Origin of the sequence: Pedobacter psychrodurus (genome assembly GCF_004331735.1) — a bacterium.
In the GTDB taxonomy this organism is placed as follows: domain Bacteria; phylum Bacteroidota; class Bacteroidia; order Sphingobacteriales; family Sphingobacteriaceae; genus Pedobacter; species Pedobacter psychrodurus.
The window spans coordinates 173,015-288,357 of the sequence record NZ_SJSO01000007.1; the positions used below are offsets into that span (position 1 = coordinate 173,015).

The following is a 115,343-nucleotide window of genomic DNA, read 5'->3' on the forward strand; positions in this document are numbered from 1 at the left end:
ATTGGGGTTGTGCCTAAAAATCTCAAAGTGATACTTGCCCTTAATCAGGTAAATACGCACCAAACCATTGTAAGTACCTACCCAAAGGTTTTGTTTTTCGTCTTTAAAAATCGAGAAAACACAGTTAAGGCCAGATTTATGATTGGGCTTATCGAAAAGAAATTTCTTAAAAATCTGCTTCTCGGCATCTATAAGCAGGTTAAGACCATTATATGTGCCTATCCATATATTTTTTTGAGGATCTTCATATAAACATTCTACCGAATCGCAGCTAAAGGAATTTGTAGAGCTCCGTTTATTGATGCGATAAAAATGATCGGTTTTTTCATTGTAAATATTCAGCCCATTTTCTGTACCTACCCATAATCTTCCTTTGCTATCACTCAATAGGCTATTAATCACATTATCCGAAATGCTGTTGAGGTTATCGGAACTATTGTTGTAAATTTTAAACCGATAGCCATCATAGCGGTTTAATCCATGCCTGGTACCCATCCAAATAAACTGGTTTTTGTCTTGCGCAATGGCCATCACCGAATTCTGCGACAAACCATTTTCCATCCTGAGGTGGTTAAAAACAATATGCTTTTGGGCACACAATGAGGTGCAAGTAAAAAGTATTGAGAGAAACCATAAAGCGTTTAAACGCAGATTCATAAAATTATGCTAGTTTTTTGGCCATCTTATGGCTAATAGAAGAATAGCCCTCGATGTATTTCCTTTAAATATAGCGCGAACTTATTAAAATATTAAAGGATTACAGTTTTTCTACCCTTTCATTTACAATTTTCGACCTTTTTCATTTTTCACCAAGTTAGTTTTGATAAAGCTAGATGTAGTGGTGGTAAAACACATAAACGACAACAAAAAAACAAGTTCTATCATCAGCTTAACCAAATTAACTAACAAATATAGTAGGTAGCATATCTGATTCGAAATTTGAGCGCACTACATAAACAATAAGATCATTCTTAAATAGCTATTTATGCCTATCGATCAACGGGGAAGCGCAGTTTCAGCAAAATCTAAAACTTCAATTGATATCAGAACACTAGAACCCATTATGTTTTATTCGGGAAAGCAAGATGAATTGCAGATTTTTTTAAACGAAGCCGAATATGGCGAATTAATTATTAAGTCGCTATCTCACGACCAGATTCAGGTTAAAGCGGTAATGCTCGACGAGACAGGCGAAAAACTCAATTGGAAACAGGATTACAAAGGGCTTAGGGTATCGGTGCCAGAAACATTGGTAACCAGCAAGAAAGCTACGGGGAGGGTGGTAAAGGTCACTTTTTAACTAAAATGACAATGATGAAATAAAAATCAATTAATCAAATAACCTCAAACCATTAAACATGAAAAACAAAAAACAACTTTGCTTTGCGCTGCTTTTGACGATTTCAAGCGGTCTTTTAATGAACGCCTGTAAAAAAGCACCCGTTTCAGAACCAGAAACGTTTAGCGCAAAACCAACTGCATTGGCACTAAGCTCGGGAACCACTCCGCCGAGTTTTGTTACCAATACCAAAAACCTGAACATTGTGATGTTTGTGCCAACTGATAACCCGGCGCTTTCTGATTACAAAACCCGCTTAACCTCATTATTGGTTCATTTTCAGGGCTGGTTCCATACCGAAATGTTAAGGTATGGTTATGATAAATACATGGGGCTGCCCAAAGTCGATTCAACCGGATTGGTGCGTTTTATCGAAATACCCGCTCAGTTTGCACAGTCGGCTTACCCTTACACCGCCAGTATTTCAGCAACCAAAATCCTGAATGAGATTGCCGCTTACAAAGCTACACATGCATCAGAGTTCTCAAATTCAAGTCATACCCTAATTTTATTGCCGCAGCGTACAGATGGTAGTTTTGATCAGCCTTTTTACGGTTACGGTAAAAATTGTTTCGCTACTGATAATGCAAACATGGCGGTCGATAAAATCCCAAATGCAACATCAAATTTACTGGGTGGTATGCTGCATGAGCTAGGCCATGGCTTAAATTTACCTCATAATCATGCCAAATATGCTTCAGAACAACCAACCTTGGGTACTTCTTTAATGGGATCAGGAAATGTAACTTTCAGTAAAGGTCAGCCAACGTTCTTAACCGAGGTTGATGCTGCTATTTTAAACCGTAACGAAGTGTTCCAAAATCCTTTGCCCACAGAAATACCTTATGAGGCAGCTACCACTACTATTAATGCACAGTTTGCCTACAATGCAACTACACAAGCTTTTAACGTTACAGGTTCATTTACCAGCAATAAAGACGTAAATGATATCTTAATTTACATGGACCCTGATTTGGGTAGTAGCGATGCTGATTATAATGCAGTGGCATGGAGATCGAACCCAGGTACCGGAAATACAATTTCGGCAACCATTCCTTTTAGCGAGCTTTATTATAAAAACAACGAAGCTTACAACATCAGGGTGAAATTACTATTGAAAAATGGCGGTAATGTAAGCAAAACCTATTCATTTTCATTTTTAAATGGTGTGCCACAAATTGGTGCAAATGGTTCTGCTAAATTTCATCAGAATGCCAGTTATGGTGGCTATGGTGTATCATTACCTGTAGGCCAGTATACCACAGCTGATTTAATTAGCCGTGGCATTAGTAATAACGATGTATCATCTGTTAATTTAGGTATTGGTGTTAAAGTGATTATGTATGATGGAGATAACTTTACCGGAAGTAGCATAGAATTAACCTCTTCAAGCAATTATGTATCTACCTTTAACGATAAAGCATCGTCAATAAAAGTAATTGCAGTTAATTAATGAATACTAGAATTTTAAAACAGACTGATCTGAAGATGCTCAAATCAAAAATAAGAAAAACACTTTTTTAAATCTGTTTTGCACTGTTAGCCCAGCCACTGTCTGGGCTAACAGTGCAAAATTTTAAGAAGCTGGCAAAGACCAGATGTATAGTTAAAGCAAATAAACAAAAGCACATTATCTGTTAAAACTATTGCGTTCTTAGGAAACAATAAGAAAATCAAATGGGCAATAACAACGAGGGCCTTAACCTTGATTTACCAGTTGATTATAAAAAAAAGGAACTCAAATTCCTGTTTATGTATTTAAAATAACAACCAAATAATGAGGTTACTATGTATATTATCTGTACTACTTATTTACTCAACTGCGTTTGCGCAGCATCCGGGAATTATTCCTATGCCAGTGCAGTTTGTAAAAGGAAGTGGCTACTTTACCCTTAATAATTCCAGTAACATTGGTTATAATAACGACCAGCTAAAAACGATTGCCTACTATTTTCAGAACGAATTATTAAGTCAAAAAGGAATTACCGTTCAGCAGAAAGCAAAATCGGCAAATATTGTTTTGCTGCTAAAAGCAGGGCGAAAACAGGTAGATTCATGCGTTTATCAGATCAGTATCAAACCTAACCAGATTATAGTTTCGGGTACACATCCCAATGGGATTTTTTATGGGGTGGTTTCGCTGTTGCAAATGGCAATGACCAATAAAAATAACCAGCTTCCGGTTGCTGAGATAAGCGATGCACCAGCTTATGGCTGGCGTGGGTTTATGCTCGACGAGTCACGCCATTTTTTTGGCAAACAAAAAGTGAAATCCATATTAAACTGGATGGCATTTTATAAACTAAATACCTTTCACTGGCATTTAACCGATGAACCTGCCTGGCGCTTGGAAATTAAGAAATATCCTAATTTAGCCCTTATCGGAGGTATTGGAGATTATTTAACCCCTAATATGCCAGCTCAGTTTTACACGCAGGCCGATATTAGGGAAATTGTAGCCTACGCTGCAGAACGCTATATTAAAGTTATACCGGAAATTGATATGCCTGGGCATGCTACAGCAGCCAATAAAGCCTATCCAGAATATTCGGGAGGCGGTTCAGCAGGGCACCCTGAGTTTACCTTTAATCCTGGCCTAGAAAAAACCTACAGTTATCTTACCGATATTCTAAAAGAAACCAATGTACTTTTCCCCGCCGGACTAATTCATTTAGGGGGAGACGAAGTGAGTTACGGAAATGAAAAATGGGGAAGTAATACAGATATTTTGAAACTCCGTGAGCGTGAAAAGCTTAAAGATGATGCTGCGGTAGAACATTATTTTATGAAACGTATGGCCGATTCGCTTTATCAATTAAATGCCAGGGCTATTTTTTGGGATGAAATGGCCGATGCCGATCTGCCGAAAGAGAAAACGATTATGTTTTGGTGGCGCCAGGAAAAACCTGCTCAGCTCCGTACAGCTTTAAGTAAAGGTTACCAAACGGTTTTATGCCCGCGCTTGCCATTGTATTTCGATTTTGTTCAGGATAGTACACATCAATACGGTAGGAAATGGAACAAACTCTATAGTCCGATTGAACAAGTATATCAGTTCGATGCACAGTCTTTTACTGAAAATGAAAAAGAAAAACAGCTCATTTTAGGTATACAGGCTAACCTTTGGACAGAGACGGTAGATAACGATAATCGTTTAGATTATTTGCTTTTTCCGCGCATTGCTGCCCTGGCAGAAGCTGCATGGACTACGCAAAAACAAAAAGATTTTAAAGCCTTTAGAAATAATCTAAACCAACATCTGGTACTTTATGGCAAAGCCGGGCTTTATTATTATCATCCCTCAAAACCTTTGCAAAACCCTGAAATACCGCTTAGGAGAAAGAAACCATTAAATTATAAAGATTAACAAGAACACGAATAAAATTTGAATATGAAGAATATATTAAAGTTTGCCTTGGTTACTGTTGCTTCGATAGTTGCAGTAAATCGTGCAGATGCACAATGGACTGGACCAAAGGGCAAGCCTACAAAAGAAGTTGAAGTTAAATACGGAACTTTAACACCGCCTCATCGTACTGATGATGATATGGAAGCTTTTCGCAGTTATGGTTTAGGGCAGTTCATCCATTGGGGAATTTATTCTATTGCAGGTAACGAATGGAACGGGGTAAGCGCAAGGGGCGGAGCAGCAGCATCAGAATGGATCCGTTCCTGGGGCGGGCCTACAGCACCTAAGGATTGGACAAAAACTTACGATAACTTGTACAAGCAATTTAACCCGAAAAACTTTGATGCCAAACGTTGGGCTAAACAGGCAAAGGACATGGGTGCAAAGTATGTCATTTTTACCACCAAACATCATGATGGATTTGCGCTTTGGCCAACCAAATATTCCGATTATAACATTTCGGCATCTCCTTACAAAAAGGATCTCGTAAAGCAGATTGTTGATGCTTATACCGCCGAAGGTATTGATGTATATCTCTATTTCTCTGTTTTAGAATGGAATAACCCCAATTATATGGGTAAAGCTCCAAAAACAGACGAAGAGAAAGAAAAATTTGGTAAATTTTTAGCTTATACCCGAAACCAGCTTTTAGAGCAACTGGATAATTATCCGAAAATTAAAGGTTTCTGGTTTGATGGTACCTGGGATGCCTCATGGAAAAGTACCTACGAATTTACCTACAATTTAGAAAAAGAACTCCGCGAAAAACACCCTGGATTAATTATCGGCTCTCGTTTTCGCAACGACGAACACGGCTCGCGACACTTCGATTCGAATGGAAATATTTTAGGCGATTACGAACAAGGCTGGGAGCGTAAGTTACCTACAGAATTTGAATGGTTAAACGGTAATGACTGGGATGCGGTAATGACTATTCCGCCAAATGGTTGGGGTTATATGAAAGATTGGTCGGGAATTTATACCAAAACTACCGACGATTTATTGGATATGCTGATGCGTTCGGTATCAATGAACGGCAATTTTGTGTTAAACTTTGGTCCTGATGGAAACGGAAATATGCATCCTGAAGAGGATAAAATTGCAAAGGAGGTGGGTGAATGGATAAAACTAAATGCGGAAGCAGTGTATGGTGTTCGTCATGCAGCATTAACACCTTCTAAATTAGGCTACTTTACTCAAAAAGACGATAACCTTTATTTAACTGTTTTTAACCGACCTGTAAATGGCATTGTGCGCATTGCAGTGCCTAAAAATGCGAAACAAGTTCCAGGTACAGCTACGCTTTTAATTAGCAGCAAAAATTTGGAATTAAAACAATCAGACATTGGCTTGGATCTGGATAAGAATACCTATTACGACGTAACACTGCCAAAAGATTTTCAGCCCAATAAGGCATTTGTGGTTAAAATGAAATTGGTAGCCCCTAAAGCAAAATCGGCAAAGTTAATGGATGCTAAAATGTAGGTTATGATGGTCCATAAGCTGGGTTTTGAATGTAAAAATTTAAATGTAAACGATATGGTAATTAATAAGGTTGATTAGTGCCCGAATTTTACCTTCTATACCAAGCGCGCATCAGACTGGTTATCTGATGTTGCTCCTGGTAAATACATTTATTTGGTTAGTTAATGATTGCGTAGTGATGGATGTTTCTACGCAATCTTAATTTTAATCTAATGGGTATATATCCATATCATAATTACCAAAACCAAGTAAGTCTGAATCTGGGGGTTTTAATATAAATTGCGGGTACGATAATATACATCGCGGATGCAACAGCCAATTTTATTGGCTCTTGGTAAAATACATTTAATATTGAATTAAAACTGCACTGTAACTTTAACAATTTCATAACGCTGGCTAACCATCTTACTAATAAGATCGGTTCATCTTTGTTAAAAGACTTGAACCAAATAATAAGACGATTAAGCACAATGATATGAGACTGATTTCCTGCGTGGCGCTATTAATGGTTATACCAGCAATTGGACTTTTAACCAGAGCGGACAAATTTGCTGATCATAAAATGCCTGATACATCAGCGCATAAGCACATTGTAAATGATTCAGCTTCATTTAGCTTGTTTAATCATGTTGGTGCGACTGCTAAGTTTGATGATGCACCTGTTGTATTTACAACTGATTACCGGCTGAATTTTTTTAAGCCTGTATATCTCAACGCAAACCCTTTATTAACCATTAATAAAATAGAGTAGCCAGCTGCTTTAAGAAAAGTTCATAGGCCCTTTTCATGTGGTGTCAGATATTTCTATCTGACAATTCGTTAAATTCCATCTATTAAATTCCATTTTGATCCTTTACTCAAATTGGAGTTGCTACATTTCTAAAATGGTTCTCCTGTCAGATGATAACATCTGACAGCAATTTTAACCGACTTTAGACTAGGCACTCTAAACTAAAGACTTCAAACTCCAAACTACTTACCTTCCCACCAGACTAATGGAAACTTAATTTCATCAACAGAACTTGCAATCATATCTGGTTTAAAAGCATAGTGACCTAAAGTATCCTTACTTGATATGCCCGACAGCACCAAAATGGTTTTATATCCCATCTGAACGCCTCCTTGTATATCAGTTTCCATGGTATCGCCAATAACAGTAGTTTCACTGGTTTCCAATCCTAGAAATTTACGTGCCGAACGCATCATCACCGGACTTGGTTTACCTGTAACAAACGCTTTTCTTCCGGTTGCTTCCTCAATCATTGCTGTGGTTGCTGCGATGCCAAGGTTGTTCCATCCTGGTTTTTTGGGTGATGGATCTCTGTTCGTGGTGATAAATTTAGCTCCCGCCAGAATCATATCAACAGCACGCTGTACCATTTCGAGTGTAAAGTTTCTACCTTCTCCCAGTACCACAAATTCTGGATCGGTGTTTACCAAAGTAATACCATGATCGTGTAAACTGCTTAATAAACCACCTTCTCCTAATACATAAGCGGTACCATTTGGGCTTTGATCGGATAGAAATTTTCCGGTAGCCATTGCGCTGGTATATACATGGCTTTCTTCTACTTTTATACCAAGCCCTTTTAGTTTTCGCACTACCTCTAAAGCAGTTCTTTGACTGTTGTTGGTCATAAATGCAAAAGGAATATCTTCATCAATTAAGTTTTTAATGAATTTATCAGCGCCAAATATCAATTCTTCCCCGCTATAAATCACCCCATCCATATCTATTAATAATCCTTGTTTCATATTTTTTGTAGATTTAATCTGTTTACGTGCAAACTTAATATTTTCTTGTTCAATCAGTGTTAAGCTAAAGTCTTTCAGCAGTCAGTTTTAACCCAAACTTATCCTGCTATGTTCGAATGGTATTTCTTTCTTGTTCTTTTATTTAATAAAAAATTAATATTCAAATTGTAGCATATCTTTAATTTCTACCGTATTCATAGAAAATTAAATTATGAAAAACGCTTTTAAAGTAACCGCCATTTTTTTGATTGCATTAAGTATCTTGAGTGCTTGCAAAAAGAAAACTGATAATCCAATGGAATTCACCATTGATGCGCAAAATCTAACTCCTTGTACTGAAGGAAGCTGTCTGTATGAGTATACTAATTATGCAGCAATGTCAGATCAGCAGATGGCACTTACCACCGGGCAATACCGGATTTTTTTGGCAACGAAGAGTAATAGCTTTAGTACCACGCGGGTATATATTCAGGCACCTATGCTGGGTGATAAATTTTTATTAAATGATGCGGATATTCTGGCCGGTAAAGTAAAATATTTGTTTTCTTGCCCTACATGCGATTATATTAACCTAACGCCAATAGCTGGTACAGTAAAAGGAATCAAAGTGGCTAATTCCAATACCTCGTCAGAAAAATGGTTGCTGGATGCTCAAATTGTTTTGGCAGCTGAAAAAACTAAACTACCTATTGATACCATATACATTAAACAATATTTTAATTTAGCAGTAAAATAAGATAGGGTGCCTATGCTATGTAATAATTAAATGTACATAGGCGCCATTTTTCGCCAATAATGGGGGCGGTGCGCATTACTTTCCCATGTATAAAACTGGTTAGGCACACCTTTTTCCCATAGTAAACTACTAAGATGTTGGTTTACGCTTAAGAACGGATCAGTTTCGCCTACCGCTAGAATAATTTCCATGTTTCTAACAGCTGATAACAATCGATCGTCGTTTAGGTTAGCAATGTATTGTGCTGGCATATTCAAATAAACCTCTTCGCTATGAAATCCATTAAGCAGGTCTCTAAAATCGCCTATATTGTCTGTAAGGTCATATCTGCCACTAATGCCAACCGCTTTTTTAAATAACCAGGGGTATTTCATGGCCAGGTTTATGGCATGGTAAGCACCCATGCTACAACCAGCGGTTTCTACGTAATTGCCATCATTTTTCTGATAAATAAGCGATAATACTTCTTCAAGGAGGTATTTTTCATATTGTAAATGCCTGCCTATCCGTACGGATGGAAATACCTCATCGTTATAAAAGCTCTCTCCATCTATACTATCAACACAGAAAATTTGAAGTTCACCATTTTCAATCTGCTCACTTAAAGAAGCTATAATTCCCCAGTTTTCATAATCGTAAAACCTGGCCATACGGGTGGGAAAAAAGATAACTGCCCTTCCGGCATGACCGAAAACGAGTAGTTCCATATCCCGTTGTAGATTATGGCTGAACCATTTATGATATTCCCTGTTCATTAGCTTCAATTCTTTTGTGGAAAATTAATGCATGTATGTTATCCGGATATTAATTAAGCGTAATGATTAACCTAATTTCTCTTTAACAGTAGTTGCCCATAAACGATAACCCTCTTCACTCAGATGCAGTCCGTCGTGATCGTAAAGTGCAGGATTTGGGTTACCTTCTTTATTGAGCATTTTCTTAAATACATCAATAAATTTCCAATTGCTATTGAGTTTGATAATTTCGCTTTCGATGAGGTTATTGGTATAGCTAAACTGATCGGCCATTTGCCAACGGGTAAGGCTAGGTTTTAAGGATATAAAATAACAAGGCAGTATGCCAAACCGCTGGTTAACTTTAACCATCAACTGTTGAAAAAAGATAAATATCTCTTCTGGGTTTCTGCCATCACCAAGGTCGTTATCGCCTGCATATACCACAAGTGCCTTTGGCCTGTAGTCTATCATAATCCGCTCAAAAAACCATACACATGCTGCTAATGTAGAGCCGCCAAAGCCTAAATTAGTTACTTTCATGTAATCAAAATCATCTTCGAGACTATTCCATAAACGAATAGATGAACTGCCATAGAAAATAACACCTGGATGCTCCCGATCTAGGCGATGCGCCCTTTCCAATTGTTTAACTTCTTCTTCGTACCAGTACATAGCGTTAAAGATAAAAATATCTGCCTCTTGAAGAAATGTATTTTATGTTAAGTTTATGTTATTAGCTATTGGCTCATTGGTTCATTTGTCATTGGTGATTGGTCATTCACGAAAAATCAAAACTTAATGTCCTAAACTTCTTAATGGTCAAGGAACAAAAAGAATTAAAGATTTTTACCATTAAGGGATTAAGAATATTAAGTTTGACTTTTTCTGCAGTCTGCTACTCGCTTAGGAAAAGATGGTATAGGCTAAATTGTTTGGGGTTGGCCCATTTTTTTAAGAATGCGGTAGTGGGAGCGAAGTGCTGATAAGAAGGTAGTGTTTTCGTGATAAGGCAATCCAAATTCTAATGCAGTTTGTTTTACAATTGTAGAGATTCGTCCATAATGTACATGGCATATTTTAGGGAAAAGGTGGTGTTCAATCTGTCGGTTCAATCCACCAAGAAAGAAGGCCGAAATAGGGCATTGGGTAGCAAAGTTGGCTGTAGTACGCATTTGGTGTTCTGCCCAGGCTTCTTCCATATTACCTTCTGCATTAGTTAAAGGGAAAGTTGTTCCTTCTACTACATGAGCCAGTTGAAAAACAAGCCCCATGGTTAGTCCTTGTGCCATGTGCAGCACTACGAAACCGATTGCAACCTGCCACCACGGGATTTCCATCACCAATATCGGTAAAACAATAAAAATAAAATAGTACAGAAACTTATAAAAAAACAGGTTAAAGTATTCAACCTTCGGATGCTTGTTTTGACAGGCACCCACACTTTTCTGGAAGAACTTTTTGTAATCTTTACGAAACACCCAAGAAAGCGAAGCTAAACTATATAAAGGGAAAGCATACCATTGTTGGAAACGCTGATGGGGTTTTAACTCATCTTCTGTACAGATTCTTATTAGGCCTGGCGCTACTTCGATATCTTCGTCATGACCGGGGATATTGGTGTAAGTATGGTGTACCACATTGTGGGTAATGTTCCATACATACGGATTGGCCCCAACCATATTAAAAAGAAAACTAAAAAATGAGTTGATGCGTTTAGAACTCGAAAATGAACCGTGAATAGCATCGTGGCAGATATTGAAACCGATAAAAGCACACACTGCGCCAAGCAGAATAGTTAAACTTAAGAGAATGGCGGTATGAATAGCAGAAAGTAATATGGTTAAATAAAGTGCCAAAAATAAGATGAGGAAAAGACAAGCTTTAAACCACATCAGCGCGTTGGCATTGATACTTCTATTGTTTTCTTTAAAGTCGTTGCTTACTCTGCGGCGAACTTCTGAGTAAAATGTATTCCCTGCTAAACATGGGAATTTTGCTTTTGATTTCATGATCTTGTGCGCTAATCTACCCCATGTACGAGGTTGATAACTCCAAGTTCATTAAGCTTTATGTATCACCTGGCTAAATGGCCAAGCTTAGTTATAAACGTAAACTACTGTGTTTTAGTTTTCGACGAAGATAATAAATTAACTGTTGATGCACCCGATAACCATGTTAAATTAAAAACATTTCGAGTCTTGCCTCCAAAAAACAGAAGGCAGGCAAACGTAGCCTAACTATAATTGTTTGGAAATTAGAATTAATAAAAATACCGACTACTCGCTGTAGTTCCTCTTATTAGCCGCATAATTATGGTACCAAATATAAAAAATCCATATTAATACTACTGTGCTATAAACCAATTCGGGCTCAAATGAATCCCTGGTAGTTAACAACGCAATGGAGGAAATCAGGGCAGTCAGGAAGAAATAAAAAATATTTTTCATAACGTACTGATTTAATGAGTGTTGGATTTAGTAAATATAATAAAATATCTCCTTTGGAGCAAGTGTTTTATGAAATAATTTACCTGATTCTTATGAAAGCGGTTTTTTATCTTATTTATAAGGTGTTTTTTCTTCATTTAATTTGTGTTTTACTTGTTGTTGTGCATAATTATAGCGGTTTGAAGCTTATTTAGTTGCCCATAGTAATTAGTTTGAATTGTTGCTTTAAATTAATATGGATCTTTATCAGGATAACGTCTGTGAAGTTGTTTTACTTTAAAATGAAGTAAATAAGTTTAGGGGCCAGTAAGTAAAAGTGTCAAATGGTTAAGAATTAACTTAAAATGCACAAAATTGTGGCACAAGAGAATTTATATTTTTTTGTAAGTTTACCCGGCAACCAACCAGAAACAATAACGCACACAAATGATTAAATTTTCTTTAAGCTTAATTTCTTTTACACTAGTTTTTTTTGGATTAAAAAACTTTTTTAGCGAACCAAAGATACAACACGTATCACCTCCCGAATTAACGATTACCAATTTCGCTGGGCCCGATGTTACACCAAGCCCAGCCTGTTTAGCCGTGGCACCAACAGGAGAAGTATATGTTGGTGTTGATATGATCGGCTCTTTAGGTAAAGATCCTGGTAAAGGCCATATCCTTAAATTGATAGATAAGGATAACGATGGTAAAATGGACGAACATGTAGATTTTGCAGAAGTGGATAATCCACGCGGTATTATTGTTCAAGGCAGTCAGGTATACGTATTACATACCACTTTTTCTAAAGAAACAAAACAGGCTACAGGGATGAATTTAGTTGTTTTCGAAGATAAAGATGGCGATGGAAAGGCCGATGGACCCGAAAAACCACTTATAGAGCATATCAGTAATGCCAAATATATCCGCGAACGTGGAACAGACCATGCCACTAATGGCATTAGAATGGGGATCGATGGATGGATTTATATTTCTGTAGGAGATTTTGGATTCCATGATGCAGTAGACCGTTCAGGTAAAAAACTAACCATGTTAGGCGGTGGAATTATGCGTGTTCGTCCTGACGGAACTGAAATGGAAGTATATACACATGGTACACGTAATGTTTATGATGTAGCTATTGATCCTTACATGAACGTTTTTACCAGAGAAAATACCAATGATGGTGGAGGATGGAATGTTCGTTTTTCGCACCACATACAATCTGGAGAATATGGTTACCCGGTTTTATTTCAGAATTTTACTGATGAGATTATTCCAGCACTTGCAGATTTAGGTGGAGGATCGGGTACAGGCGCATTATTTATGGATGAACCAAACTGGCCTGAACAATATAACCATGTACCAATGATGGCCGATTGGGGCAGAAGCATGCTTTATATTCACAGAGTTACCACTGATGGCCCAACCTTTACACAGAAAGACGAAGAGTTTATTAAACTACCTCAGATTACCGATCTTGATGTAGACGGTTCAGGAAGACTATATCTGTCTGCTTGGGATGGCGCAGGTTATTCCGGTAGTCCAAATAAAGGCTACATTGTTCGTGCAGTGCCAAACAACTGGACATACAAAGCTTTTCCTGATGTTAAAAAAGCTTCAATTAAAAAATTAACCGAGCTCCTTAAATCGAATAGTGCTGTAGCCCGTTTAACTGCTTCGCAAGAATTGGTTTTACGCAACAATAAGCAAGCTATTGCAGCGGCTTTAAAAGTTGCTTCCGATCAAGGTTTAGCACTTGATGTTCGTATAGCCGGTATGTATACCTATGCACAGCTAACCAAAGAAAATGGCATTGCAACTTTAGTAGAATTTACTAAAGATAAAGCAGTTAAGGAATTTGCTTTAAAAGCACTTGCTGATCGTAAAGCCAATATAGACAAAGTACCAGTTGAGCCATTTTTACAGGGCTTAAAAGATTCTTCTCTCCGCGTTCAGGCTGCTTCTATAATTGGTTTAAACCGTTTGGGCAGGGCAGAGGTTGCCAATGTGCTTTTACAAACCAAGGTGCCTGCTTCTTTTACAGCACCTGCAAAAGGTACTGAAGGACCTCATGCAACACCAAATTCAGCCATTATTTTGCCTCACTTAGCTGTTCGGGCCTTAGTTGATCTTCAGGCTGTAGATGCTTTGCTTGCTGCAGTTAAAACCGAGAATTCTACCCTTGCACTTTGGGCATTACGTTATATACACAACGAAAAAGCTGTAAACGGGCTGATCGAAAACCACAAACAATCGAATGATGAGAAATTAAAACAACAGATCCTGGTTACATTAGGCCGTTTGTATAAAAAAGAAATTGCCTACGATGCTACCTGGTGGTGGGGTACACGCCCTGACTCTCATGGTCCATACTTCAAGGCTGTTTCGTGGGAAGGTTCTCCTATTATAGAGAAATTTATGAAAGAAGAGGCTACCAAAGCCGGAGCGCAAGGAAAACAATTTTACGTTGATTTAAATGCACGCCAAAGGATGGATATTGCTGAATTTGCCGAAGAAGAAAAAGTAGCGGCAGCTGAGGAACCAAAAATTGATTTAGATAAGATCAAAAACAAAAAAGGTCAGGTAGGTAAATCATCTATCGAAGATGTATTGTTGGCTATCAATAAATTAGAAGGCAATCCGTTAAAAGGGAAAAATATTTTCAATAGTCAAGGTTGTATTGCCTGCCATAGCTTAAGCAAAAGTGAGAAAATGAAAGGTCCTTTTATGGGGCAGATCGGCTCTATTATGAACCGTGAGCAGATTGCAGAGTCGATATTAAAACCTAATGCCTCCATTTCTCAAGGATTTGCTTCGGTAATGATTACTGCCAAAGGTGATCGTACCTATATGGGCTTTATTACAGAAGAAACAGCTGCCAAAGTAGTGGTTCGTAATATTGCAGGAGAGGTTTTTACCATTAAAGCAGGCGATATCCTGTCGAGAAAAGAAATGGAAAATTCGATGATGCCAGAAGGTTTGGCCAATTCATTATCATATGAAGAACTGGCTTCGTTAGTTACTTTTTTATCTGAACAGAAGAAATAGTTTCCGCAATAAAATTTGATGAGGATGATCTGTAACGCATGAAGAAAAATCAGCTTATCACAATTACATGTACGATCATAACCTTGTTTTGCTCAACGCTTGCAGTAGGGCAAAACAAGGAAATTGATTCAACTTTTAAGATGCCCCCGCATCCAAGATTATTGATAACCCATGAGCTTGAAAAACAGATCTTAGAAAATTTAAAGAGCGATCGGAGGTTTAAACAAATTCATCAAGCCATACTATCAGCGGCTGATCATGTTTTAAATAAACCCGTATTAGAGCGGGTGATGATCGGCAAACGTTTGCTTGATGTATCAAGAGAAGCACTTAAAAGGATTTATTACCTCTCTTACGCTTTTAGGCTTACACATGATAAAAAGTATTTAGCCAGAGCAGAAAAAGAACTGCTTGCTGTATCCGACTTTAAAGATTGGAACCCAAGTCATTTTCTTGATGTGGGCGAAATGACAATGGCTTTATCAATAGGTTACGATTGGTTATATCAAGATTTAGCCCAAACTACCCGAAGTATAGTTGCTCTTGCTATTCTTGAAAAGGGAATACAGCCTTCGACAGACAAAAGGTATAATAACTGGCTAAATATTACCAATAACTGGAATCAGGTATGTAATGCGGGTATCTCATTTGGTGCAATAGCTACTTTTGAAGCGCACCCTGCTTTATCAGCCAAACTGATTAACCGGGCAATAAAAAGTGTAATCCTGCCCATGAAACAATATGCCCCAGATGGGGCTTATCCAGAAGGTTATGGGTATTGGGAATATGGTACGTCTTTTAATGTGATGTTTATCAGTGCTTTGGAAGGCGTTTTTCATCACGACTTTGACCTAAGTGCTCAACCGGGTTTCCTTAAAACTGCTGATTATCTGGCTAATATGACGGCTCCTTCGGGCACACCTTTTAACTATTCTGATAGCAGGGCAGCTGCCGAATTTAATCCTGCACTTTTTTGGTTTGCATCAAAATTAAACGATCTGGGCTTATTATGGGTAACTAAAAAACAGCTTGATGAACAAATGCCTTTACAGAATAGGTTGCTGCCATCTGCAATGATCTGGGGAGCTAAACTATCACTTAATCATATTCAGCCTAAAACTGCACAATTTTGGATCGGAAATGGTCCTAATCCGGTCGCTTTGATGCGAAGTTCGTGGACCGATCCGCAGGCTACTTTTTTAGGGTTTAAAGCTGGCTCGCCTAGTGTTAGCCATGGCCATATGGATGTAGGGTCTTTCATCATGGAGTCGCAAGGGGTACGTTGGGCTATGGATTTTGGGATGCAGGAATACGAATCGCTCGAATCAAAAGGCATTAACCTTTGGGACAGTAAACAAAATGCACAGCGCTGGAAAATATTCCGCTATAATAATCTCGCACACAATACCCTTTCAATCGATAGTACTTTGCAGAATGTTAAGGGCAATGCTGCTTTTATCAGTAGTGCTGATAATGGTCAGTTTATGAACGCTGTTGCCGATCTGAGTACCTTATATGCAGATAAACTAAAAAAATCGATTAGAGGGGTGGCCTTGATCAATAAAAAAACGGTGCTGATCCGTGATGAAATAACCGTAGGAAACACTGATGTAACACTTCGGTGGTCGATGGTTACACCTGCTACTGTGCAAATTATTGATAAACATACCATCGAATTAAGTTATGAAAACAAAAAATGCTATCTCTTCGTGGATACAAAAAGCGAAGTTAAAATGAAAACCTGGTCAACCGATCCGGTTACAGATTATGATGCCAAAAATCCAGGGACTTCGATTGTAGGATTCGAAGTAAAGCTCAAAGCGGGTAGCCAACAGGCCATATCAGTTTTTTTGAACGCTGAGAACCCATCAATAAAAAGCTTTTCTGCTAAACCCATAGCCAGTTGGCCTACAAAATAAGTAAGCGTTGTAGCTGATCTTAATCTCTACTTTCTAAGCGTTTATGTTAACGATAATTCTTTTTAAAAGGTAAAAGGATGAATTTTATTGTTACCGTCGAGCAATTTTTATCATAAAATTGCGCCAGTTGTTTTGGTTTAAAAAAACAAAACTTACATTTAGCGATTAAATCTATATACCTAGTCGATGAGCAGATCGAGCAGGTATGACCACCAGTTATGGAAGACCATTTTTTTGAACAAATTATTAAGAACCCTCTTGAACAACCAAATATTCCACCCAATGAAGTGATATCCAGTTGGGCAGAAAAGCTAATTCAAGTACTTTTTCCAGAAAATTCTCCGAAGGTATTTTCAACAATTATAGAAGTAAAGGAGTGTATAGCTATTTTGGAGCTTGAACTTTATGATATCATATCTGCAAGTTGTAAGCTTAAAAATAGTGAATGTAAAAATGCAGCTGGTCAGTTTTTCGAAAAACTACCGGAGCTTTATCGTGTATTAAATACTGATATAGTAGCGATTTATGAAGGCGATCCGGCGGCACAGAGTAGGTTTGAGGTAATTAGAACCTACCCCGGTTTTTATGCCATCTGTTTCTACAGGATTGCCCATATGCTTTATAATTTCGGTATACCGCTGGTTCCAAGAATTCTTACCGAATACGCCCATTCTAAAACAGGTATCGATATCCATCCTGCAGCCAGTATTGGCGAGTACTTCCATATTGATCATGGAACTGGGATAGTTATCGGCGAAACCAGTACAATAGGCCGTTATGTGAAACTTTATCAAGGGGTAACACTTGGCGCTTTGAGTGTTAAAAAAGCATTGAAAGGCAGCAAACGCCACCCAACAGTAGAAGATAGGGTAGTAATATATTCTGGAGCGACTATACTAGGTGGCGAAACCATCATCGGGCACGATAGTATCATAGGAGGGAATGTATGGCTTACTGAAAGTATCCCTGCTTTTTCTACGGCTTATCATTCTCCAATAATTACTATTAGAAACCATAAAGAAACCAATTAAATATATTAAAATATGGCAGGAATAATCGATCTGATCGGAAATACGCCAATGGCTGAACTTCAAAAGTTGAATATTAACCCAGCTGTACGGGTATATGCCAAATTAGAAGGAAATAATCCAGGCGGTAGTGTTAAAGATAGGGCATCGCTTAATATGATCAGAAGTGCGATAGAACGTGGTGATATAGCTCCCGGAACTAAATTGGTGGAGGCCACAAGCGGTAACACAGGGATTGCATTGGCCATGATTGCAAGCTTATATAACTTAGAAATTGAACTGGTTATGCCAGCCAATTCTACACGCGAACGTAAGGTAACTATGGAAGCCTTTGGTGCAAAAGTAACCCTGTTAGAAAGTATAGAAGAATGCAGGGATTATGCGGAAGAAAAAGGAGTTTCAAAAGGATATTTTTTATTAAATCAATTTGCAAATCCAGATAATTACCTGGCCCATTATAAAACAACGGGACCAGAAATATGGAGAGACACCGAAGGGCAGATTACGCATTTTGTAAGCTCAATGGGTACCACTGGGACTATTATGGGCTGTTCGAGGTTTTTTAAGGAAAAAAATAATGATATTCAGATTGTAGGCTGTCAACCTACTGAAGGTTCTTCTATACCAGGTATCAGACGTTGGCCTGAAGAATATTTACCCAAAATATTCGATCCGCTACGGGTAGATCGGGTAATGGATATTGCACAGGAAGAAGCAACTTTAATGTCGAGACGAATGGCTAAAGAAGAGGGTTTGTTTGCGGGTATGAGCTCGGGCGGTGCCTGTGCAGCTGCTTTGAAGATTGCCAGTGAACTAGATGAAGGAACCATTGTTTTTATCGCTTGCGATCGGGGAGATCGCTACCTGAGTAGCGATCTTTTTGGTTGAGCATAAATCATTAATCTTGTTGGGCTTTTTTTGATAAAAGCATCCGGACCCTTTGCGTAATGGCTTCCATTTCAAAGGGTTTTTCTATGTAATCATCCCAATGCGTTTTATAATAAGCGCTATTATGAATGCCATTTCGTGATGACATGATCAGGATAGGAATGGAACCATGTACCGATAGCTTTAGTTCTGTACATATCGTTCTTCCATCGGTCATACCTAACCAAATATTGATTAAAATAATATCAGGTTGGAAGGCAGCAACTTTGGTATGTAAATCCATCGCACTGGAAAGACCCATCGTAATGTAGCCTTCAAATTCGAAGATCATCTTTATGGCATCAAGCGTTGCAGGGTGATCTTCAATAATTAATATTTTTGGTTGAGATGCGGAAAACATTTCTTTGTGTTATTAATTAAGGAAAGCGAAGATTACCTGTGCCTCTTTTTTTAAGCAGTAACTCAAATATTTTCGAGTCTGTTCTAGTGAGGGCATCAAGAGAGTTGCGTAAGCTCTGGTTTACCAGACTTAAATTGGTAAACATGGTTCTCAGTGTTTCGTTTTCATCTCCCAGCTCCAAAAGCTCATTGGCTATACTCCCAAAATCTCTAATCCAGCTGTCAAAACAGTCTTTATCAATTTCTAACGCAGTATAAATTTCTTCAGGATCTCTGCCGTTGTAAAAATCTTGGATGCTGCTAATAATTTTGGTAGGGGTGTTATTCGGTTTCATGGTTGGTTTTGCATGCTGTTGTGCAGAAGGCTAAACCGTCCCCTGTTTAGACCTCCTGCGGCACAACAATATTTTAAAAAGTTTTCATTAAGGATATGGACAAAGAAATAGAGCATTTGAGGCTTATCAAAATTTTTGTCTACGCACTAATACGCATCAATTTTAAATGTTTGGATTTCATGGAATAAAAATAAAATTTAATTGATATTCAGTTTACTTTATATATAGTTTGATGAATCAGCGTTTTAAATAAGCCATGCCGTCAGGCGTGTAACAAATCATCCCGGAAAAGACCGTTTCTGTCGACATGGCTAAAAATGTGAGTACAACCCAGACAAAATGCATTAAGCCTGTTTGGTTAAAAAACGGTATCGCACCGCGTGCACTCTAAATAGCTATATGCAAAGAGGGTGCGGCAGCTTGTTCTTGGTAATACTCATTTCTACGCACGTGTGCTTAAGTTCTTGTAGTAAAGAAAGTTAAGTAGTTTTTGATAATTTGTTATAGAAATAAAAGCAAAGAAAAAGTCATCTATTTTTGTATGTTATTTAGGACGATTTAATAAGGTCTAACATCCAGGAGTGTATATTTGCTTCACCATCTATTCCCAGTTTTAAAAATGTTCATCATTAATTAAATTTTACATGGGCCCTGGGTTTTTTGTTGGGTGGAATTATTTCTCCACCAGATGCGGTATCAGCATTTGCCATACTTAAAAATGTTAAAGTACCTAAAAGGCTCACTACCATATTAGAAGGCGAAAGTTTATTAAATGATGCATCCAGTTTGGTGGTGTTCCGCTTTGCTTTAGCGGCGGTAATGACAGGAAGTTTCGTGTTTAGTAAAGCCGCAGGTAATTTTGTAGTGGTTATTGTAATGGGTATTTTGATAGGAATTGCAGTAGCCTTAGTTTTTTACGCTTTGCACCGATGGTTGCCCACCACTACAATATTGATATTATCCTTACTTTTTTAACGCCATATGTAATGTATATCACTGCAGAGGAGTTTGAGTTTTCTGGTGTATTGGCTGTAGTGAGCGGTGGTTTGTTTCTTTCGGCCCGCAGAGACCAGATTCTTACCCATCGAAGTCGGTTGCAGGGCATAAATGTTTGGGAAGCCGTAGCTTTTGTACTGAACGGCTTTGTTTTCTTGTTAATTGGCTTAGAATTTCCGGTAATTATTCATGGTTTGGGTAACGATGGTCTTTTACCAGCTATCCGTTACAGTGCCATTATTTGCCTGGTTTTAATTGTTACAAGGTTAGCCAGTACATACGGTGCATTATACTTTACGCGTTTCATCAGTCGTTATATTACCACAGCAGATCCAAATCCAGGTTGGAAAGCACCTTTACTTTTTGGCTGGGCGGGAATGAGAGGAGTGGTTTCTTTGGCTGCTGCACTTTCTATTCCGGTAGCATTAAAATCAGGTGAAGCTTTTCCTCAGCGTAACTTAATCTTGTTCATCACTTTCAGCGTGATATTGGTCACTTTGGTTTTACAAGGCCTAACATTACCAGCATTGATAAAATGGGTAGATATGCCCGATCCGGATTATACAGTTTCCTTCGAGCAACAAAAACAAATGGTGAGAAAGAAATTATCCATGTTATCGTTAAAAATCCTGGATGAAAGGTATCACGATGCTTTATTGCATAACGATATGATCAGATCGATAAAAATTCGTATTGAGGCAGAAATGAAATTGTTGAGAGATTGGGAAAAAGAGGAAAACATTTCAAGGTCTGAAGGCTTTTATCATGACTATCGCATCGCACTTGAAGATATTATGGCCGAACAGCGTATTTTGCTGAAAGGACTAAATAAAAAAGAGCAGATTAATGATGAGCTGATCAGAGAACAACTAGAACTGCTCGATCTCGAAGAAGAAAAACTTCGCAGGCATTTTAGTCAACGGGATATATAAATACCAAGCCTCTTTTTACTGCACAATTTCTCAGTTTATGCAATTAAATGTATAATCATAAAGGAGTAATATGTCCACATTGTGCGGCGCCTTAAATTCGTAATTAATGATAAATGGCTAGCCGATACTACTTGTAACACTCTAACACTGGCTATTTGAGTTACGTGTGCATAAATGCCTATAAGTAACAGCTGAAAGGATTAAAATATAATGATATATTTGCTAATTAATTTAGTAAGCATGTCAGTAAAGGTTAATATCACTTCAAAGGGAATACAAAAGGTACTTAAAAACTATAATGAAAAGCAAGCCATTGCGGAGTACATTTGGAATGGTTTTGATGCCAATGCGAACACCATACACGTAGATTATGTGGCCAATTCGCTTGGTCTATTAGCGCAGTTAACTATTGCTGATAATGGTTATGGAATTAATTTTGATCGCCTACAACAAAAATTCGATCCGTTCTTCGAATCTGAAAAATCTATTCAGATTGTAGCGCCAAAGCATACCTCGAAAATGCATGGCCGTAATGGGGTAGGGAGACTTACCTTTTTTACCTTTGCGCACGATGCCGTTTGGCACACCACTTACCAGTCAGAACAGGGGTTTCGTTATGGCGAAATACAAATTAGCACTGGTGGTTTAAACAGTTATAGCCACGATTTTACCACTGCTCCGAGCAATACTGGTGAGACTGGAACCACTGTTTCTTTTACTAATTTGAGGATCAGTCAGCAAGATGTAGAAGAAACGGTACTTCCTTTTTTGATAAACGAATTCTGTTGGTTTATTGAGTTAAACAAGCACAAAAACTATTCGATTATTGTAAATGGCGAAGCATTAGATTTTAGCAGCAATGTTAAAACCTTAGAAGAGTTTAATCTTTTTTATCCCGATACCGCCGTTACTTTTAAGATTAAATATGTTCATTGGAAAGAAAACCTACACAAAGAACTGTCTAAATACTATTTTTTAGCCAGTGGTGAAGAAATTTATAAAGATTACACCACCCTAAATAAAAAGAGCGACGATTATTTCCATAGTGTTTATATAGATAGCGATTTTTTTCGTGATTTCGATTTTAAGAGTTTCGAAAATGAAGGGCAGGTGGCCATATTTGGTGCAGCTAAATCTTCAGCCGAGTATAGATTTCTAATTAAAGCGTTAACAGAATATCTTAAAAGTAAACGTAAACCATTTTTAAAGGAATATGCCAACCGCCTTGTCGAAACTTACGAACAGGATGAGATATTTCCAGTTTATGCTACTGAAAGAGAAAAAGAATTAAGAAAACCAGCGCTGGTTAATTTAATTAAGGCATTATATGAAGTAGAACCTAAATTGTTTAGCAGTTTAAATACCGATCAAAAGAAAACTTTTGTGCGCTTGATCGATCTTCTAATGCGCTCTAACCTACGTGATGAGATTTTTGAAATGTTCAATGACATGATCGAATTAGAGGCCGAAGAGCAGGATGAGCTATTGCAATTGATAAAAGGCCTTGATGAACGTGAATAATATCCGTACAGCCATTTAAAAATACCTTCTTTATTCTTTTTTACGCATAAATTAGCTACGATTATTCACAAAACTTGTGATTTTGATATTATATAATCATTTTTATAGCAGCAGTTTAGTTGTTATGCCCGTTTTATGAAGATCACTTATTATTAAATCTTACTGTTTTTGTATGACTGAGCAGGTAGGATATTTTGAAGCAGACATCCCCTTAAAAATTTACGGGCTGAGTGAAAAATCGGTTACAATAACATTCGGAACGGCAATCGATAACGATTTGTTGAGCCTGATTACCGATTTTAATCAGTTGTTGTTGCAAAATCCTTTTTCTGGTTTAATTACCACAGTTCCGGCTTATACAACATTAACCGTTTTTTTTGATCCGTTAAGTGTGATGTTATCAGATCTTCCGGGTGAAGCTTGTTTCGAAAAAGTATCGGCGCATTTAAATAAAATTGCACAAACAAAAAGAGAAAAATCAAGGGTAGTCGCTGATAAACGTGTTATTCCAGTGTGTTATGGTAGCGATTTTGGTCAGGATCTTTTAACGGTAGCCCGCACCAATAACCTTACCGAAACTGAGGTAATTGATATACATACTGCTGGCCAATACATTGTTTTTATGATCGGCTTTGTGCCAGGTTTCGCCTATATGGGCGGTATGGATATCAGATTATCAACGCCTAGAAAAGAAGTGCCTAATGCTAAAATACCCGCTGGATCTGTAGGTATAGCAGGCAATCAAACCGGCATTTATCCTTTGGAAACACCTGGCGGATGGCAGATTGTTGGAAAAACACCATTAAAGATGTTTGATGTAAATCGTTCGCAGCCATCACTTTTAAAGGGAGGGGATCTGGTTACTTTTAAAGCCATTGGTATAAATGAGTTTAATACTTATGCTGAAATATGAGTATGAAAATCAGTATCATTAAGCCGGGCTTATTAAGCACCATTCAAGATATAGGTCGGTACCGATACCTTTCGCAAGCTGTACCTGTTTCAGGCGTCATGGATGAGTTGGCTCACCGATTGGCCAATAAAGCAGTTGGTAACGATGATCATCATGCTACCATTGAGTTTACCTATGCCGATGCTTCATTTAAAGCTGAAACACCTATTCTGGTTTCTTATTCTGGCGATGGTGCATGCATGGTTTACAATAATGAGCTAATGCCTGCAGAAAAGCCATTGTTTTTTCCAGCAGGTTCCGTTATAAAGCTAATCAGTAACACCATTGGCACACGTACCTATTTGGCTATTGCTGGTGGATGGGATGTACCGGATATAATGGAAAGTAAAAGCACCTATCTTACTGCTGCTTTTGGGGGCTTTAAAGGGAGGGCATTGCAAAAAGCAGATGTTTTGACTAGCGGTACTGTTATTAACGAAGTATCAAAATGGATATTAGAACAATTAATCGATCGGTCGTTAACCTACCCAAATTGGCGCATTTCGCGCGAAAGTTTACTGCCAGAGCAAAGACAAGCCATTAGAGTTGTACTCGCCAATGAAATCAGTTGGTTTGATGCGACATCCATTATTTCATTTTTAACCAATTCTTATACCATCGATAGAAGGAGTAATCGCATGGGTTATCATTTATCGGGGAAGCCATTGGTGAGAAAGGTTAAAAAGGAATTGCTCAGCACAGCAGTAGCCCCTGGGATTATTCAGGTAACCGGAAGTGGCGATTTGGTTATACTCATGGCCGACTGTCAAACAACAGGTGGTTATCCACGTATTGCTCACGTTGCAGCGGTCGATTTGCCTTTATGTGCCCAGTTAAAACCTGGCGATACCATTCACTTTTCTGAAATTTCGAGAGATGAGGCGGAAGAACTTTACCTCGAACGTGAACGCGATTTATCATTGATTACCATGGCAATAAGCCTTAAATATATTAAAACATGAAAATGATCGATCTTAATTGCGACATGGGAGAAGCATATGGGAATTATGCTATGCCCAATGATGAAAAATTGATGGATTATATTTCATCGGCAAATATTGCCTGCGGCTTTCATGCTGGCGACCCGACTGTAATGCATCAAACTGTAGCTTTAGCCTTAAAAAAAGGAGTGGCCATTGGTGCGCACCCTGGTTTGCCCGATTTGCAAGGCTTTGGTCGTAGAGAAATGAAAATTACTGCAAATGAGGCCTATCAGCTTACTTTATATCAAATTGGTGCATTAAGTGGTTTTGTAAAAGCTGCAGGTAGTAAATTACATCATGTTAAAGCGCACGGTGCATTATATAATATGGCGGCCAAGGATACCGCTTTGGCAAAAGCCATTGTGCAGGCCGTTTACGATTTCGATACAGGTCTGATCTTATATGCTTTAGCAGGCAGTAAGATGATAGATGAAGCTGAAAAAATTGGTATAGTAACCGCATCAGAAGTTTTTGCCGATCGTAGTTATCAGGATGATGGTTTACTTACTCCACGCGCAGCAGACAACGCTTTAATTACTAGCGAAGAAGATGCTGTAAATCAGGTTTTGGGATTTGCTTTAAAGCAGGAAGTAAGGAGTATAGACGGAAATCGTATTGCAGTTAAGGCTGAAACTGTTTGTTTGCATGGGGATGGCACACACGCTGTTGCTTTTACTAAATTAATAGCTGAAAGATTAAAAAAAGAAGGTATTATAATTAAAGCCCCAGCAATATGAAACCAAAATATAACTGGAGTGTACTTTTAGGGGCCGCTTTTTTAATGGCTTCATCGGCCATTGGTCCCGGATTTTTAACACAAACAGCCGTTTTTACCCAGCAGTTAGGCGCAAGTTTTGCCTTTGTGATATTGCTATCCATCATTTTAGATGCCATTGCACAGTTAAACATTTGGCGGATTATTGCAGTTGCTGATAAACCTGCTCAAGATATCGCCAATAAGTTATTTCCAGGTCTGGGATACTTTATTTCTTTTCTGGTTTTTTTAGGTGGTTTAGCTTTTAACATTGGTAATATTGCTGGCGCTGGCTTAGGACTAAATGTACTATTCGGCATTAGTGTAGGGCAGGGCGCTGTAATAAGCGCTATTATGGCAATAGGTATTTTTATTTACAAAGAAGCAGGTAAGGCGATGGATGTTTTTGCCAAAACCATGGGACTGATTAAAATTGTACTCGCCTTAATTATTGCCTACACCAGTTCGCCACCATTAGCAGAAGCCGCATTAAGGGCTGTAAACCCTACGCAGTTTAGTTTTACAGCAGTATTAACCATAGTTGGTGGAACAGTTGGTGGTTATATTACTTTTTCGGGCGCTCATCGTTTATTGGATGCCAGACAAACCGGAATACAGAATTTAGGCGCCGTAAATAAAGGTGCATTAAGTGCCATCGGACTGGCATCTATTATGCGCATATTATTATTTATTGCTGCTTTAGGGGTGGTAAGTAAAGGTTTTACCTTAGATCCATCCAATCCGGCAGCTTCGGTTTTCAAATTGGCCAGCGGCGAAATAGGGTATAAGATTTTTGGTGTAGTAATATGGGCTGCGGGGATTTCTTCGGTGGTGGGCTCGGCCTATACCTCCATCTCTTTTATTAAGAGTTTTCACCCACTGATATTAAAATTTAACAGAGAGATCATCATTGCCTTTATATCTATCTCTTGCATTATTTTTATCTTCATTGGTAAACCCGTTAAAATACTGCTTACTGTAGGCGCCATTAATGGTTTTATTTTACCTATTGCATTAGGTATTATGCTTATTGCCGCTTATAAAACCAAAATTATTGCCAATTACAAACAACCATTTTGGTTAACCTTAACAGGTTTAGCTGTGGTATTAACCATGGTTTGGATGAGCTATGGTACCATTATACAAATGATAAAAGGAGAATAAATCTTTATACAATGAATACGATTACCAAATATTTTTGCTTTTTCCTACTATGGAGTACAACCTGTTTTGCGCAGCAGAATACAAAACCACTGGCCGTAGAGCCAGGAGTGTCTCTTGCATTGGCTAGCTCCAGAAGCGAGACAATTAGTAATATTCAATACAAGCTTCACTTCACTGTACCTGTAGAACAAACAGCTTCAATCCAATCAACTGAAAGCATTGATTTTAAATTAAATAAGTTGATTTATCTGCGAGTTGACTTTAAGCAAAATGCGGATCATATAAAACGAGTATCGGTTAATGGAAAAATCATACCTATCGATTTTAAAGCGGAACATATCTTAGTAAAGCAAGCGTATTTGAAAGTAGGTAATAACCATATCGAAATCGAATTTATTGCTGGCAACGAATCGCTAAACAGGAATAAGGATTTTTTATATGCACTCTTTGTTCCCGATCATGCCAGAACAGTATTCCCATGCTTTGATCAACCTGATTTAAAAGCTAACTTTTTACTTTCGTTAACCGTTCCAACTGATTGGAAAGTAATGGCTAATGCGGTTAAAAAAGATTCGCTGTTACAAGGCAATTTTACTACCTATCATTTTCATAATTCGGATAAATTACCCACCTATTTATTCTCTTTTACCGCAGGAAAATATACTTACATAAACAGAAAAATGAAAGGCCGTGAGATGGGATTTCTGCACCGGGAAACAGATTCAGCTAAAATTAAGCTGAGCGTAGATTCTGTTTTTATAGCACATCGCGATGCCATCGATTTTTTGGAAGACTGGACATCGATAAAATACCCTTTTCAGAAAGTAGGCTTTGTCAGCATTCCAGATTTTCAGTTTGGTGGTATGGAACACCCCGGAGAGGTGCAATATAAAGCATCCGCATTGTTTTTAGATCAGGGGGCTACCAAAGATCAGTTTATTTCGCGTTCAAATCTGATTTCGCACGAAACGGCGCATATGTGGTTTGGTGATCTGGTAACCATGAAGTGGTTTAATGATGTTTGGATGAAAGAGGTTTTTGCCAATTTTATGGCCGATAAGGTAACCGAAAAATTAATGGGCAAAAGTACTTTCGACCTTAAGTTTTTACAAGATCATTATCCAGCAGCTTACGGGGTAGATAGAACATTGGGCGCTAATCCCATTCGTCAGCAATTGGATAACTTACAAGAAGCTGGATCGATGTACGGAAACATTATTTACCATAAAGCACCAATTATGATGCGTCAATTGGAGTTGTTGATGGGTAAACAGAATTTTCAAGAGGGAATAAGGGAGTATCTGAAAAAATACAGTTACAGCAACGCTACATGGAACGATTTGATTGCCATTTTAAGTAAATACAGTAAAAGCGATCTCATCAGTTGGAACAAAGTTTGGGTAAATGAACCTGGTAGACCTGTTTTTAGTTACGATATTAAATACAACGGATATAAAATAAGTGATTTAAGCTTAAATCAAAGCAGTGAGATGGGACAGCAACGGGTATGGCCGCAATCTTTTACGGTTAAGCTGGTTTACCCAACAGAGAGTAAGATTTTGGTTGTAAATGCTAAGCTTGCTAAGACGGATTTAATTGAAGCAAAAGGTCTTCCAAAACCACAGTATATTTTATTTAATGCAAATGGTGCCGGGTATGGCCTTTTCCCGATCGATCAGAAGATGATGAACAATCTTTATGATCTTGCTGATCCGCTAGAACGTGCATCTGCCTATATCAACGCATATGAAAATATGCTTTCGGGCCAAAACTATAAACCTGATGAGCTTTTAACTGTATTGCTTAAAGGAGTAGCTATGGAGAAGAATGAAATGAATCTGAGGTTACTTACTGGGTACATCACCAATATTTACTGGACATTCCTAACCACTGAAAAAAGAACGAGCATCTACCTGGCAACGGAAAAAGTAATATGGGATGCCATGGAGCAACAACAAATGCAAAATAACAAGAAAATTTTGTTCAACGCCTACCAAAATGTATACCTGAGTGCTGAAGCTGGTAAACGTTTATACGATATCTGGTTAAAACAATCTGCCCCAAATGGAGTCAAACTATTGGAAGATGACTATAGTTCGCTAGCCTTAACTTTAGCACTTAAAACAGATACTGCTAATACAATTTTAAAAGAACAACTGGCGAGGACAAAAAATGATGACCGTAAAAACAGGTTGATTTATTTAATGCCAGCGCTATCTTTAGATGTTAAAGAGAGAGACAGTTTTTTTAATAGCTTAAAAGACCGCAAAAACCGCCAGAAAGAAGCCTGGGTAACCATTGCCTTATCTTACCTTCATCATCCGTTAAGACAATCGACTTCTGTTCAATATCTTGATGAAAGTTTAGATTTATTGACAGAGATCCAGAAAACGGGGGATATATTCTTCCCACAGTCGTGGCTGGCTTCGATATTTTCTAGCTATAACAGCGAAAAAGCAAATACCGTAGTGCAAGATTTCTTAAAGTCTCATCCTAATTACAATCCAAAACTAAAGGATAAAATTTTGCAGACTACAGATAACCTTCGCCGGGCACAGATCATTGTGCATTAACTTTAATGTAAATAAATTTGTTACATACAGGTTTAAGAAGAATTTATACTTTTGTCGCGAGAGCGTTAATTTAGATTGAAAGGGGTAAACATGAATTTGTTTGCCCTTTTCGTTTTTAAGAAGTTTTTACATTTATCTATAAAGCATCTTTATTGCTAAGGATTGAAAGCTTAGGCCCTTAACGCTCTTAACTTCTTAATGTTCAGATTGAATTTGCTTATTTTTTGGACCGCCTAGGCCATCAGAACTTAATCTAAAGTCTCATTAATCTTCTCGGCCATATGTTCATAATCGATGTTAAATATTAATTAAAAGACTCTGTTTGACTATTCAGATCGTCTAACAAACTGTTTAATAAAATGTCTCTTTTATCTTCAATCGAAGAATCATCCTGGATAAAAACGGTAAGGTTCGTGTTTTCTGTTGTTTGAGTTTGCATAAGGCTGCGTTTATGTTTGTCAATTAAATGTCTGCAATTATCTAACGTCGATTTTAGAATATAGTTTGTAACTTTTTTATTCGAACTTGTAATATCTCAATTGAGCACGGTATTAAATAAATATTGACCAAACATTGCGCTAATATTGAGGTTATATCTTTCAGGACAAAACAAATTCTTTTAATCTGGAAATCGATGAAACAATACGACGCAATAATTATAGGCGCAGGTCAGGCAGGAACACCTCTGGCTAAAAAACTTGCCGAAGCAGGCAAAAAAACAGCGATTATAGAAAAAAGGTATGTTGGTGGTACGTGTATTAATGATGGTTGTACACCAACAAAAGCAATGATTGCTTCTGCAAGGGCGGTGTATCAAGCCAGAAAAGCAACTGAATTAGGTGTTGAAATTGGAGCAATCAAAATTGATTTTAAAAAGATAAAACAACGGAAAGATGATATCGTAAACCAGTTCAGGTCATCATCCGAAAAAGGTATAAAAAGCACCAAAGGACTTGAACTAATATTTGGAACGGCCAGATTTAGTGATGAAAAAGAATTGACTATTGCGCTAAACGATGGTGGTGAAGAAAAAGTAACTGCCGATTGGATTTTCATTAATACTGGTGCAAAAACCGCCATACCAGATATTGAAGGGATAAATGAAATTGATTATCTTACATCGACAACAATTTTAGATCTTGAAACAGTTCCAGGGCACTTGGTGGTTATTGGCGGAAATTACATTGGGCTTGAGTTTGGACAAATGTTTAATCGATTTGGCAGTAAAGTAACCGTTTTGGAAAAATCATCAGGTATATTAGCCAAAGAAGATCAGGATATCTCATCAGTACTTAATAAAATCTTAACTGATGAAAAAATCGAACTGATCACCGATGTTAAAATCAGAAAAATAGAGCAGGATAAAAAACAGATTAGCATTACGCTCGAGTCTGGGAAAACCAAGAAAGAAATAACAGCAACTCATGTATTGGTGGCCGCAGGCCGTACTCCTCAGACAGCAGATTTAGGTCTTGAAAACTGCGGCGTAAAATTGGATGATAAAGGGCATATTCTTGTTAATGAAAAACTCGAAACCAATATTAAAGGGATTTATGCACTGGGTGATGTAAAAGGTGGCCCTGCCTTCACCCATATTGCTTATAACGACTATACCATCGTTTATCGGAATTTAATCGAGGGTACTAATTATTCCATTCACGATCGGCCAGTGCCATACTGCATGTTTACGGATCCTCAGCTTGGGCGGATAGGTATTTCTGAAAAAGAAGCAAAAGAGAAGAAATTGAATTATAAAGTTGCCGTTCTGCCAATGTCGAATGTTGCGCGCGGTATTGAAACAAATGAAACTTTAGGGCTTATGAAAGCAATTGTAGATGCAGATAGTAAAAAGGTACTAGGAGCTGCTATCCTGGCCTCAGAAGGCGGAGAAATCATGTCTGTTCTTCAAATGGCGATGGAAGGCGGGATTACTTACGATAGGATTAGATATTGTGTATTCGCACACCCTACTTATTCCGAATCGTTAAATAATCTATTTATGAAACTCGATAAATAAATATGATCGAATTAAAAGAGATAAGTAAGAAATTTGGAGATACCCTAGCGATAAATAAAGCCTCTTTTAAGGTAGAAGAAAAGGAAACGCTGGTATTGTTGGGCACAAGTGGCTGTGGTAAAACCACCACGCTAAAAATGATCAACCGGTTAATTGAGCCAGATGCAGGCCAGGTTTTTATCAATGGCGAAAATATAACCAATCAAGATCCTGATATTTTACGAACTGGAATTGGTTATGTAATGCAGAATATTGGACTTTTTCCACACTATAACGTCGCTGAGAATATTGCCGTTGTGCCGAAGCTTTTAAAATGGGATAAGGAAAAAATTAAAGTCCGAACGCAGGAGCTGATCGAAAAACTCCATCTTCCTGAAAATAGCCTGTCGATGTTTCCACATGAGTTAAGTGGTGGGCAACAGCAGCGTGTAGGCCTTGCCCGTGCTTTGGTTACAGATCCTTCTGTATTGTTAATGGACGAACCTTTTGGCGCTTTAGATAACGTTACCCGAACCAGTATCCAAAAAGAATTTAAGGGATTAGAAGAACTGAAAAGGAAAACCATTGTAATGGTTACCCATGATGTTCAGGAAGCTTTTGAATTGGCAGATCGCATTTGCTTAATGGATAAGGGAAAAATCATCCAGATTGGAACGCCCAAAGAATTGCTTTATCAACCGATAAATGATTTTGCAAGGAAATTTTTAGCCGGACAAAGGTTATTCCTCGAATTTAAAGTAGTTAAAATGCAGGATATTTGGCCTTATTTACCTAAAGTAACACTACAAGATGGGAAAAGCCTATCTGCTGATATGAATGTATGGGATGCGATGGAATTGTTGCGGAGTTCTGATCGGAGCGAACTTCTTGTTTCTGGTGCCAATAAAGAAAGCAAAGCCGTTAATTTCGAACAGTTAACGAAAGGATTTAACCAATTTCAAAACGCGCAGGTACATGAATGAGCATCAGCAAACTTTATGGCAGTTTATGCACGAGCAATCTGATAAATTGTTTGCTCAAACCCTGCAACATGTTGGTTTAACCTTTATTTCCTTACTTATTGCCATCGCCATTGGCTTACCACTGGGCATATTGATTGCCAGAAAAAGAAAACTTTCAGGAACGGTTTTAGGGATTGCCGGCATATTGCAAACGGTTCCGAGTATTGCCTTATTGGGTTTTATGATTCCTGTTTTAGGGATTGGTGCAAAACCTGCAATTGTGGCGCTGCTGATTTATGCCTTGTTACCGATTATCCGCAATACCTATACTGGCATTATTGGCATCGATCAGCATGTTAAAGAAGCCGCCAGGGCAATGGGTATGAGCAAAAGTCAGATTTTGCTGAAGGTTGAGTTGCCATTGGCTATACCCGTTATCTTGGCGGGTATCCGTACTGCAATGGTTATCAATGTAGGCGTGGCCACATTGGCCTCTTTTATTGCAGCGGGTGGATTAGGGGAGTTTATTTTTGGAGGCATTTCGCTCAACAATACCAATATGATCTTAGCCGGGGCTATTCCTGCAGCTTTGTTGGCCATTATCCTCGATGCCTTACTTTCTCTTATTCAGAAAATGGATTTTAAAAAGCTGAGAAAAGCATTGTACATTTTGCCTGTTGTGATTTTAATTTTAGGTGGCTTTTATGCACTTCCATCAGCTTATGGCTCTACCTTAACCGCTGGATTTACACCCGAATTTATGGGCAGGCAAGACGGCGATCTTGGATTGAAATCTACCTATGGCTTAAAAATCCATACCATTGTAATCAGCGATGCGGTAATGTACAAGGCTGCTTTTTCAAAAGAATTGGATGTAATTAGCGGTTATTCAACCGATGGTCGTTTGAAAGCCTTTGATCTAAAGATTTTAAAAGACGATAAAAGTATTTTTCCACCGTACTATGCTGCACCAATTGTTCGGGATGAAACATTGAAGCAATTTCCCCAATTAGCAGAAACTTTGAATTTACTTGCTGGTAAAATTACTGATTTAGTAATGACCGATCTTAATTACAGAACAGATTACCTCCACCAAACACCAGAACGTGTGGCAAAAGATTTCCTCATCAGTACTGGTTTGTATAAAGCACCAAAAAACGGACATAACGGTGTAGTGAGGATAGGCTCAAAGATTTTTGGTGAGCAATATATTCTGGCCGAAATGTACAGTATGCTGATTAGAGGGAATACAGATTATGAGGTATCTACCAAAACAGGACTTGGTGGAACAAAAATCTGTTTTGATGCACTGATGAATGATCAGATCGATTTTTATCCCGAATATACCGGGACAGGTTTATTGGTTTTGTTGCAACCGGATCCAAAAATTGCGAAAGAAATGGCACACAATAAAGACAAAACTTATGATTATGTATCGGCCGAATTTGAGAAAAAGTTTAAGATCAAGTGGCTTAAACCTATAGGTTTTAATAATTCTTATGCTTTAATGATGCGGCAAAAACAATCAAAAGATCTGAATGTTAATACCATCACAGACCTTAAAAACTATCTAGATAAAAATTAATGACACTGGTAGAAGAATACTTGCAGATCAGGAAATACTCCGAACAAATTTGCGAACCCTTGCAAACAGAAGATTATGTGGTACAACCAATTGTGGATGTAAGTCCACCGAAGTGGCATTTGGGACACACCACCTGGTTCTTCGAAACTTTTATATTAAAGCCGTTTTCTGTTAATTATCAGGTATATAACGATGAGTATAATTTCGTTTTCAATAGTTATTATGAAACCGTGGGGAACCGCGTAATCCGGACAGATCGTGGTAATTTAAGCCGACCCAGTGTAAATGAGATTTACCAGTACAGGGCTTATGTAGATGAAGCCATGGTGAAATTCCTGGCCACGACACTAACGGATGAAGTAAAAGAACTCTTAATTTTGGGTTTTAACCATGAGCAGCAACACCAGGAACTGTTACTCACTGATATTAAATACATTTTAGGAAACAATCCGCTTTTTCCCATCTATTCGAAAGATAGAAAAGAAGTTTTAGCCATACAGAAATCAGAACCCGGCTTTATCAATATTTCTGAAGGTGTTTATGAGATTGGTTACGATGGAGCAGATTTTAGCTTTGATAATGAATTAAACAGACATAAAGTTTACCTGCACGATTTTTCAATCAGTAAAACATTGGTGAGTAATGCAGAATTTATTGAATTCATTAATGCAGGCGGTTATGAAAATTTTAATTTCTGGCATGCTGAAGGATGGGATTGGGTGAAAAACAATAACATTAGTGCACCTATGTACTGGCATTTAATAGACGGAAAATGGTTTAATTATACTTTAGCTGGTCTTTTACCTATTGATTTAACCGCACCGGTAAGCCACATCAGCTATTATGAAGTTTATGCTTTTGCAAGCTGGAAAGGCATGCGTTTACCAACTGAATTTGAGTGGGAAATAGCAGCCGAACACTTTAACTGGGGCGAACGATGGGAGTGGACCGAAAGTGCCTATTTGCCTTATCCCGGTTTTAGTAAAGCGCCAGGCGCCATTGGCGAATACAATGGAAAGTTTATGGTTAACCAAAAAGTGCTTCGCGGTGCATCAATTGCCACGCCCAAAAATCATTCACGCATTACTTATAGAAATTTCTTCCACCCACATTTAAGGTGGCAATATACAGGGATCCGATTAGTAAAATAGTATAGATATGACCACCACCACTATCGAAACAGCAACAGACAACAAAACACAGTTCCTTCAAGAAACCTTAGCAGGCTTACACTCCGAGCCAAAATTTATGCGCTCTAAGTATTTTTACGATGCTATCGGAGACCGTATTTTTCAGCAGATTATGGAAATGGAGGAATATTATTTAACCAATGCAGAAATGGAAATCCTGCAATACCAGGCCAACCAGATTTCTCAGGCGATATCAGCCGATGGGAGCGCTTTTGATTTAATCGAACTGGGTGCTGGCGATGCCACAAAATCCATTCACCTGCTCAAATCATTGTTACATAATCAGTTGGAATTTAGTTATTTCCCGATTGATATTTCCGCACATGTAATTTCAGATCTGGAAGAAAATTTGCCTAAAAAACTTCCCGGATTGGATATGAAAGGTTTAAATGGTGATTATTTTAATATGCTTAAAAAGGCCACAGAATTATCCAGCCGCAGAAAGGTTGTGCTTTTTATGGGGGCAAATATCGGAAACATGAGTATAGCCGATGCCGGAAAATTCTGCTCGTCATTAAAAAAACTGCTTTCTCCTAAGGATTTGTTGATCATTGGATTCGACCTGAAAAAAAATCCTCAGCAGATTCTTTCTGCCTATAATGATAAAGGCGGAATTACCAGATCATTTAACCTCAATCTGCTTCATCGCATCAATAAAGAATTGGATGGCAATTTTGATCTGAACAATTTTGAGCATTATGCCAGTTACGATCCGGCATCAGGTGCCTGTAAAAGTTACCTCATCAGTTTAAAAAAACAGATTGTGAATATTGGTCAAAATGCCATTCATTTTGCAGAAAATGAGCATGTTTTTATGGAAATATCACAAAAATATTCGCTTAATGATATCGATCAGCTTGCAGAAAAAACTGGATTTAAACCACTTCAGCGTTTCTTCGATCAACATCAGTATTTTGTAGATGCCATTTGGAAGGTAGACTAGCTGCGGTTATCCAAAACCTGGAGCAGTTGATTTAAATCCTCTTCTGTATTATAAAAGTGAAATGAAATCCTTGTGCCTTTGCCACGTGGTGAGCAAAGGATTTTGGCTGCAGCAATTTTGTCTACTGTTTTTTGATCCAATGACATGCTCATAATGGTAGATTGATATTTTCGTTCCAATGTCCAATCTGGAATTAAGCCTCTTGAATTTAATGCTAACCTGGCTTTGTTGGAAATTGCCTGTGCAGTTTTTTCAATCCAATCGAAACCAATTGAGCCAAGCTCATTTAAGCTTTCGTTTAATGTACCAAAATTTAAAGTGTCTAAATGCCCGGGTTCGAAACACATAGATAGGTGGTCTTTGCCTTTTAAAAATGGGGCTGTAGGCAATTCGGCGAGTTTGTTTTTGCTGTAAATCGCATCTTTCATTTGATCGGAAAGAAGTGCATAACCGTTTCCATATCCAGCCAAAAGCCATTTATAACCACTTCCGATTAAAGCATCCAGGCCTGATTTTTCAAAGTTAAAATTTGTTGTACCTAAAAATTGAGTGCCATCACCGATCAACAAAAGATCAGGATATGTAGCTTTTAATTTCTGGATAAATTCATCATCCATCCTTAATCCACTAATGTATTGTACCATGCTAAATGCCAGCACGGTAGGCTTAAATTTTTCAATGGCAATGATGATGTTTTCTTCTAACTTTTCATCAATAGCTATGCTATGGTACTCAAAACCCATACTGATTACAGGATAACTCACAGATGGATACTCCTCTTCCAATAATAGAAAACGATGGTTTTTGTCCAACCCACTCAATAAAGTATTAAAACCGACTGAGAAATTCTGAACCAGATAGGTGTTTTCGGATTTTAAACTGAAAAGTTTAGCAATGTTATTTCTGACATCGGTAATGATGGGCAGATTTTCCATTCTGAAAATACTTCCTCCGGCAATAAAGTCTTGATCATGTTTAGTTCTCCATTCTGCAAGATTGGTAGATAAAATGCCTGAATTAGCCGTGTTGAGATAGGTATATGCTGTGAGGATCGGAAAAGATAGGTTCATGCCCAAAATTAAAAGAATTGTGCGTTAAAAAAATAAACTTTGGACTGAAATTGAATTTTATACAAACCTATGAGAATCACGTTTGTTAGGTTTATACAATCGGCAAAATTTTATTATGGAAAATCAAACATCGATACTGGTTACAGAACTTAAAAAGTTACTAAATGGGGGTGGAGCGCACGTAGGGTTTAAAGATGCTGTTGCCAATTTGCCTTTTAATCTTCTTGGCGAAAAGCCCCATAATTTACCCTATAGTATTTGGCAATTGGCCGAACACATTAAAATCGCTCAGTGGGATATGCTCGAATTTAGCAAAGATGGATCGCATCGATCGCCTAAATGGCCAGACGAATACTGGCCTAAAGAACTGGCACCTAAGGATGAACATGCCTGGAACAATACACTAAAACAGATTGATGCTGATTTGAAAGAATTTATTGCTTTGTTAGATTCTTCAGATTTATATGGGCTAATTCCGCATGGCGATGGACAAAGTGTATTATGCGAAGCCTTGCAGATTGCCGATCATAATGCCTACCACTTTGCCGAAATTGTTGTCATCAGGCGTTTATTGGGAGCCTGGAAGAGCTAAAGGAAGTTGTCTCGTTTGGGCCTGTACTTTGCCGCTTATGCAGCCTGTTACTATTGTTTTAATCCACTAAATTTAACTGTCCGTTCTCGTAAAAATTGATTTAAAAAAAGATTATGTTACAAAACTCAAAAGCATTCAGCTCGTTTTCTGTAGACGATGTACAGAAAGCAAAAGATTTTTATCAAGGCGTATTGGGGATCGAAGTTAAAGATAACCCGATGGGCGTAATTGAACTGGTTATTTCCGGATCAGCAAATGTATTGCTTTATCCAAAGCCAAATCATGTTCCGGCAACTTTTACGGTACTTAATTTTCCTGTTGAAAATATAGATCAAGCGGCCGACGAACTTATTGCCAAGGGAATAAAGTTCGAGATTTACAATGAAGAATATTTCAAAACGGATAGTAAAGGCATATCACGGGGAAACGGAGGCCCAAACATTGCCTGGTTTAGAGATCCTGCTGGCAATATTTTGTCTATTTTGGAAAACGATTAGGCCTGGCAAGACTTCCGAAGTTTGCGCCAATGGCAATGCGCCTGGCTAACTTCGGAAGTTTTGTTATTAGCCTAAAAGCTCAAAACATTGGTGGGCAATTTCATATTCTTCGTTGGTTGGAATAACCAGGATTTTTACTTTAGCGCTTGCCTTATTAATTTCTTTCGATTTCCCATTATAGGTTGTATTTTGATGTGGATCTAATTCAATACCCAGATAATCGAGCGCTGAGCAAACGGCCTCACGCATGTTACTGTCGTTTTCACCTACACCTGCTGTAAATACTATTGCATCTATGCCATTTAAAATAGCTGCATAAGCTCCGATAAATTTCTTAATCCTATATGCATACAGTTTTAGCGCTAAAATTGCAGCTTCATTTCCTTCGCTAACCATTTTTCTGATATCGCGCATATCACTTGAGCCACCTACACCTAAAAGTCCAGATTGTTTGTTAACCAGGGTGCTCAACTGTTCTAGAGTATATCCAGAATGCTCCATTAAATGAAAAATAACCGATGGATCTATATCTCCAGAGCGTGTGCCCATCATTAATCCGCTTAATGGGCCAAATCCCATACTGGTATCTATAGATTTACCATTTTTAATGGCCGTTATGCTACAACCGTTACCTAAATGGATGCTAATAATTTTTGTGTCAACTTTGTTTAGCCATTTAATAGCTTGCTCACTTACATATTTATGGCTGGTGCCATGAAATCCATATACCCTAATGCCATGTTCTTTGTAATACCATTCTGGAATGGCATAACGATAGGCCTGTTCTGGTATGGTTTGATGAAATGCCGTATCAAATACTGCAATTTGTTTTGCGTTTGCAAAAGTCTGTTCGGCTACTTCAATACATTTATAATTAACCGGATTATGAAGAGGAGCAAGGGAAAACAGTTTTTTGATCTGGTGTTTTACCTCATCTGTAATAAGGGTTGCGCCAGTAAAATGCTCACCTCCATGCACTACTCTATGGCCAACAGCCGCAATATCATCAGGGCTGGCTATTACTGCATATTCTCCCTCAGTTAGTAAAGCTAAAACCTGTTTTAAGCCTTCGCCGTGGTTAGCAATAAAACCAGACTGTTCAATGTTATACTTTTCGCTGTTGCGATAAACTGTATGTTTAATAAATGAGCCTTCAATGCCAATACGCTCTACCAGGCCGCTGCAAACTGGTGCTTTTTCTGGCATGTTAAAAAGCTGGTATTTTAAAGAGCTACTTCCTGAATTGATTACTAAAATGTTCATATTAATTATCCTGGCATTGAATTGCTGTAATTACAACAGTATTAAAAATATCATCTACAGTACAGCCACGGCTCAAATCATTTATCGGTTTATTTAAGCCCTGCAGCATTGGGCCAATAGCCAGTGCACCAGTTTCGCGCTGTACCGCTTTGTAGGTATTGTTGCCAGTATTTAGATCGGGGAAGATCAATACACTTGCTCTACCCGCTACTTCAGAACCTGGTAGTTTTTGTTTACCTACAAGTGGATCTACAGCAGCATCATATTGTATCGGACCTTCAATTTTTAATTCAGGATGCCTGGCTTTAACTATGGCAGTAGCTTCTCTTACGCGTTCTACGTCTTCACCTTCTCCTGATGTACCAGAAGAATAAGATAACATGGCAATGCGTGGCTCAATGCCAAATTTGGCACTGCTTTCTGCTGAAGAAATTGCTATTTCTGCCAGCTGTTGGGCAGTAGGATTGGGGTTAACCGCACAATCGCCAAATATGGCCACCCGTTCTGGCAGGCACATAAAGAAAATGGATGAAACCACCGATACACCTGGTTTGGTTTTAACAAACTGTAAAGCAGGCCTGATGGTGTGCTGAGTGGTATGAACCGCACCCGAAACCATCCCATCGGCATCACCCTTATAAACCATCATGGTTCCGAAATAAGAAACATCTGTCATCATATCTCTGGCCATTTCGAGATTTACATTCTTGGCTTTTCGCAATTCATGTAAGGTATTTACATAATCATTGTAATGAGCCGATTGCCCTGGGTTATGTATTTTTAAAGTATTGGTATCCAGATTTAACCCAAGCCTTTTAATCGTGTTGGTAATTTCAATTGGATCGCCTAAAAGCGTGATGTCTACAATATCCTGGGTAATGAGTTTCTCCACTGCTTTTAGAATGCGTTCGTCATTTCCTTCTGGTAAAACGATATGTTTTTTATCGCGTTTGGCCCATTTAACCAATTGGTATTGGAACATGTGCGGCGTAATACCCTGATAGCTAAAAGTGATAATTTTATCATCAAGTGCTTTAATGTCAACATATTTTTCGAAAAGCTCAATTGCGACTGCAATTTTTTTCTTGTTTTCGATTGTTATTTTTGAGTGGATACCGCCAATAGTTGTAGTGGTTTCGAAAGTTCCCTTTTGAACCGCTATTATTGGGATAATGGTTTGTAAACCCTCGATCAATTTAATAATCGGCTCATCGGGCAAACTGCCCGCGGTTAAAACAATACCTGCAATTTTCGGGTAATTGGCTGATAAATTGGCTTGAAGTGCGCCAATAATAATATCACCGCGATCGCCAGGAGTAACAATAAGCAGGTTGTCTTTGATGTGCCTTAAAAAATTAGGCAGCATCATGGCGCCGGTTACAAAATTATCAACTTGGTTATCCAATAGTTCAGATCCAAAAAGCACTTCGCCACCTAAGGCTAAAGTAATTTCTTTCATGGTTGGACTTTGCAGACCAGTTTCAGTCGGAATAACGGCAATAAGCAGTTCTGCAGGTAATTGATTGCTTAGTGCCTGTTTAATACGCTCTGCTTCCTCAGGGTTTACCATATTGGCCACCACACCTAATACCTGTACATCGCGCAACAGGAAGTTTCGGTAAATATTAATGGCCGATTTAAAAAGCTGACTTGCGGTTTTGTTTTTTCCTGATACGACAATTAAAACGGGAGCGCCCAGGTTTTTGGCCATTAAGGCGTTCGATTCGAACTCAAATGCCATGCCTTCGCCTAAAAAGTCGCTGCCTTCAATTACCGTAAAATCATAGTTATCTTCTAATTTTTTATATTTACTGATAATGGTATTGATAATCGTACCGCTATCCTCCGATTGATGCAACATTTCTTGCCGTGTAAAGGCAAAAGCATCCTCATAGTTAACAGGAAGGGAAAAATAATCCAACATGGCTTCTACATGTTCATCCTTTTTATTCGGATCGTCTTGGGCAATAATCGGTTTAAAATAACCTACTTTTTGCGTTTTTGCCAATAACATATTGATCATCCCGAAGGCAATTACTGATTTTCCGGTATAGGGCTCGGCCGAAGCAATGAATATATTTTTAGTCATAAATAAGGATCAATGTATAGGAATAACCAATTAGGCCCAATATAGTTGGAAATATTTATTTTAAAAACTAAAGCTCGTTAAGTTTTAAAGACAGGTTAAAATAATTCCTATTTCTACATTTTAAACACAATCTATAGGACTATCAATGATCAACCTGGTGACGAAGATGTAAGATTGGTTTAACTAAAATATTTTCTAAATGCAGGTATGTTATGGAGCATTAAACTCAAGGAAGTTCTTTAGGCATTTGATTCAATCAAGAGCTTTAACATCTTTAAACGATGAATAAGCGGAAGATTCACTTTGGCATCGGGATTGAGTTTTAGGGGCATGAAATGACTTTCCAAAAAGTGCTCATAATCGGTAATCACAGTGGCTTGGTTTAGGTAAATAGGCACCTGCTGTTTTCCGGCTTGGGTAAAAAACTCTTCTAGCTGCTGTATTTCTTGGATGGTCATACTGCAAAGTTATCATTCTATTTTAAGCAGATGGAATTAAATTTATTTGATAGATGGTATCTGCCTTAAGCTCAATCATAATGATTTTAAATATTACATGGTTATATCTCCCATCTATCTCTGTACTAAAAATTTTAGTTTAAATTTGTTTTCCCTAATTAAGTGTTTTTCTAATGGTGTGGTAAGAGAATGGATAATAGTGAAATAATAAAAGATATTCATCGTGTTGAAATAGTTCCGGATGTTTCTTCGCTTAAAAGAGAATATTACCGAAAAGAAACAGCTTGGCACCGCGATTGGAAGTTGGCTTTTCCGCCATCGTTTAGAGAGGTCGCCTTTTACGACGTGGCCAATACCGATATTCACCGGGCGGATATATTTACGCCATCAGATTATACTATTGAGTTTCAAAATTCTCCAATAACACTTGCCGAACTCAACAGTAGGGAAGCATTTTATCCAAATTTGATCTGGATATTAAATGGTAAAAAATTTAAAGGCTTTAAAATATTGAAACATTTACCTGATGTGGATGATCCGAAGCTAAAGGATTATGAGTTCTGTCATTCCGATCACCTTTCGATGGTTAGGAAAACAGAGATTATGCAGGGAGTGCCCAATCCAAAAATACTTAATTTTTACCATCCAGAACTTCAGGGGATTAAACTCACTTCAAACCTATATTCCTTTTGCTGGAAACAGCCACATAGTGTATGGTATTTAGCGACCGCAAAAATTATTGTAGACTTAGGTGGACATTTCTTATATGAGCTAAAACAACGTGAACAGCTAAATGGAAATTATCCATACCTAAAAATGTTGAGCAGAAAAACCTTTATCGATTGGCATACCCCACCAGAAATTTAGCTGGAAAATAGAGGTTAATAAAAATTAAACAATTATTAATTCTTATTTGGACTTGATCTAAATAGAGGCTATATTTGCCGGAAATAAAAATGCCACACGGTTCGGACCCGTGTGGCTAAACCGGAAATCCGGCTCACCTTTAATCTCCATTAAAAGCCATGCAAATTAAGAAAATTTTGCTATTGGGCATACTATGTGCCTGTGTAATTTTTACTTCCGCCCAAAATCGATTCTCGAGTATCTCGGGGCAAATCAAAGCCAGTAATGGTAATCCGCTTTCAGGGGCTACTATTAAAATCCACAAAACCAATTATGGTACGTTAACAGATCAGAATGGGAATTTTAAACTCTCAAATATTCCTGTGGGTAATTACACCTTACAGGTATCTGCAATAGGTTTTAAAACACAGAAAAAAGAAATCAATGTAACTGATGGGGAGTTAAGCACTTTCAACTTTCGCTTATCCGAATCATCTGAGCAAATGGAAACCGTAAACGTAATCGGTAGAACAGCAAATCAGGAAGTAAACAGGCAGGCTTTTAATGTAACCTCAGTTGATGCCAAGAAACTTTACAACACCACACTTGATATTTCTGGTGCTTTAGATCGGGTAGCAGGCATACGGGTAAGAGAATCGGGAGGAGTTGGTTCAAACTTTAATCTTTCATTAAATGGCTTTTCGGGCAACCATGTCAGATATTTTATTGACGGTATTCCAATGGATAATTTTGGCTCATCCTTCCAGATCAATAATATTCCCATCAATATTGCCGATAGGATCGAAGTGTATAAAGGAGTAGTACCCATGTGGCTGGGATCTGATGCTCTAGGAGGTGCCATTAATATTGTAACGGGCGATCGTTACCGCAATTATGTTGATGCTTCCTATTCATTTGGATCATTTAATACGCATAGAAGTGTAATCAATGTAGCGGTTACCTCAACAAAGGGCTTAACGTTTCAATTAAATGCATTCCAGAATTATTCGGATAATGATTATAAGGTAAATGTAGAAGCCTCTGATATTTACACTGGAGCTTATGCGCCCACTGCATCTTTAAAAAGGTTTAACGATACTTATCACAATGAAACTTTAATCGTAAATGTGGGTGTAGTGGGTAAAAGCTATGCAGATAAACTTTTGTTTGGTGTTACTGTAGGTCAGAATTATAAAGAAATACAGACCGGTGCCAGGATGGTTTCGGTTTTCGGTGGTTGGCACCGTAGGGGTAATATTTTAATGCCTACGCTAAAATATAAGAAAGAAAACCTGATCAAAGGTTTAGATGTAACCATCAATGCCAACTACAATTTAGGTAATGAACAGAATATAGATACTTTAAATGTTCGTTACGATTGGTACGGCAACAGTAAACCAAATGGAACAAATGGCGAACGCGCCAGGAGTTTGTACAAATACAAAAACAATAATGGCTTGGCAACAACCATGTTAAACTACAAAATAGATGACAATCAATCGGTAGCGGTAAGTAACGTATTTACCACATTTAACCGAAAAGGTAGCGATGAATTAAATCCTACCAATGCAGATTACGAAAGACCAAAGAAAACCAACAAAAATGTTCTTGGACTTGGTTATAATTTCGATGTAAAAGATCGGTGGAGTGCAACAGTTTTCGGAAAATACATCAATCAGGGCAATGTTAACGGAAGTGGCAGCACAGCTGGTAAAAATAGTATCGATCGGTTAGGCTATGGCGCTGCGGTTACCTATTTTATTAACCGGAATATGCAGTTAAAAGCTTCCTACGAGCTTACCAACCGCATGCCCGAGGCACAGGAGATTTTTGGTGATGTAGAAAATCAGGATGCCAACCCAAATTTAAAACCCGAAAAAAGCGATAATTTTAATTTAGGTCTTAGCTATAATTTCTCTATAAACAGGGAACATAATTTCTCTTTCACCGCCAATGGTATTTACCGTAATGCAAGCAATTTTATTTATAACAGGTTGAACCAAAATCAATCGAAACTTGTTGCCGATAACCGCGATGGGGTAAGAACAGTAGGTGGTGATGCCGAAATTAGGTATTCTTATAAAAACTGGTTAAGTGTTGGTACCACAGTTACTTACCAAAATCTGAAAAACCTTCAGAAATACGAAATTAATCCAAGTACGGGCGAAAAATTCACAAATGTAAGCAATGTGTACCTGGATCAGATGCCCAATATTCCATACCTCTACGGCAATGGAGACGTTTCAGTTTCTTTAAAAGATGTGGGCCATAAAGGCAATAATTTATCTATTGGTTATAACTTATTATACGTGCATGCTTTTTGGTTGTACTGGCCAAGTCAGGGCGCAGTTGGCGATAAAAAAGTAATCCCTCAGCAGTTCAATCACGATTTAAACTTTGTGTATAGCTTAAAGCAAGGTCGCTACAATATTGGATTGGAGGCCAAAAATATCACCAACGCCGACCTCTTCGATAATTTTAGCCTTCAAAAACCAGGTAGGGCATTCTACTTAAACCTGAGATACTTCATCAATAAAATCAATAATTAATACATAAAAAAAGTAATATGAAAACAAACTTTACCAAAGCGTTTATAGCTTTAGCTTTCGCTGCCGTACTTACCTCGTGTTCAAAAAAAGAAGAAGGCGAAAGTGTTCCGGAAAATCCAGGAAACTTTATCCTGGCCGTAACGCCAGTTGCCTCTACAGGTGTTGCCGATTATTTGCTTACGGCCAGTGATTTGGATAAGGGTACGATCTCTACCGCTGGAAACGGAGTAGAACAAGACGGAACTTACCGTTATTATGTTACGCACAACAATAAATTTTTCAGTATGCTTTACGGGCAGGGAAATCCAGGTGCGGTAACTACCTACAATATCCTGGCTGGTAAATTAAACAAGGTTTCTAATTTTCAAACCGAAACTGTTCAGGCTTTTACTCCAGTTAACGATGATCTGTTATTGATAAAAATTCCAAGGAATTTAGCCACTCCAACAGCAAGCTGGTATAAGGTAAATACCAATAGCCTTTTAATCTCCGGCGAAGGAACATTAGATGCTACAGCTCCTGCAAACAATGGAGAAATCGCTCATTTTAGCTGGATTAAACAGGTTGGAAATAAAGTGTATGCACCGTTTTTCTGTATTAACGGCAATAGATTCTGGACAAAATATCCTAACACAGCATGGATAGCCGTTTATTCTTATCCTGAAATGAAATTGGAAAAAGTGATTAAAGATGATCGTACCAGTTTTATCGGAAGATATTTTACGGACGGATTGGGTGTAGTTGAAAATGGTGATGTTTATGCATTTTCGAGCTCGGTGGCAATTGACGATAATACTGAAACAACAGATGTGCTTACCGATTCTAAAATCACCTCTACCAAACCATCAGCAATTACCAAAATTAAAGCGGGCACAACTGAGTTCGATTTAACTTATTTCCTTGATTTTGAATCGGTATCTGGCGGTTATGTAATTACCAATTGGATTTATATCGGTGGTAATAATTTTGTTATAAATGCGATATTAAAAGCCAACAAGGGCGCTTACACAATGGGTAAAACAGTCGGTATATTAAATGTAGTTGATAAAACCTTCAAAAAAGTTACCGGACTTCCTGCCGAAACTGCTATCTCAAGTGTCACTGCAAACAACTATACGCCAAAAGATGGAAAGTTGGCTTACCTGGGCTTCAATTTAAGCGATGGTACGAGCTATGTGTATAAGATTGATGCTGCTACAGCAACGGCTACAAGGGGTCTAAAAGTAGAAGGTGGGGTAATTACTGCCGTTCAGCATTTAAAATAACCACAAAATTATCATCACAAAAAAACTAAACAGAACAATGGCAACCGTAAACAAAACTACTCCAGCAAAGAAAAAAAATAAAGATTCGCTATTTAACAGAATCAATAAATGGCTTCACCTCTGGCTTGGCCTAATATCGGGCGTCATTGTTCTTATTGTTTGTATAACAGGCTGTATATGGGTTTTTAATGAAGAAATTACAGGTTTATTGGAGCCTGAAACCAAAATTGAAAAACAGGATAAACCCGTAATTACACCCTCACAGCTGAGTGCCATTGCGTTTAAGCTTTATCCTGAAAAAATTCCTTCGTATGCACAATATCAGCAGGGAAGGGCAATCAGTTTAAATCTGAAGGGAAAAAAGGACGAAGGCAGAAGAGGAGGTGGAACAAGCCTGAAAATTAATCCTTACACAGGTGAAGTGATTAGCACAGTGGTGCATAAAAAAGGAGAAGTAGATTTTTTTAGGTTTATCCTCAACGGTCACCGTTTTTTGTGGCTGCCTTACGCCATCGGAAGGCCGATTGTAAACTATGGTACCATGATATTTGTGGTTTTGTTAATTACAGGCTTAATCTGGTGGTACCCTGAAAAATGGAACAAGTCTACCCGCGATAAGAGTTTCAAGATTAAGTGGGGTGCCTCATTTAAAAGATTAAACCTCGATCTGCACAATGTACTTGGCTTTTACTCTTTGATATTTTTGCTATTTATTGCCTTAACTGGAATGGTATATGGCATTAAGTGGTACAGCGAAGGTTTATATTGGGTAACTTCAGGGGGAGATAAATTGGGCGATTTCCAGCGTCTGGAGTCGGATTCTTTGGCCATTGGAAAATTTTATACACCACAAAAAGCGATGGATCTGGCCTGGCAAAAGGTAATTGCCCGCCATCCAAAATCGCAAGGTTTTTACTATAATTTTCCCGATACTTCAAAAGCGAAAGCCACGATCAATATTACAGTTTATCCCAATACAGGTCAGTTTTACAATAACCAGGGGTATACTTTCGATCAGCATACTTTAAAAGAATTTAAGCGCGAAGGTGTTTATTCCATCTCATATGAAGAAGCTGGATTTAGTGGTAAACTCAGAAAAATGAATTACGATATCCATGTGGGGAGTATTTTGGGTTTTCCTGGTAAAGTAATGGCTTTTTTGGCTTCGTTAATTGGGGCTAGTTTGCCGATAACTGGTTTTCTGATCTGGTACGGTAGGAAATTCAAGAAGAAAGCTGCAAAGAAAGAACCCGTATTAACCGAAGGTGGAAATAACAAGACTAATTTTAAGCCGAGGGCTAAAATTCTGGTCAAAAAGGTTGAAGAAGTCTTGGAATAATTTAATAATTAGTTAACCACAGATCTATACCGATAAACATGGATTTTATATCTGGCTGCGAGGAATCGTCATTGCGAGAAGGCTATTTCAGCCGACGAAGCAATCTTACAACGATCGCTACTAGCGTGCGCTTTAAGATTGCTTCGTGCCTCGCAATGACGAATTTTTATAGGATTGTGTAATTGGGAATTTATTTCAGCATCGCTCTCGTTATATCTCGATCTAGATATAAAAATCGGAAAAGGAAGTGATAAAAAAAGAAAACCCGGACATTGTCCGGGTTTTCTTTTTTTAATGCTTTACAATTTTACCTTTTTAGCTTTTGGTTCAAGTTTTTCAGGTAATTGTATCGATAAAATTAAATCAATGCTTTCCGAGTTGGTTTCATAATCGGCTGCAATTTTTTCCCATCTTTTTAATTCTGACTGTAAGGTTTCGATTTCCTTACCCAATGATTCGATCTTATTCTGGATTGATTTTCTAACGTTTGTATTTGCCATAACACAAAATTATGATTTGATGGCATATCTTTAAACTTCTTTGCGATAAGGATGCCTATAAAAAATGCTAAGTGTTCTATTTCAATGAGTTTTATTCTCAGATAATTTTCAACAATAGTGAAGAATCGCTGAATTTGCGCACGATAGCAAATAATTGTGCAATCATTTGCTATTTTTACCCACCATCCCTTACAAATATGAAGAAAAATAGTAATTGCGATCTTAAAAGCTGTTTTATGTGCCAACTCACATTAAAAGAATGGCATCCTGCCATTGAGAGCCATAAACGGAATTTTATCGCTAAAAAAGGGGAAGTAATTATCAAAGAGGGCGATCCGGTGAGCGGTGTTTACTTTGTTACTTCGGGCAATGTAAAAGTGCATAAACAGTGGGGCGATAAGGAATTGATTTTACGTTTTGCAAACGATGGTGCCATATTCGGGCATCGGGGAATCAGCAGCAGTATTTCTACTTACCCAATCTCAGCAACTGCTTTAGAAACCACGAAGCTTTGTTTTGTTGATATCGAATTTTTTAAAACCACCATTAAAGTAAACCAGGAATTTGCCTATGGTTTATTGATGTTTTATGCCGACGAGCTGCATGCCTCAGAAAAGAAAATGCGTAATTTAGCCTTAATGTCGGTTAAAGGAAGGCTAGCAGTGGCTATTTTAGGATTGAGAGATCAATTTGGATTAGATGCTGAAGGGTTTTTAAATCTAGCATTAAGCCGTCAGGATCTGGCTGCTTTTACCGGCGCAACTTACGAAACCGTTTTTAGAACGATGAATGAACTGCTCGCTGAAAAATTAATACTTGTGAAAGGAAAGCAAATCGGTATTTTAGACGAAGCTGGGCTGACAGACTTGAGTAGCAAATAAATTAAAATTTATATGTTGGGAATCGTTTTATGTGGTGGTCAGAGTTTGCGCATGGGCACTGATAAAGGTTTACTCAGCCATCAGGATAAACTATGGGCACAGGTAGCGTGCGATAAGCTAAGCTCGCTTAATCTCCCAGTAAAATTTTCGGTTAATCCATTACAGCAACTAAGCTATGTTGGTTATTTCGGGAATGAGCAATTAATTATAGACAATCCTTCTCTTGATATCAAGGGGCCTTTATTGGGCGTACTTTCTGCTCATTTATCAAATCCAGAAGAAGATTTGTTTTTATTGGCCTGCGATATGCTGCTGATGGAAACCAGATTGTTGGAAAAACTTATTCACTCGTTTAAAGCTGATGAGGCTTTCGATGCTTATGTTTTTATTAAGGATAACCAGCAAGAACCCTTGTGTGGGATTTATAAAGCTAAAGGTTTGAAAAATATAATAAACCTACTTCAAACCAACGGTTTGGCTAAACACAGCATGAAATACATTTTAAGCAATTTGCGTGTTTGCGAAATTGCCGTCGACGACCAGGATTATCGTTATTTCGGGAATTTTAATTCTCATGCCGAAATTAATGGCTTATAACCTGATTATCGTCATCTCCACTCCAATGTTTTTTTTGTTAAAAACTGATCTCTACCATTGACAGATCCCTATAGAAGGTCGTCATTCTCGCGCAGGCGGGAATCTTAAAGCTTATTGCATTATCTAAAAGGGATGCCTTTGGCACGATTCCCAATCAAGTTGGGAATGACGATTCCACGCAATATATTAATTCATTAAAATCACCTGTTATTCATATTAATTTTTATACAATAAATTAAACCTTGAAATGACGATCCCTGTAGCTTTACAAAAGCTGTAATACTGATTGATCAATTTTAGTGAAATTATCTTTCTCTCCTTCACAAAGCACACAGCAATAACTTTCTGGTAAATCTTTAAATGCCGCGCCTGGATTAATATTATTTTCAATTTCTCCGATCCGCTCATTGTACACAGTTAAACAGTTGTTACATTGATATAAAAAATCGCCATCTTTTATTACGATTTCTTCTGCTTGGAAGTTTTGTTTTTGTTTGCCTATTTTAATGGCATTTAAACGATATTTATAGAACTTAAATATCGAACGTCTTACTTGTTCTGGTAACAGAAAGCTGGGGTTGCTTCGGCTAAAAATTTCGCCTGTACGCTCATTGGGGTTAAAATCTTTCGCACATAAAATATCATAAACTGGGAACAATTTTACACCCAATAAATTAATGAGGTGGCGTTTTTGGATCAGGATACTACTAAAAACCTCACTTTTCTTGCGGGTTTTAATACCAAAACAGATCCCAAATGTTCGGGTATCATCAATGCTTAAATGTTTAACCAGAAAGCTTTTTAGTGCCAAACCTTCGTTACAGTTATCTTCTACCTGAAAATTTAGTTCATTTGCAGCGTGCCGCATATTAATCTCAAATTCTTCGAGCAGGGCATTCCAAAGGCTTTTATCTTTTTCATCTATTCCTTTTATTATAATGGTTTTCCAGGATGTACAGCACAACTGACCAAGTTTGGTATCTAAACAAAGTTGACACAGTTTCTTTAAAAATGGAATGCTGAACAATTCATCACGCCTGTAAATGCCCAACCAATATCTGTTGTTGTACCGATTTAAACCTTCGTAGTAAGGCAGGTTGAACGAAGATAGGGATACGGTGTTTTCAGCAGGTTTAAGAATAAAGTTTTCCTGATCTAAAAGTGCAAAAAGATCTTCGCCATTGGCTAATGCATTATCTACAAATCGTGTTGGATTATTTTTGATAATGGTTTCCACGGCTTTGGTAACCTCAGCAAGGTGGTTTGTATAGCAGAGTTGATTCCACTCGTAGGTTACATTGGTTTTAGGAAAGCGGATAATCAAATGCCAGTAATGTTCTGATTGTGAAGAAGCAATCCAGTTAATATTGCCTGTTAACATGGGCGTAAAACTCTGATCGCTATCGCAGATATTTACTTTTACTGAAGGTTTAAAATCGATATCATCCAAAATATCTTTATACACGCCTTCGGTAAGCCAGGTTTTGCGGATAAAAATTTCTTCAGCTGGGTAAGAACTAATAATATTCGGAAAGTTATTGGTGTCTACCTCATAATCGATCCTAAGTTTATCCATTTCGACCGTAAATATGTCAATATTGTAGGTTGTAGTATCAATCAATAACTGTTGGCGGAGGCCAAAACGAACATATTGTATCCTAGCTTTTGTTGCCGCGACTAAAATGTTGTACAGGTTGCCCGGTGATATGATGCCACCTGGAAAGTTAATGATGATGGTTTGATACATGATTTAGCTATTTAGAAGTCCAAATTCTACTACTGCTTTAGGGAAGTTCTTGTTTTCGTGCCCAGGCCGGCATAATTTTAAAAGTGCAAATCTTTGGATATTGGTGAGTTTTCTCCATTCACTTATAGAAATAAATAGTTGTAGTTCTGCTGATTTTTCTTGGAGCATGCTTGGTATTTGATGTAAATTTCCCCAATCGGGTAGCGGATCGATAGCTAGCGTGGTAGCTTGATTTCCGGTATATTTGGTAATCAGGCCAATCAGAAATTGGTGGTACCTATCTGTTTGTTCCTGAGTTGAAACCGGGAGTAAAGCCAGTTGGATTCTTTCTGATGGATGAAATTTACTCCATTCTGCCAATTTTAACTTTATTCCTGCTGCATCCATCTTAAAACGGACTACCATAGGAATGCAACGCATATTTTCTTCAATAAAATCTTCTTCGAACTCAAAATATTCAATTCCTTTAAGATTTTTAAATTCTGAAGGACCCATTTTTACTTTCATCATTTTGTTTTATTTTAAAATATTCTTTAGCAATCTATCGTCATTCCCGCGCAGGCGGGAATCTTAATGCAACCTACAAAACCTACCGAAGCATTACGATTATTCATAAGTTTTCCTTTTATTCAGAGGCATTCATGAGCACTCTGTGGTTCCCAATCAAGTTGGGAATGACGATACGTCGCACCCTGTCACCTCAACTCCTTTGTTTTTTCTAAAACTAATCTTTCAGGCTGACGGACCGCTAAAACTTATAATCTATCTGCTAAAGCAGGTTTAGGTTCTGTTTTTAACACGTTTAAAACCGAATCCAAAATTGCTTTTACTTCTGGTCGGCAGCTGCCACAACCCATTCCGGCGCCTGTTAACTGGCAGAGCTGCAAATGATCTTTACAGCCATCTTTTATTTTATTGATGAGATTACCCTCGCCAACATTATTACAGCTGCATACGGTTTTGCCAATAACAGGCTCGGTTGTTTTACCGCTCCTTAATAGTTGAAGCCGTTTTTCGCTCAGCTCCATTTTATTTTCGATCAGGTTTCTGAATTCTAAGAATTCACTTTTGTCACCGATTAATATCGCGCCAACAAGTTTGTCGTTGTGTACAATACATTTTTTGTAGTAACGTTTGGCTTTATCGGTAAAAATAATTTCCTCATATGTGGGATCGTTGTTAGGTATTTCGGCCAAACCTAAAGAACATAGTTCAAGACTGTGCATTTTAAGGATATTCATGAGCAGACTGCCCTGGTAAAATTTCGCAATATCTCCGCAAAGAAACCGCGCCACTATTTCCGCCTGTTGTTCTGCTGCTGCGGTAATGCCGTACATCTGGCCTTTAAATTCTGCAATTTCGCCAATGGCATAAATATCTTTTTCATTGGTTCTCAGGTATTCATCCACTACAACACCTCTTTTGCATTCTATACCGGCATCTTTAATTAATTCGGTGTTAGGTACAGTACCGATGGCGATTACCAGAGATTCGCAATCGATTAATAGGCCACTTTTTAAACGGATACCCGAAATGCTTTTTTCGCCGATAATCCGGTCTACCTCATCGTTGTAGAAGATTTCGATGCCCTTGCTGATCAGTTCTTCATGCAATAATTGACTGCCCAATGCATCTAACTGGCGACCCATTAACCTTGATATCCTTTGGATGATGGTCACTTTTGATCCGGTTTCGGCAAGCGAAGTAGCCAGCTCAATACCCAGTAATCCACCGCCAACAATTACCGCTTTTCCATTTGTGCTATCGACATGTTTTTTAAAACTGTCGGCATCGTTACGGCTGCGCATGGTAAATATACCATTTAGCTTAGGGATATCTTTAAGCATAAAAGCCCTGCTTCCGGTAGCCAGGAGCAGGATATCGTAATGATGGGTTTCGCCATTGCTATCTGTAACTGTTTTATCTTCTTTGTTAATCTTCTCGATCCCCAAACCACGATGCAGCTTAATTTTGTAATCGTTTTCCTCGTTATCGCTCATTTTAATGAGGTTATTCCATGGCAAAGTGCCAATGATGTAATCGGGGAGAAGTACCCGGTTATAAAAAGGAAAATTCTCTTTACTGAAAATTTCGATATCATCTTCAGTATTTAAGGCCCTGTAACTTTTAACAAAACCACAGGCACCAGCTCCCGCGCCTATAACGATGATCTTTTGTCTGGCTTTTTTATAGCGTTTTACCTGTACCGCACTGAACTTAAAATCGGGTTCTTTGCTTTGAGGATCAACCAAATTATTGGTGAGGTTATTTACCCGGTTTAAATCACTTTTCAAGATTTTGCCCCAATGCATGGGCATAAAAACTACTCCGGTTTTAATATCTTCCGAAAATTTAGCCTTTACGCGTACATTTCCACGTAAACTGGAAATCTCGATAATATCATTGTCTTTAATGTTCCGAGCTTCAGCATCAACTGGGTTAATTTCTAAAAAAGACTCACCAATGTGCTGGTTCAGTTTATTTACCTTGCCGGTTTTGCTCCGTGTATGCCATTGATCCCTGATTCTTCCGGTCGTCAAAATCAGTGGGTGTTCAGGTGTTAAAGCTTCTGATTGATTTTGGTCATCAAATGATAGGATATTGGCTTTTTTATCTGCGGTATAAAATTGATGATCGGTAAATAATCTAGCCATTCCAAATGCTGTTTCTTCTTTTGGGTACGGCCATTGAACGGCTCTTTTATCTTTTAAGATCTGGTAATTAAGGCCGCTGATATCAATGTTGGTTCCAGCGGTTAAAGCTGCATGCTCGTCGTATATTTCGGAAGCGTTTTTAAAGTCGAAACCATGGTAGCCCATTTTTTTTGCAAATCGGCAGATAATTTCCGAATCTGGCAAGGCTTCTCCAGGCGCTTCTGTTACTTTGCTGAGGTAAGAGATATAGCGGCCTGCATTAGTCATGGTGCCTTCTTTTTCTACCCATGCAGCCGCAGGCAATACCACATCAGCATATTTTAAGGTTTCTACCTTATTACTAATATCCTGAACAACAACAAACTTTGCCTTTTTTAATCCTTCTTCTGCTACACGAACATCAGGTAGGCTGATCAGCGGGTTGGTGCATAAAATCCATACTGCTTTGAGTTTTCCAGTATTCAGCTCATCGAACATCTCGGTGGCGGTTAATCCTGGTTTAGGTTGTATGGTACCTAATGGGATCTGCCAAAATTTTTCAACTTCATTCCGGTGACTTTCGTTGGCTAAAACACGATGTGCAGGTAATAAATTACTTAAGCCGCCAACTTCGCGGCCGCCCATGGCATTTGGCTGTCCGGTAAGTGAAAAAGGTCCGCTTCCAGGTTTGCCAATATGACCAGTAATCAGGTTTAGGTTGATTAATGAAAGGTTTTTATTGGTACCCACCACACTTTGGTTAAGCCCCATAGTCCACATGCTGATAAAACCTTTTGCATTGCCGATGTAAGATGCCGCTAAACGAATATCAAGCTCTGCTATACCACAAATTACTGCCGCTTCCGCTAACGAAGTTTCGAAAACGGTAGTGCGGTATTTTTCATAACCGTTAGTACTGTTGATGATAAAATCTGAGTCAATTTTTCCATCTTCAATCAAACATCTGCCTATGGCATGGTGAAGGGTAATATCGGTACCTGGATTAAGCTGTAAATGAACATTGGCAATTGAACAGGTTTGGGTTTTTCGAGGGTCGCTAACAATAATCTTTAAATCGGGATTTTTTTGCTTTGCGGCTTCAACACGGCGCCATAGGATAGGATGGCACCATGCCGGGTTTGCGCCTGCAACAAAAATACAATCGGCAATTTCAATATCATCATAACTAATGGGCACGGTATCTTCACCTAAGCTCATTTTATAACCAACAACCGCACTGCTCATACATAAGCGGCTGTTGGTATCGATGTTATTACTACCGATAAATCCTTTAATTAATTTATTTACTACGTAATATTCTTCTGTTAAACACTGTCCGCTGGCATAGAAAGCAACGCTGTCGGGACCGTGTTTTTTAATAAGTGCTTTAAAAACTGCTGCTGTTCTTTCCAGTGCGGTATCCCAACTTACCCTTTGGAGGGGCATGTTTTTGTTGTAGCGCATTTCCGGGTAAAGCAGCCTATCGCTTTTATCATTTGCTGTATAATGAAGATTCATGCCTTTACTGCACAACATGCCTTTGTTTACAGGGTGGTTTTTGTCTCCTTCAACAGTTATGCGCTCATGGATATCTTTATTTACCACAATACCACAGCCCACCCCGCAGTAGCAGCAGGTGGTTGTTTTGTTTGGCGATATGTTTTTTTCTTCTTTCAAATGATCGGCTTGTATAGTAGATTTTTGTTAGCGTTGTTTATTTGCTAGGGGTAAGCACCAGGTCTTCTATTTCGGATGTTTTTTGTGCCATAATGGTTCTAAAAATGAATACTGCAACGCCAATTCCGAGAATAATGAAGCCAAGCAAAGTAAATGCACTGGTATAATCAATCAGATCCTTATGAACACTAAGCCCATTTTCGATTACATTTTTAGAGGCGTGACTGGCTTTAGCTTTAAACATAAATGCAATAAGCATGGCCCCGATATTTCCACCAGCACCTACAATACCGGCTACACTACCAACTGCAAGCGGATTAATGAAAGGAACAAGGCTATAAGTTGCGCCATTGGCCATTTTTAAACTTAAACCAAAAACAAACATCATGAAAATGGCCATTCCGATATTGCCCGATTTTGCGAACCAGATTAAACCAATTCCCTCTACCAAAAGCAATAAGGCGAGCAAAAGTGTTTTGCCATCAAATCCCCAGGTTTTACCAATTTTATCAGCAACAATGCCACCCAGTGGTCTGGCAAAAATATTAATCCAACCAAAAATGCCCGCAACCATTCCGGCTACAGCTATAGTTGCGCCAAATGAATCTGTAAAAAAGATCGGTGCAAAGTTGTCAACCGTAATTTCTACGCCAAAACATGCAGCATAAGCAATGGTTAAAATCCAGGTACGGTAATCTTTTGCTGCAATTAAAAAGGTGTTTTTGGTGCTTTTTATGCTTTCATCTTTGAGGTCTTTAAAATCTCCCTTTGGGGTATCCAAAGTATAGCGGTGATATAAAAACGCGCAGACTAAAAGCATTACACCCGGGAAAATCATGGCATAACGCCAGCTGTCTTCGGTGCTACAAAAGCCTAGAGCGGTAATTCCGGATGCAATTAAAGGCATAAATAAATTGGCGGCACCGCCACCTGCATTACCAAAACCACCAGCCGTTGCATTTGCGGTTCCCTTAATGTTAGAAGCAAACATAATTGAGGTATGAAATTGGGTAATTACAAATGATGCCCCAATTACGCCGATAGCCAAGCGGAAAAGTAAAAATGAAGTATAAGAATGACTGGTTCCGATTAACAACACTGGTATGGCGCAAAGTACCAAAAGCCAGGTGTAGATCAGTTTAGGACCAAATTTATCAATCAATCTTCCGATGAGTAAACGGGCAATAATAGTGGCCGATACTGAAGCGATTTGGATGTTGCCCACCTGATCTTTGGTAAGGTGTAATTGCTCTCTAGCAATCTTCATTAACGGGGCCATCCCGAACCAGGCGAAGAAACAGAAGAAGAAGGTTAACCAGGTGATGTGAAAGGTTTTCATTTGAACACCTTTAAGCGAAAATATATTTAATTTATCTAGCGGTTTATTAATGGAGTTAAGTGTCATAGTGGTCGGTTTAAGCGTAAATAAATAAATTGATTCTTTTAAAATTTATAGCCTAAACCTACGCCGACGTTCCATTCGCCATTTTTGACTGCAGTTTTAGGGTTGTAATATAAGGGCACCTGTAAGGCTATATGGCGAAATGCTGCCGTTAAGCCAAAGCCGAGGTTGGGGGTAAGGACTGCATTTTTTGGAGCACCAGCAGCAACTTTATCTTCTTTGATGCGTAAACTTGGGAGTAGCCCAAGTAAAACGGCATAAGGTTTTTTGCTGAATTTTATGCTTGGTCCGGTACAGTTTATAAAAGCACCATGATCAACATAACCAGCAACGATAGTACCATCGAATAAAACAGCTTTAGTTTGCGATTTAGCAGAAAAAAAGAACAAGGTAAGTGCGAGGCAGCCTGTTATGGCTACATAATTAGAAATCTTCATGTCGGTTTGGTTTGGGTTAAATTTTTATCAGGAAAAGTTTAAATCTTACTGGGTCAGGTTAAGATTTTGGCGTTGTGCCAATATAAACAGTTCCGTTTTCTATCTTTACAGGATAGGTTTTTATGGCGCACTCGTCGCCGCTTAAACATTCGCCAGTGCTCAATGAGAATGTTTTTTTGTGGAAAGGGCAGGCTACCTTAGGTTCATCGGTAGTAGAGCCAATCATTCCACGGCTTAATGCCATTTGTTTCTTGTGCGGGCATTCATTTTGTGTGGCATACCACTCATTTCTTCTGGTGAAATAGAAAAGTGCAATCTGATCTTCACCTTGTTTTACACAAACGCCACCGTTCTCAATGGCATCCTCGACTCGGCAGGCTGCTAGCCAATTTGATTGTTCATTCATAATTTTGGGTTTTATAAGGTTTGTAAAGATTTTAGGTTAAACTGTTTTCCATTCAGCAGTTCTTTTTTGTCCGCGCATTTCAACAAATTCTATGGATGGATCTTTGTCTTCTGGTGCATTTACAAAATGAGAGAATCTTTTTCTGATTGCAGGATTTTCTACGGCTTCTTTCCATTCGCATTTGTAAGAGGCGATTAAATTCTCAATTTCATTTTCCCATTGGGCTGCCATCCCTAAACTATCGCTAATGATTACATTTCGTAGGTAATCTATCCCGCCCTCCATCTTGTTCAGCCAGGTTGCTGTTCGGGTAAGTGGATCGGCAGTACGGATGTAAAACATCAAAAATCTATCAATATACCGGATGCAGGTTTCGCTGTCTAGGTCTGTTGCCAACAATAAAGCATGTTGAGGTTTGCTACCTCCGTTACCACATACATATAAATTCCAGCCTTTTTCGGTGGCAATGATGCCGAAATCTTTGCTTTGGGCTTCAGCACATTCTCTGATACAGCCACTTACCGCCGATTTGAATTTATGTGGTGCACGTATACCTCTGTATCTTTCTTCAATTCTGATAGCAAAACTCACGCTATCGTGCAAACCAAATCTGCACCAGGTACTGCCAACACAGCTTTTAACCGTTCTTAAGCCTTTTCCGTAGGCATGCCCGCTTTCAAAACCTGCAGCAATTAATTCTTCCCAGATAATAGGCAGGTCGTTAAGGTGTGCACCAAACATATCTATCCGCTGACCTCCTGTAATTTTAGTGTACAGGTTGTATTTTTTAGCTACTTCGCCAATTACTATCAATTTATCGGGCGTAATTTCGCCACCCGGAACCCTGGGTACTACAGAATATGAGCCACCTTTTTGGATGTTAGCCAGAAAACGGTCGTTACTATCTTGGGCTACATCATTTCCTTTTTTAAGGATCATTTCATTCCAGAGACTGGCAAGGAGTGAGGATACTAATGGCTTGCATACTTCGCAACCATCGTTTTTGCCCAATGCATCAAGCACCTCATCATAACTTTTTAATTCGTGAATATGGATAAGGTCAAAAAGTTCCTGTCTGCTGTAGTTAAAATGCTCGCAAATTACATTTTTGATGTATTTACCTTGAGATTTTAAGGTATAGGTCATTAAATCTTTTACCATCGGCAAACAACCGCCACAACCTGTACCTGCTTTAGTGCATTTTTTCAGGTCATCAATATTTTCGCAAGAACCATCTGCCACTACCGAGCAGATATCGCCTTTACTAACGCCTTCACAACTACAGATTAATGCACTATCGGGTAAACCTGTAATTCCGGTTCCTCCAGCAGGCTCGCTTCCTCCGCGTGCACCCAGTATCAGTTCTTCAGGGTTTTCTGGTAATACGATCCGGTTATTAGAGGTCTGCAACAGCAGGTTATAGGCTGTTGCATCTCCAATTAAGATACCTCCTAAAAGGTATTGCCCGTCATTACTAACATTTATTCTTTTATAAACTCCTTTGTGTTTGTTTTCGAAGATGATGGTACGGCAATCGGGCTCGGTAATAAAATTATCACCAAAGCTAGCCACATCGATGCCAATCAGTTTGAGTTTGGTACTCATATCAAATCCTGTGAAAGCTTTATCAGCTTCGCAAAGGTTCGCAGCCAACACTTCGGCCATTTCGTAACCTGGAGCAATTAAGCCATAAATCATTCCATCATATAAAGCACACTCTCCAATGGCAAATACAGCAGGATCGTTGGTCTGCATTTTTTCATCAACTACAATTCCGCCCCTTGGACCAACCTCAATGCCACAGGCTTTTGCCAATTCATCGCGTGGTTTTATACCAGCAGAGATCACCAGCATATCAACATCTAAAGCGGTATCGTCACTAAACTTTAATGCGGTAATGTGGCCATCGCCTTCAATGCTCGTGGTGTTTTTATTTAAGTGGATTTGCAAACCTAAATCTGCCAGCTTCGATTTAAGCATATCGCTACCAGCGGCATCAATTTGTCTTGGCATTAAGCGCGGTGCAAATTCAATGATACTGGTTTTTTCGATACCCAGATCAATCAATGCTTTAGCGGCTTCTAATCCCAATAAACCGCCTCCGATAACTGAAGCTGTTTTTGCCCTTTTTGCATATCCACTAATAAGGTCAAGATCTTCTATAGTGCGGTATACAAAAACACCATCTTTCTCAATTCCAGGGATGTTCGGGACAAAAGCACCAGACCCTGTTGCAAAAACAAGAATATCGTAGCTATAATCAAAACCATTGGCGGTATAAACTTTTTGAAGTTCGCGGTCTATTTTGGTAACTGGATTATTGAGATAAAGGGTAATATTTTGTTCCTGGTACCAGTTTTCTGTAGAAAGAGAGAGGTCGTCGGCTGTTTTGCCATTAAAATATTCACTTAAATGAACACGATCGTAAGCTCTTCGGGGTTCTTCTCCAAAAACAATAAGATTAAAAGAAGAAGTTTTTGATCTAAGCTTTTCGCAGAATTTATATCCCACCATTCCATTTCCTATTACGATTATTTGTGGTTCTTTCATAAATCTTAAAGGTATTTAGTGTTTTTGGTTTCTGTTGGTTTGTTTTTTGTTTCGGATTATTTGTTTTGATGTTCTTTTTGCTGAAATAATCGTTTTAAAAATATATAATTTAGTATTTATATGATTTTTAATAGTCAAATATATGTTTTAATTAGGTTAAAAGTTGTTTTTGTATGATTTTTATCATAAAATATTTAATTTTTTAATAAATTTTCATCACTTTTATGCTTAAATAGTTAAATCATTAAAATTATGAATCAAAAAACTACTGATTTTAGACTTTTTATAATGGGTGGAGGTCCTGGTGACCCCGAATTGGTCACTATGAAAGCTTTTAATGTGTTAAAAAGAGCAGAAGTTATTCTTTATGATAACTTAAGTAATGAAAAATTGCTAGAAATTGCTCCGAAAACATGTAAAATGATCTATGTTGGCAAACAACCCTATGGAAAATACACGCCGCAAGAGAAAATAAATGAATTAATTGTCGAAAATGCCCAAAACTATCAGGTAGTGGTGCGTTTAAAGGGTGGAGATCCTTTTATTTTTGGTAGAGGATTTGAAGAATTGATTTATGCGGAGGCAAGAGGGATTAAATGTCATTATATTCCAGGTATCAGTAGTATGCAGGGTGCAGGTTTTATCGATGTACCTTTAACACACCGTGGAATTAGTGAAAGTGTTTGGATACTTACCGGAACCAAGAAGGACGGAAGTTTAACCAACGATCTAAAATGTGCGATGAAAAGTTCGGCCACAGTTGTTATATATATGGGGATGAAAAAAGTTGGCGAAATCTCGAAAGCCTATTGCGATGCGGGTTTAGGTAATATGCCTGCCGCAATTATTCAGCACGCTACCTTACCCAATCAGAAACAAGTAGTCTGTTCGGTGCAGAATTTACAGGAATCTGCAGAAAATGCTGGTTTAACTTATCCGGCAATTATTATAATCGGTAATGTAGTGCAGGCTAAAGCTTATGCAAACTTAAATCAGGGAGAACTTTTGTCGGCCTAGTAATGATGGGGAATGTAAGATGGTTGATGGAAGATGTGCATTTACTTAAAATAAAAAAAGCCCACAAGGTTTAACTTGCAGGCCAATAATTAATATAGGTAGATTAATTTAATGTCAATTCGATTACTGGGATCTCAAAATCAGGCTTTTTCTTAGGTAGTTTTAGCACCAAGTCACTTCCAGTCGATTTTTGAGTATCAATCTGTATTTCAGAGTTATCGTGTAAAAACTGTGCGTACTTGGCCTTGTCTTTATATCCATCTAGTGTAATGTAACCAGTATTGGGATATTCGAACAGATGCACATATAGTTTTTTGGTGTCTTTGTTATAGGTGAGTTTTGCTCCTTCAGGTGCTTTAAATTCTGCCGGGGCAAAAGTACAATGGTAAATAGATTTCGAATTGGCATGCATCCAAAGGCTTAGGCTATCTAAAGCAATGTTCGCTCTGTTATCAAACTCACCACGCGCAGTAGGCCCAACATTCAGTAATAAATTGCCACCGTTTGCAACAGAGGTAATTAATAGATCCAATAATTTTTTGTTGCTTTTCCAGGTGTTTTCCTCGCGATGGTATCCCCACGATCCTGAAAAGGTTTGGCAGGTTTCCCATACTTTACCACGGTATTTTTCCAGTTCTTTTGGACCAACCTGTTCTGGTGTTTCGAAATCTGTACCATCTTCATAGTCGTTTAAATCCAGTCGGTTATCAACAATAATTCCGGGTTGTAATTTTCTTATTTGTTTCAATAACTCAACCGAACCCCAATCATCTCGGCCTTTACCATTTTTTCCTGGATATGAAAAATCTGCCCAAAGTATATCTATCTTACCATATTTAGTTAATAGTTCTGTAACCTGGTTATACATATACTTGCGGTACTTCGCCATATTCTTACCTTTGTTAAGTTCTGCATAAGCGTTGTCATCATTTTTATCCAGCCTTTGTGGGTGCATTACATCTATCGTAAAATCCGGATGGTGCCAGTCTATCAAAGAGTAATAAAATCCGATTTTAATTCCTTCTGCTCTAAAAGCATCTACAAATTCTTTTACCAAATCTCTTTTGGCTTGTGTATTGGTCGCTTTATAGTCGGTGTATTTGCTGTCAAAAAGCACAAAACCTTCATGGTGTTTAGTAGTTAGAACGGCATACTTCATTCCTGCATTTTTGGCTTCTTTAGCCCATTTTTTTGGGTCGAACTGATCTGGGTTAAATTGATCAAAGTACTTTTGATAATCGGCGGTAGTAATCCGCTCCCTGTTTTTTACCCATTCGTGGCGTGCAGGCAATGCATAAAGGCCCCAGTGGATAAACATTCCGAAGCGTGCATCTGTCCACCATTCCATTCTTTTGGTTTTTTGGGCTGCAGTTTCATTGCCCAGGCGTTTTTGAGTAAATCCAGGTAAGGTTAGACTTAACATCACCAAAGCTGATAAAATTGTTTTTCTCATTGTGTGGTTTCTATTGGTTAGGGATTAAAAAGCTAATTTAGGGAGGTACAGGCTTCTAAAATGATCGGATATGAGCAAAATATTAAGCTAAATTGGTTTAAAATGTTGATGATCTCAAGTTCCAAAAACTTTGCAGACAACAGATTTGTTTAGTAGGTATTGTTAATACCTTGATTGATTAATAGCGATGAAAACTCAAAAAACACCTGCAAAACAAAATAGCCAACCAGGCATAGAAGCTAAAATGAACCCTAGGCCTGAAGTAATTAAGGCTAGCTACAAAGGCGCAGATAAGTTAATTGATAAGGTAGCATTAATTACTGGTGGAGATAGTGGCATTGGTCGTTCGGTAGCAGTTCATTTTGCACGAGAAGGTGCTAATGTGGCAATTGTTTATTTAGATGAAGATATTGATGCAAAGGAAACGCAAAAAATGGTTGAGGCAGAAGGTAGAAACTGCCTCTTGATTAAAGGTGACGTTAAGAAGCCTGCTTTTTGCAAAAAGGCAGTAAAAGACACCGTTAAAAAATTTGGAAAAATTAATATATTGGTTAATAACGCGGGAATGCAGGTTCCGCAGAAAGATCTAATAAAAATCGACAACAAACAGCTGGAAGATACTTTCCGTACGAACATATTTGGTTATTTTTATTTCGCACATGAGGTGCTTGAGCATTTTCAATCGGGCGATACCATTATCAATACCACTTCGGTAACGGCATACCGTTCATCGCCAAATTTAATCGATTACTCCTCTACCAAGGGAGCTATTACTTCTTTTACACGTTCGCTGGCTACAAACCTGGCTAAAACTGGCATTCGGGTAAATGCGGTTGCACCAGGCCCGGTGTGGACACCTCTTATCGTATCTACCTTTGATGAAAAAAAGATTAAATCTTTTGGATCACAAACCGCTATGGAAAGGGCAGGGCAGCCCTCAGAGATTGGGCCGTCTTATGTTTTCCTTGCTTCGGATGATGCCTCTTTTATTACCGGACAGGTAATACATGTTAATGGCGGAGAAGTGGTAAATGGGTAATTTTGTTACCTTTAAATCTACCTAAAAAACTATGGCATCAGAATCACCTAAAGATTGGCGTTTTAAACTTCACGAAGTTATCTACGAATCGAATACACCTGCAGGTAAAGCTTTTGATGTGGGCTTATTGATTGCCATTTTTTCTAGCATTATTGTAGTGATGCTCGATAGTATTGTCAGCATTCATCAGCAATATGGTAAGTTGTTTAACATTACGGAGTGGGTTTTTGCTGCGCTTTTCACCGTCGAATATATTTTAAGGTTGGTCAGTATCAAAAAACCGATTCGATATGTGATCAGTCCTCTAGGAATTATTGATCTGATTGCGTTGTTACCATCTTACTTGAGTATCTTTTTTATTGGTGCACAATCTTTACTGGTTTTTAGGGCATTAAGGCTGCTCCGGGTATTCAGGATTTTCAAACTCGGCCATTTCTTAACGGAAATTAATTTCCTAACCCAGGCGTTAAAAAGCAGTGTACGTAAGATCAGCATATTTCTGCTAACTGTTTTAACCATAACGGTTATCCTGGGTTCGATCATGTATCTGGTTGAGCAACGTGAAAATGGATTTTCGAATATTCCTGAAAGCATTTATTGGGCTATCGTTACCATCACAACTGTTGGTTATGGCGATATTTCGCCTATTACACCATTGGGTAAATTTGTAGCCTCTGTGGTTATGCTAATTGGTTACGCCATTATTGCAGTGCCTACCGGAATCATTACTCATGATATTGCTGTTGCCGCCAGACAGAAAAAAGAGATGCCCGAATCGTGTCCAAGCTGTAGCAGGGAAGGACATGATAGTGATGCGCTGTTTTGTAAGCATTGCGGATCATCTTTGTTTAAATGAAAAATGCCAGATAATTACGATCTGGCACCTTGTATTTTGAATAACGAATTGCTTAAAGCATTTCGTCGTCTTTCTTTTCGTAAGCGTTTGGATCTTTATCCAATTCCTCTACATCAGATTGGTTATAATCTTCAGTTTCGCTATCATCCACTTCTTCATCCTCTTCAGGTTCTTCGATTTCTTCATTTAGCTGCGTGCCTTCACCATCAGCAAATGGAACCTCATCCTCAGTGTATTCGTCATCTTCGGTTGGCTCTGGTGTAACGTGCCCTTCAGGAGCATTTCCTTCCGATCGGTTAATCTGAAACTGTTCGATATTTTGAATTTCTTCTTCTGGTTGGTTGTTTTCTTGATTTTCCATAGTATAAGTCTTTTATAGTAAAACAGGATTGGATCGGATTAAGTTTAGAGAAAACATAAAATATTAAACCCCTGGTGTTGTACGTTTTTTAAATGAAGAATATGATTTGTTCAAACTTTTAAGGGCTAAAAAAGGTTATGGTGAGGTAACACCTTTAAAATGTTGTGCGATGAAAAACTATTTCTATACCCTTACATTAAGTACAGTTGGAATAACAATTTTAGCCGCATCATTTAACTGTTCATTATATGGAAATGAACAGAAGTTGCTAAAATCTACTAAGGCAATTTACCAACTAGACAGTTTAACAACTGCACGATTTTTGCAACGGGCAGCTCTTGCGGGCATGAAAGAAGTATTAATAGGTGAAATTGCAGCAAATAAGGCAGTCGGTAAAAAAGTTAAAGCCTTCGGCCAGATGATGGTTGCTGAGCATATCAAAGCCAATGAAGAATTGAGGGCATTGGCAAAACTTAAAAAAGTAGACCTCCCTATGAGTACACCGGAAGGTGGACAACGTCCAGATGGGAGGGTTGATTCTTCACCCGAAAATTTGAGGGATACTTCTCGTAATAAGAATACTGGAGGTGAGGCTGGTAATACAGGTCAATCAAAAACTGATAATGGTGTTAATGAAGCTGATGTAAACACTGCTAAAGAAAAGCTTATTGGATTAAGTGGGATTGTGTTCGATAAAGCTTATATCGAAATGATGGTTTCAGACCATCAAATGGCTGTTGCATTATTTGAAAAGGCTGCTCAGTCAAACGATGGTGCGGTTAAAGCATATGCCAGTAAATATTTACCAGTATTGAAAAAACATTTAAAACAGATTAAAGCCTTGGCCAAAAATTAATCCTGTGATATTAGCTGTTCTGAAATAATGTGCTTAATAATCTTCTAAATCGATTTATATTGGTTTGATAAGTTTAAATATTTAATATATTTGTTTATCCCTAACCAAATATATGTCTCCAATAAACCATGATGTAGATGTAGAATTGTTCATCCGTTTACAACAGGATGATCATGCTGCATATACAGAAATTTATGGTAAGTACAGCAGGTTATTATATACCCATGCCTATAAAAAGGTTGGCGATAGGGAGCTGGCCAGAGATTTGGTACAGGATTTATTTACTACGCTTTGGCTAAAACGGCATGAAATTATCATCAAAACTGCTCCATCCGCGTACTTATATACCGCACTTAGAAACCGCGTTTTGGATCATGTTGCACATCAAAATATTGCTTCTAATTATGTATCTTATTTAGAAAACTACACACTCGAAACGAATGATTTAACCGATCATTTAATCAGGCATAAACAATTAATGCAGCTTATCGAACAGGAAATTGCTGCCTTGCCAGAAAAAATGCGCCAAATTTTTGAATTGAGCAGGAAAGAACATTTAAGCCATAAAGAAATTGCTGCCGAACTCGGCATTTCAGAGCAGACGGTGCGGAAACAGATCCAGAATGCCCTTAAAATTATGCGCCCTAAACTGAGCGTTATTTTGGCCTTGATTTTTTTATTCGAAAAATAATTATTTTTTTTCTACCCCATAAGGTTTAGTCGCCCGTCTATAGTTTAATGAGCATAAGAAAGGTGTTCAATAAACCAATGCAAACTAACCAAATTCAAGATTTACTTAAAAGATATCTCGCAGGGGAATGTACCGAAGAAGAAAAAGCCTTGGTAGAAAGTTCCTATCTGGATTATCATGCCAATGCCGTTCCTTTAACTGAACATGAGATAGCTGATGATTTAGCGGCAATAGCAGCCAACCTGCCAAAAGAGAAGCAACCCGAAGTCTTTTTATTATTTAAAAAGATGATTGCTGCAGCGGCAGTATTAGTAATTGTGGCATCCATTGTAATTTATTTTGCTATCCAGCCAAAGAATAACTTTACTGCGAAAATAGCCAACCCAACAGATAAGATTTTGCCAGGTACAGATAAAGCCATTTTAACATTGGCCGATGGACGTAAAATTATTCTCGATAAAAAAGCATCTACTTTAGTTTTAGACAGCCTTGCTGGGATACGCATCAAAAAAACAGCCAAAGGAGAACTGGTTTACGAAGTGTTGAATGTTGAAAAAAACGCCACCAATCTAAATGCTTTTAATAAGATAGAAACACCGCGTGGCAGTCAGTACAAGATTATATTGCCTGATGGCTCTAATGTTTGGCTAAACGCATCATCATCTCTAAAATATCCTGTAATTTTTGAGGGTAAGAAAAGAAATGTAGAACTAACGGGTGAAGCCTATTTCGAAGTTTCTAAAAATAAGGAAATGCCTTTTGTGGTGCATACCCAAACGCAAGATGTTCAGGTATTGGGAACGCATTTTAATATCAATGCTTACCCTGATGAAACAGAAACTACAACTACCTTATTAGAAGGAAAGGTATTGGTGAGCAAAGGGGCTGAAAGTAAAATGATGAAACCCGGCGAGCAGGTAGTTAACTTTAGTCGTTCGAGGATTTTAGAGCTGAGTACAATGACCGATGCTGCTGAAAGTATCGCCTGGAAAAACGGCTTGTTTTTATTCAATCACAATAATTTATACTCCATAATGAACCAGATTTCGAGGTGGTACGACATTGAAGTTGATTATGAAGGGGATTTTAACAAGCAATATTATAGCGGAACGATTTCGCGGTTTGGAAAAGTTACCGATGTACTAAAAACAATGGAATTAACCGGTTCAGTGAAATTTAAAATTGTAGGGAGGAGGATCGTCGTTATGAAATAAGCCATACTCAACCGGCTTAAAAAAGACCCGAAGTGTTTTGAGCCACTTCAGGTCGATTGGACAAGCCAAAAATGCAAATCAAATAAACCTATTTCGACACAAGTTACATTTAACTTACTAACCAAATGTATAAATTTTTTAACACAACTACATGCTGTGGGCAACCCCTCATGTCATTTAAATTTCTCATCCGCATGAAATTTATATTGATTTTAATGTTTGCTTTTGTGGTACAGCTCAATGCAAGTACCCATGCTCAAAACATCAATTTAAGCGTAAATAATGCCGCTATCGATAAAGTTTTAAAGGCCCTGCGTTTACAGAGCAATTATAATTTTTATTACGAAGATGCATTGATTAAATCTGCCAATCCCATTACGCTAACCGCCATAAACGAACCTTTTTTAAAGGTGTTGGAGAAATGTTTTGCAGGGCAGCCCTTTACCTATGTAATCGAACAAAGAACAATCGTATTACGTAAAAGAAATACAAATCCGCTAACCGAAAAAGATGAGATTATCATAAAAGGTAAGGTGCTTGATGAAACCAACCAGGCCATCCCGGGTGCAACAGTAAAAATTAAAGGCGGTACACTAACAGTTGCTACCAATCCAAATGGAGAATTTACAATCAAAGCGCAGGAAGATGCAACCTTGCTGATCAGTTTTATTGGTTACGATCCGCAAGAAGTACCCATCGAAAAAAGAAAGAATTTAACAATTATTTTAAAGCCTGTAAACAATTCTTTAAATGAGGTTGTGGTGGTGGCTTTCGGGCAGAAACAGAGAAAGATTGAAACTTTGGGTGCCCAATCTACTTTAGATGTTGAATCTTTAAAACAGCCCGTAGCCAATATCTCCACCGTTTTAGCGGGCCGTGTTTCGGGCCTGGTGGGTGTTCAAAGAAGTGGGGAGCCTGGTAGAGATGGTGCCGATTTATGGATCAGGGGCGTAATTACAACAGGAAATAATACACCGTTAATTTTGGTTGATGGTGTAGAAAGGGCTTTTAGCAATATCGATCCTAATGATATAGAGAGTTTTTCTATTTTGAAAGATGCATCTTCTACCTCTGTTTATGGCGTTAGGGGTGCAAATGGCGTAATTTTAATCACAACCAAAAGAGGTAAAGCCGGACGTACAGATATTAATTTAGATTACTACCAGGGGCTTACCCAGTTTACCCGTGTACCAGAAACGGCAGATGGTGTAACCTATATGCAGATGGCCAATGAGGCCAATACCACCAGAGGTGGAAATCCCATTTATTCTGAAGACCTGATTAATAAAACGTTTACACAGGTAGATCCGTATTTGTATCCAAACGTAAACTGGTTTGATGAAATTTTTAATGATTTTGGCCACAACCGCAAAGCAAACCTAAGTATTAGAGGTGGAGGAGAAAAATCTACCTACTATGTTTCTGCAGGTTATTATGATGAAACAGGTTTGTTTAAAACAGATGGATTACAGCAATACAACTCCTCTATTAAATATTCGAGGGTAAATTTCAGTTCAGCTTTAACCTTAAAAGCAACCAAAAGCACCACGATTGATTTAGGAATTAAAGGCTGGTTATCTAACGGGAATTACCCTGGTACAGGTACTAGTGATATTTTTGCGAACTCGCTAAAAACATATCCAATTTTGTATCCGGTAATGTATCCGGATAATAGAGAACCCTTTTTATCTACAGGTGGTGGTTTGTATAGTTCGTACGGACTGCTTACAAACAGAGGTTATTCTACAACCTATGAGAATCAGATCATGTCTGATATTCGGGTTACGCAAGATTTGGGTAGCCTTGTTAAGGGTTTGTCGTCGCATTTATTATACTCATTTGATGCGACCAATACCAATACACTTGCGAGGGGGAAAACGCCAACAACTTATTACGCCACATCAAGAAATGCGGCGGGTGATCTAGTTTATAGCAGCATTAACCCTGGTCAGGATTATCTTTCGTTTTCAAGATCAAATGGGGGTAGCCGTCAGTTTTATTTGGAAGGCGCCATAAATTATGCCCGTACTTTTGGGAAACATAAGTTAGGTGGACTTGCTTTGTATTACCAAAGTGATAAGGTGAGTGCAACAGCTGGAGATTTAATTGGTTCTATCCCTTACCGAAGTTTAGGTGGAGTAGGTCGGGCCACTTATTCTTATGATGATCGTTATTTGGCCGAAGTTACCTTTGGATATAATGGAGCCGAAAATTTTGCTCCTGATAAACGTTATGGTTTCTTTCCTTCTTATGCTGTTGGATGGGTAATTTCTAATGAAAAATTTTATGGAAATGCCAACCAGATCTTCCAATTAATAAAACTACGAGCTTCGTATGGAACTGTAGGAAGCAGTAATATTGGCGGAAGGCGCTTTTCTTACATCGGAACTGTAGGTAATGCAGGCAATGCTTATCAATATGGACAGGTTAGAGGCGATAATGTGCTTCAGGGAATAGATATTGCCGATTACCCTGTTGATGCCACCTGGGAAACCGAAAAAGATTTAAATCTGGGCTTAGAACTTAAAACCTGGAACAATGCGCTGAGCCTGCAGTTTGATGTATTTAGCCGTAAACGTGAGAATATTTTTACAGTAAGAAAAAGTGTTCCTGATTTTGTGGGCGTTAGAAATAACCTCTTAGGTAATTTAGGTAAAACAGAGGCAAAAGGAATCGATTTTACAGGAAATTTTGATAAAAATTTTGGTGCTTTTTCAATGTCTCTGCAAGGCACATTTACCTATAATAAAAATAAAGTGATCGAAGATGATTCGCCAACTCCAGCATTTCCATGGCAGGAATCGAGAGGTCAATCTGTTTTTACAAGAACGGGATATATCGCTGATGGATTTTATACACAAGCTGAAATAGATAACCCTGCAGTAGCCCGAACAACCGGTGTAGTACAAGCTGGTGATCTGAAATTCAGAGATTTAAACGGTGATGGCACCATCAATGCAGACGATCGGACTTTCATTGGTAAAGATCAGGTACCTCAGATTTTATATGGTTTTGGTGGAACATTTGGCTATAAAGGTTTTTCTTTAGGCGCATTTTTTCAGGGTACGGGATCAGTTGATTTTTATTTCGCAAATGAGTTTATGCCATTTAGAAACGGTTCGGCAAAAGGAAGTTTGTATGTCAATGTATTAGATCGCTGGACACCTCAAAACCCACGGCAAGATGCTTTTTATCCGCGTCTTTCATACGGTGCCGATATCAATCAAAATTATGCTACAAACAGCCACTTTTTAATCAATGGTCGTTTCCTCAGACTTAAAACTTTGGATTTTGGCTATACCTTTAAAAAGGAAGCCATTTCATTTATGGGCTTGCAGAAACTCAGGCTGTATTTCATAGGCTATAACCTCTTTACCATAAGTCCTTTTAAATACTGGGACCCTGAGTTAGGAGGGGGGACAGATTCCGGACCCCGAAGTTCTGGGACTTCCTATCCCAATATCAAAACCTACAGTTTAGGTGTAAGTGCTACTTTTTAACTTTAAAATCCTTAGGATATGAAAAGAAATATATTATTTAAAGCAGCTGTCATTTTAGTATTGATCTGCTCTTTAACCGCCTGTAAAAAATTTCTCGATCAGGTACCCGATGATAAACAGACCATTGATGATGTTTTTAAAAAGAAAATTGAATCAGAGAAATATCTCGCTGGAATTTACACCTATATCAGGTCAAACGGCGATTGGAATTTAACGAGTCCATGGGAAGGTTTATCGGATGAGGCAGATGTTACCTATAACGATTACCCAACCTATTCGATGAATTTGGGTAACTGGGATAAAAATCGTGGAGATTATAATTTTTGGATCTATTATTATCAGGGGATCCGCAGGGCTTCTTACTTCATGAAACGCGTTCCGGAAAATCCCGAAATCGAACCACAGTTAATTAAACAGTACGTAGCCGAAGCAAGGGCATTAAGAGCATATTTTTATTCTTGTCTCATTGCTCAATATGGGCCTGTAATCATATTGCCGGATCTTCCTATTCCGCCAGATGCATCTATCGAAGATTTTAGTTTTCCAAGGAATAGCTATGATGAATGTGTCAATTATATTGTTTTAGAACTGGATAAAGCCATTGCCGATTTACCCGTTTCGCAAGGCAATACCCGCGAGTTTGGTCGATGGAAAAAAGGAATGGCCCTGGCTGTTAAATCACGCACCCTGTTGTATGCAGCTAGTCCCTTGTACAATGGAAATACAGATTTTGCTGGTTTTAAAAATTTGGATGGAAAGGTATTGATCAACCAGACATTTGATATAAATAAATGGAAAAGAGCTGCTGATGCATCAAAAGAGCTCATAGATATGCCTGATTATAGTTTGTATAAAGAACTGGATGCAGGTGGAAATATAAAACCTTACGAATCGCTTAAAAATCTTTGGCTTAAAGATTGGAATTCCGAAGTTATCCTGTGTCGTTTGTTAGATGATAAACTTTATTCTATTGATAAAAATGGCTCGCCTTATATTCTGGGTGGATGGTCATCATGGGGAGCCACACAACAAGCGGTTGATGCATTTTTTACGGCAAACGGAAGATCGATAGATGATCCGGTTTCAGGTTATACCGAAGTTGGGACTACTTCAACTGCTAACAACTATTATGCAGCAGGCACTTCAAACATGTACGTGAACAGGGAGCCCCGTTTTTATGTAAACATTACTTTCAACTTGAGCAAATGGATTAATAATGCCAGTAATAATAATAGCGGAACCGGAGCTTCACCAATAACAATTCAATTGTATAAGGGTGGAAACAGTGGCCAGTACACAGGGCGCAACTGGTCTAGAACAGGTTATGTTGTTCGTAAAATGGTTAACCCAAACAGCAAAGTAGGCCCTGATCAAATTGCGGACAGAGCTGAAATCATTTTCAGGTTAGGCGAAATCTACCTCAATTATGCCGAAGCACTGAACGAATATGCGCCAGGAAATGCCGATATTAAAAAATACATTAACCTGATCAGAGAAAGGGCAGGAATTCCTCAATATGGTTCGGCAGCCAATCAGGTACCGGAACCTACAAACCAAGTGGCTTGGCGAGATGCAATCCGTAAAGAAAGAAGGGTAGAATTGGCTTTTGAGAGTTTTCGGTATTTTGATACCCGTAGATGGAAAATTGCAGATCAAACCGATGGCGGACCTTTTTATGGAATGGACGTTAATGCCACAACCTCTACAGATTTTCAAAAAAGAGTAGTATTCGAGAATAGGGTTTTCTTGAAGAAAAACTACCTGTGGAACATCATTCAATCAGAATTGAACAAAGACAAAAACCTTGTAGGCAACCCAGGCTGGTAATCCAATTTAATAGATCATAAAATGAACAGAATATTTAAAAACAAATATGCTATGGGCATGCTTTGCCTGTTATTCTTATTCTCTTGTAAAAAGGATCGGATAGATAATGTAACCACAACCATTTCACAGCCAATACTTAGCGCACCAGCAAATAATACGGTGGTAAACCTAAATCCCTCAAGCAATGCGGTGGTTACGTTTGAATGGAACCCGGCAACAACAGGGAATTATACTTTACCATTTTATAAAGTTGTTTTCGATAAAGAAAGCGGCGATTTTTCAAAACCAGTATACACCGGGATTCCTGCAAAGGTGGGTAGCGATAATAAATTGTCTTTATCCCATAAAGAAATGAACAAAATTGCTGCTGGGGCTGGTATTGCAGAATTGGCTAGCGGTAAGGTTAAATGGCAGGTTATCGCTTCTAATGGTGTTATTGCGGCTACTTCGGGTGCTGGTATAATCGAACTGAAACGTCCGGCTGGTTTTGCAGAAAACCCTGCAACTGTTTTTATAACAGGTGTAGCAAGCGAAGGAGGGACAGATTTAACTAAAGCACAGTCTTTCAAAAAAATATCAGATGGTGTATTCGAAATTTATACAGCCTTAAGCGCTGGTAGTTATAAATTGGTTGATAAGATTACGGGATCAGCTTTAACTTTCGTTATTGATGCCGGTGTGATAAAACAAGGAACAGAAGTGACTAGTCCGGCTACCGCCAAAACAGTGTACCGCATCAATCTCGATTTCAATAAATCAATAGCAATCTTTACCGAAATTGAGTCGGTAGGATTGTGGTTTTCGGGTTATAATAAAATTCAGAACACTTTAACTTACGATGCTGCAGGTGTTTGGAAAGCGATAGATATACCCATAGTTTGGAAAACAGAATCTTGGGGTAAAGATGAACGTTATAAATTTAGGGTTACTGAAAAAGATGCAGTTGGTACCATTACGGTGAAAAACTGGGGATGTTCTGTTAAAGATAACGTAAGGGCAACATCTTCGAGTCCGGCAAGTTATTTTTTGCTAAAAGAAGTGGATAACTCGCAATACGATTATACGTACAAATTTGCAGCAGAAGCACAGAAAACAGATATCGAGTTCAGGCTGCAATCAACTGCTGATTACACACATAAAGTAACTTTTAAATAAAATTCACGGCGGTTTTTTGAAAGATTAACCGCCATAATCTCTGAGACTATGAAATTATTTTCAAAATATACAATACTTAGTGGGCTGCTTGTTACGATGTGTTTTTTAGCCTGTAAAAAAGATAAAACCTCGGTAACGCCACCAGAACCTGTTGCTCCGCCAGTGGTGGTTGATTGGGCTAAAGCTGCTGATGAAGCACAGCTTGCACTCGAAGTTCAATTTTACAACACCACTCAAAACTATTACAACCAAAACAATGATGGTCATGTGGGCTTTAACTATTGGTGGAACGCTCATGCCCTGGATGTACATATTGATGCCTACAGAAGAACAAAAGATGCCAAGTACCTCACCAAAATGAAAGCTTTGCTAAAGGGGTGTTATGTTAAAAATGGCAATACCTATAAAAATACTTTTTATGATGATATGGAATGGTGGGCATTGGCCTGTTTAAGGGCTTACGATGCTACTGGTGATATCGAATATAAGCAAGCTGCAGATCAGCTTTGGGTCTGGATCAAAGTAGGATGGACTACTGTAAAAAACGGAGGGATTATGTGGGCATCAGGCTCTGCAGATTCTAAAAATGCCTGTTCCAATGCCCCGGCAGCTATTATCGCTGCCAGGATGTATCAGTTGGATAAAAAAGCCGATGATTTAGAATGGGCAAAAAAGATTTATACATGGATGAAGGCTTATGTAGTTGAACCTGCACGTGGAGTAGTTTGGGATGCCTATGGAAATACCAGCGAAGGTGCACTTTACACCTATAATCAAGGTACGTGGCTTGGTGCAGGTTTAGAACTTTATCTCATTACCAAAGATCAGGTCTATTTAGATGATGCCGTTCGAAATGCAAATTATATCATGAACGATGCAATCAAATTCTCACCTAATGGCATTTTAAAAGGTGAAAATTCTGGAGATGGCGGTTTGTTTAAAGGGATTTTTATCCGATACATGGCGCAGCTTTTATTAAAAAATGCAGTTGATGAATACACCAAACAGCTTTACGTAAAGTATTTAAAAAACAATGGACAAAGTTTATACACTAAAGCCCTTAGAACGCCAGAGAATCTGTTTGGATCTGATTGGGTGAGTAAGCCCAGTTCGAAAACCGGAGATTGTTCCGTTCAACTGAGTGCTATCATGCTGCTCGAGACATTGGACGAACTAAAAAGAGCTGGCATTGTACAATAATTTAATTCCAATATACATGAGCAAAAGAATAAAAATATTATGTGCGCTCTTAGTGTTGCCTGCAATATTGTTTGCAGGTAACATTAGCTTAAATCCTGTATCTGCCTATCCTTTACCGTCAATTTATACAAAATCACTAATTTTTAATCTAGTTGTTTCGGGGATAGATATTCCGGTTGTTAATTATACTGAAAAATATGATTATGCACATTTTTTGATGAGTACAGAAACGGCTGAAGTGATTGTTTCTTTATCCGATGAAGACATTACAACGTATAATGTTAGTCCTAAAAAGTTAAATATTCCTGCCCAGGCTAAAGCAAAACAATTAACATTTATCATTCGGAAGGGTGATTACCTCATCATTAAAATCAACAAAAAGAAAGAACTCGTAATTGTAGCTGATGCTGAGGTTAAAGATAAGCCTAAGCCGAGGGGGAAAGGTGTTTTTAACGTGCTTGAGCCGGTTTATCATGCAGATTCGACTGGAAAAACTTTAACAACCAGCTCCATACAGAATGCCATAAATGATGCTTCAGTCTATAAAAATGGAATTGTTTATATTCCAGCGGGCGTATATAAAGTGGGAAACATCGAACTTAAAAGCAATACGGCTATTTACCTGGAAGAAGGAGCGGTACTGCTTTTTTCGGGCAAAGCCGAAGATTATACCATAAATGCAAGAAAAGATTCTCAGAAAAGAAACATTACCTGGTGGATTTATACCAAAATGGGTGCTAGGCATATTAAACTATTTGGCAATGGTACTTTAGATGGTAACGGCAAATTTGCCACAGAAAAGGGAAAAATCGGAAATCACATCCTTGCTATTATGGGTGCGGAGCACTTTACCCTTGATGGATTGATTATCCGCAATTCTGGTGCCTGGGCAATTATGCCAACGCGTGCTAAAAATGTGGTGCTGAAAAATTTCAAACTTTTTAATCGGTTTGATATGGGCGAAAACGATGGTGTAGATGTTATTGAATCTCAAAATGTGTTGGTTAAACATGCCATTGGTATCGCGCTTGATGATCCTTTCTCTACAAAAACCTGGGAACAAAATACAGATCTTTGTAGGAATTGGCCGGGTAGCCCAAAAGCACAAAAGAATATTGTTTTTGAAAATTGTATTTCGTGGACTTACTGTTACGGTTTTAAAATCGGGCAAGGCGTAATGCAACCACAAAGCAATATCAAGTTTAAAAACTGCGTGGTTTACGATGCTGCGGTAGGTATTGGGATACACCATAAATGGGGAACTGCTTTTGTTAAAAATGTAGTTTTTGATGGGATTGATATCGAAAGGTTAAGTTATCAAAATGATGACCACAGAACCTGGGCCATATTATTTATGCAAAATGGAGATAAAAAAGGAAGCGGACCAATTTCCAACATCACAGTTAAAAATATTATGGTTAGAGATGCAGGTAAATTTCCAGGTAAAATTAAAGGCGTAAGTGAAGTAAATAACATCAATCACTTAACATTCAGTAATATAAAAATGCCTGATCTAAACTTACCTGCACAAAATTTAAAAGAATTAAGAATGACAGATATTGCTTTTGCTGATGACATCAAAGTATCGGCCCGGTAATCCATAACGAATTAAACCAATGAAAAAGATTAATCTAATTTTTCTAATTACTGCTATTGTTCCAATTTGTTCGCAAACTTTTGCCCAAAATAAATATTTTAAAGATTGGCCAAAAGGTACTGCTCCATTAGAAATAGGGAACAAATTAAGCAAACACTATTTAGAAACGCCACATACCAATTTTGGTTTTCCAACACCACCAGGCTCAATCACTTACTCAGAGGTGTGTGTTTGGTATGGTGCGTTAAAATTCGCCTCAACTATAAGCGATAAAGAAATGGCAGATAAGTTAGAGCAACGTTTTCGGCCTTTATTGTACGCGAAAAAGAATCTCCAGCCAAGGCCAGATCATGTTGATCCAAATATTTTTGGCTCATTACCATTAGAACTTTATATGCAATACAAAAATCCTGTGTATTTAGACATGGGGAAATGGTTTGCCGATCAGCAATGGATAATGCCGGCAAAACCAAAACCAACATATAAATTGTTGTTAGATAAGGGTTTGTCGTGGCAAACGCGGATGTGGATAGATGATATGTATATGATCACCAATATTCAGGCTCAAGCCTATCGTGCTACGGGCGACCGGAAATACATCGATCGGGCAGCGCATGAAATGGCGGTTTATTTAGATTCGATTCAACGCCTTAATGGATTGTTTTACCACGCGCCCGATGTGCCTTTTTTCTGGGGAAGAGGAAATGGCTGGATGGCTGCGGGTATGACTGAATTACTGAGTTCGTTACCGAAAGATAACGCCGACAGACCAAAGATATTGAAAGCCTATCAGACCATGATGAGCAGTTTAAAGCAATATCAAACCGAAGATGGAATATGGTTGCAGTTGGTTGATGATAAGGCCAGTTGGCCAGAAACATCAGGCAGTGCCATGTTTACTTTTGCCTTTATTACCGGCGTAAAAAAAGGCTGGTTAAAAGAAGAAGAATTTGGCCCATCGGCCCGCAAAGCCTGGATTGCGTTAACTAAATATATTAACGCCAACGGAGATGTGAGAGAAGTTTGCCAGGGTACAAATAAAGAAAATAACCGGCAATACTATTTAGACCGCCAAAGAATTACCGGGGATATGCATGGTCAGGCACCTGTTTTATGGTGCAGCTTTGCATTGTTAACAAAATAATAAGCTATGAGAAATATTGTTTTGGGCGTAGATATCGGCGGATCGCACATTACGGCTGCCATTATCAATTTAAAAAATAGAACTCTGGTGGAAAATACCTGGCGCCGTGATCGGATTGATGCAAATGGTACAGCAAGCGAAATATTAAATGGCTGGGCAAATACCCTACAGCAGTGTATGGCCGCCTACAACATTAAACCAACGAAAATTAAGATTGCCATACCCGGGCCTATGGATTATAAAGCCGGAATCTGTTTAATTAAAGACCAGGATAAGTTCCGATCGCTTTATGGTTTAAATATCAAGCATTTATTGGCCAAAGAAATTAATTTTGAAGCAGATAAAATCAGCTTTTTGAATGATGCGGCCTGTTTTTTAAAAGGAGAACTGTACAGCGGTAGTTTATCTGGTTTCGATAAAGCAATTGGTTTAACATTGGGTACGGGTTTAGGTACATCGCATATGGCCAGAGGTAAAACACGTGATTCTGATTTATGGAAAATGCCGTTTTTAACAGGGATTGCCGAAGATTATATCTCTACACGTTGGTTCGTAAAACGATTCTACGAATTGAGTAACCGGCAAATTACGGATGTTAAAGATTTGATTGATAACCATTCAAAATCGCCTTATTTTAATATTATTTTTCGCGAATTCAGTTACAATCTGGCTAAATTCATATATAAGTTTATCAAGAAGAAAATGCCTTTAGCTGCTGTAATCGGAGGGAATATTGCGCTCGCTGAAGATTATTTTATGGAAGAAACCCGTAAACAACTGGCAGAAATGATGGGCTATAGTTTCCCAGTTAAAAAATCAACACTGGGTGAAAAAGCAACCCTGTTAGGTGCCAGTGCAAGTACATAATTTATTAGAATAAATGAATAGAAGAAAAGCAATAAAAGGATCGCTTGCCGTGCTTTCATCAGTGTTGCTGGTTAAATCAGATTATGCTTATGCTTTAAACCATCAGGTTAGCAGCGATTCATCAAATCCTACGGTTATAAATGCAGGGATTGGTGGAAACAATACGATAGATCTTTTAAATAGGATTGATCAGAATTGTTTATCAAAACATCCCAAGTTAACCGTTTTGATGGTGGGTACCAATGATATGAATAGTGTTAAACATGTGCCGATTGCGCAATACGAAAATAATTTAAGCACTTTGGTGAAAAGAATAAAATCTTCAGGAAGCAAAGTATTACTGATGACGATTTTGCCCATGTATGCTGAGTATTTACTTAGCCGTCATCCTGCTTCATTTTATGAGCCAGAAGGCGTACAAGGAAGACGCAAACAGGTAAATGATGTGATCAGGAAAGTTGCTGATCAGCAAAAAATTGATTTCCTTGATTTAGGTCATCGGTTTTCAGCCATTGGGAAAATAGGAATAGATAAAAATTCCTTGATCCAAAATGTTGCAAACAGCAATAAAACTGATGGTATCCACCCAACAGCAAATGGTTATCGGTTTATTGCCCTGAGTGTTTATGATTATATTATCGACCATCGGTTGCCGAAAACAGATATTGTCTGTTTTGGAGATAGTATTACCAAAGGAGACGCAACGATAGATAGAGACAGTTATCCAGCGTATTTAAAGAAACTTTTAGCTCAAGAATAGTATGGTTACATCAAGTAAGAAAATTTTAATCTGCTTTGTAATGTTGAGTTGCATGTCGTTAGTGGCTTATAGTCAACATAAAAATAAACATCAGGCAGATATCGTAATCTATGGCGGAACATCAGCCGGGGTAATTGCAGCCGTACAGGCTACTAAAATGGGCAAAAGCGTTATTGTGGTTTCACCCGATTTGCATCTGGGCGGTTTATCTGCTTCAGGTCTTGGCTTTACTGATACGGGCGATAAATCCGTAATTGGTGGATTAGCCAGAACATTTTACCAACGGGTTTACCAGCACTACCAACAGGCCAACGCCTGGAATTGGCAGAAAAAAGAAGAATACGGCAACAAAGGACAGGGCACACCTGCTATTGATGGAAAAGATCGGACAATGTGGATTTTCGAACCGCATGTTGCCGAGCAGATTATGGAAGATTTTGTTAAGGAAAATAAATTAACCATTTATCGTAATGAATGGCTAGCTCGCAAAGCAGGATTAGAGATGAAAGATGGTAAAATAATCAATATCAAAACTTTATCTGGAAAAATATTCACAGGCAAAATGTTTATCGATGCTACCTACGAAGGAGATTTGATGGCAGCAGCTAAGGTGAGCTATCATGTTGGGAGAGAAGCAAATGCTGTATACCAGGAAAAATGGAACGGTGTACAGGCCATGGTTTTTCAGCATTCACATTATTTTAATAATAAGATCGATCCCTATAAAACCCCAGGAGACAAAACAAGCGGCATGTTAACCGGTATCTCTGCTGATCAACCTGGGCTAAACGGAACGGCAGACCGTAAACTTCAGGCATATTGCTACCGGATGTGCCTTACTGATCGGCCCGAAAATAGGATTGAATTTCCAAAACCAGACCGTTACAATCCGATGGATTACGAATTACTTTTAAGAGTGTTCAATGCGGGTTGGAACGAACTTTTTAATAAATACGATCCTATCCCTAACCATAAAACAGACACCAATAACCATGGACCATTTAGCACCGATTTTATTGGGATGAACTATGATTATCCCGAAGCTACCTATGCAAAGCGAAAAGAGATTATCAAGACTCATGAAAATTATCAAAAAGGATTGATGTATTTCATGGCTAACGACCCACGGATGCCAAAGGATATTCAACAGCGGTTTAAAAAATGGGGATTGGCAAAAGATGAGTTTAAAGATAATGGAAACTGGCCTTATCAGATTTATGTCCGTGAGGCCAGGAGAATGATTGGCGATTTCGTAATGACAGAGCATGAAGTGCTTGGCAAAAAAGAAGTGCCAAATCCGATAGGGATGGGGTCTTATGCGTTAGATTCTCATAATGTTCAGCGTTATGTTACGCATGAAGGTTATGTGCAAAATGAAGGAGATATTGGGGTTAAAGCACCAAAACCCTATAGTATTTCCTATCAGGCTATAGTGCCAAAGAAAACCGAATGCAAAAATTTATTGGTTCCGGTCTGTTTGTCCTCATCGCATATTGCCTATGGATCTGTAAGGATGGAGCCTGTATTTATGATCCTGGGCGAATCGGCTGCCACGGCAGCAGCTTTAGCTATCGATCATAAAATAAATATTCAGGATGTAAATTATAGTCAATTAAAAAACTTGTTGTTAAATCAAAAACAGTATTTAACTTTAGCTAACTAAAACGATTTATTAAATTAATATAAGCCACACAAAACCAAATCAAATATGAAAAAACACTTATCAATAGTTATTTTATTGCTGTTGTTTACCGTAAAACTTTTTAGTGCACCTATAGAATTGTTATCACCCGATAAACGGATTAAAGTATCGGTAAATATTAAAGATAAAATCGGTTACGCTGTTAGCTTTAATGGCGATCCTTTTTTGGCCAATTCGTACTTACAGTTAAATTTAGATCAGGCAAAACTTGGTGCTGATGCCAAACTATTAAAGAAAACACTTTCTTCGGTTAATACCAGTTCAAATCCGATTGTTCCGCTTAAAAACAGTACCGTGATAAATCAGTATAATTTATTGCGATTGGATTTTAAAGGCGATTTCAGTGTGGAGTTCAGGTCTTATAACGACGGAATCGCTTATCGTTTCATCACCAATAAAAAAGATTCTATCATTGTAAACAGTGAAGATGTACATATCAACTTTAACGATCAGGTTAAAACAGCCTATTTAGAAACCGGTGGGTTTAAAACCGCTTACGAAATCCTGTACCGTCAAAATGAACTTGGAAAAGTAAACAAGGATAAAATGAGCGTACTGCCAATCCTATTTAATACAGGCAAGTACAAAGCTTTGTTATCAGAAGCTGATCTTTACGATTATCCCTGTTTATTTGTTAAAGCGGTAGACGATAGAACTATCGATGCTGTTTTCCCTAAAGTGCCGCTTGCTTTTGGAGAAGATGGCGATAGGAGCAAGAAAATATTAAAAGAAGCAGATTATATTGCCAAAACAGCTGGTAAAAGATCGTTTCCCTGGCGTTTTTTGGTCATTACCGATAAAGATACCCAGTTGGCTGCGAACCAAATGGTTTATAAATTGAGTACACCGAACCAATTGCAGGATACCAAATGGATAAAACCTGGTCAGGTAACCTGGGAGTGGTGGCACAATGCCTACGTTTATGGGGTAGATTTTAAATCGGGCTATAATCAGGATACCTATAAATATTACATCGATTTTGCTTCGAAATTTGGTATTCCTTACATTATTATGGATGAAGGATGGGCGAAAACAACACTTAATCCTTTTGAGCCTAATCCCACCATTAACCTGCAAGAGTTAATTGCTTATGGCAAACAGAAAAATGTAAAAATTGTACTTTGGTTTACCTGGCTGGCGATCGAAAATAACTTTAATATTTTCGAAACCCTGGAGAAATGGGGTATTGCAGGGGTTAAAATTGATTTCATGGATAGGAGCGATCAGTGGATGGTGAATTATTATACCCGAGTAGCCAAAGAAGCAGCAAAACACCATATTTTAGTCGATTTTCATGGTGCATTTAAACCTGCGGGGTTAGAAGTGGCCTATCCGAATGTACTTTCTTATGAGGGAGTTGTGGGCATGGAGCAAAATATTGGCGGTGGCCTGGCTACGCCAAACAATAATTTGTTCCTTCCATTTTTGCGTAATGCGGTAGGGCCGATGGATTACACACCTGGTGCTATGCGTTCGGCACATAAACAAAATTATAAACCAAGCTGGGTAAATACCATGAGTATTGGTACAAGGGCGCATCAACTGGCCATGTATATTGTTTTTGAAAGTGGCTTGCAAATGCTAGCCGATAATCCTTTTAACTATTTAAGAGAGCCAGAAACCACTTCGTTTATTACCAGTGTTCCTGTAACCTGGGATGAAACCAAAATTCTGGATGCAAGTGTTGGCGAATATATTGTTACAGCCAAACGCAAAGGCGAAAAATGGTTTATTGGCGCTATGGGCAACGATCAAAAACACGATCTGAAAGTTGAAGCCAGTTTTTTGAAACCAAATACAAACTACCAGATTACCCTGATCAAAGATGGGATCAATGCCGATTTTCAGGCGATGGATTTTAAACGAATCGTAAAACCAATTAAAGCTGGAGAAACAATCGATATCAATATGGTAAAAGATGGTGGTTTTGTTGCTGTAATTGAGGTAGTTAAGTAATGTAAGCGCTCAAAAGTGAAATTCATCAAGTGTAATTGTTTTTGTGTTGTCGTCATTCTCGCGTATGCGGGAATCTTAAAGCATATAAATTACTTTATCATGCATTAAGATTCCCAATCAAGTTGGGAATGACGGCTTCTTGATATATTATTTTAGCCACTTTTTTATTGGAATGAAATAGCTGCTATACTAGAGGATAGCACTATCCTTAGGTATAGTAATAGCTTTTTGATACTTCATATCTATAATTTTGCCAGACATAAAAAGGCAAAAAAATGAAAATATTACATCTTATATCAAGCCCGAGAGGCGAAGCATCTTTCAGTACTAAATTGGGAAATGCCATTGTAGAAAAATTACAGGTCGCAAATCCTAACAGCAGTTTAATTACACACAACTTAACCGATTCTCCATTTCCACATCTGGAAGAGGTACACATCAATTCTTTTTTTACACCGCTAGAGCATCATACACCTGAGTTCACAGAAGCAATTAAACATTCTAACGAAGCCATTGCTGAACTTAAAAATGCCGATGCGATTGTAATTGGTGTTCCGATGTATAATTTTGGCATCCACTCTACGTTAAAGGCATGGTTAGATCATATCGCGCGTGCAGGCCAAACATTCAGTTATTCTGAGAATGGTCCTGAAGGTTTAGTGAAAAACAAAAAAGTGTATCTGGCCATTTCTTCTGGTGGTGTATATTCGGAAGGACCAATGAAAGCTTACGACTTTACCGAATCATATCTTAGATCGGTATTGGGTTTTCTAGGCATGGTAGATGTTACGGTTTTCAGGGCAGAAGGCTTAAACATGCCTAACCTGAAAGACGAGGCATTAGGTAAAGCTGTTGAAAGTATAGTACTTTAAAAAAGAATGAGGATGTATTAATTGTGTAGTTTTATCCTTCGACAGGCTCAGGATGACAACTTATATTGACGATACATCCTCATTTTCCCTTAATTAAGTAAATACCTATCCACTCTGTTTACAAAATCGTTCAGATCGAATGGTTTGTTGATGAAATCTTCCGCATCACATTTAGCCTTAACCGCGTTTAAGTGGTTATTGGCCGACATCATCATTACTGGAATATCATGTGTTTTAATACTTCGCTTTAGCGTATTGCAGATATCCAGCCCGTTGCCATCAGGCAACATAATGTCGAGAATGACCATATCTGGCAGATGTTTGCTCATTTGGCACCAAAAATCGTTGGTGTTTGGACAGGTCTTTACTTCGTAAAGTTCTTCGATTAATAAAAATTCGATGATTTCTCTAATACTCGGATTATCTTCTACTACATAGATGCATTTTTTCATAAGCTCTACTTTTATTTTATAGATAACTAAACTAGCTATCAGATGTTTAAGATAGTTATACACAATGTTGGAGTTATTAACCTTCTTATTAGCACATGTCATGTGTTTCTATAATTTTTGCGCTGACTAAAAAAAATATAAAAATAAATTTTGATACTAATTTTTTTAGTATAGATTTGCTTTTGGAGAGACAGAATACAGGAATATCATAGCGATAATTCCATGTATTAATTGATGATTTTAAACAAAAAGCTTTTTGCTTGGTTTTGTTTGCTGATATATTTATTTTTTCTATGACCGTTACCGTTTTAGCCATATTCGAAACAGATTTTAGACCAGATCCTTCATTAGGTAAAATCATGAATGAAAGACTGAGGATTGCTGCCGCAGATTTGCAGGATATCCATTTACAACATTTGCATGCCATTGGGCAGCGTAGTGATGATTTGGTAGTTTATATAAGTTATAACCCAAAATATAAAATTAGATGGCGTGTAGTTAACGATGTGCCTGAGGATGTAGAAAACTTTGTCGCCCAAACCTGTGGTAATTTAGGTTACATTCATTGGAAAACAGCATCGATTAATGTTTTTAAAGGAAATGACTAATTATTAAAGGTTGTATTTAATCAGCATTATAGTTACAAAAATTGAATCTATTTTTACTTCTTTTTTATCTAATAGTCTGTTAAATAACGTGATATTTGTTTTGTTACTATGAAATATTTATATTTGTATTGTTATGTTAAATAAGATATCGGATAAAGAAACTCCAAAAAAAATCCTTAACCCTATTACTAAAATGATAGAGGATAAGAGGAGTATTGTTAAGGCGATAAGAGAGGGAAAAAATATATCTGAATTAAAAGGTATTAACCTTGTCAGCCCCATATAAACTCACTAAGACTGATCAGGGCTCTTATTTATTCACTTCTGATATCGGTCTTGAATACACTTGTTTTTTTATTGCGTGCCCTATAACTGATAATGATGGAAATGATCATCTCATTTATAGCTTTGGATTTGATCGAAGTGGTAAGTTTAAGTCAATCAGGTATGCGAATCGTTTTGATGAAAGAATAAAGTTTACAATAATTTATATAATCAAAGAATTTTTTAGAATAAATGGAGATAACGCACTTCTCTATTTTTGTTATCCAGATGACACGTTTGCCAGACACAGAAGTATAACTTTTAGTAGATGGTATAATGAAGAGTTATCTGATGATATCGATCATTTTAAAAAAGATAGCGCATATAAAGACGAGATGCTTTATGACGGTATGTTAATTCTTAAAAAGAATCCGTTTCATAAACTTTTAAATGATGCTGTGGATGTGTATATAGCAGAAATGAATAATCAAAAATAATTCCTGTCCATTTAAAATTCGGTTTACTCTTTGGTTTAAACTTAAGAAGTGGATATACAAAAAACGAGTTGCCACTTAGCAACTCGTTTTTTGTTTTATTTGGTTGTGAACGGATCTCAGCGATTAAACTAAAAATCCTCCGCCCAATAAATCATTTCCTTCGTAAAATACCGCCGATTGACCTGGTGCAATTGCCGAAACATTATGATCGAACACTACACGCATTTTATCTTTTTCCTGAACAATTGTACTTAACATACCCGCATCTTTGTAACGGATTTTAGTAATTACATCATTCATGGGTTCTTCAATGCTTGCATATTTGATCAGGTTAATGTTTCGTACTATGGCTTCGCTGCGTTCAAGCTCCTCAGCTTTACCTAAAACTACGGTATTACTTTCTGGCAGTATTTGTGTAACAAACATAGGCTCGCCAAAGGCAACGCCTAAACCTTTACGTTGGCCAATGGTATAAAAAGGATAACCCTTATGTTGTCCAACGATCATTCCATTACTTAAAATAAAATTTCCGCCGGCTACTCTGTCTTCTAAATCTTCTACTTTATGTTTTAAGAAAGCCCTGTAATCGTTATCCGGAACGAAACAGATTTCGTAACTCTCCGATTTTTTAGCCAGTTCTTCTTGTCCCATATCCAAAGCCATCTGTCTGATATCAGATTTTGCAAAACTGCCCAATGGAAATTTAGTACGCGAAAGGTTTTCTTGCGAAACACCCCACAGTACATAAGATTGATCCTTGTTTTCGTCTTTTCCTTTTGAAATTACGTAACGGCCGCTGTCTTGCTGGCGGATATTGGCATAATGCCCCGTGGCAATAAATTCGCAATCCAGTTTATTGGCACGTTTTAAAAGTGCCTCCCATTTAATGTGTGTATTGCATAGCACACACGGATTTGGCGTTCTTCCGGCAAGATATTCATCAACAAAATTATCGATTACATAATCACCAAATTCATCCCTGATATCAAGAATATAATGTGGAAAGCCATAGTTTACTGCAAGTGTACGGGCATCATTGATGCTATCTAACGAGCAACAGCCAGTTTCCTTACTGCTGCCGCCAGAAGTGGCATAATCCCAGGTCTTCATTGTTAATCCAATAACTTCATAACCCTGCTCATGCAACATTACCGCCGCTACCGAACTATCAACCCCGCCACTCATGGCAACCAGAATTCTACCGTGTTTACTCATCTTAAAAATATTGGATGCAAAAATAAGGTTTATTTAGCTGAAATTATTTAAAGCAAGTCAGTTACTTGTAAAAAGCGGTTGCTAAATTGCTTGGACTTATCACTTAGATGTGCTAAGGTGGCTTAGGTGATCTATATATTTTGAAAATTAGTGATCCGGTGTTAATGGCTGCTGTAGTCCTGCTATCCCTTCAAGTTCTCACTCATGCTTCGCTCCGGGCTTTCCGTTCTGTCAGGTTTATTTAACAAAGCATGTGGTCTCTGGCGATGAAAAGAAACTAGCAAATCTCGTAGGTTTCACAAACCTGCGAGGTCTGAATGTCGAAATAGTTTCAAAAAAGATATAAATTGTATCTTCAATAATCTGAAATGTATTTTTTGTTTTACTTAAACGTTTTAGTATTATGTTTTATGCATATTTGAAGATAAATTAATACCTTAGAATTTTCAACAAAACAAGCTAATTTTAAAACTAATATGATTAAAAAAATTATCCTGCCTTGTCTTTTGCTATCGGCCATGGTTGCATCAGCACAGCAGAATCTGGTGCAGTATGTTAAGCCCATTATTGGTACATCTAAAATGGGGCATACCTATCCTGGCGCAACGGTTCCATTTGGAGCAGTACAGCTAAGCCCCGAAACGGATACTTTATCTTACGAAGTTAACGGTAAATACAATGGCGACGTATATAAATACTGTGCGGGTTATAAATATGAAGATAAAACCATTACAGGTTTTAGTCATACCCATTTCAGTGGTACAGGTCACTCAGATTTAGGCGATTTCCTCATTATGCCAACCCAGGGAAAATTACAGTTAAATCCTGGTACTGCATCAAACCCAAAAGGGGGCTACCGTTCGGCATTTTCTCATGCAAATGAAGTTGCAGAGGCTGGTTACTACAAAGTGAAGCTTGATGATGATAACATTACCGCCGAATTAACCTCTACCACTAGGGTGGGGATGCATCAGTATACTTTTCCTAAATCAGATCAATCGCACATTATTCTCGATTTGATGGCTGGCATTTACAATTATGAAGAAAAAACAGTTTGGACTTATGTTCGCGTAGTGAACGATACGCTAATTACTGGTTACCGCCAAACCAATGGATGGGCCAGAACCAGGACGGTTTATTTTGCGATGAGTTTTTCTAAACCTTTTAAAAGTTATGGACGCAAAAGTTATGATGCCAAGCAAGCTTACAGAGGATTTTGGGGCAAGTTTAACCAAGAGCAAAACTTTCCGGAAATTGCAGGTAAAAAGTTAAAAATGTTCTTCGATTTCGATACGCAGGAAGGAGAGAAGATCAAAATTAAATTTGCCTTGTCACCAGTTAGCCAGGAAAATGCTTTGCAGAATATGCGCGCAGAAATTTCAGGCTGGGATTTCGAAAAAGTAAAGGCTCAGGCACAAGCTACCTGGAACAAAGAATTGAATAAAATTCAGGTAACTACTTCTGGCGATAATAAGATCAATTTTTATACAGCTTTATATCATGCTTTTATAAATCCCACAACTTACACCGATATTAATGGCGAGTATAAAGGTTTAGATCAAGGCGTGCATAAAGCAGAAGGTTTTACCAATTACACCACATTTTCACTTTGGGATACTTACCGTGCCTTACATCCATTCTTTAATATTATGCAGCCAAGCCGCAGTAACGACATGGTAAAATCGATGTTGGCGCATTACGATCAAAGTAGTTTGCATATGTTGCCAATTTGGTCGCATTATGCCAACGATAACTGGTGTATGAGTGGTTATCATAGTGTTTCTGTCATTTCTGATGCGATTATTAAGGGTACTTATAGTGGGGATGCAAACAAAGCTTTAGATGCCTGTATTGCAACAGCTAAACACCGCGATTATGAGGGAATTGGTTATTACATGGATAAAGGCTATATCCCAGCAGAAAAGTCTGGTATATCAGTTTCGAACAACCTCGAATATTCTTACGATGATTGGTCGATTGCTCAATTGGCCAAGAAATTAAACCGCATGGATGTTTATGACGAATTTATCAAGCGTTCTAACAACTGGAAAAACAACTACGATAGTGCTTCAGGATTTATGCGCCCAAAATTGGCTGATGGAACATTTAAAAAAGAATTTGATCCAAAAGATACCGAAGGGCAGGGTTTTATTGAAGGAAACAGCTGGAATTACAGTTTCTTTGTTCCACAGGATCCGGCTTCACTGATTGAAATGATGGGCGGTAAAAAGAAATTTGCGACCCGTTTAGACACTTTGTTTACCATGCATTTACCTGACGAGTTTTTTGCGCATACTGAAGACATTACCCGCGAAGGTATTATCGGCGGTTACGTGCATGGCAATGAGCCGGCACACCATATTGCTTACCTTTATAACTGGACCGATCAGCCATGGAAAACGCAGGCGCAGATCCGTCACATCTTAAACATGCAGTACAAGCCTACTGCCGATGGTTTGGGAGGAAATGACGACTGTGGGCAGATGAGTGCCTGGTATATGTTCTCTTCGTTAGGTTTTTATCCGGTAGCGCCAGGCTCTGATGTATATTCATTAGGCAGTCCATTGGTTAACAATGCTGTAATTAACTTAGAAAACGGCAAAAAATTTACTGTTGAGGCCATTAAACAGAACGATAAAAATGTTTATGTAGAGAAAGTTTTATTGAATGGCAAAGAAATTACTGATCATAAAATCAAGCACGCTGATATCACCAATGGCGGAAAGCTTACATTTTACATGAGCGCAAAACCTAAAAAATAATTTTTCTCATCCCTGTACAAATTGGACCGTTGACTTTAATTAGTCGACGGTTTTTTTGTTTACCCTTCGAATGTCGTCATTTCGAGCGGAGTGCAACGTAGTCGAGAACCCGAAGGCTCTGCGAAGCAAAATCTATCTTGAGATAGATCTCTCCATTCCACTGCGTTCCAGTCGAGATGACGATACTTTTTATTAAATTCTTTGCATTGATAACGGAGTGAAGTGAAGGCAAGGGCCATTATCAACCAAATTTCTTAGTTTTTCCTTGCCTCCGTGGCTAAAAAACACACCAACTCTTTCTCTAGGTAATCTGTTTTGATGAAAACCTATAATTAAAATAAATTTTGATATATAAATTATCTATCGTAATATTGCGATACAAAACTATGGGACTTACCAAAACAGAAATCTTCACAGAAGAGCAGAACCAGATGGCAGCGTTATTAAAAGCGATGGCACATCCTGCGCGGATTGCTATTCTTCAGCGCATTCTTAAATCAAATACCTGTATCTGTGGCGATTTAGTTGAGGAACTTGGCTTAGCTCAGGCAACCATTTCTCAACATTTAAAAGAACTTAAAAATGCGGGTATTATACAGGGGACCATCGAAGGGGTGAGTATCTGTTACTGCATAGAACCTAAAACTTGGAAATTATTACAGACACAGCTTGGCGATTTCTTCGCTTCGTATAAAGGCGAACAAAACTGCTGTTAAAATTTTTTATATAAATCAATCGTTAAATTGCAATATTATGATCAATATATCTTCAACTGAATGGAGCAGTTTCAAGGCTGAACTTCAACAGCATCCAGAATTGGTATTACAGTTCCAATATGCTCCGGGTAAATGGGTAAATGCCAATTATCACATCACCGAAATTAAACAGGCGCCTATTGTTTCGGTAGATTGTGGAGGAGTGATGAACGCCTGGACTGAAATTATCGTACAGTTATGGGAGCCTACGGAAGAGGAAACGGGTAGGGCTATGCAGGTGAAAAAAGCATTATCCATTATCAATCTGGTAGAAAGTAAACTACCGCTAAGCCCCAATGGAATTGTGAAAATTGAATTCGGTAATTCTGCGTTCGATACGAGACAGATGTTTCCAGGTGAATTTAAAATTGATGGTGAGAATCTGATTTTGGATCTAAGTCCTGATGCTACCCAATGTAAAGCCATTAACCGTGGCGGAAGTTGTGGCACCACCGAAACAGGCGAAGAGTGCTGCGCACCCCCTCAGCCCGAAAAAACAAAAATAAAACTAGTTAATCTTGCAGCTGGCCAAAATAGTTGTACCCCTGAAAGTGGTTGTTGTTAATCATTCAAAATTTATAAAGATGAAAAATGTATTGGTGCTTTGCACCGGAAATAGCTGCAGAAGTCAGCTCGCAGAAGGTTATTTAAAATATTTTGCTCAAAATAAAGCTAAAATCTACAGCGCGGGGATTGAAGTTCATGGTGTAAATCCAAAAGCAGTACAGGTGATGGCCGAAGATGGAATTGATATTTCCAGCCAAACATCGAACAATATTGAGGAGTATTTCGATATCTCCTTTGATTATGTAATTACCGTTTGCGATCATGCGAAGGAGAGCTGCCCATATTTCCCAACGCAAGCCATAAAACTGCATCATAACTTCCCAGACCCTGCAAAAGCAGTGGGGACTGAGACTGAAATTATGGCACAATTCAGAAATACGAGAGATCTGGTAAAAGCTTATATGGAAGATTTTGTTAACGAAAACTTAAAAGGTTAAGATGTCGGCAAATGTTTGTGCACCAGCAGTTCAAAGGAAACATTTAAGCTTTTTAGATCGTTACTTAACGCTCTGGATTTTCTTAGCTATGTTTTTAGGCGTGGGTTTAGGCTTTTTGTTCCCATCATCAGCAATCTGGATCAATTCGTTTTCGAGCGGGAGTACAAACATTCCTTTGGCCATCGGATTGATCCTGATGATGTATCCGCCTTTAGCAAAAGTTAACTATCAGAATTTAGGCGAAGTATTCAAAAATGTAAAAATATTGAGTACTTCGCTCGTTTTAAACTGGGTAATCGGCCCGTTTTTGATGTTTTTCCTTGCAATTACATTTTTAAAGGGGTATCCTGAATACATGGTTGGATTAATTTTGATCGGCTTGGCAAGGTGCATTGCCATGGTGGTAGTATGGAATGAACTTGCTGATGGAAACCGGGAATACGCCGCTGGATTAATTGCCTTAAATAGTATTTTTCAGGTATTGCTTTACAGCGTATTTGCATATTTTTTTATTACAGTTTTACCCCCAATATTTGGTTTAAAAGGCCTTAATATATCTATTTCCATCGCTGAAATTGCAAAGAGTGTAGGGATTTATCTGGGGATTCCGTTCTTGCTCGGTATTTTAAGTCAAAAAATACTGATTAAGTGGAAAGGCAAAAAATGGTTCTATTCTACTTTTGTGCCAATGATTTCTCCCATAACCTTAATTGCTTTGTTATTTACCATTGTAGTAATGTTCAGTTTAAAAGGAGAATTAATTGTTCAGATCCCGCTAGATGTACTGCGGATTGCCATACCCTTAGTCATTTATTTTGCTATAATGTTTGTGATCAGTTTCTTTGCAGGCAGGTATTTTGGTGCTGATTATAGCAAAAGTACAGCTATTGCTTTTACGGCAACTGGTAATAATTTCGAGCTGGCCATCGCTGTGGCTATTGGCGTATTCGGTATCAATTCTGGGCAGGCATTTGCAGGAGTAATTGGTCCTTTGGTAGAAGTGCCCGCATTAATTGCGCTGGTTAATTTGGCGCAATGGTTTAAGAGGAGATATTTTAAAGTGTAAAATCTAATCGTCATCTCGACTGAAGCGTAGCGAAATGGAGAGAGCTATCCAGACAGGTTTTGCTTCGCAGAGCCTTTGGGTTCTCGGCTTCGTTGCACTCCGCTCGAAATGACGATTGATCTAAATACTACGCGCTCACCTCATCGAAATTGGTTGCTGTTGCCAGGTATTTCCAATTGGCCATATCTCTTTGTACATCTGCAATTTTTGTATCAGCTACCTGGTAAGCATCAGGACCTAAGAATAAATGAAGCGGTGGGTTTTTACTTTTTGAAGCTTCAATAATCACCTCAACTGCTTTGGCTGGATCGCCTGGTTGCTGGTTGTTGATATCGTTCTGATGTGCTGCTTGCGAGTCGCGCACCTCTTTGTATGCATCAATTGGAGCATTCGGTACCGCTAATGATCCTTCAGTAAGAAATGCTGTTCTAAAATAGCCAGGTTCTACAACTGTTGCTTTAATGCCTAGCGATTTTACTTCGGCAGCTAACGATTCTGTAAATCCAACTACTGCGAATTTTGTAGCGCAATAAATTCCGAAACCAGGGAAGTTACCTGAAAAGCCACCAATTGATGAAATATTGAAAATATGACCCGATTGTTGTTTCCGCAATTGTGGAAGCACCTTCCTGATTACATTTAATGAGCCAAACACGTTCACATCGAAATTTTGACGCGATTCTTTATCGCTTAACTCTTCTAAAGCACCCAGCATTCCATAGCCAGCGTTGTTTACCACAACATCTACCTGACCAAATTTGCTTATCGTTTGACTAACTGCTGCTTCTACACTGCTTTCGTCGATGAGATCAACGGCTAGTGGTAAAAAGTTTTCATGTTCACCAACTGCGTTTATTAAATCATTCAGGTTTCTTGAAGTTGCAGCAACGTTAAGGCCATTGCTTAATAATGTTTTTACTAACGTAAGTCCCAGACCTTTTGATGCGCCCGTCACAAACCAAACTTTTTGATTTTCCATAATATTTTTTGTCTATTGAAATTAATTTTCATCGAAATCTGTCGAAATCGTAATGGCTTTCCAGTCTTTGAATTCCTTCTGCAGTGATTCTACTTTATTGTTCGCCCTTTGGAAGGCGTCGTTCCCTAAAAGTAAATGAACTGGTGGATTAGGCATGCTTGCCAATGAGATCATTGCTGCAGCAGCTTTCTCAGGATCGCCGATCTGCTGACCGTCCATTTTTAGGTATTTGCTGTGTATTGCGCGTACTTCTTCATATTCGGCAATTGGATTGGCGGCCAAAATTAACGAATCAGCGGTTAAGAAACTGGTTCTGAATGCGCCAGGCGCAACCACGGTTACTTTTATGCCAAATTCTTTAAGGTCTTCAGCTGATACTTCTGATAATGCAATTACAGCCGATTTTGCAGCAGCATATACTGCCCAGCCAGTTGCGCCTGCAATGCCCGCAATGGATGCGATGTTGATGATATGCCCGGCGCGTTGTGCCCTTAAATAAGGTGAAGCTTTTCTGATTACATTTAGCGTTCCGAAAACGTTAACATCAAAACTGTTGCGCGTTTCTGTATCGCTCAGCTCTTCAATACTGCCTCCAATTCCGTAACCCGCATTATTGATTACTACATCAATTCTTTCGAATTTAGCAATGGTAGCTTTAATTGCATCCTCAACACTTTGTTCGTCGGACAGGTTAACCGCTATCGGAAGGAATTTTCCGCTATCATTATTTACTGCTTTTTTAAGTTCACCGATATTTCTTGATGTGGCTGCAACAAATTGGCCAGCATTTAGCAACTGATGAACCAAACTTAATCCTAAGCCCTTTGAAGCTCCGGTAATAAACCAAACTTTTTTCTTGCCCATAGTTTTATCCTTTTTGTTAAGACAAAATTACGGCGCAGACAGCTTCGATTTATTACGTTAATCAAACCGATGATTACGAAATTCAAACAATTCGGTAAGAAGTGGGGGTATGGTTGGTCAGTTTTTTGAAAAAGTTGTTAAAATGGGTAGGCTCTTCAAAGCCTAGGCAATAACCTATTTCGGATATGTTCCAGTCGGTATGCTTCAGTAAAGCTTTAGCTTCACTTAGTAAACGCTCAGTAATATAATGTGTAGTGGTTTTGCCAGTGGTTTCTTTAATTGCACGATTTAAGTGGTTTACATGTACCGAAAGCTGAGAAGCAAAATCTTTGGCTGAGCGCATGGTGAACCTTTGCGTAGTCGTTTCGATGGGGAACTGACGTTCTAGTAATTCTGTAAAAACAGAAGTAATCCGGGTATTGGCATCAGTATGTTTAAATAAATTTTCTGATGGCTCTGTTTTTAACGCAAAATGTGTGATTTCTGTAATGTAATTGCGGAGCAGGTCGTATTTATAGATATAATCGGTATTAATTTCCTCAAACATTTTGGAAAAAATAGCCTCAATTTGCTTGTCTTGTTGTTCATTCAAAATGTATGCAGGTTTTCCGCCATGGGTAAACATAGGTAAATCGCCAATGTTTCCGCGGATCTTTTCGGTAAAAAAAGCTTCTGTAAAAATACAAAAATAACCTGTTACCTCACTTTGCTTACCACTGGCCAGTTCCCATGTATAAGGTACCAGCGGATTGAAAAAGATTAAAGCTGTACCATTAATCTCGATACTTTTATCGGCATAGTGGTAAACGTTATGTCCGCGGGTAAGGCAGATTTTGTAATAATCCCTGCGGTTATAACTCATTGGTTTATGATCATCCCTTAAACAATCTTCTAACTTGAAAACGTTAAAATGGCCAACGCCATTTTGTAGGTTATCTGGTAAGAAACTGAATTTATTCTGGTAAAAATCTTCAATGGTCTCAGGCTTGTTCATGAATCAAAGTTACAAAATTCAAACTTAAAACAAATTGCCCCGCTTTGATCAAAACTAGGATAGATTTAAAAAGGAGATTGCGATGATAAAAATATTTTCATTTAATATACCGATTGGTATATATTTGTGTCGTCAATTTAAAAGATCATGACCAAGGCAGAAAAAACAAGAAATTTCATTGTAGAGAAAACGGCACCCATTTTTAATATGAAAGGTTATGCAGGTACTTCTTTAAACGATATTACTGCTGCTACAGGATTAACTAAAGGTAGTATTTATGGCAACTTCGCGAATAAAGATGAAGTGGCGCTGGCGGCATTCGATTATAACCTGAAAAATGTTTCATCGAGGATAGATGCTGAAATGAACAAACAAGTCAGCATAAAGGATAAGCTTTTAGTGTACATCAATATTTACCAAAAATTTATCGATGGTTCAGTATCAGAAGGAGGTTGCCCTGTTTTAAATACTGCAGTTGACGCTGATGATACCCATACCGAATTGCGGGAAAAAGTTTTGAAAGCAGTTTTAGGCTGGAAAAATAAAATTGCTAAACTGGTTGAAGCTGGTATTTCTGCCAAAGAAATTAATGCAGATCATAATCCAGAGCAGGTTGCGCTAACTATTATTGCCATAATAGAAGGTGGCATCATGATTTCGAGGTTAACAACTAAGACTTCGCATTGGGATTTAATTATGGAATCGTTAAAAAAATACATCAATAGCCTCGGCTAAAAATTTTTTAAACTAAAATATACCGATTGGTATTTTATTATGAAAAGAACCAGAACAATAACTTGGGAAGACCCCATGAAAGGAGCGAAGGAAGCCATGCAGATGGATGGTATTGATTACCTGCAGGCCATGAGCGATCATCAGTTCCCGCTGCCCCCATTATTGCATACTTTGGATTTTAGTGTTAGCCTGATCGAAAAGGGCAATGTGGTTTTTGAATTTATCCCTCAGGAATTTCATTACAACCCGATCGGTACCGTGCATGGCGGGGTAATCACTGCCATTTTAGATTCGGCTATGGGCTGTTCTGTCCACTCACTATTACAAGCAGGAAAAGGATACACCACTTTAGAGCTTAAGGTAAATTTCCTGAAAGCCGTTACCATCCAAACGGGAAAATTAAGAACCATCGGTAAAGTGATTAACCTTAGTGGTCGTACGGCCTTAGTAGAAGCACAATTATTTGATGAAAATAATACTGTCTATGCTCACGCGGTGAGCACTTGTTTAATCTTAAAATTTTAAAAAAAAAATATAAAATGAAAACTTCACAAAATACCGTTTTATTGATCGGCGGAACAGCCGGTATTGGTTTAGAAATCGCAAAACAGTTAACTGCTTTGGATAACCATGTAATTATTACCGGCAGGAACCAGGAAAGACTGGATGCGGCTGCAGCATCATTACAAAACGTAACAACTATTCTTTCTGATGTGAGTAAAGCTGAAGATGTGGATCAATTGGTGGCGCGCATCAAGGCCGATTTTCCTCAATTAAATATCGTAATTAACAATGCGGGAAGAGCATTGCTTTACAATTTGGCCGATCCTAACCAAGATGCCTTTGCTAATGCAGAAGATGAAATGTTGACCAATTACCTGTCTATCATCAGGATCAACCAAAAATTATTGCCTGTGCTAAAACAGCAAGAAGCTTCAGCTATCGTAAATGTATCATCTATCGTAGCTTATGTTCCGGGAGTTACTTTGCCAACTTATGCGGCCAGTAAAGCAGCACTACATTCTTATAGTACTTCGTTAAGGTTGAGTTTAGAAGAAACGTCAGTTAAAGTTTTCGAATTAATGCCGCCACTGGTTGATACCGAATTTTCGAAAGAAATTGGTGGTCATAACGGCATTAAACCTTCGGTTGTTGCAGAAGAGCTTTTAGCTGCTTTAGCCAATGATGAATTTGAAATCAGGGTAGGCGATACCGCTAAAATTTATGAACTTTTCAGACAGTCGCCAATTGATGCCTTGAATGTGATGAATGCCAACAGAAAAGCCTGGATTGATTCGGTCGAAAATTAAAAATACAGCAGGGATGAAAAAGAAGGTAGCATTTGCATTTATTATGGCGGTTTTTACTACAGGAATAGTTACTTTCGCGGCCATAAGTGTTAATCTTGGATTTACATCGATCTTTATGAAGGTTTGGTTAAAATCGTGGGGCATTTCTTACATTGTAGCCATTCCTGCTATATTAATTATTGCCCCACGCGTACAATCATTGGTCGATTATTTATTCAGGGATATTGACTAAAAATTATTAAAATGAAAAGAGTAGTAGTAACAGGTTTAGGTGCAATAACACCGCTTGGTAATACCGTTGAGCAATTTTGGCAACAGATATTAGCCGGGAAAAGTGGCATTGGCCCCATTACAAAATTTGATTCGAGTAAATTTAAAACCCATTTTGCAGGCGAAGTAAAGGATTTTAATCCTGAAGCATATCTTGATAAAAAGGAAATTAAAAAGTTTGATCTGTTTACCCAGTATGCCATTGGCTCGAGCGATCAGGCGATAAAAGATTCGGGATTGGATTTCAGTTCAATGAGCGATGATCAATTGGCTGAAGTTGGCGTAATCTGGGCAACTGGAAACGGTGGTATAGGTACTTTTGAAGCACAATTGGAAGAATTTCATGCGGGTGATGGAACACCCAGGTTTAGTCCTTTTTTTATTCCGAAAATGATTGTTGATATCGCCGCTGGCGCAATTTCCATCCGTCATAAGTTACGTGGTCCGAATTATTGTACAGTATCAGCTTGTGCATCATCTAATACCGCTATTATCAATGCTTTCGATACCATTCGTTTGGGTAAAGCAAGTGTAATGATTGCAGGTGGTTCTGAAGCAGCACTTACTAAATCATCGGTTGGCGGATTTAATGCCGCCCAGGCATTATCAAAAAATAACGACGATCCTCAGGGTGCTTCTAAGCCTTTTGATGCCGATAGAGATGGTTTTGTGATGAGCGAAGGTGCAGGTGCATTGGTTTTAGAAGATCTGGACCATGCTTTAGCGCGTGGTGCACATATTTATGCCGAGATTATTGGCGGTGGCATGGCAGCTGATGCTTATCACTTAACCGGAACACCTCCTGATGGGATCGGTGCGGCTTTGGGTATGACAAAAGCTTTAAAAGATGCAGGAATTACTGCTGATAAAATCGATTATATTAATGCACACGCCACTTCTACAGGATTGGGTGACTTAAGTGAGCTAAAGGCAATTAATGCTGTTTTTAACGGGCTACCAGTTGTAATTGGCGCAACAAAATCGATGACAGGTCATTTACTTGGTGCTGCAGGAGCTGTTGAGAGTGTCATCAGTATTTTGTCGATCAGAGATAATGTAGTGCCTCCAACTATTAATACTAAAAATCTGGATGAAAACATTCCAAAAGGATTGAATTTTGTGTTGGGAGAAAGTATTAAAAAGGAAATTAATTATGTTTTAAATAACACTTTTGGTTTCGGTGGGCATACCGCCAGTACTATTTTCAAAAAGTACGAAGCTTAATTAATTTTATCACTCCCGACCCGATAGCTATCGGGTTGATTTGGAATTTTATAAAGTGTTTGGTTAATCGCCAAACACTTTTTTATTTTAGGTTGGTTGTGAACAGGTGCTTCATTCTCAACTCGATAGCTATCGGGTTGATTGGGAGTCGCAATGCAATAAGCTTTAAGATTCCCACCTGCGTGGGAATGACGATCGCTTAAAAAATCCCATATTAGTCTTAGCGTCTCGCTAAAATTTTAGTTTTTTGCCGCGGAGACACAGAAAGCACGGAAAATTTAGTTGGTAATGGTCTTCGACTACGTTCAGACAGACAATCGCGTTAGTTTTGCCTATGGGGTAGCCAACTGATGAACTAATGACTAACCAATTACTTATCCATCAGTAAATTAACCAGCTCTTTCAATTCTTCAATTTCCAGTTCCAGTTTTTCTATTCTGTTTTCCAGTTCGGTAGGATCAAACTGTAGCGCGGCTATCGTTTCGGTTTCAGGTTCTGAAGTAGTTTCAGCTTGTTCACCTAAAAGATGAACAAAACGGGCTTCCTTCTGGCCAGCTTTCTTAGCCAGCTGTTTTACAAAGGCAGGTTCTTCGTCTGATAGTTTTTGAAGATGTTCCAAAACTTCTTCTATACTTTCAAATTCGTACAATCTTCCCGAATTGCTATTAATTTCGCCGGGTGTTAACGGTCCGCGTAAAAGTAAAAGACAAATAATGGCCAACTCCGATGGCAATAAAGGATAAACTATAGCCAGGTTATGTTTGTATTTAGTTGCACGGCTTGATCCTCCTGTAGCCGTAGATATTAAGCCTTTTATTTTAAGTTGATTTAGCGTTAAAGTAATGGTTTCCTCATCGTAATTTACCACCGGATTTCTTGAGCTTTTTTGGTTACACGCAGCTGTTAAACTGTTCAAAGTCATTGGGTAATAATCAGGCGTGGTTCTGCTTTTTTCTATTAATGCGCCTAAAACGCGTTGCTCTTCTGCTGATAAATCGGGTAGTGGTTTTACGTTGTCCATGTTATAAAAGTATAAATTGGTTGAACATTTTGAAAATTATTTTGTTAATGATTTGTTTCTAGGGAGTTATATGAAAATATTACTCGATAGAATAATTCTAAATTTCTGAATTACTATAATCAGAACTTAAGAATTGCGAACTTAGGAGTACATCTCTATATCTAAATATCCAATTATGAAATCTTCCGATCAGAAACCAAACCAAGGTGATAGCAGGCGCGATTTCCTGAAAAAAAGCTCGGTAATTACAGCCATTGCATTAACGCCCGGTGTTGCGGTTAAAGCAGCTGAAAGTAATGCTGATGAACGTTTTGCTGAACTTTTTGAGAAAATCCCCTTAAAGCTTACGGTAAATAATAAAGCTTATCAAACAACAGTAGAGCCTAGAGTAACACTTTTAGATTATTTGCGCGAAGAACTGCACTTAACGGGCACTAAAAAAGGATGTGACCATGGCCAGTGCGGCGCCTGCACGGTTCATGTTGATGGACAAAGGGTAAATTCTTGCCTGAGTTTAGCGGTGATGAATGAAGGAAAGAAAATCACTACGATTGAAGGTTTGGCGAATGGCGATACTTTACATCCTATGCAGGCTGCATTTATCAAACACGATGGCTTTCAGTGCGGTTACTGTACACCTGGTCAGATTATGTCGGCCGTAGCCTGTGTACGCGAAGGCCATACCAATTCAAGAGCTGAGATAAGCGAGTATATGAGTGGAAATATCTGTAGGTGTGGTGCTTATCCTAATATAGTTGATGCAATTATTGAAGTTAAGCAAGGAGGCGAAACGTTATGATCAATTTTCAATATTTAAGAACAACCACAGCAAAATCAGCAATTGCCTTATTGGTAAAAGATAAAAATGCAAAATTCCTGGCAGGTGGTACCAACCTGATTGATCTGATGAAAAGAGGTGTTACTGCACCAGAAAAGCTCATCGATATCAATCACGTTCCACTAAAACAGATCGAGCAGATTGGAAATAAGATCCATATCGGCGCTTTGGCTTCTAACTCTGCTGTTGCAGATCATGCCCTGATAAAAGAGAAACTACCATTACTTTCATGGGCTTTACAGGCAGGAGCATCTGCCCAGCTAAGAAATGTAGCTACTGTTGGTGGTAACATGATGCAACGTACACGTTGTGGTTATTTTTACGATACCGAAATGCCTTGCAACAAACGTCAGCCAGGAACAGGTTGTGGCGCCATGGAAGGTTTTAATCGCATGCATGCTATTTTCGGAACTTCAGAGAAATGTATTGCCGTTCATCCGAGCGATATGTGTGTGGCTCTAATCGCTCTAGATGCTGAAGTGATATTGGCTAATGCCAAAGGGGAACGGAAAATTCCATTTAAAGATTTTCATCGTTTAGCAGGAGATACACCACAGTTAGACAATAACTTAAAGGTAGACGAAATGATTATCCGTTTGGAAATTCCGGTAAGTAACCTGGCTAAAAATTACCATTATCTTAAAGTTAGAGATCGGGCCTCTTATGCTTTTGCCCTTGTATCAGTAGCAGCAGCGTTTGAAATCAGCAATAATAAAATTACCGATGTTCGCTTAGCGATGGGTGGAGTAGCACACAAACCTTGGCGTTTAACGGCATCTGAAAATTTTTTAAAAGGAAAAGAAGCCACTTTAACCAATTTTGAGCAGGCTGCACAATTGGCCATGAAGGATGCAAAAGGCTTTGGAGGAAATGATTTCAAGCTTAAACTGGCACCCAATACGATTATTGAAGCGTTAAATCTTGCAAAATCAAAAGCTTAGTTATGGAAAAGAGAATATTAAAAGACGATAACGATCGCGTAGATGGAATTTTGAAGGTTACGGGACAAGCTAAATATTTTGCTGAATACGAATTACCTGGATTAACCTATGGTGTTTTGGTAACCAGTACCATTACCAAGGGGAAAATTACCGCACTCGATACCAAGGCTGCTGAAAAAGCACCAGGTGTAATTGCTGTGATTTCGCACTTGAATAAACCATCAGCACCTGCTTACGAGCAGGAAGGCGGACCACAAATGAAGATTTTTTATACCGATAAGATTTTTTATAACGGGCAACCGATCGCAATCGTAGTGGCCAATACTTTCGAAAGGGCAACTCATGCCGCCTCATTGGTTAAGGCGAGCTATGCCAAAGAAGAATTTAATACCGATTTTGAGAAAGCTTTAAAAGACCCTAAGGCCAAAAAACTTCAGGGGCAGGCTGATTATAAACGTGGTATAGAAAATGCCTATAAAACCGCAGAGGTAAAGCTCGAAGAAAGATATTTTCTCCCGATTGAGACCCATAACCCAATGGAATTGCACGGGATTATTGCCGATTGGCGACCAAATAACCAACTTACGGTTTACGCCAAAACACAAGGTGTAAAAGCTACTCAGGGAACTATTGCAAATGTGTTTAAAATTCCTATGGAAAATATCCAGGTGAATTCGGAGTTTGTTGGTGGTGGTTTTGGTATGGCTTTACGTACCTGGCCGTTGGAAATTGCTACCGTAATGGCCTCTAAACATATTGGTAAACCTGTAAAAGTGGTGATTACCAGGATGCAGATGTTTACCATGGTGGGTAATCGGCCAGCAGCGATACAAACTATTGGTTTGGGCGCAAATAAAGATGGTAAATTAACAGGCATTACGCATAGGGCTTATGGCGAAACTTCCACTTATGAAAACTTTACCGAAGGCGTGGTTAATATGGCGAAGTTTATGTACCAGTGTGATAACGTAAATACCACCTATGCCATTGTACCAGTTGATCTTGGCGTACCAATATGGATGCGCGGACCAGGCGAGGCAACCGGAGCTTTTGCACTCGAAAGTGCTATAGACGAAATGGCGCATGCTTTGGATATGGATCCATTGGATTTTAGAATCAAAAATGACCCTGAAACCGATCAGCAGAAAAACAAACCATTTTCTAGTAAGAACATTAAAGAAGCCTACAAAATCGGGGCTGAGAAAATAGGATGGAGTAATCGGAAAAATAAACCAGGTAGTTTGGTGGAAGGGCCATGGCAAACAGGTTATGGGGTAAGTATTGGTGTGTTTAACGCCAACAGAGGCAAAGCCAGTGTGAAGGGTATTTTAAAGGCTGATGGATCGCTGCTTTTACAAAGTGCAACCAGCGATATTGGTCCAGGAACAGGAACAGGTATGACTTTAATCGCTAATAAATTGATGAAAATTCCCGTAAATAAAATTACGTTCGAATTGGGCGATTCTTCTTTGCCACCAGCGCCAAGTCAGGGTGGATCGGCTACATTATCAACGGTAGGTTCGGCTGTGAATGATGTTTGTGTGGCGCTAAATTCTGCAATTGCAGAGCTTGCAGCAAATTCAAATATGGATGCTACGGCTAATTTTATTGATGTGTTAAAAAAGAATAACCTTCCACAAATTGAAGTAACCAAAGAGAGCCAGGGTGGTAAGGAGAGAGATAGTTACTCAATGTATTCGTTCTCAATTCATTTTGTGCAGGTAAAGGTTCATTCGCTAACGGGTGTAGTAAAGGTGAGTAAAATTGTTTCTGTAGGCGATTCGGGTACAATTGTAAGTCCGAAAACGGCCCGAAGCCAAATGTTAGGAGGTGCAGTTGGCGGAATCGGGATGGCTTTAACAGAAGAATCAATAATCGATCACCGATATGGAAGATATATCAATAACAACTTTGCCGACTACCACGTTCCGGTAAATGCCGATGTACCAGAGATTGATGTTAATTTTATCAATAAGCCTGATCCCTACATTAATCCGATGGGTGCAAAAGGTATGGGAGAAATTGCTTTGATCGGTTTTTCTGCTGCAGTAGCTAATGCCGTTTTTAATGCAACCGGAAAAAGAATCAGAACATTGCCGATTACCCCAGATAAGATTTTGGCTTAGTTAAGTTGTCTCATAGTGCAAAGCCAGAGAAGTCAAGTTTTTAAAACTTGACTTCTCTAAAGTATGCCAAACAAAAAATGCGTCCCGATTTTACATCGGGACGCATTTTTTGTTTAATCGCTATCTTTTAAATTATTTAGCTACTGTCTTACCTGAGTAAGTTGCTGCCAATTTTAATGCATTATAAGTATTTACAATACCACCGCTGATACAAAGGTCAGAGAAAGGAACAGAAATTTTTTCTGCACCAGGTTCTTCACTTTTAGCATATTCTACGTTATGGTTAACCTTAGTTACCGATTTAACGATAATTTCTTTCACTTGGGCTGCCGTTAATTTTGGATAGTATGAGCGGATTAACCCAGCTAAACCAGCCACAACGGGAGAAGCCATGCTTGTCCCGTCTAAGTTTTTGTATTTAGAACCAGGTACAGTTGAATAAATTTTAACTCCTGGCGCAAAAACGTCTACCTGTGTTTTGCCAAAGTTGGAGAAGCTAGCTTTAAGTGTTTGATCATCTTTAGGGCCAGATGCGCCTACGGTTATCCATGAAGCAATTGTTTTTTCATCTAAATCTTTATGATTAGGAAAATTGCTTTCTACATCGATGTTTTTGTTTTCGTTACCAGCTGCCTGCACAATTAGTACATCTTTTTCAACTGCATATTTCATCGCTTCGTTAACAATTTCCTTGTTCCAGGTATAAGGCTTGCCGAAACTCATGTTAATTACCTTGGCACCGTTATCGACAGCGTAACGAATAGCATTAGCAACATCTTTATCCCTTTCATCACCATTTGGGGTACAACGGACCCCCATAATAGCTATATTATCTGCTACACCTAAAATGCCTAGTTTATTTGTTCTGTCAGCCGCGATAATACCCGCTACGTGTGTGCCATGCATGGCATCAGGGCCGGCAATATCATTATTGCCGTAAAATTTCTCCATAATATTGTTCGGGTCATCGCCAACAATAGCGCGTGGATCGTAATCGAGATTTAAGTTGTAATTAACCTGGCGGCTATAATAATCAACTCCTTCTGTAATCTGATCTTCATAAAAATCTTTAAAGTTATTTTTTCCTAATTCCTCAATTAAAACCCCTTGTATTCGGGCATCCACATCGGTAACTGGTTTAAAATTTTTAAAGTCTTCAATACTTGGGTTTTCCTTGCCAATTTTTTTCACTACTGCATCTAGTGCCGCTTTGAAGCCCATTAAACCTGCAAGATTTTCTTTAGCTTCTGCCATTTGCTTTTCTAAATCGGCCCTTTCTGCTTTAAATACAGCAAAGTCTTTTTTATCTTTTTCTACAACATTTGCATCAGTGGTAGTGGCAAAACGATCCTGGTCGCGACGGACTAAACGCGTTAACTCTAAAGTTTCAAAATTTATAGATTCTTTTGGCCCACCAATAAAGTTCCAGCCATTAATATCATCGATGTAACCATTTTTATCATCGTCTTTACCATTACCAGCTATTTCTTTGGTGTTTACCCACATTATCCGCTTTAAGTCTTCGTGAGATGCTTCTACACCGCCATCATTAACGGCAACGATAACCTTAACAGATTTTTTTCCTTTTAAAAGTTCTTTATATGCTTTTTCGGTACTGATTCCAAATGTACTGTCTGTTTTAAGATCAAGATTTTGCCAATTTGCCTTTTGTGCATTGGCTAACGTTGGTACTGCACTTATGAGCGCAACACTTAAAAGCGCGCTGAAAATTCTACTCTTATTCATTTATGTATTTTTGTATTAAACGGCGAAAGTTAATTTTAATTTCTCTATGAAAAGAAATTGTATTAAAAATGATGTTTTTCACACATTTTGGTTACGAAAAAAAATCATGAACCAATGGCTATGATTTTTTTGTAAAGCTAAAATTCACCTGTTATTGCATATTCAAAACAATCTTTTTGGCCATTTCATTGTGCAATTCGATTACCTTCAAAGTATTAGTTGCCCAAGTTTTAATTTCCTGATCGCGGTTTTCCTTACCGAGTTTAAACAAGGCTATTGTTTTTTCATGATCATTAACCATCATCTGCATATAATGTTTATCAAAAGCTGCACCACTCATTTTCTTCATTTCATCCAAATGAATCTGATCGTCGGCAGGTAAGGCATCGGGCGTAATTACCTTTTTGTTTATAGCCAAAGCCTTTAATTCTGTATTGGCTTTAGTGTGATCGGTTAACATTTTGGCAGCGAATTCTTTTACCGCAACACTTTTTGCATTAGTTCGGGCAATCTTGGCTGCTTCAACTTCCATAATACCACCAACAGCTGCTTTTCTTAAAAAAGTAGCGCCAGCCTCATCAACACCTGATTCGGTGCTTTCGGCACCTGTAACTTTGTTGCCGTTTACCATGTTGGTATCACCCGAAACACTGTCTTTAGTCGTGGCCGATTTTTTATCGGCCGTTTGACAAGCTTGAAAAGAAAGCGCTAAGGCAATCCCAATGGAGAATAAAAATATCTTTTTCATGTTTTCTCTATGTTTTATATATTTAAAAACAAGAGCGCTGGAAAAAGGTTTTTTTAATCTATCCTGGATCCTCTGTGTAGATGTTTGGAACCACAATTCCCATTTGCCTTTCAGGGTTTTGGATAGTAGAAAAGCCAAATTGCGCATACAGGCCATGGGCATCTAAAGTAGCCAGCTGATAACGTCGCAGTCCTTGCAGATCTGGGTGGAAAATCATAAACGACATCAGTTTTTTAGATAAACCTAAGCCGCGGTAGCTTTCTTTGATATAAACATCGCAAAGCCATGCAAATGTGGCTTTATCCGTTACCCAGCGTGCAAAACCCACCTGCTCCTGATCTTTATAAATACCAAAGCACAGCGAATTTTCTATAGAACGTTTTACGGTATCTAGCGGAATACCTTTTGCCCAATACGACTCTACACTTAAATAATGATGTATGTCATCGAGAGCTAAAAGTGCTTTTTTATCAGAAAATATAAATCCGTTTTCACTGATTTCCATAGTTGAGATTGGTTAATCGGTTAATTAGTTTAATTAAATCGGTTACTGATAGAAGTAATTTTAACCAATTTAAACAGTTAACCTAATTACGCATGTTGATATACTGAAGCGGTTGGCCAAAATCTTCATTTCTGCATAGATTGATTACTTCCTGCAGATCGTCGATTTTCTTTGCCGTTACCCGAACCTGATCATCCATAATGGAAGGCTGAACTTTTAAACCGCTAGCTTTGATTTTTGCCACCACTTTTTTGGCCGCTTCTTTATCCAAACCTTCTTTAATGCTGATTTCTTTTCTGATCATATTACCAGAAGCCTGATGCTCATCACCAAAATTTAAGCTTTTCGGATCTAGATTCTGTTTCATCATCCGGGAGATAATAGAACCTTCAATCGCTTTTAAACGCATATCGTCTTCAGTAACAATAGTTACTACATTTGTTTTTTTATCCAGATCGATCGTGCTTTTCGATCCGTTAAAGTCGAATCGGTTAAGAATTTCTTTTTTAGCATTGTTAATGGCGTTGTCTAATGTTTGCGCATCAACTTTACTTACAATATCAAAAGAAGGCATGGTTTTAGCTTTTAAGTAAAAAAAATAAGTAGATTTAATAGAAATTAATCCATCCTCACAAAAAAACGAAAAATAATATGAAAACCACTAAACCAAAGTCTCAAAAAAAGATCACTAAGAAAGAAGTTAAAAAACAATTAGAGCAATCAATTACCGATAAGTTCTTAGATGTGATTAAAAGTTTAGGTCATGATGTATCGGAAATTAGTACGGAAGTGGGCAAGGCCAGTAAGCGGGTGGCTAAAAAATTAACAAAGAAATTTACCATCGTAAAAGCAGATGTGGGTCAAAAAATTGATGATTTATTGCATGCATCAAAAGAGAAAGCAAAAGCAGCGAAAAAACCAGTTGTTAAAACTTTGAGCAAGTCTGAGAAATCTGCTGAAAAAGTGGTTAAAAAAGCGGTAGCAAAGGCTAAACCAATAGTACAAAGTATTAAAGTTGCGGCAATAGAAACAGAAGAAAAAGCAGAAAAAGTATTAGCAAAACCAGTTACCAAAGCGAAAGAAGCAGTAAAGGAAACCACAACAGCTGTTAAAGAAGCGGCTAGTACAGCTGGTAAAGCACCAGCAAAAGCTGCTACAGCGGTTAAAAAAGTAGTAACTCCAGCTCCTACGCCTGCAAAAGCAGCAACAGTTGTTAAAAAAACAGTTACTAAAGCTGCGCCATCGGTTAATAAAGAAACGAAAACACCTACTAAAAAATAAATTTGTTAACGTTAATATGTAAATGAATTAACATCGATTTAACAAATAAATTTGCAGTTTTGAGCATCCCTGTTTTGGCAGGGATTTTTTATTTTTTTAAATGAGCAATAAGAAGATTCCATTTTTTAACCGCGAAATCAGTTGGCTTTACTTTAACGAACGTGTACTGCAAGAAGCGGCCGATGAAACAGTTCCGCTGATTGAACGGATTAAATTTCTATCCATATTTTCTTCAAATTTAGAGGAGTTTTACCGTGTGCGGGTAGCCACCATGACTCGGCTAACCAATCTGAACGATAAGGCAAAAGCACTTTTGGGATTTAATCCAAAGAAAATTCTGAATGAGATTAAAAACATTGTTGTAAAACAGGAAAGAAGATTCGACCAGCTTTTTCAGGCTACTTTAATAAACGAGCTTGCTCAAAACAGGATTTTTATTTTAAACGATACCCAGCTGAATGTAAGCCGGGGAGAGTTTGTTAAAAATCATTTCAGGGATAAGATTTTATCTAATCTGGTTCCCATTATGCTGGATATGGATAAACCTTTTCCAGAATTGAAAGACCGGTATCTTTATTTTTTTGTTAAACTTTCGAAAAAGGATACAAAAGTTAAAGAGAAATATGCACTCATTGAAATTCCGCCGAATTTGCCGCGGTTTTTGGCCTTGCCCGAAACAAACGATCTAAAATTTATTATTCTTGCCGAAGACATTATTAGGTATTGTTTAGACGATATATTTTATGTTTTTACTTACGACAATTTAGAGGCTTATTCGATCCAGTTAACACGAGATGCCGAATTAGATATTGATAAAAATATTAATGATAAATTTATCGAGGATTTAAAAAGCAGTTTAGAAAAACGCAAAAAGGGGAAACCAATGCGTTTGCTTTACGATTCGGCCATGCCTTTAAACATGCTTACCGTACTGGTGAATAAACTTAAGCTTGAGGCTGAAAGTTTAATACCAGGTAACCGTTACCATAAGTTTGGCGATTTTATTGCCTTCCCAAATGTGGGTAAAAAGGAATTGGAATATGCGCCCAATGTGCCATTGAAGGTTCATGATTTGCACAGAACCCAAAGTATGTTCAATAAAGTTGCCCAGCGCGATTATTTAGTGAATTTACCCTACCAATCATACGATTATATTATTTTGTTCTTGCGTGAGGCCGCAATTGATCCGAAAGTAACTGAAATACAGATTACGTTATACAGGTTAGCCGAAAACTCGAAAGTAATCAATGCATTAATCAATGCCGCTAAAAATGGTAAGGCTGTTTCGGTTTTATTAGAACTTAAGGCCCGTTTTGATGAACAGGCTAATATTTACTGGACAAGCCGCTTAATGGAAGAGGGTGTTAAGGTAAATTACGGTTTAACCGACTACAAAGTACATTCTAAGATTTGTCTGGTAAAGCGGATCGAAAAAGATAAACCTGTATATTATGCAAACTTAGCAACAGGAAACTTTAATGAAAAAACGGCAGGTTTATACTGCGACCATAGTATTTTCACCGCAAAGAAAGAGATCACCAACGATCTGGTAAAACTTTTTGATGCGTTGAGCAAACGTACCGTAACCAAGGGCTTCAAGCACCTCATTGTTTCGCCACTGGAGAGCCGCTCGAAATTGGTCAATTTTATTAACCGCGAAATCCGGAATGCTAAACAAGGCAAACTCGCTTACATCATGTTAAAAGTAAATAGTTTAGCAGATGAGGGGATTATTGCCAAACTTTACGATGCGAGTAATGCCGGCGTTAAAATTCAGCTGATTATCCGCGGTATCTGCTGTCTGGTACCTGGAGTAAAGGGCTTTAGTGAAAATATTACTGCTATTAGTATTATCGATAAATTTTTGGAGCATGCCAGGGTTTATATTTTTGGTAATAACGGTAAAAACGATATGTATTTATCGTCTGCAGATTTAATGAGCAGGAATTTCGAACACCGTGTAGAGGTAGGTTTTCCAGTCCTGGATCATGATGTTAAACAAGAGATACAAGATATTATTGATTTGCAGTTACAGGATAACACCAAATCGAGGCAGATTAATGCCTTAAACAATAATAAATATCACAAAAACAGATTAAGTAAAAAAATAAGGGCACAAGTAGATATTTATAACTATTTAAAAACCAAGCATCAATCATAATGTTAAGATACGCAGCTATAGATATCGGTTCGAATGCGGTGAGATTACTCATTGCTGATATTAGCAAACAAGACGGAAAATATAAATACAAAAAGAACACCCTTATACGTGTGCCACTCCGACTGGGAGATGATGCATTCTTAGATCAATATATTTCAGAGAAAAAATCTGCAGATCTGGTAAAAACCATGACTGCTTTTAAAAATCTGATGGATGTTTATCATGTTTCTGAATATTTGGCCTGTGCAACCTCTGCTATGCGCGAGGCCCGTAATGGAGAAGATATTGTTAAGCTGATTAAAAAGGAAACAGACGTTACTTTAGAGATTATTGAGGGGCAGCGGGAAGCCAATATTATTTACGCTAACCATATTGAAGAGGATTTAGACGAAAATAAAAACTACCTGTATATTGATGTGGGTGGAGGCAGTACCGAATTGTCTGTTTTTGTAAAAGGTGCTCCGGAAGTTTCAAGATCCTTTAATATTGGTACCATTAGAATGCTCGATAACCAGGATAAGGAAGAAACTTGGGAAGAGATGAAAGATTGGGTGAAAGAGCAAACAAAAGCGTATAAACATTTGGCTGGCATAGGCACAGGCGGCAATATCAATAAATTGTTCCGCATGTCGGATGAGAAGGAAAATGCGCCTTTATCGTTGCAGAAATTAAATTCGATGTATAATAAATTAATCAGTTATTCATTGAAGGAAAGGATTAATACGCTGGGTTTAAACCCCGACCGTGCAGACGTAATTATCCCAGCTTGCGAGATTTATTTAACCTTAATGAAGTGGACAGGTATAAAGCAGATTTATGTACCTAAAGTGGGAATGGCTGATGGGATTATTAAGCTGTTAATTGAAGAGAAGTTGGATTAAGTCGCTCTGCTTCCGTGATCGTCATTTCGACCGAAGTGCTCCGAAGGAGCTCCTTTGGAGGAGAAATCTATCCATACAGATTTCTCCGTTCGATGCGCTGCAGTCGAAATGACGAATTTGGTTTCGAATGATAACATCTGAGGAAAATTCTCTCCGACTCGTCATCCTGAACTTGTTTCAGGATCTTTTTAGTCAGGAAAATCATCACAACACAGACCCTGAAATGAATTCAGGGTGACGTATTTTGTTTCATCGCCATTTTCAAAAAAAAACTTTTCACTTCATCATTAACATCTTCTTTAAAGAAAATTCTCAAATGATGGTTGAACTGATTACTTCCTGGCACACGGGCAATCTTTGTGAAGCAAAGATTGTCGTTATATGGCCGATCGAAAGGAATAATCACATGAATAAAGTTTTTCCCCAATTGCGTAATATAGTCGAAGCTGGTTTTTGATTCGATCGCAATCATGGACTTTGTAGGTCTGAGATTTATCTCTCCAAATTCGGCCAATTGGTCAATAAAAAAACGGAATAACCCTAAGGTGTATTCCGTTTTTCCGTTTAAAAAGTCTGATAAATGTTTTTCTTCAGACATCATCCTATTTTTAATCTTCTAATAATTTTGTTGCAGCCTCGTCTGTAAACCAGGTTAATTTTCCATCAATAGGATCAATTAACTGTGAAGGGTAGGTCGCTACATCTTTTTGCTCATCGCCGATAACATGTTTCAGCGCTTCGGCTTTATTCTCTCCAAACACCAAGAATGCTACGTTATCTGCTTTGTTAATTAATGGCGCGGTAAAGCTAATGCGGTAAGTATCTAGTTTTTCAACATATACAGCTGCTACGTTTACTTCTTCGTCTTTAACCAAGGTAGTATGCGGAAAAATTGAAGCAGTGTGTGCATCATCACCCATACCCAAAAGGATTAGATCGAAAACAATGTCTTCACCCTTGAAATGCTTGTCGATTGCTTTTTTATATTCGATAGCCGCTTTTTCTGGTGCTAATGTAGTATCTACATAAAAAATATGATCTTCTTTAATACCTAGTGGATCTAAAATGGTTTTTTTAGCCATTAATCCATTATAGTTATCGTCGTTGGCAGGAACATTACGCTCATCGCCAAAGAAGAAATATACTTTTTCCCAATCAATTCGGTGCTGCCCTTCGGTGGCAAGAAAATGGTAAAGTGCTTTAGGAGAACTGCCGCCCGTAAGTACAAAATTGAAACGGTCGTTTTCTTCAATTGACATTTCTGCAATTTTAATTACATAATCTGCCAGATCCTGGTTTAGTTCTTCTAATGTTTTGTATATGAGTAGATTCATTTTTATAGATTAATCGTCATTGCGAGGCACGAAGCAATAACGGATTTTGTTATTAAGTGATGTCATGTTGAGCTTGTCGAAACACCTTTAGTTAAGTTCTTCGACAGGCTCAGAATGACAACGGCTCATAGCTACGAGACTATTTGGCCATGAACCATCAACTTGTTTATTCCCTATTTTTCAACGGCAGGTTAAACCAGTGGAAACCATCTCTTGCAATAAGTGCTTCAGCTTCTTCTGGTCCCCAGCTATCTGCAGGGTAATTAGGGAAATTGATTGATTTTTTGCTTTCCCATGTATTTAAAATTGGCATTACCAGTTCCCATGCCGCCTCTACCTGATCGCCACGCATAAACAAGGTCTGATCACCCATCATGGCATCTAATAGTAAGGTTTCGTAAGCTTCTGGGGTATCACCCTCATAAGTTCCCTTATAGTCGAATATCATATCAACAGGGTTTAATACCATGTCTAATCCAGGCCTTTTGGCCTGTACCTGCATGCGGATACTCATTTCTGGCTGTATGCTGATTACTAACCTGTTTTGTTGCCAGTTTTCGGTTACAGCTGATGAGAAAATCTGATGTGGAACATCTCTAAACTGAATGGTAATTAAAGATGAAGTTTGGTTTAGGCGTTTCCCTGTTCTTAAATAGAAAGGAATACCTTGCCATCTCCAGTTATCGATATGGAATTTAACTGCCGCAAAAGTTTCGGTATTAGAGTGTGCATCAACACCTTTTTCCTGGCGATATCCTGGAACTTCCTTGCCTTCAACCCAACCTTTGCTATACTGGCCACGAACAGTATGAAAACGGATATCTTCGGCAGAAAATGGACGCATAGCTCTTAAAACCTCAACTTTACGATTCCTGATTTCATCGGCATCGAAATTAATTGGTGCTTCCATTCCAACCAAACAAAGCAATTGCAACAGGTGATTCTGGATCATATCTCTCAAAGCACCAGAGCCTTCATAATAACCTCCACGATCGCCCACACCTAATTGTTCGGTTACCGAAATCTGAACGTGATCGATATAAGACCTGTTCCATAATGGCTCAAACAATGCATTGGCAAAACGGAAAGCCATCATGTTTTGTACGGTTTCTTTACCCAGGTAATGATCGATACGATAGATCTGCTTTTCGGTAAAAATGGTACTCAATAATGCATTCAGCTCTTTTGCTGATTCTAAATCATGACCGAAAGGTTTCTCAATAACAATACGGCTATTATCTTCATCCTGTGTAAGTTTATATTTTTGTAAACATTCAGCAATAATTGGGAAGAAGTTAGGTGCAACGGCCAGGTAGAAAATTACCTGTGTACCTGCGCCGTATTCTTTTTGATATTTATCTACAGCTGCCTTAAGGTTTTCGAAAGTTTTTGGCTGGGCAAAATCGGTTGGACAGTAGTGGATCGTATTTCCGAAATCGTCCCATTTATCTTTTTTAACTTTTCCGCTTCGCGAAAATTCGTTCACAGCCTCTTCTAAAGCAGTTTTGTAACTATCATCGGTAAATTCGGTCCTTCCTGTACCAATAATAGCAAACTTCTCAGGCATGTAACCCTCTATAAATAAATTATATAGGGCAGGTGCTAATTTTCTTTTATTTAAATCACCTGTTCCACCAAATATTACAAAAATGGTAGGGTTTAATGCGGTTTTGGTTTTCATTTTATGTTATTGTTCGTAAATCTAAATAGTTTATGATAATTTATTCCAGTCGGCATGGAAAACACCATCTTTATCAATGCGTTCGAAAGTGTGAGCACCAAAGAAATCTCTTTGTGCCTGGATTAAGTTTGAAGGCATGCGGGCTGTTGTAATGG

Annotated in this window: 101 protein-coding genes and 1 pseudogene (2 of these 102 running past the window's edge); 66 read left to right on the top strand and 36 right to left on the bottom strand. The window is 38.2% G+C overall.

Annotation, left to right across the window (positions count from 1 at the left end; genetic code table 11):
- On the bottom strand, positions 1–561 hold the 5' portion of the coding sequence (locus EZ456_RS10755; RefSeq protein ID WP_165501298.1) for a hybrid sensor histidine kinase/response regulator transcription factor. The gene continues 3,432 nt to the left of window position 1, outside the view; 561 of the gene's 3,993 nt are visible here — the first part of the coding sequence; it begins with the start codon at positions 559–561; its stop codon lies beyond the left edge, outside the window.
- Positions 562–985: 424 nt separating this feature from the next.
- Here EZ456_RS10755 and EZ456_RS10760 point away from each other — a divergent pair, with 424 nt between their 5' ends.
- The 5 genes from EZ456_RS10760 (at position 986) to EZ456_RS10780 (ending at position 6,984) form a co-directional block, all read left to right on the top strand.
- Positions 986–1,300: a hypothetical protein gene (locus tag EZ456_RS10760; protein WP_131529988.1), complete on the top strand. Its 315-nt coding sequence runs from the start codon at positions 986–988 to the stop codon at positions 1,298–1,300.
- 58 nt (positions 1,301–1,358) lie between these two features.
- Positions 1,359–2,792 (top strand): hypothetical protein, encoded by a 1,434-nt coding sequence (locus tag EZ456_RS10765; RefSeq protein WP_131529990.1) that lies wholly within the window; start codon positions 1,359–1,361, stop codon positions 2,790–2,792.
- A gap of 324 nt (positions 2,793–3,116) precedes the next feature.
- Complete coding sequence (locus EZ456_RS10770; protein WP_131529992.1) at positions 3,117–4,706, top strand: beta-N-acetylhexosaminidase; 1,590 nt, start codon at positions 3,117–3,119, stop codon at positions 4,704–4,706.
- A 24-nt stretch (positions 4,707–4,730) separates the two neighbouring features.
- Positions 4,731–6,233, top strand: coding sequence for an alpha-L-fucosidase (locus EZ456_RS10775; protein ID WP_225876518.1), 1,503 nt, complete (start codon positions 4,731–4,733; stop codon positions 6,231–6,233).
- 475 nt (positions 6,234–6,708) lie between these two features.
- On the top strand, positions 6,709–6,984 hold the full coding sequence (locus EZ456_RS10780; protein WP_131529996.1) for a hypothetical protein: 276 nt from the start codon (positions 6,709–6,711) through the stop codon (positions 6,982–6,984).
- Between the two features lie 221 nt (positions 6,985–7,205).
- Here EZ456_RS10780 and EZ456_RS10785 read toward each other — a convergent pair whose 3' ends face one another.
- Positions 7,206–7,988, bottom strand: coding sequence for an HAD-IIA family hydrolase (locus tag EZ456_RS10785; protein ID WP_131529998.1), 783 nt, complete (start codon positions 7,986–7,988; stop codon positions 7,206–7,208).
- 211 nt (positions 7,989–8,199) lie between these two features.
- On the opposite strand from EZ456_RS10785, the gene EZ456_RS10790 reads away from it, so the two are divergent.
- Positions 8,200–8,724: a hypothetical protein gene (locus tag EZ456_RS10790; protein ID WP_131530000.1), complete on the top strand. Its 525-nt coding sequence runs from the start codon at positions 8,200–8,202 to the stop codon at positions 8,722–8,724.
- A 26-nt stretch (positions 8,725–8,750) separates the two neighbouring features.
- Here EZ456_RS10790 and EZ456_RS10795 read toward each other — a convergent pair whose 3' ends face one another.
- The 3 genes from EZ456_RS10795 to EZ456_RS10805 form a co-directional block, all read right to left on the bottom strand.
- Complete coding sequence (locus EZ456_RS10795) at positions 8,751–9,431, bottom strand: esterase family protein (RefSeq protein WP_131530002.1); 681 nt, start codon at positions 9,429–9,431, stop codon at positions 8,751–8,753.
- A gap of 114 nt (positions 9,432–9,545) precedes the next feature.
- Complete coding sequence (locus EZ456_RS10800) at positions 9,546–10,133, bottom strand: GDSL-type esterase/lipase family protein (RefSeq protein WP_131530003.1); 588 nt, start codon at positions 10,131–10,133, stop codon at positions 9,546–9,548.
- 251 nt (positions 10,134–10,384) lie between these two features.
- Positions 10,385–11,470, bottom strand: coding sequence for a fatty acid desaturase family protein (locus tag EZ456_RS10805; RefSeq protein ID WP_131530005.1), 1,086 nt, complete (start codon positions 11,468–11,470; stop codon positions 10,385–10,387).
- A gap of 864 nt (positions 11,471–12,334) precedes the next feature.
- Here EZ456_RS10805 and EZ456_RS10810 point away from each other — a divergent pair.
- From EZ456_RS10810 to cysM, 4 genes are all read left to right on the top strand, one after another.
- A complete protein-coding gene (locus EZ456_RS10810; protein WP_131530006.1) occupies positions 12,335–14,941 on the top strand; it encodes a DUF7133 domain-containing protein in 2,607 nt (868 codons plus the stop codon).
- 140 nt (positions 14,942–15,081) lie between these two features.
- Positions 15,082–16,860 (top strand): heparinase II/III domain-containing protein, encoded by a 1,779-nt coding sequence (locus EZ456_RS10815; protein ID WP_165501300.1) that lies wholly within the window; start codon positions 15,082–15,084, stop codon positions 16,858–16,860.
- A 218-nt stretch (positions 16,861–17,078) separates the two neighbouring features.
- Entirely contained in the window at positions 17,079–17,891 is an 813-nt protein-coding gene (gene epsC / locus EZ456_RS10820) for a serine O-acetyltransferase EpsC (RefSeq protein ID WP_131530008.1), read from the top strand.
- 12 nt (positions 17,892–17,903) lie between these two features.
- Entirely contained in the window at positions 17,904–18,776 is an 873-nt protein-coding gene (gene cysM / locus EZ456_RS10825) for a cysteine synthase CysM (protein WP_131530010.1), read from the top strand.
- Between the two features lie 10 nt (positions 18,777–18,786).
- Here cysM and EZ456_RS10830 read toward each other — a convergent pair whose 3' ends face one another.
- A complete protein-coding gene (locus tag EZ456_RS10830) occupies positions 18,787–19,176 on the bottom strand; it encodes a response regulator transcription factor (protein WP_131530011.1) in 390 nt (129 codons plus the stop codon).
- 16 nt (positions 19,177–19,192) lie between these two features.
- A complete protein-coding gene (locus tag EZ456_RS10835; protein WP_131530012.1) occupies positions 19,193–19,510 on the bottom strand; it encodes a hypothetical protein in 318 nt (105 codons plus the stop codon).
- 663 nt (positions 19,511–20,173) lie between these two features.
- Here EZ456_RS10835 and EZ456_RS10840 point away from each other — a divergent pair.
- From EZ456_RS10840 to EZ456_RS10870, 7 genes and pseudogenes are all read left to right on the top strand, one after another.
- A pseudogene (locus tag EZ456_RS10840) lies at positions 20,174–21,438 on the top strand (cation:proton antiporter).
- A gap of 240 nt (positions 21,439–21,678) precedes the next feature.
- On the top strand, positions 21,679–22,959 hold the full coding sequence (locus tag EZ456_RS10845) for an ATP-binding protein (RefSeq protein ID WP_165501301.1): 1,281 nt from the start codon (positions 21,679–21,681) through the stop codon (positions 22,957–22,959).
- Between the two features lie 172 nt (positions 22,960–23,131).
- Positions 23,132–23,872 (top strand): 5-oxoprolinase subunit PxpB, encoded by a 741-nt coding sequence (gene pxpB / locus EZ456_RS10850; protein ID WP_131530015.1) that lies wholly within the window; start codon positions 23,132–23,134, stop codon positions 23,870–23,872.
- A 2-nt stretch (positions 23,873–23,874) separates the two neighbouring features.
- A complete protein-coding gene (locus tag EZ456_RS10855) occupies positions 23,875–24,873 on the top strand; it encodes a 5-oxoprolinase subunit C family protein (RefSeq protein WP_131530017.1) in 999 nt (332 codons plus the stop codon).
- Positions 24,870–25,631, top strand: a complete 762-nt coding sequence (locus tag EZ456_RS10860) for a 5-oxoprolinase subunit PxpA (RefSeq protein ID WP_131530019.1) — start codon at positions 24,870–24,872, stop codon at positions 25,629–25,631. The genes EZ456_RS10855 and EZ456_RS10860 overlap by 4 nt, the downstream gene beginning before the upstream one ends.
- Positions 25,628–26,812: an NRAMP family divalent metal transporter gene (locus EZ456_RS10865; protein ID WP_131530021.1), complete on the top strand. Its 1,185-nt coding sequence runs from the start codon at positions 25,628–25,630 to the stop codon at positions 26,810–26,812. Before EZ456_RS10860 ends, EZ456_RS10865 begins: the two co-directional genes overlap by 4 nt.
- 11 nt (positions 26,813–26,823) lie before the next feature.
- The gene (locus tag EZ456_RS10870; RefSeq protein ID WP_131530023.1) at positions 26,824–29,385 is read left to right on the top strand and encodes a M1 family aminopeptidase; all 2,562 of its coding nucleotides are present in this window, start codon (positions 26,824–26,826) and stop codon (positions 29,383–29,385) included.
- Positions 29,386–29,689: 304 nt separating this feature from the next.
- Here EZ456_RS10870 and EZ456_RS25660 read toward each other — a convergent pair whose 3' ends face one another.
- The gene (locus EZ456_RS25660) at positions 29,690–29,824 is read right to left on the bottom strand and encodes a hypothetical protein (RefSeq protein ID WP_262711985.1); all 135 of its coding nucleotides are present in this window, start codon (positions 29,822–29,824) and stop codon (positions 29,690–29,692) included.
- Positions 29,825–30,019: 195 nt separating this feature from the next.
- Between EZ456_RS25660 and EZ456_RS10875 the strand changes: the two genes are divergently transcribed.
- Genes EZ456_RS10875 through EZ456_RS10895 form a run of 5 tightly spaced genes read left to right on the top strand, consistent with a single transcriptional unit; the run spans position 30,020 to position 36,061 of the window.
- Positions 30,020–31,402, top strand: a complete 1,383-nt coding sequence (locus EZ456_RS10875) for a mercuric reductase (protein ID WP_131530025.1) — start codon at positions 30,020–30,022, stop codon at positions 31,400–31,402.
- Between the two features lie 2 nt (positions 31,403–31,404).
- Positions 31,405–32,364 (top strand): ABC transporter ATP-binding protein, encoded by a 960-nt coding sequence (locus EZ456_RS10880; protein ID WP_131530027.1) that lies wholly within the window; start codon positions 31,405–31,407, stop codon positions 32,362–32,364.
- Complete coding sequence (locus tag EZ456_RS10885) at positions 32,357–33,928, top strand: ABC transporter permease/substrate-binding protein (RefSeq protein WP_131530029.1); 1,572 nt, start codon at positions 32,357–32,359, stop codon at positions 33,926–33,928. The genes EZ456_RS10880 and EZ456_RS10885 overlap by 8 nt, the downstream gene beginning before the upstream one ends.
- Positions 33,928–35,079: an ergothioneine biosynthesis protein EgtB gene (egtB, locus tag EZ456_RS10890; protein ID WP_131530031.1), complete on the top strand. Its 1,152-nt coding sequence runs from the start codon at positions 33,928–33,930 to the stop codon at positions 35,077–35,079. The genes EZ456_RS10885 and egtB overlap by 1 nt, the downstream gene beginning before the upstream one ends.
- Positions 35,080–35,086: 7 nt before the next feature.
- The gene (locus EZ456_RS10895; RefSeq protein ID WP_131530033.1) at positions 35,087–36,061 is read left to right on the top strand and encodes an L-histidine N(alpha)-methyltransferase; all 975 of its coding nucleotides are present in this window, start codon (positions 35,087–35,089) and stop codon (positions 36,059–36,061) included.
- On the opposite strand, the gene EZ456_RS10900 is transcribed toward EZ456_RS10895, so the two are convergent.
- The gene (locus tag EZ456_RS10900) at positions 36,058–37,131 is read right to left on the bottom strand and encodes an aminotransferase class V-fold PLP-dependent enzyme (protein ID WP_131530035.1); all 1,074 of its coding nucleotides are present in this window, start codon (positions 37,129–37,131) and stop codon (positions 36,058–36,060) included. The genes EZ456_RS10895 and EZ456_RS10900 overlap by 4 nt on opposite strands.
- A 115-nt stretch (positions 37,132–37,246) precedes the next feature.
- On the opposite strand from EZ456_RS10900, the gene EZ456_RS10905 reads away from it, so the two are divergent.
- Positions 37,247–37,723 carry a DinB family protein gene (locus EZ456_RS10905; RefSeq protein ID WP_131530037.1) on the top strand — a complete coding sequence of 159 codons (477 nt, stop codon included), beginning with the start codon at positions 37,247–37,249 and terminating at the stop codon, positions 37,721–37,723.
- Between the two features lie 113 nt (positions 37,724–37,836).
- Positions 37,837–38,220 carry a VOC family protein gene (locus tag EZ456_RS10910; RefSeq protein WP_131530039.1) on the top strand — a complete coding sequence of 128 codons (384 nt, stop codon included), beginning with the start codon at positions 37,837–37,839 and terminating at the stop codon, positions 38,218–38,220.
- A gap of 66 nt (positions 38,221–38,286) precedes the next feature.
- On the opposite strand, the gene EZ456_RS10915 is transcribed toward EZ456_RS10910, so the two are convergent.
- The 3 genes from EZ456_RS10915 to EZ456_RS10925 form a co-directional block, all read right to left on the bottom strand.
- Positions 38,287–39,483, bottom strand: coding sequence for an acetate/propionate family kinase (locus tag EZ456_RS10915; protein WP_131530041.1), 1,197 nt, complete (start codon positions 39,481–39,483; stop codon positions 38,287–38,289).
- A gap of 1 nt (position 39,484) precedes the next feature.
- Positions 39,485–41,572 carry a phosphate acetyltransferase gene (gene pta, locus EZ456_RS10920; protein WP_131530042.1) on the bottom strand — a complete coding sequence of 696 codons (2,088 nt, stop codon included), beginning with the start codon at positions 41,570–41,572 and terminating at the stop codon, positions 39,485–39,487.
- A gap of 239 nt (positions 41,573–41,811) precedes the next feature.
- Positions 41,812–42,030, bottom strand: a complete 219-nt coding sequence (locus tag EZ456_RS10925; protein ID WP_108198555.1) for a DUF6965 family protein — start codon at positions 42,028–42,030, stop codon at positions 41,812–41,814.
- 189 nt (positions 42,031–42,219) lie between these two features.
- On the opposite strand from EZ456_RS10925, the gene EZ456_RS10930 reads away from it, so the two are divergent.
- From EZ456_RS10930 to EZ456_RS10945, 4 genes are all read left to right on the top strand, one after another.
- Positions 42,220–42,897 (top strand): competence protein CoiA family protein, encoded by a 678-nt coding sequence (locus EZ456_RS10930; RefSeq protein WP_225876519.1) that lies wholly within the window; start codon positions 42,220–42,222, stop codon positions 42,895–42,897.
- A gap of 158 nt (positions 42,898–43,055) precedes the next feature.
- Entirely contained in the window at positions 43,056–45,425 is a 2,370-nt protein-coding gene (locus EZ456_RS10935) for a TonB-dependent receptor (RefSeq protein WP_131530043.1), read from the top strand.
- A 17-nt stretch (positions 45,426–45,442) separates the two neighbouring features.
- The gene (locus tag EZ456_RS10940) at positions 45,443–46,690 is read left to right on the top strand and encodes a DUF4374 domain-containing protein (RefSeq protein ID WP_131530044.1); all 1,248 of its coding nucleotides are present in this window, start codon (positions 45,443–45,445) and stop codon (positions 46,688–46,690) included.
- 37 nt (positions 46,691–46,727) lie between these two features.
- Positions 46,728–48,029, top strand: a complete 1,302-nt coding sequence (locus EZ456_RS10945; protein WP_131530045.1) for a PepSY-associated TM helix domain-containing protein — start codon at positions 46,728–46,730, stop codon at positions 48,027–48,029.
- Between the two features lie 299 nt (positions 48,030–48,328).
- Here the strand turns inward: EZ456_RS10945 and EZ456_RS10950 are convergent, their stop codons facing one another.
- A complete protein-coding gene (locus tag EZ456_RS10950) occupies positions 48,329–48,529 on the bottom strand; it encodes a hypothetical protein (RefSeq protein ID WP_131530046.1) in 201 nt (66 codons plus the stop codon).
- A gap of 236 nt (positions 48,530–48,765) precedes the next feature.
- Here EZ456_RS10950 and EZ456_RS10955 point away from each other — a divergent pair, with 236 nt between their 5' ends.
- Both EZ456_RS10955 and mobA read left to right on the top strand, forming a co-directional pair.
- Positions 48,766–49,410: a Crp/Fnr family transcriptional regulator gene (locus tag EZ456_RS10955; protein WP_225876520.1), complete on the top strand. Its 645-nt coding sequence runs from the start codon at positions 48,766–48,768 to the stop codon at positions 49,408–49,410.
- Positions 49,411–49,422: 12 nt separating this feature from the next.
- Positions 49,423–50,007 (top strand): molybdenum cofactor guanylyltransferase, encoded by a 585-nt coding sequence (gene mobA, locus EZ456_RS10960; protein WP_131530050.1) that lies wholly within the window; start codon positions 49,423–49,425, stop codon positions 50,005–50,007.
- A gap of 265 nt (positions 50,008–50,272) precedes the next feature.
- Here the strand turns inward: mobA and EZ456_RS10965 are convergent, their stop codons facing one another.
- From EZ456_RS10965 to nirB, 7 genes are all read right to left on the bottom strand, one after another.
- Positions 50,273–51,754 carry a rubredoxin gene (locus EZ456_RS10965; protein WP_131530052.1) on the bottom strand — a complete coding sequence of 494 codons (1,482 nt, stop codon included), beginning with the start codon at positions 51,752–51,754 and terminating at the stop codon, positions 50,273–50,275.
- A gap of 3 nt (positions 51,755–51,757) precedes the next feature.
- A complete protein-coding gene (locus EZ456_RS10970) occupies positions 51,758–52,264 on the bottom strand; it encodes a nitrate reductase associated protein (RefSeq protein ID WP_205945070.1) in 507 nt (168 codons plus the stop codon).
- Between the two features lie 245 nt (positions 52,265–52,509).
- Positions 52,510–56,064, bottom strand: coding sequence for a nitrate reductase (locus EZ456_RS10975; RefSeq protein ID WP_131530054.1), 3,555 nt, complete (start codon positions 56,062–56,064; stop codon positions 52,510–52,512).
- Between the two features lie 37 nt (positions 56,065–56,101).
- Positions 56,102–57,469, bottom strand: a complete 1,368-nt coding sequence (locus EZ456_RS10980; RefSeq protein ID WP_131530056.1) for an MFS transporter — start codon at positions 57,467–57,469, stop codon at positions 56,102–56,104.
- 38 nt (positions 57,470–57,507) lie between these two features.
- Positions 57,508–57,903 (bottom strand): hypothetical protein, encoded by a 396-nt coding sequence (locus tag EZ456_RS10985; protein ID WP_225876521.1) that lies wholly within the window; start codon positions 57,901–57,903, stop codon positions 57,508–57,510.
- Between the two features lie 58 nt (positions 57,904–57,961).
- Positions 57,962–58,309 (bottom strand): nitrite reductase small subunit NirD, encoded by a 348-nt coding sequence (gene nirD / locus EZ456_RS10990; RefSeq protein WP_131530058.1) that lies wholly within the window; start codon positions 58,307–58,309, stop codon positions 57,962–57,964.
- Positions 58,310–58,345: 36 nt separating this feature from the next.
- Positions 58,346–60,859 (bottom strand): nitrite reductase large subunit NirB, encoded by a 2,514-nt coding sequence (gene nirB / locus EZ456_RS10995; protein WP_131530060.1) that lies wholly within the window; start codon positions 60,857–60,859, stop codon positions 58,346–58,348.
- Between the two features lie 252 nt (positions 60,860–61,111).
- On the opposite strand from nirB, the gene cobA reads away from it, so the two are divergent.
- A complete protein-coding gene (gene cobA, locus EZ456_RS11000) occupies positions 61,112–61,876 on the top strand; it encodes a uroporphyrinogen-III C-methyltransferase (RefSeq protein ID WP_131530062.1) in 765 nt (254 codons plus the stop codon).
- Positions 61,877–61,979: 103 nt separating this feature from the next.
- Here the strand turns inward: cobA and EZ456_RS11005 are convergent, their stop codons facing one another.
- Entirely contained in the window at positions 61,980–63,329 is a 1,350-nt protein-coding gene (locus tag EZ456_RS11005) for an alpha-L-fucosidase (protein ID WP_131530064.1), read from the bottom strand.
- Positions 63,330–63,516: 187 nt separating this feature from the next.
- Between EZ456_RS11005 and EZ456_RS11010 the strand changes: the two genes are divergently transcribed.
- Both EZ456_RS11010 and EZ456_RS11015 read left to right on the top strand, forming a co-directional pair.
- Positions 63,517–64,368 carry an SDR family oxidoreductase gene (locus tag EZ456_RS11010; RefSeq protein WP_131530066.1) on the top strand — a complete coding sequence of 284 codons (852 nt, stop codon included), beginning with the start codon at positions 63,517–63,519 and terminating at the stop codon, positions 64,366–64,368.
- 31 nt (positions 64,369–64,399) lie between these two features.
- Positions 64,400–65,224 (top strand): ion transporter, encoded by an 825-nt coding sequence (locus EZ456_RS11015; RefSeq protein WP_131530068.1) that lies wholly within the window; start codon positions 64,400–64,402, stop codon positions 65,222–65,224.
- Between the two features lie 52 nt (positions 65,225–65,276).
- On the opposite strand, the gene EZ456_RS11020 is transcribed toward EZ456_RS11015, so the two are convergent.
- Positions 65,277–65,585, bottom strand: coding sequence for a hypothetical protein (locus EZ456_RS11020; RefSeq protein ID WP_131530070.1), 309 nt, complete (start codon positions 65,583–65,585; stop codon positions 65,277–65,279).
- Positions 65,586–65,754: 169 nt separating this feature from the next.
- Between EZ456_RS11020 and EZ456_RS11025 the strand changes: the two genes are divergently transcribed.
- The 14 genes from EZ456_RS11025 to EZ456_RS11090 all read left to right on the top strand — a co-directional run bounded on the left by EZ456_RS11025 (position 65,755) and on the right by EZ456_RS11090 (position 84,926).
- Positions 65,755–66,441, top strand: a complete 687-nt coding sequence (locus EZ456_RS11025) for a DUF4142 domain-containing protein (RefSeq protein ID WP_131530073.1) — start codon at positions 65,755–65,757, stop codon at positions 66,439–66,441.
- A gap of 112 nt (positions 66,442–66,553) precedes the next feature.
- Entirely contained in the window at positions 66,554–67,132 is a 579-nt protein-coding gene (locus EZ456_RS11030) for an RNA polymerase sigma factor (protein WP_131530075.1), read from the top strand.
- Between the two features lie 77 nt (positions 67,133–67,209).
- On the top strand, positions 67,210–68,346 hold the full coding sequence (locus EZ456_RS11035) for a FecR family protein (protein WP_165501302.1): 1,137 nt from the start codon (positions 67,210–67,212) through the stop codon (positions 68,344–68,346).
- Positions 68,347–68,540: 194 nt separating this feature from the next.
- Entirely contained in the window at positions 68,541–71,846 is a 3,306-nt protein-coding gene (locus tag EZ456_RS11040) for a SusC/RagA family TonB-linked outer membrane protein (RefSeq protein ID WP_165501303.1), read from the top strand.
- Between the two features lie 18 nt (positions 71,847–71,864).
- Complete coding sequence (locus EZ456_RS11045; protein WP_131530082.1) at positions 71,865–73,673, top strand: RagB/SusD family nutrient uptake outer membrane protein; 1,809 nt, start codon at positions 71,865–71,867, stop codon at positions 73,671–73,673.
- 21 nt (positions 73,674–73,694) lie between these two features.
- Positions 73,695–74,828: a SusE domain-containing protein gene (locus EZ456_RS11050; protein WP_131530084.1), complete on the top strand. Its 1,134-nt coding sequence runs from the start codon at positions 73,695–73,697 to the stop codon at positions 74,826–74,828.
- A 48-nt stretch (positions 74,829–74,876) separates the two neighbouring features.
- Positions 74,877–76,028, top strand: a complete 1,152-nt coding sequence (locus EZ456_RS11055; RefSeq protein ID WP_131530086.1) for a glycoside hydrolase family 76 protein — start codon at positions 74,877–74,879, stop codon at positions 76,026–76,028.
- A 16-nt stretch (positions 76,029–76,044) separates the two neighbouring features.
- Positions 76,045–77,625 (top strand): glycoside hydrolase family 28 protein, encoded by a 1,581-nt coding sequence (locus tag EZ456_RS11060; RefSeq protein ID WP_131530088.1) that lies wholly within the window; start codon positions 76,045–76,047, stop codon positions 77,623–77,625.
- A 19-nt stretch (positions 77,626–77,644) separates the two neighbouring features.
- A complete protein-coding gene (locus EZ456_RS11065; RefSeq protein ID WP_131530090.1) occupies positions 77,645–78,769 on the top strand; it encodes a glycoside hydrolase family 88/105 protein in 1,125 nt (374 codons plus the stop codon).
- Positions 78,770–78,775: 6 nt separating this feature from the next.
- Positions 78,776–79,636, top strand: a complete 861-nt coding sequence (locus EZ456_RS11070) for an ROK family protein (RefSeq protein WP_131530092.1) — start codon at positions 78,776–78,778, stop codon at positions 79,634–79,636.
- A 13-nt stretch (positions 79,637–79,649) separates the two neighbouring features.
- Positions 79,650–80,396, top strand: coding sequence for an SGNH/GDSL hydrolase family protein (locus tag EZ456_RS11075; protein ID WP_131530094.1), 747 nt, complete (start codon positions 79,650–79,652; stop codon positions 80,394–80,396).
- 1 nt (position 80,397) lies between these two features.
- Positions 80,398–82,059 (top strand): FAD-dependent oxidoreductase, encoded by a 1,662-nt coding sequence (locus EZ456_RS11080; protein ID WP_205945071.1) that lies wholly within the window; start codon positions 80,398–80,400, stop codon positions 82,057–82,059.
- A 45-nt stretch (positions 82,060–82,104) separates the two neighbouring features.
- Positions 82,105–84,054, top strand: a complete 1,950-nt coding sequence (locus EZ456_RS11085) for a glycoside hydrolase family 97 protein (protein ID WP_131530096.1) — start codon at positions 82,105–82,107, stop codon at positions 84,052–84,054.
- Between the two features lie 275 nt (positions 84,055–84,329).
- Positions 84,330–84,926, top strand: coding sequence for an FMN-dependent NADH-azoreductase (locus tag EZ456_RS11090; protein ID WP_131530098.1), 597 nt, complete (start codon positions 84,330–84,332; stop codon positions 84,924–84,926).
- Positions 84,927–85,015: 89 nt separating this feature from the next.
- Here the strand turns inward: EZ456_RS11090 and EZ456_RS11095 are convergent, their stop codons facing one another.
- Positions 85,016–85,378: a response regulator transcription factor gene (locus EZ456_RS11095; protein ID WP_131530100.1), complete on the bottom strand. Its 363-nt coding sequence runs from the start codon at positions 85,376–85,378 to the stop codon at positions 85,016–85,018.
- Positions 85,379–85,671: 293 nt separating this feature from the next.
- On the opposite strand from EZ456_RS11095, the gene EZ456_RS11100 reads away from it, so the two are divergent.
- From EZ456_RS11100 to EZ456_RS11105, 3 genes are all read left to right on the top strand, one after another.
- Entirely contained in the window at positions 85,672–85,986 is a 315-nt protein-coding gene (locus tag EZ456_RS11100) for a hypothetical protein (protein ID WP_131530102.1), read from the top strand.
- A 133-nt stretch (positions 85,987–86,119) separates the two neighbouring features.
- Positions 86,120–86,272, top strand: coding sequence for a hypothetical protein (locus EZ456_RS25105; protein ID WP_165501304.1), 153 nt, complete (start codon positions 86,120–86,122; stop codon positions 86,270–86,272).
- Positions 86,256–86,747, top strand: a complete 492-nt coding sequence (locus EZ456_RS11105) for a DUF6169 family protein (protein ID WP_131530105.1) — start codon at positions 86,256–86,258, stop codon at positions 86,745–86,747. Before EZ456_RS25105 ends, EZ456_RS11105 begins: the two co-directional genes overlap by 17 nt.
- A gap of 123 nt (positions 86,748–86,870) precedes the next feature.
- Here the strand turns inward: EZ456_RS11105 and mnmA are convergent, their stop codons facing one another.
- The gene (gene mnmA, locus EZ456_RS11110; RefSeq protein ID WP_131530107.1) at positions 86,871–87,962 is read right to left on the bottom strand and encodes a tRNA 2-thiouridine(34) synthase MnmA; all 1,092 of its coding nucleotides are present in this window, start codon (positions 87,960–87,962) and stop codon (positions 86,871–86,873) included.
- Between the two features lie 476 nt (positions 87,963–88,438).
- Between mnmA and EZ456_RS11115 the strand changes: the two genes are divergently transcribed.
- From EZ456_RS11115 to arsB, 5 genes are all read left to right on the top strand, one after another.
- Positions 88,439–90,724 (top strand): GH92 family glycosyl hydrolase, encoded by a 2,286-nt coding sequence (locus tag EZ456_RS11115; protein ID WP_131530109.1) that lies wholly within the window; start codon positions 88,439–88,441, stop codon positions 90,722–90,724.
- Between the two features lie 386 nt (positions 90,725–91,110).
- Entirely contained in the window at positions 91,111–91,440 is a 330-nt protein-coding gene (locus EZ456_RS11120) for an ArsR/SmtB family transcription factor (protein ID WP_131530111.1), read from the top strand.
- Between the two features lie 37 nt (positions 91,441–91,477).
- Entirely contained in the window at positions 91,478–92,044 is a 567-nt protein-coding gene (locus EZ456_RS11125) for a DUF6428 family protein (protein ID WP_131530113.1), read from the top strand.
- A gap of 19 nt (positions 92,045–92,063) precedes the next feature.
- The gene (locus tag EZ456_RS11130; RefSeq protein ID WP_131530115.1) at positions 92,064–92,483 is read left to right on the top strand and encodes an arsenate reductase ArsC; all 420 of its coding nucleotides are present in this window, start codon (positions 92,064–92,066) and stop codon (positions 92,481–92,483) included.
- A gap of 1 nt (position 92,484) precedes the next feature.
- Positions 92,485–93,549 carry an ACR3 family arsenite efflux transporter gene (gene arsB, locus EZ456_RS11135; protein WP_131530117.1) on the top strand — a complete coding sequence of 355 codons (1,065 nt, stop codon included), beginning with the start codon at positions 92,485–92,487 and terminating at the stop codon, positions 93,547–93,549.
- Positions 93,550–93,676: 127 nt separating this feature from the next.
- On the opposite strand, the gene EZ456_RS11140 is transcribed toward arsB, so the two are convergent.
- From EZ456_RS11140 to EZ456_RS11150, 3 genes are all read right to left on the bottom strand, one after another.
- Entirely contained in the window at positions 93,677–94,528 is an 852-nt protein-coding gene (locus tag EZ456_RS11140; RefSeq protein ID WP_131530119.1) for an SDR family oxidoreductase, read from the bottom strand.
- Positions 94,529–94,549: 21 nt separating this feature from the next.
- Positions 94,550–95,392, bottom strand: a complete 843-nt coding sequence (locus tag EZ456_RS11145; protein WP_131530121.1) for an SDR family NAD(P)-dependent oxidoreductase — start codon at positions 95,390–95,392, stop codon at positions 94,550–94,552.
- A gap of 82 nt (positions 95,393–95,474) precedes the next feature.
- On the bottom strand, positions 95,475–96,386 hold the full coding sequence (locus tag EZ456_RS11150; RefSeq protein ID WP_131530123.1) for a helix-turn-helix domain-containing protein: 912 nt from the start codon (positions 96,384–96,386) through the stop codon (positions 95,475–95,477).
- Positions 96,387–96,533: 147 nt separating this feature from the next.
- On the opposite strand from EZ456_RS11150, the gene EZ456_RS11155 reads away from it, so the two are divergent.
- From EZ456_RS11155 to fabF, 5 genes are read left to right on the top strand one after another with little or no spacing between them, the layout of a single operon-like run.
- Positions 96,534–97,121 (top strand): TetR/AcrR family transcriptional regulator, encoded by a 588-nt coding sequence (locus tag EZ456_RS11155; protein ID WP_131530125.1) that lies wholly within the window; start codon positions 96,534–96,536, stop codon positions 97,119–97,121.
- A gap of 39 nt (positions 97,122–97,160) precedes the next feature.
- Positions 97,161–97,646 (top strand): PaaI family thioesterase, encoded by a 486-nt coding sequence (locus EZ456_RS11160; protein WP_131530127.1) that lies wholly within the window; start codon positions 97,161–97,163, stop codon positions 97,644–97,646.
- Between the two features lie 14 nt (positions 97,647–97,660).
- On the top strand, positions 97,661–98,431 hold the full coding sequence (locus EZ456_RS11165) for an SDR family oxidoreductase (protein WP_131530129.1): 771 nt from the start codon (positions 97,661–97,663) through the stop codon (positions 98,429–98,431).
- 13 nt (positions 98,432–98,444) lie between these two features.
- Positions 98,445–98,663 carry a DUF2798 domain-containing protein gene (locus EZ456_RS11170; protein ID WP_131530131.1) on the top strand — a complete coding sequence of 73 codons (219 nt, stop codon included), beginning with the start codon at positions 98,445–98,447 and terminating at the stop codon, positions 98,661–98,663.
- A gap of 11 nt (positions 98,664–98,674) precedes the next feature.
- On the top strand, positions 98,675–99,925 hold the full coding sequence (gene fabF, locus EZ456_RS11175; RefSeq protein ID WP_131530133.1) for a beta-ketoacyl-ACP synthase II: 1,251 nt from the start codon (positions 98,675–98,677) through the stop codon (positions 99,923–99,925).
- 370 nt (positions 99,926–100,295) lie between these two features.
- Here the strand turns inward: fabF and EZ456_RS11180 are convergent, their stop codons facing one another.
- On the bottom strand, positions 100,296–100,946 hold the full coding sequence (locus tag EZ456_RS11180; RefSeq protein ID WP_131530135.1) for a YceH family protein: 651 nt from the start codon (positions 100,944–100,946) through the stop codon (positions 100,296–100,298).
- Positions 100,947–101,121: 175 nt separating this feature from the next.
- Between EZ456_RS11180 and EZ456_RS11185 the strand changes: the two genes are divergently transcribed.
- Genes EZ456_RS11185 through EZ456_RS11195 form a run of 3 tightly spaced genes read left to right on the top strand, consistent with a single transcriptional unit; the run spans position 101,122 to position 104,851 of the window.
- Positions 101,122–101,745: a (2Fe-2S)-binding protein gene (locus EZ456_RS11185; RefSeq protein WP_131530137.1), complete on the top strand. Its 624-nt coding sequence runs from the start codon at positions 101,122–101,124 to the stop codon at positions 101,743–101,745.
- Complete coding sequence (locus tag EZ456_RS11190; RefSeq protein WP_131530139.1) at positions 101,742–102,725, top strand: FAD binding domain-containing protein; 984 nt, start codon at positions 101,742–101,744, stop codon at positions 102,723–102,725. The genes EZ456_RS11185 and EZ456_RS11190 overlap by 4 nt, the downstream gene beginning before the upstream one ends.
- 2 nt (positions 102,726–102,727) lie before the next feature.
- The gene (locus EZ456_RS11195) at positions 102,728–104,851 is read left to right on the top strand and encodes a xanthine dehydrogenase family protein molybdopterin-binding subunit (protein WP_131530141.1); all 2,124 of its coding nucleotides are present in this window, start codon (positions 102,728–102,730) and stop codon (positions 104,849–104,851) included.
- Positions 104,852–104,983: 132 nt separating this feature from the next.
- On the opposite strand, the gene EZ456_RS11200 is transcribed toward EZ456_RS11195, so the two are convergent.
- From EZ456_RS11200 to EZ456_RS11215, 4 genes are all read right to left on the bottom strand, one after another.
- Positions 104,984–106,597, bottom strand: coding sequence for a S8 family peptidase (locus EZ456_RS11200; protein WP_131530143.1), 1,614 nt, complete (start codon positions 106,595–106,597; stop codon positions 104,984–104,986).
- A 151-nt stretch (positions 106,598–106,748) separates the two neighbouring features.
- Positions 106,749–107,345 (bottom strand): DUF4142 domain-containing protein, encoded by a 597-nt coding sequence (locus tag EZ456_RS11205; protein WP_165501305.1) that lies wholly within the window; start codon positions 107,343–107,345, stop codon positions 106,749–106,751.
- A 58-nt stretch (positions 107,346–107,403) separates the two neighbouring features.
- On the bottom strand, positions 107,404–107,850 hold the full coding sequence (locus tag EZ456_RS11210; RefSeq protein WP_131530147.1) for a GNAT family N-acetyltransferase: 447 nt from the start codon (positions 107,848–107,850) through the stop codon (positions 107,404–107,406).
- An 82-nt stretch (positions 107,851–107,932) separates the two neighbouring features.
- Positions 107,933–108,424, bottom strand: coding sequence for a YajQ family cyclic di-GMP-binding protein (locus tag EZ456_RS11215; protein WP_131530149.1), 492 nt, complete (start codon positions 108,422–108,424; stop codon positions 107,933–107,935).
- A 77-nt stretch (positions 108,425–108,501) separates the two neighbouring features.
- On the opposite strand from EZ456_RS11215, the gene EZ456_RS11220 reads away from it, so the two are divergent.
- The 3 genes from EZ456_RS11220 (at position 108,502) to EZ456_RS11230 (ending at position 112,173) form a co-directional block, all read left to right on the top strand.
- Positions 108,502–109,131: a hypothetical protein gene (locus EZ456_RS11220; protein ID WP_131530151.1), complete on the top strand. Its 630-nt coding sequence runs from the start codon at positions 108,502–108,504 to the stop codon at positions 109,129–109,131.
- Positions 109,132–109,231: 100 nt separating this feature from the next.
- Positions 109,232–111,292, top strand: a complete 2,061-nt coding sequence (ppk1, locus tag EZ456_RS11225; protein WP_131530153.1) for a polyphosphate kinase 1 — start codon at positions 109,232–109,234, stop codon at positions 111,290–111,292.
- Complete coding sequence (locus EZ456_RS11230) at positions 111,292–112,173, top strand: Ppx/GppA phosphatase family protein (protein ID WP_131530155.1); 882 nt, start codon at positions 111,292–111,294, stop codon at positions 112,171–112,173. The genes ppk1 and EZ456_RS11230 overlap by 1 nt, the downstream gene beginning before the upstream one ends.
- Positions 112,174–112,402: 229 nt before the next feature.
- On the opposite strand, the gene EZ456_RS11235 is transcribed toward EZ456_RS11230, so the two are convergent.
- The 4 genes from EZ456_RS11235 to gndA all read right to left on the bottom strand — a co-directional run.
- The gene (locus tag EZ456_RS11235) at positions 112,403–112,771 is read right to left on the bottom strand and encodes a DUF5655 domain-containing protein (RefSeq protein ID WP_131530157.1); all 369 of its coding nucleotides are present in this window, start codon (positions 112,769–112,771) and stop codon (positions 112,403–112,405) included.
- Between the two features lie 10 nt (positions 112,772–112,781).
- The gene (gene pgl / locus EZ456_RS11240) at positions 112,782–113,507 is read right to left on the bottom strand and encodes a 6-phosphogluconolactonase (protein ID WP_108198595.1); all 726 of its coding nucleotides are present in this window, start codon (positions 113,505–113,507) and stop codon (positions 112,782–112,784) included.
- A gap of 166 nt (positions 113,508–113,673) precedes the next feature.
- The gene (gene zwf / locus EZ456_RS11245; RefSeq protein ID WP_131530159.1) at positions 113,674–115,188 is read right to left on the bottom strand and encodes a glucose-6-phosphate dehydrogenase; all 1,515 of its coding nucleotides are present in this window, start codon (positions 115,186–115,188) and stop codon (positions 113,674–113,676) included.
- A 30-nt stretch (positions 115,189–115,218) separates the two neighbouring features.
- A protein-coding gene (gene gndA, locus EZ456_RS11250; protein ID WP_131530161.1) for an NADP-dependent phosphogluconate dehydrogenase crosses the window boundary here: on the bottom strand, positions 115,219–115,343 show its final stretch. The gene runs 1,291 nt beyond the window's last position; only the last 125 of its 1,416 coding nucleotides appear in the window; its start codon lies off the right edge, out of view — the gene reads right to left on this strand; the stop codon is at positions 115,219–115,221.

Bases quoted from the DNA above. Each gene is read 5' to 3' on its own strand.
- EZ456_RS10780 (WP_131529996.1), top strand. From the start codon at position 6,709: ATGAGACTGATTTCCTGCGTGGCGCTATTAATGGTTATACCAGCAATT.
- EZ456_RS11230 (WP_131530155.1), top strand. From the start codon at position 111,292: ATGTTAAGATACGCAGCTATAGATATCGGTTCGAATGCGGTGAGATTA.
- EZ456_RS11195 (WP_131530141.1), top strand. From the start codon at position 102,728: ATGGAAAAGAGAATATTAAAAGACGATAACGATCGCGTAGATGGAATT.
- EZ456_RS10800 (WP_131530003.1), bottom strand. From the start codon at position 10,133: ATGTACTGGTACGAAGAAGAAGTTAAACAATTGGAAAGGGCGCATCGC.
- EZ456_RS10935 (WP_131530043.1), top strand. From the start codon at position 43,056: ATGCAAATTAAGAAAATTTTGCTATTGGGCATACTATGTGCCTGTGTA.
- EZ456_RS10910 (WP_131530039.1), top strand. From the start codon at position 37,837: ATGTTACAAAACTCAAAAGCATTCAGCTCGTTTTCTGTAGACGATGTA.
- EZ456_RS11010 (WP_131530066.1), top strand. From the start codon at position 63,517: ATGAAAACTCAAAAAACACCTGCAAAACAAAATAGCCAACCAGGCATA.
- EZ456_RS10810 (WP_131530006.1), top strand. From the start codon at position 12,335: ATGATTAAATTTTCTTTAAGCTTAATTTCTTTTACACTAGTTTTTTTT.
- EZ456_RS10875 (WP_131530025.1), top strand. From the start codon at position 30,020: ATGAAACAATACGACGCAATAATTATAGGCGCAGGTCAGGCAGGAACA.
- EZ456_RS11095 (WP_131530100.1), bottom strand. From the start codon at position 85,378: ATGAAAAAATGCATCTATGTAGTAGAAGATAATCCGAGTATTAGAGAA.
- EZ456_RS10945 (WP_131530045.1), top strand. From the start codon at position 46,728: ATGGCAACCGTAAACAAAACTACTCCAGCAAAGAAAAAAAATAAAGAT.
- EZ456_RS11050 (WP_131530084.1), top strand. From the start codon at position 73,695: ATGAACAGAATATTTAAAAACAAATATGCTATGGGCATGCTTTGCCTG.
- EZ456_RS11100 (WP_131530102.1), top strand. From the start codon at position 85,672: ATGACCGTTACCGTTTTAGCCATATTCGAAACAGATTTTAGACCAGAT.
- EZ456_RS11120 (WP_131530111.1), top strand. From the start codon at position 91,111: ATGGGACTTACCAAAACAGAAATCTTCACAGAAGAGCAGAACCAGATG.
- pta (WP_131530042.1), bottom strand. From the start codon at position 41,572: ATGACTAAAAATATATTCATTGCTTCGGCCGAGCCCTATACCGGAAAA.
- EZ456_RS10765 (WP_131529990.1), top strand. From the start codon at position 1,359: ATGAAAAACAAAAAACAACTTTGCTTTGCGCTGCTTTTGACGATTTCA.
- EZ456_RS10880 (WP_131530027.1), top strand. From the start codon at position 31,405: ATGATCGAATTAAAAGAGATAAGTAAGAAATTTGGAGATACCCTAGCG.
- EZ456_RS11165 (WP_131530129.1), top strand. From the start codon at position 97,661: ATGAAAACTTCACAAAATACCGTTTTATTGATCGGCGGAACAGCCGGT.
- EZ456_RS25660 (WP_262711985.1), bottom strand. From the start codon at position 29,824: ATGCAAACTCAAACAACAGAAAACACGAACCTTACCGTTTTTATCCAG.
- EZ456_RS10775 (WP_225876518.1), top strand. From the start codon at position 4,731: ATGAAGAATATATTAAAGTTTGCCTTGGTTACTGTTGCTTCGATAGTT.
- EZ456_RS10915 (WP_131530041.1), bottom strand. From the start codon at position 39,483: ATGAACATTTTAGTAATCAATTCAGGAAGTAGCTCTTTAAAATACCAG.
- pgl (WP_108198595.1), bottom strand. From the start codon at position 113,507: ATGAATCTACTCATATACAAAACATTAGAAGAACTAAACCAGGATCTG.
- EZ456_RS11035 (WP_165501302.1), top strand. From the start codon at position 67,210: ATGCAAACTAACCAAATTCAAGATTTACTTAAAAGATATCTCGCAGGG.
- EZ456_RS11080 (WP_205945071.1), top strand. From the start codon at position 80,398: ATGGTTACATCAAGTAAGAAAATTTTAATCTGCTTTGTAATGTTGAGT.
- EZ456_RS11015 (WP_131530068.1), top strand. From the start codon at position 64,400: ATGGCATCAGAATCACCTAAAGATTGGCGTTTTAAACTTCACGAAGTT.
- EZ456_RS10925 (WP_108198555.1), bottom strand. From the start codon at position 42,030: ATGACCATCCAAGAAATACAGCAGCTAGAAGAGTTTTTTACCCAAGCC.
- EZ456_RS10900 (WP_131530035.1), bottom strand. From the start codon at position 37,131: ATGAACCTATCTTTTCCGATCCTCACAGCATATACCTATCTCAACACG.
- epsC (WP_131530008.1), top strand. From the start codon at position 17,079: ATGGAAGACCATTTTTTTGAACAAATTATTAAGAACCCTCTTGAACAA.
- EZ456_RS10865 (WP_131530021.1), top strand. From the start codon at position 25,628: ATGAAACCAAAATATAACTGGAGTGTACTTTTAGGGGCCGCTTTTTTA.
- EZ456_RS11115 (WP_131530109.1), top strand. From the start codon at position 88,439: ATGATTAAAAAAATTATCCTGCCTTGTCTTTTGCTATCGGCCATGGTT.
- EZ456_RS11060 (WP_131530088.1), top strand. From the start codon at position 76,045: ATGAGCAAAAGAATAAAAATATTATGTGCGCTCTTAGTGTTGCCTGCA.
- EZ456_RS10940 (WP_131530044.1), top strand. From the start codon at position 45,443: ATGAAAACAAACTTTACCAAAGCGTTTATAGCTTTAGCTTTCGCTGCC.
- EZ456_RS11140 (WP_131530119.1), bottom strand. From the start codon at position 94,528: ATGGAAAATCAAAAAGTTTGGTTTGTGACGGGCGCATCAAAAGGTCTG.
- EZ456_RS11130 (WP_131530115.1), top strand. From the start codon at position 92,064: ATGAAAAATGTATTGGTGCTTTGCACCGGAAATAGCTGCAGAAGTCAG.
- EZ456_RS11150 (WP_131530123.1), bottom strand. From the start codon at position 96,386: ATGAACAAGCCTGAGACCATTGAAGATTTTTACCAGAATAAATTCAGT.
- EZ456_RS10905 (WP_131530037.1), top strand. From the start codon at position 37,247: ATGGAAAATCAAACATCGATACTGGTTACAGAACTTAAAAAGTTACTA.
- EZ456_RS11160 (WP_131530127.1), top strand. From the start codon at position 97,161: ATGAAAAGAACCAGAACAATAACTTGGGAAGACCCCATGAAAGGAGCG.
- EZ456_RS25105 (WP_165501304.1), top strand. From the start codon at position 86,120: ATGTTAAATAAGATATCGGATAAAGAAACTCCAAAAAAAATCCTTAAC.
- EZ456_RS11235 (WP_131530157.1), bottom strand. From the start codon at position 112,771: ATGTCTGAAGAAAAACATTTATCAGACTTTTTAAACGGAAAAACGGAA.
- EZ456_RS11070 (WP_131530092.1), top strand. From the start codon at position 78,776: ATGAGAAATATTGTTTTGGGCGTAGATATCGGCGGATCGCACATTACG.
- EZ456_RS10790 (WP_131530000.1), top strand. From the start codon at position 8,200: ATGAAAAACGCTTTTAAAGTAACCGCCATTTTTTTGATTGCATTAAGT.
- EZ456_RS10885 (WP_131530029.1), top strand. From the start codon at position 32,357: ATGAATGAGCATCAGCAAACTTTATGGCAGTTTATGCACGAGCAATCT.
- EZ456_RS11205 (WP_165501305.1), bottom strand. From the start codon at position 107,345: ATGAAAAAGATATTTTTATTCTCCATTGGGATTGCCTTAGCGCTTTCT.
- EZ456_RS10955 (WP_225876520.1), top strand. From the start codon at position 48,766: ATGTGCCAACTCACATTAAAAGAATGGCATCCTGCCATTGAGAGCCAT.
- EZ456_RS11065 (WP_131530090.1), top strand. From the start codon at position 77,645: ATGAAAAAGATTAATCTAATTTTTCTAATTACTGCTATTGTTCCAATT.
- EZ456_RS11040 (WP_165501303.1), top strand. From the start codon at position 68,541: ATGAAATTTATATTGATTTTAATGTTTGCTTTTGTGGTACAGCTCAAT.
- arsB (WP_131530117.1), top strand. From the start codon at position 92,485: ATGTCGGCAAATGTTTGTGCACCAGCAGTTCAAAGGAAACATTTAAGC.
- mobA (WP_131530050.1), top strand. From the start codon at position 49,423: ATGTTGGGAATCGTTTTATGTGGTGGTCAGAGTTTGCGCATGGGCACT.
- EZ456_RS11170 (WP_131530131.1), top strand. From the start codon at position 98,445: ATGAAAAAGAAGGTAGCATTTGCATTTATTATGGCGGTTTTTACTACA.
- EZ456_RS11085 (WP_131530096.1), top strand. From the start codon at position 82,105: ATGAAAAAACACTTATCAATAGTTATTTTATTGCTGTTGTTTACCGTA.
- EZ456_RS11185 (WP_131530137.1), top strand. From the start codon at position 101,122: ATGAAATCTTCCGATCAGAAACCAAACCAAGGTGATAGCAGGCGCGAT.
- nirB (WP_131530060.1), bottom strand. From the start codon at position 60,859: ATGAAAGAACCACAAATAATCGTAATAGGAAATGGAATGGTGGGATAT.
- pxpB (WP_131530015.1), top strand. From the start codon at position 23,132: ATGACTGAGCAGGTAGGATATTTTGAAGCAGACATCCCCTTAAAAATT.
- EZ456_RS11020 (WP_131530070.1), bottom strand. From the start codon at position 65,585: ATGGAAAATCAAGAAAACAACCAACCAGAAGAAGAAATTCAAAATATC.
- EZ456_RS10795 (WP_131530002.1), bottom strand. From the start codon at position 9,431: ATGGAACTACTCGTTTTCGGTCATGCCGGAAGGGCAGTTATCTTTTTT.
- EZ456_RS10845 (WP_165501301.1), top strand. From the start codon at position 21,679: ATGTCAGTAAAGGTTAATATCACTTCAAAGGGAATACAAAAGGTACTT.
- mnmA (WP_131530107.1), bottom strand. From the start codon at position 87,962: ATGAGTAAACACGGTAGAATTCTGGTTGCCATGAGTGGCGGGGTTGAT.
- EZ456_RS10970 (WP_205945070.1), bottom strand. From the start codon at position 52,264: ATGATGAAAGTAAAAATGGGTCCTTCAGAATTTAAAAATCTTAAAGGA.
- EZ456_RS10785 (WP_131529998.1), bottom strand. From the start codon at position 7,988: ATGAAACAAGGATTATTAATAGATATGGATGGGGTGATTTATAGCGGG.
- EZ456_RS10815 (WP_165501300.1), top strand. From the start codon at position 15,082: ATGCCCCCGCATCCAAGATTATTGATAACCCATGAGCTTGAAAAACAG.
- nirD (WP_131530058.1), bottom strand. From the start codon at position 58,309: ATGAATGAACAATCAAATTGGCTAGCAGCCTGCCGAGTCGAGGATGCC.
- EZ456_RS11025 (WP_131530073.1), top strand. From the start codon at position 65,755: ATGAAAAACTATTTCTATACCCTTACATTAAGTACAGTTGGAATAACA.
- fabF (WP_131530133.1), top strand. From the start codon at position 98,675: ATGAAAAGAGTAGTAGTAACAGGTTTAGGTGCAATAACACCGCTTGGT.
- EZ456_RS11155 (WP_131530125.1), top strand. From the start codon at position 96,534: ATGACCAAGGCAGAAAAAACAAGAAATTTCATTGTAGAGAAAACGGCA.
- EZ456_RS11210 (WP_131530147.1), bottom strand. From the start codon at position 107,850: ATGGAAATCAGTGAAAACGGATTTATATTTTCTGATAAAAAAGCACTT.
- EZ456_RS10805 (WP_131530005.1), bottom strand. From the start codon at position 11,470: ATGAAATCAAAAGCAAAATTCCCATGTTTAGCAGGGAATACATTTTAC.
- EZ456_RS10965 (WP_131530052.1), bottom strand. From the start codon at position 51,754: ATGTATCAAACCATCATCATTAACTTTCCAGGTGGCATCATATCACCG.
- EZ456_RS11075 (WP_131530094.1), top strand. From the start codon at position 79,650: ATGAATAGAAGAAAAGCAATAAAAGGATCGCTTGCCGTGCTTTCATCA.
- EZ456_RS10985 (WP_225876521.1), bottom strand. From the start codon at position 57,903: ATGAAGATTTCTAATTATGTAGCCATAACAGGCTGCCTCGCACTTACC.
- EZ456_RS10860 (WP_131530019.1), top strand. From the start codon at position 24,870: ATGAAAATGATCGATCTTAATTGCGACATGGGAGAAGCATATGGGAAT.
- EZ456_RS10830 (WP_131530011.1), bottom strand. From the start codon at position 19,176: ATGTTTTCCGCATCTCAACCAAAAATATTAATTATTGAAGATCACCCT.
- EZ456_RS11030 (WP_131530075.1), top strand. From the start codon at position 66,554: ATGTCTCCAATAAACCATGATGTAGATGTAGAATTGTTCATCCGTTTA.
- EZ456_RS11200 (WP_131530143.1), bottom strand. From the start codon at position 106,597: ATGAATAAGAGTAGAATTTTCAGCGCGCTTTTAAGTGTTGCGCTCATA.
- EZ456_RS11180 (WP_131530135.1), bottom strand. From the start codon at position 100,946: ATGGACAACGTAAAACCACTACCCGATTTATCAGCAGAAGAGCAACGC.
- EZ456_RS11220 (WP_131530151.1), top strand. From the start codon at position 108,502: ATGAAAACCACTAAACCAAAGTCTCAAAAAAAGATCACTAAGAAAGAA.
- EZ456_RS11045 (WP_131530082.1), top strand. From the start codon at position 71,865: ATGAAAAGAAATATATTATTTAAAGCAGCTGTCATTTTAGTATTGATC.
- EZ456_RS10930 (WP_225876519.1), top strand. From the start codon at position 42,220: ATGGATAATAGTGAAATAATAAAAGATATTCATCGTGTTGAAATAGTT.
- EZ456_RS11125 (WP_131530113.1), top strand. From the start codon at position 91,478: ATGATCAATATATCTTCAACTGAATGGAGCAGTTTCAAGGCTGAACTT.
- EZ456_RS11055 (WP_131530086.1), top strand. From the start codon at position 74,877: ATGAAATTATTTTCAAAATATACAATACTTAGTGGGCTGCTTGTTACG.
- EZ456_RS11190 (WP_131530139.1), top strand. From the start codon at position 101,742: ATGATCAATTTTCAATATTTAAGAACAACCACAGCAAAATCAGCAATT.
- EZ456_RS11145 (WP_131530121.1), bottom strand. From the start codon at position 95,392: ATGGGCAAGAAAAAAGTTTGGTTTATTACCGGAGCTTCAAAGGGCTTA.
- EZ456_RS10760 (WP_131529988.1), top strand. From the start codon at position 986: ATGCCTATCGATCAACGGGGAAGCGCAGTTTCAGCAAAATCTAAAACT.
- EZ456_RS11215 (WP_131530149.1), bottom strand. From the start codon at position 108,424: ATGCCTTCTTTTGATATTGTAAGTAAAGTTGATGCGCAAACATTAGAC.
- ppk1 (WP_131530153.1), top strand. From the start codon at position 109,232: ATGAGCAATAAGAAGATTCCATTTTTTAACCGCGAAATCAGTTGGCTT.
- EZ456_RS10835 (WP_131530012.1), bottom strand. From the start codon at position 19,510: ATGAAACCGAATAACACCCCTACCAAAATTATTAGCAGCATCCAAGAT.
- EZ456_RS10855 (WP_131530017.1), top strand. From the start codon at position 23,875: ATGAAAATCAGTATCATTAAGCCGGGCTTATTAAGCACCATTCAAGAT.
- cobA (WP_131530062.1), top strand. From the start codon at position 61,112: ATGAATCAAAAAACTACTGATTTTAGACTTTTTATAATGGGTGGAGGT.
- EZ456_RS11090 (WP_131530098.1), top strand. From the start codon at position 84,330: ATGAAAATATTACATCTTATATCAAGCCCGAGAGGCGAAGCATCTTTC.
- EZ456_RS10770 (WP_131529992.1), top strand. From the start codon at position 3,117: ATGAGGTTACTATGTATATTATCTGTACTACTTATTTACTCAACTGCG.
- cysM (WP_131530010.1), top strand. From the start codon at position 17,904: ATGGCAGGAATAATCGATCTGATCGGAAATACGCCAATGGCTGAACTT.
- zwf (WP_131530159.1), bottom strand. From the start codon at position 115,188: ATGAAAACCAAAACCGCATTAAACCCTACCATTTTTGTAATATTTGGT.
- EZ456_RS10950 (WP_131530046.1), bottom strand. From the start codon at position 48,529: ATGGCAAATACAAACGTTAGAAAATCAATCCAGAATAAGATCGAATCA.
- egtB (WP_131530031.1), top strand. From the start codon at position 33,928: ATGACACTGGTAGAAGAATACTTGCAGATCAGGAAATACTCCGAACAA.
- EZ456_RS10870 (WP_131530023.1), top strand. From the start codon at position 26,824: ATGAATACGATTACCAAATATTTTTGCTTTTTCCTACTATGGAGTACA.
- EZ456_RS11005 (WP_131530064.1), bottom strand. From the start codon at position 63,329: ATGAGAAAAACAATTTTATCAGCTTTGGTGATGTTAAGTCTAACCTTA.
- EZ456_RS10895 (WP_131530033.1), top strand. From the start codon at position 35,087: ATGACCACCACCACTATCGAAACAGCAACAGACAACAAAACACAGTTC.
- EZ456_RS10980 (WP_131530056.1), bottom strand. From the start codon at position 57,469: ATGACACTTAACTCCATTAATAAACCGCTAGATAAATTAAATATATTT.